The organism is Chryseobacterium sp. HNCC26DJ240 (assembly GCF_057180485.1).
In genome coordinates, this window is the sequence record NZ_JBXUGK010000006.1 from 115,343 (window position 1) to 230,685 (window position 115,343).

104 protein-coding genes (2 of these 104 running past the window's edge) are annotated in these 115,343 nt (G+C 35.6%); 36 read left to right on the forward strand and 68 right to left on the reverse strand.

Annotated features, from left to right (window positions below; genetic code table 11):
- A protein-coding gene (locus tag AC2A1G_RS13025) for a helix-turn-helix domain-containing protein (protein ID WP_484047348.1) crosses the window boundary here: on the forward strand, window positions 1-927 show its 3' portion. The gene continues 852 nt to the left of window position 1, outside the view; only the last 927 of its 1,779 coding nucleotides appear in the window; its start codon lies off the left edge, out of view; it ends in the stop codon at window positions 925-927.
- On the opposite strand, the gene AC2A1G_RS13030 is transcribed toward AC2A1G_RS13025, so the two are convergent.
- From AC2A1G_RS13030 to AC2A1G_RS13060, 7 genes are all read right to left on the reverse strand, one after another.
- A complete protein-coding gene (locus AC2A1G_RS13030) occupies window positions 887-1,864 on the reverse strand; it encodes a polyprenyl synthetase family protein (protein ID WP_484047349.1) in 978 nt (325 codons plus the stop codon). The genes AC2A1G_RS13025 and AC2A1G_RS13030 overlap by 41 nt on opposite strands.
- 100 nt (window positions 1,865-1,964) lie before the next feature.
- Window positions 1,965-2,843 carry a hypothetical protein gene (locus AC2A1G_RS13035; protein ID WP_484047350.1) on the reverse strand — a complete coding sequence of 293 codons (879 nt, stop codon included), beginning with the start codon at window positions 2,841-2,843 and terminating at the stop codon, window positions 1,965-1,967.
- A 274-nt stretch (window positions 2,844-3,117) separates the two neighbouring features.
- On the reverse strand, window positions 3,118-4,152 hold the full coding sequence (gene rlmN, locus AC2A1G_RS13040) for a dual-specificity RNA methyltransferase RlmN (protein ID WP_262147021.1): 1,035 nt from the start codon (window positions 4,150-4,152) through the stop codon (window positions 3,118-3,120).
- A gap of 88 nt (window positions 4,153-4,240) precedes the next feature.
- On the reverse strand, window positions 4,241-5,290 hold the full coding sequence (gene queA / locus AC2A1G_RS13045; RefSeq protein ID WP_056030491.1) for a tRNA preQ1(34) S-adenosylmethionine ribosyltransferase-isomerase QueA: 1,050 nt from the start codon (window positions 5,288-5,290) through the stop codon (window positions 4,241-4,243).
- 147 nt (window positions 5,291-5,437) lie between these two features.
- Window positions 5,438-5,869 carry a hypothetical protein gene (locus AC2A1G_RS13050; protein ID WP_484047351.1) on the reverse strand — a complete coding sequence of 144 codons (432 nt, stop codon included), beginning with the start codon at window positions 5,867-5,869 and terminating at the stop codon, window positions 5,438-5,440.
- Between the two features lie 131 nt (window positions 5,870-6,000).
- Complete coding sequence (locus AC2A1G_RS13055) at window positions 6,001-6,657, reverse strand: hypothetical protein (RefSeq protein WP_484047352.1); 657 nt, start codon at window positions 6,655-6,657, stop codon at window positions 6,001-6,003.
- On the reverse strand, window positions 6,654-7,142 hold the full coding sequence (locus tag AC2A1G_RS13060; RefSeq protein ID WP_484047353.1) for a DNA-deoxyinosine glycosylase: 489 nt from the start codon (window positions 7,140-7,142) through the stop codon (window positions 6,654-6,656). Before AC2A1G_RS13060 ends, AC2A1G_RS13055 begins: the two co-directional genes overlap by 4 nt.
- Before the next feature lie 104 nt (window positions 7,143-7,246).
- Here AC2A1G_RS13060 and AC2A1G_RS13065 point away from each other — a divergent pair, with 104 nt between their 5' ends.
- Window positions 7,247-8,410 (forward strand): thioredoxin family protein, encoded by a 1,164-nt coding sequence (locus tag AC2A1G_RS13065; protein ID WP_484047354.1) that lies wholly within the window; start codon window positions 7,247-7,249, stop codon window positions 8,408-8,410.
- Between the two features lie 67 nt (window positions 8,411-8,477).
- On the opposite strand, the gene AC2A1G_RS13070 is transcribed toward AC2A1G_RS13065, so the two are convergent.
- The 18 genes from AC2A1G_RS13070 to AC2A1G_RS13155 all read right to left on the reverse strand — a co-directional run bounded on the left by AC2A1G_RS13070 (window position 8,478) and on the right by AC2A1G_RS13155 (window position 33,038).
- Entirely contained in the window at window positions 8,478-9,350 is an 873-nt protein-coding gene (locus AC2A1G_RS13070) for an aldo/keto reductase (protein ID WP_484047355.1), read from the reverse strand.
- Between the two features lie 105 nt (window positions 9,351-9,455).
- Complete coding sequence (locus AC2A1G_RS13075) at window positions 9,456-9,971, reverse strand: hypothetical protein (RefSeq protein ID WP_484047356.1); 516 nt, start codon at window positions 9,969-9,971, stop codon at window positions 9,456-9,458.
- A gap of 190 nt (window positions 9,972-10,161) precedes the next feature.
- Entirely contained in the window at window positions 10,162-11,691 is a 1,530-nt protein-coding gene (guaA, locus tag AC2A1G_RS13080; protein ID WP_484047357.1) for a glutamine-hydrolyzing GMP synthase, read from the reverse strand.
- Between the two features lie 261 nt (window positions 11,692-11,952).
- Entirely contained in the window at window positions 11,953-13,191 is a 1,239-nt protein-coding gene (gene purD / locus AC2A1G_RS13085) for a phosphoribosylamine--glycine ligase (protein ID WP_484047358.1), read from the reverse strand.
- Window positions 13,192-13,276: 85 nt separating this feature from the next.
- Window positions 13,277-14,791 (reverse strand): bifunctional phosphoribosylaminoimidazolecarboxamide formyltransferase/IMP cyclohydrolase, encoded by a 1,515-nt coding sequence (gene purH, locus AC2A1G_RS13090; RefSeq protein ID WP_484047359.1) that lies wholly within the window; start codon window positions 14,789-14,791, stop codon window positions 13,277-13,279.
- Between the two features lie 311 nt (window positions 14,792-15,102).
- Window positions 15,103-15,672 (reverse strand): phosphoribosylglycinamide formyltransferase, encoded by a 570-nt coding sequence (gene purN, locus AC2A1G_RS13095; RefSeq protein WP_484047360.1) that lies wholly within the window; start codon window positions 15,670-15,672, stop codon window positions 15,103-15,105.
- A gap of 81 nt (window positions 15,673-15,753) precedes the next feature.
- The gene (gene purM / locus AC2A1G_RS13100) at window positions 15,754-16,746 is read right to left on the reverse strand and encodes a phosphoribosylformylglycinamidine cyclo-ligase (protein WP_484047361.1); all 993 of its coding nucleotides are present in this window, start codon (window positions 16,744-16,746) and stop codon (window positions 15,754-15,756) included.
- Between the two features lie 265 nt (window positions 16,747-17,011).
- The gene (locus AC2A1G_RS13105) at window positions 17,012-17,563 is read right to left on the reverse strand and encodes an NADPH-dependent FMN reductase (RefSeq protein WP_484047362.1); all 552 of its coding nucleotides are present in this window, start codon (window positions 17,561-17,563) and stop codon (window positions 17,012-17,014) included.
- Window positions 17,564-17,835: 272 nt separating this feature from the next.
- On the reverse strand, window positions 17,836-18,564 hold the full coding sequence (locus tag AC2A1G_RS13110) for a pirin family protein (protein WP_484047363.1): 729 nt from the start codon (window positions 18,562-18,564) through the stop codon (window positions 17,836-17,838).
- A 372-nt stretch (window positions 18,565-18,936) separates the two neighbouring features.
- A complete protein-coding gene (locus AC2A1G_RS13115; protein ID WP_484047364.1) occupies window positions 18,937-20,316 on the reverse strand; it encodes an MFS transporter in 1,380 nt (459 codons plus the stop codon).
- A 43-nt stretch (window positions 20,317-20,359) separates the two neighbouring features.
- Window positions 20,360-20,872, reverse strand: a complete 513-nt coding sequence (locus AC2A1G_RS13120) for a nuclear transport factor 2 family protein (RefSeq protein ID WP_484047365.1) — start codon at window positions 20,870-20,872, stop codon at window positions 20,360-20,362.
- Between the two features lie 73 nt (window positions 20,873-20,945).
- On the reverse strand, window positions 20,946-22,862 hold the full coding sequence (locus tag AC2A1G_RS13125) for a glycoside hydrolase family 13 protein (protein WP_484047366.1): 1,917 nt from the start codon (window positions 22,860-22,862) through the stop codon (window positions 20,946-20,948).
- A gap of 10 nt (window positions 22,863-22,872) precedes the next feature.
- Complete coding sequence (locus AC2A1G_RS13130; protein ID WP_484047367.1) at window positions 22,873-23,916, reverse strand: succinylglutamate desuccinylase/aspartoacylase family protein; 1,044 nt, start codon at window positions 23,914-23,916, stop codon at window positions 22,873-22,875.
- Between the two features lie 129 nt (window positions 23,917-24,045).
- Complete coding sequence (locus AC2A1G_RS13135) at window positions 24,046-25,035, reverse strand: bile acid:sodium symporter (RefSeq protein WP_484047368.1); 990 nt, start codon at window positions 25,033-25,035, stop codon at window positions 24,046-24,048.
- A 188-nt stretch (window positions 25,036-25,223) separates the two neighbouring features.
- On the reverse strand, window positions 25,224-27,383 hold the full coding sequence (locus AC2A1G_RS13140) for a glycoside hydrolase family 97 protein (protein ID WP_484047369.1): 2,160 nt from the start codon (window positions 27,381-27,383) through the stop codon (window positions 25,224-25,226).
- Between the two features lie 75 nt (window positions 27,384-27,458).
- The gene (locus tag AC2A1G_RS13145; protein ID WP_484047370.1) at window positions 27,459-28,580 is read right to left on the reverse strand and encodes a SusE domain-containing protein; all 1,122 of its coding nucleotides are present in this window, start codon (window positions 28,578-28,580) and stop codon (window positions 27,459-27,461) included.
- Window positions 28,581-28,596: 16 nt separating this feature from the next.
- Window positions 28,597-30,150 carry a RagB/SusD family nutrient uptake outer membrane protein gene (locus tag AC2A1G_RS13150; protein WP_484047371.1) on the reverse strand — a complete coding sequence of 518 codons (1,554 nt, stop codon included), beginning with the start codon at window positions 30,148-30,150 and terminating at the stop codon, window positions 28,597-28,599.
- Between the two features lie 11 nt (window positions 30,151-30,161).
- On the reverse strand, window positions 30,162-33,038 hold the full coding sequence (locus AC2A1G_RS13155) for a SusC/RagA family TonB-linked outer membrane protein (RefSeq protein WP_484047372.1): 2,877 nt from the start codon (window positions 33,036-33,038) through the stop codon (window positions 30,162-30,164).
- A gap of 326 nt (window positions 33,039-33,364) precedes the next feature.
- Between AC2A1G_RS13155 and metG the strand changes: the two genes are divergently transcribed.
- Entirely contained in the window at window positions 33,365-35,401 is a 2,037-nt protein-coding gene (gene metG / locus AC2A1G_RS13160; RefSeq protein WP_484047373.1) for a methionine--tRNA ligase, read from the forward strand.
- 35 nt (window positions 35,402-35,436) lie between these two features.
- Window positions 35,437-36,120 (forward strand): hypothetical protein, encoded by a 684-nt coding sequence (locus AC2A1G_RS13165; RefSeq protein ID WP_484047374.1) that lies wholly within the window; start codon window positions 35,437-35,439, stop codon window positions 36,118-36,120.
- A 107-nt stretch (window positions 36,121-36,227) separates the two neighbouring features.
- On the opposite strand, the gene AC2A1G_RS13170 is transcribed toward AC2A1G_RS13165, so the two are convergent.
- From AC2A1G_RS13170 to AC2A1G_RS13200, 7 genes are all read right to left on the reverse strand, one after another.
- Entirely contained in the window at window positions 36,228-36,704 is a 477-nt protein-coding gene (locus AC2A1G_RS13170) for a hypothetical protein (RefSeq protein ID WP_484047375.1), read from the reverse strand.
- Between the two features lie 144 nt (window positions 36,705-36,848).
- Complete coding sequence (locus tag AC2A1G_RS13175; RefSeq protein ID WP_484047376.1) at window positions 36,849-37,331, reverse strand: hypothetical protein; 483 nt, start codon at window positions 37,329-37,331, stop codon at window positions 36,849-36,851.
- Between the two features lie 96 nt (window positions 37,332-37,427).
- A complete protein-coding gene (locus AC2A1G_RS13180; protein WP_484047377.1) occupies window positions 37,428-38,132 on the reverse strand; it encodes a class I SAM-dependent methyltransferase in 705 nt (234 codons plus the stop codon).
- Between the two features lie 668 nt (window positions 38,133-38,800).
- Window positions 38,801-40,459 carry an MFS transporter gene (locus AC2A1G_RS13185; protein ID WP_484047378.1) on the reverse strand — a complete coding sequence of 553 codons (1,659 nt, stop codon included), beginning with the start codon at window positions 40,457-40,459 and terminating at the stop codon, window positions 38,801-38,803.
- Window positions 40,460-40,489: 30 nt separating this feature from the next.
- Entirely contained in the window at window positions 40,490-41,617 is a 1,128-nt protein-coding gene (locus AC2A1G_RS13190) for an HlyD family secretion protein (RefSeq protein WP_484047379.1), read from the reverse strand.
- A gap of 124 nt (window positions 41,618-41,741) precedes the next feature.
- A complete protein-coding gene (locus tag AC2A1G_RS13195; protein ID WP_484047380.1) occupies window positions 41,742-43,052 on the reverse strand; it encodes a TolC family protein in 1,311 nt (436 codons plus the stop codon).
- 88 nt (window positions 43,053-43,140) lie between these two features.
- On the reverse strand, window positions 43,141-43,986 hold the full coding sequence (locus AC2A1G_RS13200) for a helix-turn-helix domain-containing protein (RefSeq protein WP_484047381.1): 846 nt from the start codon (window positions 43,984-43,986) through the stop codon (window positions 43,141-43,143).
- 70 nt (window positions 43,987-44,056) lie between these two features.
- Between AC2A1G_RS13200 and AC2A1G_RS13205 the strand changes: the two genes are divergently transcribed.
- Complete coding sequence (locus AC2A1G_RS13205; protein WP_484047382.1) at window positions 44,057-44,530, forward strand: Mpo1 family 2-hydroxy fatty acid dioxygenase; 474 nt, start codon at window positions 44,057-44,059, stop codon at window positions 44,528-44,530.
- A 288-nt stretch (window positions 44,531-44,818) separates the two neighbouring features.
- Here AC2A1G_RS13205 and AC2A1G_RS13210 read toward each other — a convergent pair whose 3' ends face one another.
- The 5 genes from AC2A1G_RS13210 to dnaA all read right to left on the reverse strand — a co-directional run bounded on the left by AC2A1G_RS13210 (window position 44,819) and on the right by dnaA (window position 49,348).
- Window positions 44,819-45,886, reverse strand: a complete 1,068-nt coding sequence (locus AC2A1G_RS13210; RefSeq protein WP_484047383.1) for a DUF2891 domain-containing protein — start codon at window positions 45,884-45,886, stop codon at window positions 44,819-44,821.
- Window positions 45,887-46,023: 137 nt separating this feature from the next.
- A complete protein-coding gene (locus AC2A1G_RS13215; protein WP_056078994.1) occupies window positions 46,024-46,401 on the reverse strand; it encodes a hypothetical protein in 378 nt (125 codons plus the stop codon).
- A 156-nt stretch (window positions 46,402-46,557) separates the two neighbouring features.
- Window positions 46,558-47,256 carry an SAM-dependent methyltransferase gene (locus AC2A1G_RS13220; protein WP_484047384.1) on the reverse strand — a complete coding sequence of 233 codons (699 nt, stop codon included), beginning with the start codon at window positions 47,254-47,256 and terminating at the stop codon, window positions 46,558-46,560.
- 71 nt (window positions 47,257-47,327) lie between these two features.
- Window positions 47,328-47,798, reverse strand: a complete 471-nt coding sequence (locus AC2A1G_RS13225; RefSeq protein ID WP_484047385.1) for a low molecular weight protein-tyrosine-phosphatase — start codon at window positions 47,796-47,798, stop codon at window positions 47,328-47,330.
- Between the two features lie 95 nt (window positions 47,799-47,893).
- Complete coding sequence (dnaA, locus tag AC2A1G_RS13230; RefSeq protein WP_484047386.1) at window positions 47,894-49,348, reverse strand: chromosomal replication initiator protein DnaA; 1,455 nt, start codon at window positions 49,346-49,348, stop codon at window positions 47,894-47,896.
- A gap of 136 nt (window positions 49,349-49,484) precedes the next feature.
- On the opposite strand from dnaA, the gene AC2A1G_RS13235 reads away from it, so the two are divergent.
- Together AC2A1G_RS13235 and AC2A1G_RS13240 are read left to right on the forward strand one after the other, a co-directional pair.
- Entirely contained in the window at window positions 49,485-49,910 is a 426-nt protein-coding gene (locus tag AC2A1G_RS13235; protein ID WP_484047387.1) for an acyl-CoA thioesterase, read from the forward strand.
- A gap of 249 nt (window positions 49,911-50,159) precedes the next feature.
- Window positions 50,160-50,597 (forward strand): hypothetical protein, encoded by a 438-nt coding sequence (locus AC2A1G_RS13240; protein WP_484047388.1) that lies wholly within the window; start codon window positions 50,160-50,162, stop codon window positions 50,595-50,597.
- Window positions 50,598-50,651: 54 nt separating this feature from the next.
- On the opposite strand, the gene AC2A1G_RS13245 is transcribed toward AC2A1G_RS13240, so the two are convergent.
- A complete protein-coding gene (locus tag AC2A1G_RS13245; protein ID WP_484047389.1) occupies window positions 50,652-51,929 on the reverse strand; it encodes a replication-associated recombination protein A in 1,278 nt (425 codons plus the stop codon).
- A 148-nt stretch (window positions 51,930-52,077) separates the two neighbouring features.
- On the opposite strand from AC2A1G_RS13245, the gene yidD reads away from it, so the two are divergent.
- Window positions 52,078-52,326 (forward strand): membrane protein insertion efficiency factor YidD, encoded by a 249-nt coding sequence (gene yidD / locus AC2A1G_RS13250; RefSeq protein WP_484047390.1) that lies wholly within the window; start codon window positions 52,078-52,080, stop codon window positions 52,324-52,326.
- Between the two features lie 406 nt (window positions 52,327-52,732).
- A complete protein-coding gene (gene lgt, locus AC2A1G_RS13255; RefSeq protein WP_484047592.1) occupies window positions 52,733-53,599 on the forward strand; it encodes a prolipoprotein diacylglyceryl transferase in 867 nt (288 codons plus the stop codon).
- 48 nt (window positions 53,600-53,647) lie between these two features.
- Here the strand turns inward: lgt and AC2A1G_RS13260 are convergent, their stop codons facing one another.
- Window positions 53,648-55,162 (reverse strand): NAD(P)H-hydrate dehydratase, encoded by a 1,515-nt coding sequence (locus tag AC2A1G_RS13260; RefSeq protein ID WP_484047391.1) that lies wholly within the window; start codon window positions 55,160-55,162, stop codon window positions 53,648-53,650.
- A 134-nt stretch (window positions 55,163-55,296) separates the two neighbouring features.
- Here AC2A1G_RS13260 and mscL point away from each other — a divergent pair, with 134 nt between their 5' ends.
- Window positions 55,297-55,686: a large conductance mechanosensitive channel protein MscL gene (mscL, locus tag AC2A1G_RS13265; protein WP_484047392.1), complete on the forward strand. Its 390-nt coding sequence runs from the start codon at window positions 55,297-55,299 to the stop codon at window positions 55,684-55,686.
- Window positions 55,687-55,743: 57 nt separating this feature from the next.
- Here the strand turns inward: mscL and AC2A1G_RS13270 are convergent, their stop codons facing one another.
- Together AC2A1G_RS13270 and AC2A1G_RS13275 are read right to left on the reverse strand one after the other, a co-directional pair.
- Window positions 55,744-56,703 (reverse strand): D-2-hydroxyacid dehydrogenase, encoded by a 960-nt coding sequence (locus AC2A1G_RS13270; RefSeq protein WP_484047393.1) that lies wholly within the window; start codon window positions 56,701-56,703, stop codon window positions 55,744-55,746.
- A 99-nt stretch (window positions 56,704-56,802) separates the two neighbouring features.
- On the reverse strand, window positions 56,803-57,207 hold the full coding sequence (locus AC2A1G_RS13275; protein WP_484047394.1) for an LNS2 domain-containing protein: 405 nt from the start codon (window positions 57,205-57,207) through the stop codon (window positions 56,803-56,805).
- A 238-nt stretch (window positions 57,208-57,445) separates the two neighbouring features.
- Here AC2A1G_RS13275 and idi point away from each other — a divergent pair, with 238 nt between their 5' ends.
- The 3 genes from idi (at window position 57,446) to gcvT (ending at window position 59,592) form a co-directional block, all read left to right on the forward strand.
- The gene (gene idi / locus AC2A1G_RS13280; protein WP_484047395.1) at window positions 57,446-57,955 is read left to right on the forward strand and encodes an isopentenyl-diphosphate Delta-isomerase; all 510 of its coding nucleotides are present in this window, start codon (window positions 57,446-57,448) and stop codon (window positions 57,953-57,955) included.
- Window positions 57,956-57,967: 12 nt separating this feature from the next.
- Window positions 57,968-58,444 (forward strand): hypothetical protein, encoded by a 477-nt coding sequence (locus AC2A1G_RS13285; RefSeq protein ID WP_484047396.1) that lies wholly within the window; start codon window positions 57,968-57,970, stop codon window positions 58,442-58,444.
- A 71-nt stretch (window positions 58,445-58,515) separates the two neighbouring features.
- A complete protein-coding gene (gene gcvT, locus AC2A1G_RS13290) occupies window positions 58,516-59,592 on the forward strand; it encodes a glycine cleavage system aminomethyltransferase GcvT (protein ID WP_484047397.1) in 1,077 nt (358 codons plus the stop codon).
- Between the two features lie 641 nt (window positions 59,593-60,233).
- Here the strand turns inward: gcvT and AC2A1G_RS13295 are convergent.
- On the reverse strand, window positions 60,234-60,587 hold the full coding sequence (locus tag AC2A1G_RS13295) for an arsenate reductase family protein (protein ID WP_056030611.1): 354 nt from the start codon (window positions 60,585-60,587) through the stop codon (window positions 60,234-60,236).
- A gap of 120 nt (window positions 60,588-60,707) precedes the next feature.
- Here AC2A1G_RS13295 and AC2A1G_RS13300 point away from each other — a divergent pair, with 120 nt between their 5' ends.
- Entirely contained in the window at window positions 60,708-61,175 is a 468-nt protein-coding gene (locus AC2A1G_RS13300) for an acyl-CoA thioesterase (RefSeq protein ID WP_484047398.1), read from the forward strand.
- Between the two features lie 6 nt (window positions 61,176-61,181).
- Entirely contained in the window at window positions 61,182-62,051 is an 870-nt protein-coding gene (locus AC2A1G_RS13305) for a sugar phosphate isomerase/epimerase family protein (protein ID WP_484047399.1), read from the forward strand.
- A 71-nt stretch (window positions 62,052-62,122) separates the two neighbouring features.
- Here AC2A1G_RS13305 and rny read toward each other — a convergent pair whose 3' ends face one another.
- The 6 genes from rny to AC2A1G_RS13335 form a co-directional block, all read right to left on the reverse strand.
- Window positions 62,123-63,691, reverse strand: a complete 1,569-nt coding sequence (gene rny / locus AC2A1G_RS13310) for a ribonuclease Y (RefSeq protein WP_484047400.1) — start codon at window positions 63,689-63,691, stop codon at window positions 62,123-62,125.
- Between the two features lie 223 nt (window positions 63,692-63,914).
- The gene (locus AC2A1G_RS13315; protein ID WP_262152524.1) at window positions 63,915-64,202 is read right to left on the reverse strand and encodes a cell division protein ZapA; all 288 of its coding nucleotides are present in this window, start codon (window positions 64,200-64,202) and stop codon (window positions 63,915-63,917) included.
- A complete protein-coding gene (locus tag AC2A1G_RS13320; protein WP_484047401.1) occupies window positions 64,202-64,504 on the reverse strand; it encodes a hypothetical protein in 303 nt (100 codons plus the stop codon). Before AC2A1G_RS13320 ends, AC2A1G_RS13315 begins: the two co-directional genes overlap by 1 nt.
- Before the next feature lie 134 nt (window positions 64,505-64,638).
- Window positions 64,639-65,421, reverse strand: coding sequence for a type IX secretion/gliding motility protein PorT/SprT (porT, locus tag AC2A1G_RS13325; protein WP_484047402.1), 783 nt, complete (start codon window positions 65,419-65,421; stop codon window positions 64,639-64,641).
- A 3-nt stretch (window positions 65,422-65,424) separates the two neighbouring features.
- Window positions 65,425-66,156 (reverse strand): bifunctional demethylmenaquinone methyltransferase/2-methoxy-6-polyprenyl-1,4-benzoquinol methylase UbiE, encoded by a 732-nt coding sequence (ubiE, locus tag AC2A1G_RS13330; RefSeq protein WP_484047403.1) that lies wholly within the window; start codon window positions 66,154-66,156, stop codon window positions 65,425-65,427.
- Window positions 66,153-66,722 carry a hypothetical protein gene (locus AC2A1G_RS13335; protein WP_484047404.1) on the reverse strand — a complete coding sequence of 190 codons (570 nt, stop codon included), beginning with the start codon at window positions 66,720-66,722 and terminating at the stop codon, window positions 66,153-66,155. Before AC2A1G_RS13335 ends, ubiE begins: the two co-directional genes overlap by 4 nt.
- A gap of 100 nt (window positions 66,723-66,822) precedes the next feature.
- On the opposite strand from AC2A1G_RS13335, the gene AC2A1G_RS13340 reads away from it, so the two are divergent.
- Together AC2A1G_RS13340 and AC2A1G_RS13345 are read left to right on the forward strand one after the other, a co-directional pair.
- A complete protein-coding gene (locus tag AC2A1G_RS13340) occupies window positions 66,823-67,890 on the forward strand; it encodes a 3-oxoacyl-ACP synthase III family protein (protein ID WP_484047405.1) in 1,068 nt (355 codons plus the stop codon).
- Between the two features lie 63 nt (window positions 67,891-67,953).
- Window positions 67,954-69,159, forward strand: a complete 1,206-nt coding sequence (locus AC2A1G_RS13345) for a metallophosphoesterase (RefSeq protein WP_484047406.1) — start codon at window positions 67,954-67,956, stop codon at window positions 69,157-69,159.
- Between the two features lie 124 nt (window positions 69,160-69,283).
- Here the strand turns inward: AC2A1G_RS13345 and AC2A1G_RS13350 are convergent, their stop codons facing one another.
- Window positions 69,284-70,036: a polysaccharide deacetylase family protein gene (locus AC2A1G_RS13350; protein ID WP_484047407.1), complete on the reverse strand. Its 753-nt coding sequence runs from the start codon at window positions 70,034-70,036 to the stop codon at window positions 69,284-69,286.
- Window positions 70,037-70,122: 86 nt separating this feature from the next.
- On the reverse strand, window positions 70,123-71,085 hold the full coding sequence (locus AC2A1G_RS13355) for an NAD-dependent epimerase/dehydratase family protein (RefSeq protein ID WP_484047408.1): 963 nt from the start codon (window positions 71,083-71,085) through the stop codon (window positions 70,123-70,125).
- 92 nt (window positions 71,086-71,177) lie between these two features.
- On the opposite strand from AC2A1G_RS13355, the gene ggt reads away from it, so the two are divergent.
- The 3 genes from ggt to AC2A1G_RS13370 all read left to right on the forward strand — a co-directional run bounded on the left by ggt (window position 71,178) and on the right by AC2A1G_RS13370 (window position 75,658).
- Window positions 71,178-72,863 carry a gamma-glutamyltransferase gene (gene ggt, locus AC2A1G_RS13360; RefSeq protein ID WP_484047409.1) on the forward strand — a complete coding sequence of 562 codons (1,686 nt, stop codon included), beginning with the start codon at window positions 71,178-71,180 and terminating at the stop codon, window positions 72,861-72,863.
- A 141-nt stretch (window positions 72,864-73,004) separates the two neighbouring features.
- Complete coding sequence (locus tag AC2A1G_RS13365; protein WP_484047410.1) at window positions 73,005-74,219, forward strand: virginiamycin B lyase family protein; 1,215 nt, start codon at window positions 73,005-73,007, stop codon at window positions 74,217-74,219.
- Between the two features lie 158 nt (window positions 74,220-74,377).
- Window positions 74,378-75,658 (forward strand): dicarboxylate/amino acid:cation symporter, encoded by a 1,281-nt coding sequence (locus AC2A1G_RS13370; RefSeq protein WP_484047411.1) that lies wholly within the window; start codon window positions 74,378-74,380, stop codon window positions 75,656-75,658.
- Between the two features lie 140 nt (window positions 75,659-75,798).
- Here AC2A1G_RS13370 and AC2A1G_RS13375 read toward each other — a convergent pair whose 3' ends face one another.
- The 7 genes from AC2A1G_RS13375 to gyrB all read right to left on the reverse strand — a co-directional run bounded on the left by AC2A1G_RS13375 (window position 75,799) and on the right by gyrB (window position 85,804).
- The gene (locus AC2A1G_RS13375) at window positions 75,799-76,650 is read right to left on the reverse strand and encodes a diacylglycerol/lipid kinase family protein (RefSeq protein WP_484047412.1); all 852 of its coding nucleotides are present in this window, start codon (window positions 76,648-76,650) and stop codon (window positions 75,799-75,801) included.
- A gap of 88 nt (window positions 76,651-76,738) precedes the next feature.
- Window positions 76,739-78,001, reverse strand: coding sequence for an NHL domain-containing protein (locus AC2A1G_RS13380; RefSeq protein ID WP_484047413.1), 1,263 nt, complete (start codon window positions 77,999-78,001; stop codon window positions 76,739-76,741).
- Window positions 78,002-78,130: 129 nt separating this feature from the next.
- Window positions 78,131-78,925 carry a DUF3298 and DUF4163 domain-containing protein gene (locus AC2A1G_RS13385; RefSeq protein ID WP_484047414.1) on the reverse strand — a complete coding sequence of 265 codons (795 nt, stop codon included), beginning with the start codon at window positions 78,923-78,925 and terminating at the stop codon, window positions 78,131-78,133.
- A 98-nt stretch (window positions 78,926-79,023) separates the two neighbouring features.
- Entirely contained in the window at window positions 79,024-79,842 is an 819-nt protein-coding gene (locus AC2A1G_RS13390) for an RsiV family protein (RefSeq protein WP_484047415.1), read from the reverse strand.
- A gap of 60 nt (window positions 79,843-79,902) precedes the next feature.
- Window positions 79,903-81,837 (reverse strand): transglutaminase, encoded by a 1,935-nt coding sequence (locus tag AC2A1G_RS13395; RefSeq protein ID WP_484047416.1) that lies wholly within the window; start codon window positions 81,835-81,837, stop codon window positions 79,903-79,905.
- A gap of 3 nt (window positions 81,838-81,840) precedes the next feature.
- Window positions 81,841-83,733, reverse strand: coding sequence for a DUF3857 domain-containing protein (locus AC2A1G_RS13400; protein WP_484047417.1), 1,893 nt, complete (start codon window positions 83,731-83,733; stop codon window positions 81,841-81,843).
- A gap of 136 nt (window positions 83,734-83,869) precedes the next feature.
- Window positions 83,870-85,804 (reverse strand): DNA topoisomerase (ATP-hydrolyzing) subunit B, encoded by a 1,935-nt coding sequence (gene gyrB / locus AC2A1G_RS13405; protein ID WP_484047418.1) that lies wholly within the window; start codon window positions 85,802-85,804, stop codon window positions 83,870-83,872.
- A gap of 231 nt (window positions 85,805-86,035) precedes the next feature.
- Here gyrB and AC2A1G_RS13410 point away from each other — a divergent pair, with 231 nt between their 5' ends.
- Together AC2A1G_RS13410 and AC2A1G_RS13415 are read left to right on the forward strand one after the other, a co-directional pair.
- A complete protein-coding gene (locus AC2A1G_RS13410) occupies window positions 86,036-87,379 on the forward strand; it encodes a cytochrome ubiquinol oxidase subunit I (protein WP_484047419.1) in 1,344 nt (447 codons plus the stop codon).
- The gene (locus tag AC2A1G_RS13415) at window positions 87,376-88,380 is read left to right on the forward strand and encodes a cytochrome d ubiquinol oxidase subunit II (RefSeq protein ID WP_484047420.1); all 1,005 of its coding nucleotides are present in this window, start codon (window positions 87,376-87,378) and stop codon (window positions 88,378-88,380) included. The genes AC2A1G_RS13410 and AC2A1G_RS13415 overlap by 4 nt, the downstream gene beginning before the upstream one ends.
- A gap of 226 nt (window positions 88,381-88,606) precedes the next feature.
- Here AC2A1G_RS13415 and AC2A1G_RS13420 read toward each other — a convergent pair whose 3' ends face one another.
- The 6 genes from AC2A1G_RS13420 to AC2A1G_RS13445 form a co-directional block, all read right to left on the reverse strand.
- Window positions 88,607-89,374 carry an OmpA family protein gene (locus tag AC2A1G_RS13420; RefSeq protein WP_484047421.1) on the reverse strand — a complete coding sequence of 256 codons (768 nt, stop codon included), beginning with the start codon at window positions 89,372-89,374 and terminating at the stop codon, window positions 88,607-88,609.
- A 173-nt stretch (window positions 89,375-89,547) separates the two neighbouring features.
- Window positions 89,548-90,990: a T9SS type A sorting domain-containing protein gene (locus AC2A1G_RS13425; RefSeq protein ID WP_484047422.1), complete on the reverse strand. Its 1,443-nt coding sequence runs from the start codon at window positions 90,988-90,990 to the stop codon at window positions 89,548-89,550.
- A gap of 105 nt (window positions 90,991-91,095) precedes the next feature.
- Window positions 91,096-92,796: a lysine--tRNA ligase gene (gene lysS, locus AC2A1G_RS13430; RefSeq protein ID WP_484047423.1), complete on the reverse strand. Its 1,701-nt coding sequence runs from the start codon at window positions 92,794-92,796 to the stop codon at window positions 91,096-91,098.
- A 226-nt stretch (window positions 92,797-93,022) separates the two neighbouring features.
- Window positions 93,023-93,946 (reverse strand): 23S rRNA (adenine(1618)-N(6))-methyltransferase RlmF, encoded by a 924-nt coding sequence (rlmF, locus tag AC2A1G_RS13435; RefSeq protein WP_484047424.1) that lies wholly within the window; start codon window positions 93,944-93,946, stop codon window positions 93,023-93,025.
- 3 nt (window positions 93,947-93,949) lie between these two features.
- Complete coding sequence (locus AC2A1G_RS13440; protein WP_484047425.1) at window positions 93,950-94,318, reverse strand: c-type cytochrome; 369 nt, start codon at window positions 94,316-94,318, stop codon at window positions 93,950-93,952.
- Window positions 94,318-94,533 carry a hypothetical protein gene (locus tag AC2A1G_RS13445; RefSeq protein WP_056078861.1) on the reverse strand — a complete coding sequence of 72 codons (216 nt, stop codon included), beginning with the start codon at window positions 94,531-94,533 and terminating at the stop codon, window positions 94,318-94,320. Before AC2A1G_RS13445 ends, AC2A1G_RS13440 begins: the two co-directional genes overlap by 1 nt.
- 381 nt (window positions 94,534-94,914) lie before the next feature.
- Between AC2A1G_RS13445 and AC2A1G_RS13450 the strand changes: the two genes are divergently transcribed.
- From AC2A1G_RS13450 to AC2A1G_RS13505, 12 genes are all read left to right on the forward strand, one after another.
- Window positions 94,915-96,333, forward strand: coding sequence for an anthranilate synthase component I family protein (locus AC2A1G_RS13450; protein WP_484047426.1), 1,419 nt, complete (start codon window positions 94,915-94,917; stop codon window positions 96,331-96,333).
- 196 nt (window positions 96,334-96,529) lie between these two features.
- Window positions 96,530-97,126: an anthranilate synthase component II gene (locus AC2A1G_RS13455; RefSeq protein WP_484047427.1), complete on the forward strand. Its 597-nt coding sequence runs from the start codon at window positions 96,530-96,532 to the stop codon at window positions 97,124-97,126.
- 4 nt (window positions 97,127-97,130) lie between these two features.
- A complete protein-coding gene (locus tag AC2A1G_RS13460) occupies window positions 97,131-97,682 on the forward strand; it encodes a hypothetical protein (RefSeq protein ID WP_484047428.1) in 552 nt (183 codons plus the stop codon).
- A 12-nt stretch (window positions 97,683-97,694) separates the two neighbouring features.
- Window positions 97,695-98,684, forward strand: a complete 990-nt coding sequence (gene trpD, locus AC2A1G_RS13465; RefSeq protein ID WP_484047429.1) for an anthranilate phosphoribosyltransferase — start codon at window positions 97,695-97,697, stop codon at window positions 98,682-98,684.
- Window position 98,685: 1 nt separating this feature from the next.
- On the forward strand, window positions 98,686-99,069 hold the full coding sequence (locus AC2A1G_RS13470; protein ID WP_484047430.1) for a hypothetical protein: 384 nt from the start codon (window positions 98,686-98,688) through the stop codon (window positions 99,067-99,069).
- A gap of 9 nt (window positions 99,070-99,078) precedes the next feature.
- Entirely contained in the window at window positions 99,079-99,858 is a 780-nt protein-coding gene (gene trpC, locus AC2A1G_RS13475; RefSeq protein WP_484047431.1) for an indole-3-glycerol phosphate synthase TrpC, read from the forward strand.
- A 13-nt stretch (window positions 99,859-99,871) separates the two neighbouring features.
- Window positions 99,872-100,585, forward strand: a complete 714-nt coding sequence (locus AC2A1G_RS13480) for a phosphoribosylanthranilate isomerase (protein WP_484047432.1) — start codon at window positions 99,872-99,874, stop codon at window positions 100,583-100,585.
- Window positions 100,582-101,055 carry an OsmC family protein gene (locus tag AC2A1G_RS13485; RefSeq protein WP_484047433.1) on the forward strand — a complete coding sequence of 158 codons (474 nt, stop codon included), beginning with the start codon at window positions 100,582-100,584 and terminating at the stop codon, window positions 101,053-101,055. The genes AC2A1G_RS13480 and AC2A1G_RS13485 overlap by 4 nt, the downstream gene beginning before the upstream one ends.
- Window positions 101,048-102,262 (forward strand): tryptophan synthase subunit beta, encoded by a 1,215-nt coding sequence (gene trpB, locus AC2A1G_RS13490; RefSeq protein ID WP_484047434.1) that lies wholly within the window; start codon window positions 101,048-101,050, stop codon window positions 102,260-102,262. The genes AC2A1G_RS13485 and trpB overlap by 8 nt, the downstream gene beginning before the upstream one ends.
- 202 nt (window positions 102,263-102,464) lie before the next feature.
- A complete protein-coding gene (gene trpA, locus AC2A1G_RS13495; RefSeq protein ID WP_484047435.1) occupies window positions 102,465-103,238 on the forward strand; it encodes a tryptophan synthase subunit alpha in 774 nt (257 codons plus the stop codon).
- Between the two features lie 32 nt (window positions 103,239-103,270).
- Complete coding sequence (gene lipB, locus AC2A1G_RS13500; protein WP_484047436.1) at window positions 103,271-104,005, forward strand: lipoyl(octanoyl) transferase LipB; 735 nt, start codon at window positions 103,271-103,273, stop codon at window positions 104,003-104,005.
- A gap of 135 nt (window positions 104,006-104,140) precedes the next feature.
- Window positions 104,141-104,584, forward strand: a complete 444-nt coding sequence (locus tag AC2A1G_RS13505; RefSeq protein WP_484047437.1) for a hypothetical protein — start codon at window positions 104,141-104,143, stop codon at window positions 104,582-104,584.
- Between the two features lie 235 nt (window positions 104,585-104,819).
- On the opposite strand, the gene bglX is transcribed toward AC2A1G_RS13505, so the two are convergent.
- The 5 genes from bglX to AC2A1G_RS13530 all read right to left on the reverse strand — a co-directional run bounded on the left by bglX (window position 104,820) and on the right by AC2A1G_RS13530 (window position 113,976).
- Window positions 104,820-107,147: a beta-glucosidase BglX gene (gene bglX, locus AC2A1G_RS13510; protein WP_484047438.1), complete on the reverse strand. Its 2,328-nt coding sequence runs from the start codon at window positions 107,145-107,147 to the stop codon at window positions 104,820-104,822.
- Between the two features lie 38 nt (window positions 107,148-107,185).
- Complete coding sequence (locus AC2A1G_RS13515; RefSeq protein ID WP_484047439.1) at window positions 107,186-107,893, reverse strand: carboxylesterase family protein; 708 nt, start codon at window positions 107,891-107,893, stop codon at window positions 107,186-107,188.
- A 357-nt stretch (window positions 107,894-108,250) separates the two neighbouring features.
- On the reverse strand, window positions 108,251-109,639 hold the full coding sequence (locus AC2A1G_RS13520; protein ID WP_484047440.1) for a glucoamylase family protein: 1,389 nt from the start codon (window positions 109,637-109,639) through the stop codon (window positions 108,251-108,253).
- A gap of 81 nt (window positions 109,640-109,720) precedes the next feature.
- The gene (locus AC2A1G_RS13525) at window positions 109,721-111,145 is read right to left on the reverse strand and encodes a RagB/SusD family nutrient uptake outer membrane protein (RefSeq protein ID WP_484047441.1); all 1,425 of its coding nucleotides are present in this window, start codon (window positions 111,143-111,145) and stop codon (window positions 109,721-109,723) included.
- A gap of 11 nt (window positions 111,146-111,156) precedes the next feature.
- Window positions 111,157-113,976, reverse strand: coding sequence for a SusC/RagA family TonB-linked outer membrane protein (locus tag AC2A1G_RS13530; RefSeq protein WP_484047442.1), 2,820 nt, complete (start codon window positions 113,974-113,976; stop codon window positions 111,157-111,159).
- Window positions 113,977-114,378: 402 nt separating this feature from the next.
- On the opposite strand from AC2A1G_RS13530, the gene AC2A1G_RS13535 reads away from it, so the two are divergent.
- Entirely contained in the window at window positions 114,379-115,059 is a 681-nt protein-coding gene (locus AC2A1G_RS13535; RefSeq protein WP_484047443.1) for a DUF4197 family protein, read from the forward strand.
- A gap of 24 nt (window positions 115,060-115,083) precedes the next feature.
- A protein-coding gene (locus AC2A1G_RS13540; RefSeq protein WP_484047444.1) for a DUF493 family protein crosses the window boundary here: on the forward strand, window positions 115,084-115,343 show its 5' portion. Its footprint extends 46 nt past the window's final position; 260 of the gene's 306 nt are visible here — the first part of the coding sequence; it begins with the start codon at window positions 115,084-115,086; the stop codon falls past the right edge of the window.

Sequence of the window (115,343 nt, forward strand, 5' to 3'; positions counted from 1 at the left end):
GTAATTGATAATCAATATAATAAATCAAATAAACTAGACCCTCAATTTAGATCAGCATACGAAATCCTTATCAAGTATAATGATTCAATTAAAAATAGAGATAAACAGCTCGAATACATTGATAAGCTGATGATTCTGGATAAATCTTATGAGAAAAATTTCAAATATTTATATCCAAAAATCAACAAAGAATATGATACGAAAAAATTAATTTCAGAGAAGAATAAGGTTGAAAATCTTTTAATTTTAAGAAGTAATATCTTTATTCTAATCCTTGTAATCAGTTTAGGGGTCATACTTTTCTTCAGTATCCGTTACTATAGAATAAAGAAACTCTACAAACAAAGATTTGAAAATATTATCATCAAATCTGAGGTTGAGCATAAAAAGCATCACACTCCGAAGGAGATTCATGAAAACCTTCAAACGGAAACATTAAAACCGGCCTCGATTTCAGACAAAGATGTCAAAGAACTCAATTTGGAAAGTCCTGAAAATCAAGATGAATATTATTCAAAAATTCCTAGCCTTAATCCTTTAGTCGTTAAAAGTATTTTAACTCAGCTGGATTCATTTGAGGATGAAGAAAGATATCTTGACAGCCAACTTACTCAAAAATCACTTGTTGAAGAATTGGGAACAAACTCCACTTATCTTTCAAAAATTATCAATACATACAAAGGGTCAAATTTTAATGTATATATAAATAATTTACGTTTAAATTATATTATTGATCTTTTAAGAACCGATGCAACATATCTGCAGTATGATGTAAAAGAATTGGCCAATATCTGTGGATTTTCCAATGCAGAAAGCTTTTCAGACAATTTCTACAGAAAATTTGAAATCAAACCATCTTACTTTATAAAGATGATGAAAGAGAAATCTAAAAACTCCTCTCAATTACATAATCCAACATTAGATTAAGCGATGTTTTAGGCTGAGAATCAGGAAACTCGCTCAAAATATCTTTGGCTTTTTGTTGAAAATCTTTCATTACCGTTACAGCGTATTCCAAACCTCCGGAGGACTTCACAAAGTTGATCAGTTCCTTTACTCTCTTCTGATCGTTGTTGTATCTTTTGATTGTATTAAAATAGTACTTTCTATCTGTCTCGCTAGCTATTTTCAGAGTGTGAATCAAAGGTAGAGTCATTTTTTGCTCTTTTATATCGATGCCTACAGGTTTTCCGATGACGTTTGAACTTAAGTAATCAAAAAGATCGTCCTTGATCTGGAAGGCCATTCCCGTGTAAGTTCCAAACTCCATCATTTTTTTTGCAAGACTTTCATCAGCGTCATTAGACAGCGCTCCGATTTCGCAACAAGCAGCAATTAAAGTAGCCGTTTTCTGACGAATGATTTCATAATAAACATCTTCGGTAATATCCAATTTTCTGGCTTTTTCCAATTGAAGAAGCTCACCTTCAGACATTTCACGGATTGTTCGTGAAATCACTGCCAATAAATCATAATCTTTATGATCTGTAGAAAGCAAGACAGCTTTAGACAACAAAAAATCACCAACAAGAACGGCAATTTTATTCTTCCATAAAGCATTGATTGAAAAGAAATTCCGACGTTTGAAACTTTCATCTACCACATCATCATGCACCAAAGTTGCCGTATGAATAAGCTCAATCATTGAAGCTCCACGGTATGTTTTTTCATTGACTTCACCAATCAGTTTAGCACAAAGAAATACAAACATCGGGCGCATCTGCTTCCCTTTTGTGGTAACAATAAAACGGGTGACTTTATCTAATAAAGATACTTTTGTCTGCATCGATTCATAAAACTTCTGTTCAAAAAGCTTCATTTCTTCGTTGATGGGTCGCTTGATTTCTTCTACGGTATTCGCCACTATCTTAGAATGATGTGTAGTTGATATTTAATTCTCACAAAGATAAATTTTTTAGACCAATTTTAACTGAAAATTAAATTTTATCTGAACACAAACTGCTTTAGAATATCAGTTTTTTTTGAGGTATAAAATAAAAATAAGGTTTTGTTTTGCTAACCGGAGAATAAAATTTCTCTCCAGAAATATAAATCCCACTTTCGTCAACTGCAATTCCTTCAATTTGCCCGATGGTTAAAGCACTTCCTAAATATAATTTTTTCGGTTGATCTTTAAAAAATATTCCAGGTTCTGTCTCACTGAAAACAGTCAAAAAAACTTCCGTTTTTTTGGTGTAACCAACGACATAAAGTTTTTTTTCAAAATAATAAGCATCAGAAATCATAAAACCTGTTTTGAAAGTTTCAATTTTCTGAGCAGGTTGTTTTTCAAAATTGTTCGGATCTAAAGTATAATGTGTTGTCGATTTTGAAGCCCATTCTTTGGTGAAAATATGAAGTTTTCCATTTAAATAAATCATAGATTCCAGCTCGAAATCTGTTGAGATATTTTTTGGTTTAAAATCTTTTTGATCTGGATAATAAAATGAAATGATTTTCAGAGAATCATCTTGAAGCCGATTATTTTTAAAAGGAATTTTGAAAATTTTTAAATCCTGACGTACTCCTGCATTATTTCCAAAATCACCGATAAAAAAGTTTTCGCCATCATTTGTTAAGGCCTCCCAGTCCTTATTTTCACTATTTATCTTTAAAACTTTGAGAATTTTTCCTGATTTCTTATTAATTTCATACAGTTCTGCAGGATTTCCGCTGTCGTTGAAAGTGTACAGTTTTTCATTAAAGAAATTCAGCCCCGAAGTCTCTTGAATTGAATCATTTAGAACAGAGACTCTGTAATTTTTTAGTTTAAAAATTTCGGATTGCTGTGCGGAATTTAGAATCGAAAAACTGATTGAAATTATTAGAAAAACCTTTCTCATAAAACAAAAATAAGGTTTTTGATGTGAATGGAAAGCTAAATTGAAAATTGTAGTGTTGATTTAATTCAACCACTTCGGGTTGTGTGAACGCATTTGCATTAAACCATGGGTTTCAACCACGGCTATGAATATTAAACCACTTCGTGGTTTATGATGTAAGCTGTAATTTGCTCAAAGGATTTGCAACCTTTGAGAAATTTCAAACACTTTGTGTTTTTTTAAAAATAAGCGGTTAAGTAAATTTAGAATCGTAAAAATTGAAATAAGTAGAAAATTATTCCGCAGTTTTATTTGCTAATTGTCCGCAGGCCGCGTCAATATCGCCACCACGGCTTTTTCTTACCATTACAGTTACGCCGGCTTTTTCGAGTTCACGAACGTATTTTTCTTCTGCAGCAATGCTTCGGTGATCGAATTTACCTTCACCAATCGGATTGTACTGAATCAAATTAACCTTTGAAGGAACCTGACGGCAATATTTAATTAAAGCTTTAATGTCCTCATCTTTATCGTTAATCCCTTTCCAAACGCAATATTCAAAAGTGATGACAGAGCCTGTTTTTTTGTACCAGTACTGCAAGGCTTCCATAATATCCGTCAATGGAAATTTATCCGAAAACGGCATAATTTCGTTACGGGTAGATTCTACTGCTGAATGTAAAGACAAAGCTAGTTTCACTCGCAGTTCGTCATCTGCAAGCATTTTAATCATCTTCGGAATTCCCGATGTAGAGACGGTAATTCTTCTAGGCGACATTCCCAAACCTTCCGGTTGTGTAATTTTTTTAATGGCTTCAACCACATTTTTATAGTTCATCATCGGCTCGCCCATCCCCATAAACACAATGTTCGTCAGTGGTCGGTTGTGGTATTCCCTACTTTGTCTGTCGATAAGCGCCACCTGATCTACAATTTCTGCAACTTCAAGATTTCTCATCCTTTTAAGCTTGGCAGTTGCACAAAATTCACAATTTAGTGAGCAGCCCACTTGAGAGGAAACACAAGCTGTTGTGCGGGTTTCTGTAGGAATCAAAACTGATTCCACCATCAATCCATCGTGCAGTTTAACACCGTTTTTTATGGTTCCGTCTGTAGATTTTTGAAACTGATCTACCGCCGCGGGATTCATAATAAAATCGCGGATCAGATTTTCTCTCAAATCCTTCGAAAGATTCGTCATTTCTTCAAATGAATGAAGATTTTTACTCCATATCCAGTCATAGACCTGCTTGGCACGAAACGGCTTTTCGCCAATGGTGCCGAAATAGTCTTTGAGTTGATCGAGAGATAAAGTACGGATGTCTTTCATTGAGTTGCTGGGTGTAGGATGATGGATGTCTAATGAAAATCTGGGCACTGAATTGTAAACTTCCAGCACCCAGCTTCCAGCTTCTTTCTTAAAGAATCAACATTGCGTCTCCGTAAGAGTAGAATTTATATTTCTCTTTTACAGCTTCTTCGTAAGCGTGCATCACGAAATCTTTTCCTGCAAACGCAGCAATCATCATCATTAGAGTTGATTTTGGCGTGTGGAAGTTGGTAATCATGCAATTCGCAACTCCGAAATCGTGTGGAGGGAAAATAAATTTATTAGTCCAACCGTGGAATGCAGAGATTTTTTTGTTTGAAGAAACTGAAGTTTCCAAAGTTCTCATCGTTGTAGTTCCTACAGCACAAACTCTCCTGTTTTCTTCAACAGCTTTGTTGATGATTGCAGCATTTTTTTCGTCGATGAAAATCTCTTCAGATTCCATTTTATGTTTAGATAAATCTTCAACTTCGATTGGGTTGAAAGTTCCCAAACCTACATGAAGCGTAACTTCAGCAAAGTCGATCCCTTTGATTTCAAGTCTCTTCATCAAATGTCTTGAGAAGTGAAGACCTGCAGTAGGCGCAGCTACAGCTCCTTCTACTTTGGCATAGATGGTCTGGTATCTCTCAGCATCTTCAGGCTCAACGTCTCTTTTGATGTATTTTGGAAGTGGAGTTTCACCTAATTCTTTTAATTTAGCTCTGAATTCTTCGTAAGGACCGTCATACAAAAATCTAAGTGTTCTCCCTCTTGATGTTGTATTGTCGATAACTTCAGCTACCAAAGATTCGTCTTCAGTAAAGAATAATTTGTTTCCGATTCTGATTTTTCTTGCCGGATCTACCAAAACGTCCCAAACTCTCGTTTCCTTATCAAGCTCTCTCAATAGGAAAACTTCGATTTTTGCTCCGGTTTTTTCTTTATTTCCGTAAAGGCGTGCAGGGAAAACTTTAGTATTATTGAAGATGAAAAGATCTTTCTCGTCGAAATAATCTACAACATCTTTGAAAAGTTTATGCTCTATTGTCTGAGTTTTTCTGTCTAAAACCATTAATCTGGCTTCGTCTCTGTGCTCGGAAGGGTGTTCTGCTAAAAGTTCTTCGGGAAGATCAAAATTAAAATCTGATGTTTTCATTTTTTTAAATTACGGTTTAAAAATTATCAATTACAGTAAGTAATTTGCGAGGTGCAAATATACAACATTCGACACCCCTTTGTCAAGTGTTTTGAGGGAAATAAAAAAAGCAACATTATTTTGTGCTTTAAACACTATTAAAAATTATTACTGTTTTTCTTTTTGAATTGGAACTGGAATGGTAACATCGGATGTCTGAACTTCATTTATCAATGTATATTTTTTAGAACCAACATATTCGACAGTTACTTTTTTTATGTAGTACTTTGAATCTTTTGGCAACATTTCCAAAATTTGATTTTTAATATAATCTGATGGAAAAAAATCTGCATGAATTACAAAATACTCAAAATCTGCTTTTTCCAACGTAGCGATTGCTGAGACTTTTTTCTTTTTCTTAGTTTTTTTATTATTGGTGTAAACATATACATCAATCTTAAAATTTGCATCATCTATTTTTGTAATGTCAATAGAATAAGGATTCTCATTGGAAGAATTATTCGCTAAATATTTATTGCTGTGAGAATATTTAAATTTTGTATTATTTTTACCTTCTTCTACATTAAAAACGTGAGTCATATTTATCGGGACATCAAATAAATAATCTTTTACTCTCTATTGAATAATTGAAATGATAAGTTTGGCTGCACGCTAAGGCATAACAACATAAACAAAAAAATGCAGTAAAAAATCTCTTCATTATTTATATATTATATTCCCCAGTAACTATCATTTTTTAAAACCATCTTCTCCGGTATCATTAATTTAAAATCTACTTCCTTATAACTATTATTAATGGTGTAATAAACTCTTGTATTGTAATGCACTCTGATTTTTTTCACGACGTAGTTTGAATTGGAATCTATTAGTTTTTCCAATTTCTGCTTCATCTCCTCGGTTTTCCCATGATCCACACTAACATCTATATAATGAATTTTTGATTTTTCTAAAGTAACATCAGCAGAAAATCTTTTCTTTCTCCTCTTGTTATCGACAAATCCAACAATTTTGTATTCAAGGGAATCAATTTTTGATACTTCAATAATATCTTTTTCAATATGATTAAAATCTGTATCTATTTTGCTCGTATTCAAATATTCGAATGCAACAGCACCTTTTTCTTCAGTAACCTTAAACAAATGCCGGATACTCTTTTCTTTATCAAAAATAACAGCACGCAATTTACCGTCAAAACTCCGTATTCTTAAATGGATTTTATTTTTTGAATCATAAAAACTTGTATTAACATTTTCTCCATCAGAATATCCCCCTTTAGATGTGCTTTCAATTTGATAATTAAACTGATAGGTCTGACTAAAAATGATTAGCGAAATCAGACATAAAAATAATGTATAAACTTTTCTCATAAATGTATTTTAATAATCTTCCAATCCTCCAGTTTTCTTTCATAAGAAATCGTGTGAAGCGGACTGGTCGACGGCAATAAATATACAGGAATTTCTGAATTTTTATCTAAAATTTTCTTTAAGTTCTTAAACGACTTTCCACCGTTGCAAAATATTGTTTTGATATTGGAATAGGTTTTTAAAAGAGTTTCAATATCGTTCGCTTCTTCGTTTCTGATTTCAGCATCAAGGCTGCCTTTTCTTTCGCAGGTATCGATTACGTCCCATAAAGCAATTTTATTTTTCTTTAAAATTTCAATTTTCTCATTATAATTTTCGGTGAAATTTTCATCAAACAATTCAAAGATAATTTTCCAGAACTTGTTTTGTGGATGACCGTAATATTCCTGCTTTTCAAGAGATTTTACGCCCGGAACTGAACCTAAAATAAGAATTTTTGATTCCTCATTAATAACAGGTGGGAATGATGAGATTCTGTTTTGCATATTCAAATATAATACTTGAAAACCTAAAAAATGTTAAATAAAAAAGATTATTCACAATCAAATAGAAATATAATTAAATTTGTATTAAATAATTTTTAGTTTAAATGAAAAAACTTGCTATCCTTTCTTCTATTGTCCTCAGTGCTGTAGCTTTTGCACAGGGAATTAAATTCGAAGAAACACCATTCAAAAATCTTTTGGAAAAAGCGAAAAAAGAAAACAAACTTGTCTTTTTAGATGCTTACACAACTTGGTGCGGACCATGTAAACTGATGGCCAAAAACATTTTCCCTCAGCAGGAAGTTGGCACATATTTCAATGCCAATTTCGTGAATGCTAAAATTGATATGGAAAAAGGCGAAGGTCTTGAAATTGCCAAAAAATACGGCGTAAAATCGTATCCTACCTATCTTTTTATCAACGGTGACGGTGAAGAAGTTCACAGATCTTTAGGATATACACCGGAAGCAAAAGACTTTATTGTGATTGCAAAAGATGCGAATGATCCCAATAAAAGACTGAGCACTTTAAAGCAAAAATTTGAAAAAGGAGATACCAATCCTGAATTATTAAAGAATCTGGCAGGATTAACAATTTATAATGATCCTCAGTTTGCAACGAAAGTTTTGGAAAAATACTTTCCACAGGTGAAAACGCTTACTCAGGAAGATGTACAGATGCTTTTGATGGCTGCACAAAATCCTGACAGTCCGATGTACACGATGTTCAAAGAAAGAAAAGCTGACATTATCAAGGTTTTTCCTGAAGCCAATTACAATGCATTTGATAAAAATGTAAGAGTAAATGCAATCATGAAAAAATCTTATAATGCTGAGAAAAAATCATGGGATGACCAGTATTTTTTAACTGAAGCACAAAAGTTTTTACCTAAGGACGAAGCGGAGAAAATTTTACAAAGATCCAGAATGGGCAGAGCTGCAAGAGCAAAAGATTTTAAAACATACGAAAAAATTGCACTTGAGCTGTATGCTGATTACGAAAAAATGTCGTCAATGGAGCTCAACGAAATCGCATGGAACTTTTTTGAAAATGTAGATTCAAAATCTGGTCTTCAGACGGCTGTAAAATGGGCTCAGGAATCTGTAAAAAAAGAAGAAAGCTATGCCAATACAGATACTTTGGCTAATCTTTATAATAAGGTTGGTGATAAGAAAAATGCCAAAATCTGGGCACAAAAATCTGTTGATTTAGGTAAATCTGAAGGTGAAGATGTAGCTGAAACAGAAAAATTACTGAAAAGTTTATAAAGCCATTCTGGTTTTATTGGTTAATAGAAGTCCGGCTCAATTTGGCCGGACTTTGTTTGTTTTATGATTAAATATCTGCCTTAGAATTAAGCATTTTTTGTTCCCACTCAGGATCTTTCGGGTCAAAGAAAAGTCTTTTTCCTGTATCTAAACTTCTGACAATGTTCATCTCGTCTTCTGTAAGTTCAAAATTAAAGACATTAAAATTCTCATCAATTCTGGAAGGCGTTACCGATTTCGGAATCACGCAGAAACCTTCCTGAAGATGCCATCTCAGAATAACCTGAGCAACAGTTTTATCATATTTCTCAGCAATTATCTTCAAACTTTCATTTTCCAGAAGACCTGCATTTCCGTTTCCAAGCGGGCTCCACGGCTGAGTTACAATGTTGTTTTCTCTGTTGTACACCTGAAGTTCTTTTTGCTGAAATAAAGGATGCAACTCAATTTGATTAATGACTGGCAAAACCGTTGCATTGGATTTTAACTCTTCCAATTTTTCGATGGTGAAATTACAAACACCGATTGCTTTTATTTTACCTTCGCTGTAGAGTTCTTCGAAAGCCTTCCACGCTCCTAAAAAATCTCCGAAAGGCCAATGGATAAGATACATATCCAGATAATCGAGTTGCAATCTGTCTAAAGTTCTTTGGAATGCCAATTTCGTTTCTTCATAACCATGAGATTGAACCCAAAGTTTTGAAGTGATAAAAAGTTCATCTCTGCTCACACCGCATTTTTGGATTGCCGTTCCCACAGCTGTTTCGTTCTGATAAATTGAGGCTGTATCAATCATTCTGTATCCAACTTCGATGGCTTTTATCACAGCATCTTCACACTGCTGAAGATTTTCCATTTGCCAAACGCCGAAGCCTAAAGCCGGAATTGCCACGCCGTTATTTAAAGTAATTACAGGCTGACCTGCGTAATTTTTGTGCATATTTTTTTGTTTTGATCGAAACAAAGGTCGGGGAAATTATTTAGTATTGAAATAAAAATTCATCAACGTATTTTTATTTCTAAATGTTTTTGAAAAGTGAGCAGATTACTTCATGAATTCTGACATTGGAACTTCCGCAATATTGCTAAACTCAACTGAATCACTGATTTTGTTATATTTAAGATACATGGTTCGCCAGTTTTTCTTTATAACTTTATTTTTATCAGAGAATTTCTCTATTACAGTAAAATGCTCTTTTGAATGTTCAAAATCCTCATAATCCAATTTGAAAATACTCTGCATCTTTTCAACTACTAAAAACTCGTAATTTCTATACCGAAAGTAACCAAACTTTTCGTTCCGCAATTTATCAAGAGCAGCTGAATCTTCTTTTATGATCACTGGTTTTTTATTTGTAAAAAGTACTTCTGCTACATTTTTATCAGAACTATCAATTCCGGAAACAATAAAAAATTTCTCTACATTTTTTTTATCAGAGTCCGCAATCAGTTTGTCAATTTCTTTAATAATCTTTTCTTTATTTATTATGTCATTTATCTCAGGATTTCTGTTGCATGCGGTAAGAATTACTAAAATACAAGCTATTAAAATATTTTTCATTGTAAAAATTAAGATCCAAAAATAATAAAAATCCTACGAAAGTGATAGAATTATCAAATAGGAAGTTTCACAAAGTATGTTTGTTCAACTACTGTAAAATTCTAAAAATTAAATGAAATTATTTCAGTAGTTTATCTGTATGAAAAAAACCAGCCTTAAAAAGCTGGTTTTAAAAATATTTTTGTCAAGATTATTCCCACTCGATTGTTGCAGGTGGTTTGCTTGAAATGTCGTAAGCTACTCTGTTGATTCCTCTTACTTCGTTGATAATTCTGCTCGAAACAGTATCTAAAAACTCGTAAGGAAGTCTGCTCCACGTAGCCGTCATAAAATCAATGGTGTTGGCAGAACGTACGACTGCTGTGTATTCATAGGTTCTTTCGTCACCCATTACTCCTACAGATTTCACCGGAAGAAGAACTACGAATGCCTGAGAAACTTTCTCGTACAAATCGTTTTTATATAACTCTTCGATGAAAATATCATCCGCTTCCTGAAGGATTTTCACTTTTTCAGCATCTACAGCACCTAAAATTCTGATACCCAAACCTGGGCCTGGGAAAGGATGTCTGTGTACCAAATGATGAGGAATTCCCAATTCTTCGCCCACTTTTCTTACTTCGTCTTTGAAAAGTTCTCTCAAAGGCTCGAGCAATTCAAATTCCATATCTTCAGGAAGTCCACCTACGTTGTGGTGCGATTTAATTACTGCTGAAGGTCCGTTTACAGACTGACTTTCGATTACGTCAGGATAAATAGTTCCCTGAGCTAAGAATTTTGCACCTTCAATTTTGTGGGATTCTTCATCGAAAACGTGAATAAACTCGTTTCCTATGATTTTTCTTTTGGTTTCAGGGTCGTCAACTCCGGCTAATTTTGAAAGGAATCTTTCCTTGGCATCAACCAGTTTAATATTCATGTGAAAATGCTCTCCGTAATTCTGCATTACTTTTACATCTTCATCTTTTCTTAAAAGTCCGGTATCCACAAAGATACAAGTCAGCTGATCACCGATTGCTTTGTGAATTAAAACTGCCGCTACAGAAGAATCTACACCGCCGGAAAGACCTAAAATCACTTTCTGGTCTCCTACTTTTTCTTTGATTTCAGCAACTGTTTTGTCGATGTAGTTGGTCAGTTTCCAGTTTTTTTCTGAGTTACAGATCGAAAACACAAAGTTTTCAAGCATTTTTCCACCTTCTTCTGTGTGAGAAACTTCCGGGTGAAACTGTACACAGAAAATTTTCTTTTCTTCATTTGAAATTGAAGCTATTACGCCAGATTTTGCATTCAATTCAAAACCTGCAGGCAATTCTCCTACTTCGTCGAAATGGCTCATCCAAACAACAGAATTGTCTGTAACGCCTTTTAGCAAAGAAGATTCTTTTACAATTTCTAAATGTGCTTTTCCGTATTCGCCTTTTACACCTTTGTGAACTTTTCCGCCTAAAAGATGTGCTGTAAGCTGCATTCCGTAGCAAATTCCTAAAACGGGAATTCCCTGTTCGTACAATTCTTTTTCAACCAAATGGGCGTTTTCTGCGTTGACAGAACTTGGTCCACCAGAAAGGATGATACCTTTTGGCTGTTTTTCCAGAATTGTTTCTAATGGTGTGTTGAATGGTAAAATTTCGGAATACACACCCATCTCACGGATTCTTCTTCCGATAAGCTGGTTGTACTGAGATCCGAAATCTAATATGATGATACCGTTGGTCATTGTTTATAATGTTGGATGTTGGGTGAGGGATGTTGGATGTTTAATGCCATTCAACCTTATCACATAACTTTTATCTTGATTCTTTTTACTTTTTACTTGGTTCCTCTTAGCCCTGATGGGAGCGGCATCCTTTTTTGTTATTGCGATGGCGAAAATAGTTCAACAGATTGCTTCACTTTGTTCGCAATGACAAAAAAGATACAGCGGACAGCAGGTTCCCGGCTCCTGATAAAAAAAGCCCCGAAAAATCAGGGCATTATATTAAAATTTACCGATGTCTTCTCTGTAGAAGCTGTAATCGAAATGTACGTGGCTTGCGTCTTCGTACACTTTTTTGCGTGCTTCGTCATAGGTAGCTCCTGTTGCTACAATGTTGAGAACTCTACCACCGTGGGAAACTACTTTATCGCCTTTCTTCACGGCACCAGCATATAATAACTGGCTGTGTTTCACTTTGTCTTCACCTACGATTTCGAATCCTGTTTCGATGTTTCTAGGGTAACCTCCTGAGCACATTACAAGGCAAACTGCTTTTTCATCTTTGAACTTCAGCTGAATGTCTTTTCCGTCGATACAATCATTGATTACATCAAGAAGATTGTTTTCCATTAAAGCCATCAAAACCTGAGTTTCAGGATCTCCGAATCTCATGTTGTATTCTAAAAGGTAAGTTCCGTTTTTGGTAATCATCAATCCAAAGAAGATAATTCCTTTGAAACCAAAACCTTCACCTTTAAGACCTTTTACAGTTGGCTCAAGGATGTTTTTTTCGAAATCTGCAAAATGCTCAGCAGTGAATTCAGGGCTTGGAGCCACAGCACCCATACCTCCTGTGTTTGGACCTGTGTCGCCGTTACCGGCTTTTTTATAATCTTTTGCAGCCACGCAAGGGAACAATTTTTCCCCGTTTGAGAATGCAATAATTGAAGCTTCAAAACCTTCAAGATATTCTTCGATCACCACACGGATTCCCGCATCACCGAAGATTCTTCTGATCATAAAGTCGTGAATGGTAGCTTCTGCTTCTTCCAGATTTTCGCAGATTACAACGCCTTTTCCACCCGCCAATCCGCTGGCTTTGATTACCAATGGAAATTGCTGAGTCTGAAGATATTGTTTTGCATCATTGTAAGCATCAAAAACTTCTGCCTTTGCAGTTTTGATATCATAGGTTTTCATAAATTTCTTGGAGAAAGCTTTACTTCCTTCAAGACTTGCCACCTTTTGAGTCGGGCCGAAAACTTTAAGATCGTGCTTTTTAAATTCATCCTTAAGTCCAGCTACCAATGGTGCTTCCGGGCCTACGATGGTAAGATCTACTTTTTCCTTGATTGCAAAATCCCTAAGTTCTTTGATTTCTGATAAATGGATATTTTTTCCTATTCTGTCGGTAGTTGCGTTTCCGTTGGAAAAAAACATCTGACTCACTCTTGAATCTTTCTGAAGTTTTGTTGCCAGAGCAGATTCTCTTCCTCCTTCACCTATGATTAATATTCTCATACTTTATTTATTATCTAGTCTATTTTACAAATATATAATTTTGAATGCTATAAATACAATCTCAAATTATTATTTTAATTCAATTTTAATGAAAAAAGTGTCTTACACCGGTGAACATCATCGGGATTTTGTGTTCGTTAGCAGCATCTATACTTTCCCCATCTTTTACACTTCCTCCTGGCTGAATAATCGCTGTAATGCCTTCCTGAGCGCAGAAATCTACCACATCACGGAAAGGGAAAAACGCATCAGAAGCTAAAACCAAATCTCCTGTGAATTTTTCTTTTGCTCTTTCAATTGCCTGTTGTGTTGCCCAGATTCTGTTTACCTGTCCGCCTCCGATTCCGAAAGCCTGAATTCCGTTTGAAACTACAATTGCGTTTGATTTCACATACTTTACCACCCTTTGAGAAAAAAGTAATGCCTTCTTCTGCTCTTCTGTCGGTTGAGTTTCCGTAACCACTTTAATATCATCTGAAAAAATATTATCATTATCCTGAACCAAGATTCCACCGTCAACTTTTACCCAGGTTTGTTTGTCTGAAACCGGATTGACAATTTTTATAATTCTTAAATTCTTCTTTTTTCTTAAAATTTCCAAAGCATCCTCATCAAATTCCGGAGCCATCACGATTTCAAGGAATGTTTTGTTTAATTCTTCTGCCGTTGCAGCGTCAATTTTGAAGTTAGCAGCTACAATTCCGCCGAAAATAGAAACCGGATCGCACTCGAAAGTCTTTTGGTAAGTTTCTAAAGCTGATGTTCCGATAGCAACTCCACATGGTGTAGAATGTTTAACAGCACAACAAGCCATTTCGTCTTTAAATTCAGTCACCACTTTCCAGCAAAGATCCATATCACGAAGATTGTTGAATGATAATTCTTTACCTCCCAACTGTTCGAAATCTTTCATCGCACCATTCTCAAACGTTGATGCGTAGTACGCTGCAGTCTGGTGTGGGTTTTCTCCGTATCTTAAGTCTGCAACTTTTTTGTAAGAAGCACTTAAATATGTTGGATATTCTTCATCCAAAAGCATTCTTGAGATGGCCGCATCGTAAGCTGAAGTTAAGTTAAATACTTTTCCGGCTAATCTTTTACGGGTTTCGATGATGGTGTCACCGTTTTGTTCCATTTCAGATTTTACTTTTTCGTAATCTTCAACGTCTGTGATTACCGTTACAGAATCGAAATTTTTTGCAGCAGAACGAAGCATTGAAGGTCCTCCGATGTCGATAAATTCTACTTTTTCGTGTAATGAAATGTCTTTGTTTACATTTTCAAAAAACGGATACAAATTCACAATCACCATATCGATCAAACCAATGTTGTGCTCCTGAACGGTTTTCATGTGCTCGTCGTTTGAACGAACCGCCAATAAACCACCGTGAACTTTCGGGTGTAAAGTTTTCACTCTTCCGTCTAACATTTCAGGAAATTCGGTTACTTCGTCGATTTGAATCGGATTTAAACCAGCGTCTTTCAAATGTTTGAATGTACCTCCTGTGGAGATCAATTCATAATTCTGAGATTCTAAAAACTGTGCGAATTCTGTTAATCCGCTTTTGTCAGAAACACTGATCAAAACTCTCTTGCTCATAGATTTTTCATTTTTTTGAAATGAAAATCGCAGGATTGCGATTTTCATTCATTTTTACTTCTTTTTGCTTCGTAAAAGACAGGATTTCATCCTATCCTTTGCTAGGCTGTCCCGTTGGGACTTTTCAATTTTTACTTTTTACAGTTATTTCAAACTGTAGACCGGTTCTTTCACCTCCGATCTTACTTTTACTTAGATTTTACTGAATTTGAAATAATTTTAATTGATCTAAGTGTGTCTTTTTTATTTAATATAACAATGTATCAGTTTACCAATGTAGCAATGCTTTTGATTGGTAAATTGTTACATTATTAGATTGTTACATTGAGTAACTTATTAATTGCTGTTGGGAAAATTTCATATTCAATTTTATGAACTTTTTCTGCTAACGTTTCTGGAGTGTCGTTTTCTGTGACTTCGAATGATTTCTGGAGGATTGCTTCTCCTTCATCGATCCCTGCGGTTACGAAATGAACGGTTGCTCCACTTTCTTTTTCATTAGCTTCAATGACTGCGTTGTGAACATGATGTCCCCACATTCCTTTTCCTCCAAATTTGGGAAGTAAGGCCGGATGAATGTTGATAATTTTTCCTGCCCAGTTTTCCACGAACTCAGGTTTGAGAATGGATAAAAATCCTGCCAATACGATTAAATCTGTATTTTCAGGGATTATTTTACCTAATTCACTGCTGAAATTTTTTCCTCTCGGAATCAACACGGTTTCTATGTTGTGTTTTTTTGCTCTTTCGAGGCCGTAACATTCTCTGTCGGCAACAACTAACGATACTTTTGCATTTTGGATTTCTCCGTTGGCAATGGTATCGATGATTCTCTGAAGGTTTGTTCCTGAACCTGAAACGAGTATAACTAAGTTTTTCATATATTAATGTAACAATGTATCAGTCTAGCAATGTAACAATATTATAAAATTGGTAAACTGTTACATTGTTAAATTGGTACATTAAAATGAAAGATTGATCTTTTCAGCTCCTTCTGTAATTTCTCCGATTTCATAAGCATCGTCTAATAGGTGAAGTACTTTTTCAGCGTGCTCAGGATCAACTACGACAATCATTCCAACACCCATATTGAATGTTCCGAACATTTCTTCACGGGCGATATTTCCTCTTTTTTCCAGTTCCAACATTACGTTAGGAATCTGAATTTTTGAAGCATCAATGGAAGCACAAAGTCCGTCACCAATGATTCTCGGGATATTTTCATATAAACCGCCGCCTGTAATGTGAGCAATTCCTGAAACTTCAACTTCTTCGATAACTCTGTGAATATCTTTATAATATAATCTTGTAGGAACTAAAAGCGTTTCGTACAAAGGTTTTCCTTCAAATTCTTCTTCAAAATTCGGGAATATCTTTCTTACCAAAGAAAATCCATTTGAATGGAATCCTGAACTTGGCAAAGCGATGATTTTATCTCCTGTTTTGATTTTTGAACCGTCAATGATCTGGTCTTTTTCTACAATTCCTACGCAGAATCCTGCAACGTCGTAATCACCAGGCTGATACATTCCCGGCATTTCGGCAGTTTCACCACCGATTAATGCGCAGTTGTTGTCTTTACAAGCTTTTACCATTCCTAAAACGATTTCTGCAGCGATCTCAGAATCCAGTTTTCCACAAGCTAAATAATCGAGGAAAAACAAAGGCTTTGCACCGTGGCAAAGGATGTCGTTGGCACACATTGCGAAACAGTCTACGCCGATAGAATCGTATCTTTTTGAGTCTAAAGCGACTTTCAGTTTCGTTCCTACACCATCAGTTCCTGAAACCAAAACAGGGTTTTTGTAACCTCCGATTTCGTAAAAAGCACCGAAGCTTCCCAAATGATTCAATACATTGGAATTGTGCGTTTCGCCCACCGCTTTTTTGATTTTATCAACGGTTTTGTAACCTTCTTCTTTGTCTACTCCTGCAGATTTGTATGTGTTGCTCATATTTTTAATGTAACAGTGTATCAGTTTAACAATCTAACAAATGAATCGTTTGTGCTAAAATGGGACGTATTATTTCTATTTTATTAAGTACAATTTTGAAAACAAAAAAGCCGACAATCTTGGTAGATTATCGGCCGTTATATTATCTCAGAATTTCAGAGTCCACAACATTCCCTTTTTTGGAGAAACATTCTTTAAAAGTGGTCTGAATTTTCATTACTATTTCTTTTTGCAAAGATATTAATTTTATGTTAATATTCAAATGCTATTTTTCTAAGATTATTTCAACAGCAGAAATCTTTGCTATTTTTTCTTTTAACTCACTGTCTTTCTCTTCGTTAGATATTTTCTGATTTTCTTTATCAAAGTTATCATTGAAGTGTGGCAATGTGAATGTATCCACAATATTTCCTGCATGTAAAGGAAATCTTTTTGAAGCCGCTTCCAATACGCCTAAACCTCCTCTTGGTCCGGTTGCAGTTGCCATTAACAGCATCGGGATATCGTTCCACACTTTTCTGCCTTTGATTCTTGACGTCCAGTCGAATACGTTTTTAAATGCCGTTGAGTATGTACCGTTGTGCTCCGATAAAGAAACTAAAAGTAAATCTGATGCATCTATTTTTGAAGCGAAATCAACTGCTGCCTGAGGAACTCCGCTTTCTGTTTCGAGCTGATGTTTGTAAATAGGCATTTCGAAGTCGTTCATGTCTACGATTTCAATTTCTGCGTTGTCGAATAAAGTTGTAGCGTAAGTTACGAGTTGTCTGTTGATTGATACATCGGAATTGCTTCCGGCGATGGCTAAGATTTTCATTTATAGTTAATTGCTTTATTTAATTTATTTTGTTGAACCACTTCGTTGTTCGTTTTTATTGGCTGTCTTTTTCCATGGGTTTGGCATCGCCGAATCTCGTTCCTCGATTTCACCCACGGCTATTCATATTTAACCACTTTGTGGTTTGGTTTTTATGAATATTGTTGCAAGATTAATATTTTCTTGTAGCGTGTTAAACCACCCCGTCAAAAAATCAAAGATTTTTCGCCACCCCTCCAATGGAGGGGAATTTTTGTGCGAAATTATTGTATTTATTTTAAATATTCCGGTAAATCCATTGGAACTTCCATTAAAAGGATTTCGGTGTCCTCTGTTGCTTCAATATTGAAGCTTTGGATGTCCCAAATTCCTAAGCCATCTCTTTCATTTAAAACTCTGTCCCCAACTTTAGCACTTCCTTTTAAAACAAACGCGTACACCCCGTTTCCTTTTTTGTTGATGGTGTAGTTTTTACCGTTTCCCTGGGTGAAATTGGCCAAATTGAACCACGCATCCTGATGAATCCAAACGCCGTCGTCATTTTTGTCAGGCGATAAAATCTGTTGGAATCCGTTGATTTTTTCTCCGTCTTTTATGCTTTTCTGATCGTATCTCGGTTCTACATTTTCTTCTCTCGGGAAAACCCAAATTTGTAAAAATTTTACGGCTTCATCTTTATTTTGGTTGTATTCGCTGTGCATTACGCCCGTTCCGGCGCTCATCACCTGAATTTCTCCTTTTTTGATTACCGCAGTCGTTCCCATAGAATCTTTGTGCTCTAAGTTTCCTTCTAAAGGAATTGAAATGATTTCCATGTTCTTGTGAGGATGTGTGCCGAAACCCATTCCCTGAGAAACGGTATCGTCATTTAAAACTCTCAACACACCGAAATTTTGTCTGTCTCTGTTTTGATAACCTGCAAAACTGAATGTGTGGAAAGAATTTAACCAACCGTGATTGGCGTGCCCTCTTGAATCTGCTTTGTGATATGTTGTTTTCATAATTGATAATTTATTTATTGATGATCGATGTTTGATGATTGATGAACGATGAACGATGTTTAAATTTATTAAAGCAAAATTCGTTAATATTTGGTGGCGGAATGTTGATGTAAGGTAAGAAGTGATTGATGTGAATTTTGAGTGGTCAGTTTTTTTGAAGTAAAATCTTTGAGTCTGGAATATTTTTGTGAATAGTAGATTTTGGCTAAAACCGTTTTGAAATAAGAAAGCGGACTAAAGTCCGCCCCTATTGATGTTTTTATCTCTTGTTTATATTTTACGGAAATTCTTAATTGTAATTTTTCCAATCTTAAATCTTAAATCTTAAACCTCGAATTTTAAATTTCAAATCTCAAATCCCAAATTTCAAATCTAAAAACGCGCCTGCTGAATTTCTTCTTCAATTTCCTGAGGATTTGAATCATCTGTTTTAATGAAAATCATTGTAAGAACTGCTGCCAGAATCATACAGATTCCACCAACCATGACGTAGCCCATTGCGTAGTTTCCGAATGCGCCTTTTACAATTGGGCCGCCAAATATACCGTTGATGATTTGTGGAATTACAATGAAGAAATTAAAAATTCCCATAAAAACACCCATTTTTCTTTGTGGAATTGCGTCAATCAGCATCGCATAAGGCATTGCCAAAATACTTGCCCACGCAAAACCGAGTCCGATCATCGAAATCCAAAGCAGTGAAGTGTCTTTGATGAAATACATTGAAATCAAACCCAATCCACCGCAGAGAAGAGCCAAAGCATGCGTTTGTTTTTTACCAATCCATTTGGCAATTGGTGTTAACAGAAATGCGAACGGAATTGCCCAAAGATTATACATTCCGAATAATCTATTTTGTAAATCACCAGCATTATTAAACTCTACTGAGTGGGTGTCTTCGGGAGACAGTCCGAAATGATGAGTGGCTAAAGCACTTGTCGTGAAAACCCACATCGTAAACAAAGCAAACCAAGAGAAAAACTGAACAATCCCTAGTTTTTTCATCAAGGTCGGAATTTTAGCAAAATCACTGATAATATCTGATAATTTTGACGGTTGCTCAACATCTTTTGATCCTTCAAACTCAGCAAATTCTTTTGGTGAATACTCTTTAGTAGTAACAATAGTGTAAAGAATGGTCAGCAAAAGAATCCCCGCACCACAATAAAACGCATAGATCACGTTATCGGCAACAAAACCTTCTTTCGCCACATTTGACACTCCTAATTTTGTTAACCAATCAGGTAAATAAGATCCAATCACTGCACCAATTCCAATGATAATAGTCTGTACAGAAAACCCTAAAGTTCCCTGATGTTTCGGAAGCATATCTCCTACCAAAGCACGAAACGGTTCCATCGCAACGTTGATGGAAGCGTCCATCATCGCCAAAAAAATTACCGCTAAAAGCAAGACATTAGCCGCCATCATCTGTGTTGCCGAAGCCGCATTGGGAAGTAAAACCAAACCAATGGCACACAAAATTGCACCTATTAAAAAATAAGGTTTCCTTCTACCGAGAATTCCCCAAGTGTTATCACCCATGTGACCGATAATGGGCTGCACAATCAGACCTGTAACCGGTGCCACCAGCCAGAACCATGAGAGCTGATGAACGTCTGCTCCAAAGTTCCCGAGAATACGGCTCGCATTACCATTCTGAAGCCCAAAAGCCATCTGAATTCCCAAAAATCCCATACTCATGTTGATGATTTGGTTGAGCGAGAGATTAGGTTTTATTTTTTTTGTCATTTATTTATAAGTGATCAGTGATGAATGATAAAAGATTTACACTCTAATTTTTTAATTTTTGTATCATCTCATCCTCAATTGGAGTTTTGATATCAACAATCTTATCTACAACCTCATTCGGAACTGTGACTGATAAAACATATTGTTTTACTTTCCACTGTCCATTGATTTTTTCTACAACACCGGATCCACGGCAGATTTTCATTTGGGTGTCTAATAATTCGTCAAACCAAGCCATCTTGCCGTCTTTTGTGAAATGGATGTTTCTTTTCAAAGATTTGAAATTCCAAGTTGATTTTTTGTCGAAATAAGGTTTTGCCCAAACCATGAACTGTTTTTTATCCCAGACTTCGGTAGCATCAGTTCCTATAAAAGTAGATTCGTCGGCAAAATAGTTGAAGTATGTTGTAAAGTCGGCTTTAGCTGCAGCAACGTTAAAACCGTCGAGCATTACGCTGATTTCCGTTTTTTCTTTTTCAAATTTTGCCTGAGCTGAGATTGTTGTAAAACTCAGGACAAATAAGAAGATTGAAAATAGTAGGTTTATTTTTTTCATTTTTAATTTTTTTTGACACAAATAATACTGATTTTTGTTTGTATTCAATGGTTATACTGATTTACGTTTGTAATTAATGATTTAATTTATGATCTTTCTTTTTACTTGGCAAAATATTCACTTCTCCAAGTTCACCTTTTAATTCTAAGATTAATGATGATTTTGCAGGAATTTTTAATTCTTTATCCAAAACAATTTCATTTTCAGAAATAACATCAATTCCAGCATAAAAACCTTTCAGCGATTCCTGAAAATGTTTCAGGTCTAAAGTTTCCTCTTTTTCGCTGTTATTCAGCACTATCATTACGGTTTCATTTTCGTTATATCTAAAATACACAAAAACATTATTCTGAGGAACGAAATTTTTAGTTTTTCCGGTGTGGATGACATTTTTACCTTTTCTCCAGGTCAGTAATTTTTGACTAAAATCATAAAACTCCTTTTGTTCGGATGTCTGAGTTAATGAATTAAAAGCATTTTGAGTGTCATTTTTCCAGCCGCCAGGAAAATCTCTTCTGATATCAGCATCACCGCCTTTGTTTTTATCGCCACGCATTCCGATTTCGGTTCCGTAATAAATCTGCGGAATTCCACGAACGGTAGAAATTAAAGTTAAAGCTAATTTGTAAGCTTTTGGATCTGCATCAAAAATTTCATTCCATCTTTCAGTGTCATGATTTTCGAAAAATACAAGAAGATTATTCAGATCTTTATATAAAAAATCGTTGGTAAAGCTGTTGTAAACTTTATTCCAACCGCTGTCCCAGCCTTCTTTTTCTTTGATTGCTTTCGGAAGCTGATCATACAAAGGAAAATCCATCACAGAAGGCAGATTTGAGTTGTAATTTGCTGCTTCACCCGTTTTTGAATCCTTTTGCCACGCAGAAATATGTCCTGCATTGCTTAACCATGTTTCTCCCACAATATTGAATTTTGGGTATTCGTCAGTAATGGCTTTCGCCCATTTTGCCATCGCTTCTTTGTCATTGTAAGGATAGGTATCGACACGGAAACCGCCCAATTCGGCATATTCAATCCACCAGATTGCATTTTGTGTTAAATATTTTAAAACTAAAGGATTGCTTTGATTAATATCCGGCATAGAAGTATCAAACCAACCATCTAAAGCCAGTTTTTTATCAATCTCTGCTGCATTGGGATCAAATTGGGAAGTAATTTTATAATTGGATCTTTTGAAACCTTTTTCACCATCCGAAAACCAGTGAATCCAGTCTTTTGTAGGCAAATCCTGAATAAGCCAGTGAGAAAGTCCCCAATGATTGATCACATAATCCATCACCAACATCATTTTTCGCTGATTGAGTTTTTGTGAAAGCTCACGATATTCTTCATTGGTTCCATATCTGCCGTCGATTTTATATAAATCTGTCTGGGCATAACCGTGATAAGAATATACTTTTTCGTTATTCTGATTGACGGGAGTAAGCCAGATGGCGGTTGCTCCAAGATTTTGAAGATAATCGAGATTATTGATAATTCCGCGTAAATCTCCTCCGTGACGACCGTTTGGTAAAGTTCGGTTGGCCTTTTCCGTAAGATCAGGTTGTGAGTCGTTTTTCTCGTCCCCATTCGCAAAACGGTCGGGCATAATCAGATACATTAGGTCTTTTGACGTAAAAGACTCTCTGTTTGCTGAATCAGGGTTTCTTTCTTTTAATTCGTAAGTGTAAGAACCAACTTTTTTCTTTCCGTTTTTGATGTTGATGTTAAACTTCGAAACATTGATTTCGTTGGTATTTAACGTCACAAAAAGATAATTTGGATTTTCAACTTTCTGTATCTCTTTAATTTGAATTCCGTTTGAAATCTCGATGTCATTTTTGGCAATATCCTTTCCGTAAATCAAAAGCTGAAGTTCAGGATTTTTCATTCCCTTCCACCAAAAAGCGGGCTCTACTTTATCTAAAGGTTTTTGCGAAAAGGCTAATGAGGCTGCAGAAAATGCTGCAATTGCATATATTTTTTTCATAATTGAATAATTATTTAAAATATCCGATACAAAATAAAGTTTCTCCTTTGTTTACAGGAGGCGTTCCGATTTTGTATAAAATAACGCCATCTGCCTCGGAAATAATATCTTTTTTTCTGTTTCCAAATTCGTCTGTAATATAGCCCAAAATTTGGTTTTTTCTGACCTCATCGCCACTTTTTAACATACTGTAAAAAATACCGTTTTCGGGAACACGAATATACTCCTGATTATTGAAGACTTTTTGCTTTTTCACGGTTTTAATCTTAGGAATTTCACCCAAATAATTCCCTGAAAATCTGAGCATTTTATAAACCGAAGCTTTGATTAAATCTACATTCTCTCTCTGAACAGTCCCCAATTTTCCGGCTTCAATACTTAAAGCTGTAATTCCCTGTTGAGTTGCTTCCTTAAAAGCATATTTTGAAGCATCTTTAGATTGTAAAGTGTAAGGATAAGAAACAATATTTTGAATCCCTGAAGCTTTTGATAATTCTAAAGCCATTTTTGTTTTTTCTGCACTGTCTTTTCGGTCATAATAACAGACAAACGGAATTAAATCTTCGCTCGCATCACCACCATGAATATCAAGAAAAATATCTGAATTGGAAATTATTTCATTAGTCATCAAATAGGCAATCTGATCTGTCGGAGTACCGTTTTCTGAGCCTGGAAAAGCAGTGTTGAGATTTTTTCCATCTAAAGGATTTACAAATGGTGAGCGTTTTTGAAATGATTCGATATTCGCAATAGGAATGATGATTAAAGTTCCTTTGATATTTTCGGGTTTTAATTCATTTAATAATTCCTGAACTGCAATTATTGGTGGATATTCGTAGCCGTGAATTCCTGCCACAATCGTAAAAACCGGGCCTTGTTGTTTTCCTTTAATAATCGATACAGGAAGATAGGTTTTCTGAGTATTGGTTTGAATATTTAAAATCGTGTCTTTTCTGAAGGCTTGATTTTCAGATATGATTTTTTTGATTTGAGCATGAGCTGTAATTCCATATAAAAGAAATGAAATTGCTAGTGTTTTGATAATAATTTTCATTTTACAGTATATTTGAACACAAAGTTCACAGAGGTTTTTTCTTTAAAATGTTTGGATTGTTTCACAGAGCCGTTTCACTTGTAAAAGAACGCAGAGGTATTAATTAAATCACAAGAAATAAAATCAGAATTATTGAGCAGCTAAAACTGTCTGTTTTTTAGCAATTCTATTAGCTAACCAACTTACGTAGAAGAGTTGAAAACTATGATAAATCATTACAGGAAGCAGAAACAAAACTTTCTGACTGTCGGGAATTCCTAAAACCAAAACGAAAAGACTTCCGTGAACGAGCGATTTTTTAGAACCACAAAAAGTAGCCGTGATGATGTCTTTTGAATTAAAATTCATTTTTTTAGCCAAAAATCCGGTAAAATAATAGACCGCAAAGAATAAAAATACAACACTGAAAGCCAAAACTAAAAATACCGACGAAGGAACTGCTGAAAATACGTTTTGTATAAATGCGGTTGAAAAACTCTCGTAAACAATCAGTAAAATAATGAGCCGATCGAACTCGTTAATGACAGATGAATATTTAGTCACAAACTTTTTTAACAAAGGATTAAATATAATTCCTAAAATAATCGGGGCTAAAACTTTAAGTAACAATTGCTGCAGAATTTCGCCATGAGCTGCTGATGAAGAATCTGAAGTCATAAAAAAGCTCATCAACAAAGGCGTCATTAGAATCCCAATAATTCCGGACACCGAAGCGTTGAAAATAGCAGAAGTTACATTTCCTTTGGCAATAGAAACCATCACCACCGAAGAAGAAACTGTAGAAGGCAAACTCGCCAAAAAGAAAACTGAAAGCCAAATGCTGAAATACGCAGAATCTTTCACAAATGGGTAAAATATAAAAACCAAAAGTGGAAAAATTAGAAAAGTCGCTGATTGAATGAGCAAGTGAAGTTTCCAGTTAGTGATATCTTTTACGACTTCTTTTAAATTTAATTTTAAACCATACAAAAGAAAAATTCCTGCAATTCCCCAATCGATAAATCCTGAAAGATTAAAATATTCGCTATAAGATTCTTTAAAAGGAATCAGTTTTCCGAGAATTACCATTACAATCAACAAAAGCAGAAAAACATTCTGTTTATTAAAGATTTTTGCCATCAACATTAATTTGAAATTTAAAATATTGAACACAAAGTTCACAAAAGTTATTTTAAAAAATTCTATAACCAAGTCTCACAAAGCCGTTTCACTTATATGAGCTCAGAAAGTCTATTCAAAATTTTATATTTAAAAAATAAGAAGTCCCTAAAGAAAAATTCTTTAAGGACTTTAAAGGTAAGGAATATTTATTTTACCGGCTTGATAGAAATGGCGTAACCACCGCTTCTTACCAAATGTACAGGCAATTTGGTTTTGCTTGTAATTGTCTTTTTATAAATGTGATAAGACTGAGGATTGTCTATGTAATCTGCGTCTTTTCCATCTTCATAAATAGTTGCTTCATACTTTTTTCCTTTGTCCAGGAAAGAGAAATCTACCGTATAATCCATCGCTTTTTCATCGGTGATACCACCTACGAACCAGTTTTCTGTACCTTTTGCTTTTCTTGCTGTGTGTACATATTCTCCCGGTTCTGCAGATAAAATTTTGGTATCATCCCAATCTGCCGCAACATCTTTGATAAACTGGAAAGCATCCATGTGCTTCGCATAGTTTTCAGGTAAATCTGCTGCCATTTGCAAAGGCATATACATCGTTACATAAAGTCCCAGCTGTTTTGCCAAAGTCGTTTTCACAAAACGTTTATCTCCAGGGAAATAATAATCTAATTTTGTCTGGAAGATTCCCGGTGTGTAATCCATCGATCCGCCCATCCATCTTGTGAAAGGAAGAATCGTGTGGTGATCGGGATTGTTACCTCCAAAAGCATCGTACTCCGTTCCTCTTGCTGCTTCAGCAGATATATAGTTTGGATAGGTACGGCTCTCTCCTGTCGGACGTACAGATTCGTGAGAATTAATCATTACTTTATACTCATTCGCTTTTTCTGCAATTCTGTAGTAATGATTAATCATCCACTGAGAATAATGATGCTCTCCTCTCGGAATCACATCACCGACATAACCAGTTTTTACGGCATCATATCCATATTTATTCATCAACTGGAAAGCTTTATCAGCAAATCTTTCATAATTCGCTGCTGAACCGGAAGTTTCGTGGTGCATGATTAATTTTATTCCTTTTGAATGAGCGTATTCATTCAACATTTTAATGTCGAAATCCGGATATGGAGTCTGAAAATCGAAAACATATTCTTTTGAACGGCCGAACCAGTCTTCCCAACCGATGTTCCAGCCTTCGATAAGAAGACCTTCAAAACCGTTTGCTGCAGCAAAATCGATGTATTCTTTTACTTTCGTGTTGTTGGCTCCATGTTTTCCGTTTGGAGTAAGTTTAGTGAAATCAGTTGTATCCAGATGCACATTAGATTCCGGCTGACCGTATGCCCACTGAGATTTGCCGATGATCATCTCCCACCAAACGCCCATATATTTCGTTGGGTGAATGTAAGAAGTATCGGTATATTTTGTTGGCTCATTAAGGTTGAACAACATTTTAGAATCCATTACCACCTCAGCTTTTGGTGAAACGATAACCGTTCTCCATGGAGTTGTAGCAGAAGTCTGCATATATCCTTTTGCTCCCTGTCTGTCGGCTGTAAGGTGAGTTTTCAGCTTAAAATTAGCAGCATCCACTTCTAAATGTGAAGCCGGATAATCTAAAACAGCTGCTTCAGCTACGTTGATGTACAACGGAGTTTTACCCTCAACTTTTAACATTAATGGAGACTGTACCGCATTTTTAATTAAAGTCTGTGAAGCGTTGGCATCGGCAGCTTTTGGCCATCTTGCAGGGATTTCAGAAACTTTTGTTTCCTGATACTGGTATTCCTGAGAATCGTAGTCTGCAACCATCCACCACGCTTTCATGTCTGAAGGAAAATCAAATTCTGAATCTTCCTCACGAATCACGAAATAGTTCAGATTTTTCTGTTGTGGAAATTCATATCTGAAACCCAAACCGTCATTGAACAAACGGAATTTGATGATGATATTTCTGTCTGTTGCAGTCTGATTTAGCGTAACCGCAAACTCGTTGTAATGGTTGATATAATTTTTTTTCTCTCCTAAAACCGGTTGCCAGGTTTCATTTTTGGAGTCTCTTTTTTCTTCAGTTTTTGTAAAACCATTGTTAAGATCGTTTTTAGCATCTTCAGGTTTAGCAATTTCTGAGGCAAATTTGATTGATGTGTCTTTAAATAATCTCAATCCTAATTTTGAATCTTCAAGAACCGTTTTACCCTCAAATTTAAGATTGTAAAAAGGTACTCCATCTTTCAATTGGAAATTCATTTCAAATTTTCCATCGGGAGATTTTAAGGATTGTGCATTCATTCCTGCAAACATCATGGAGAGCAAAGCTACCCCAGTTGTAATTTTCTTCATAATGATTATTTATACGCTTTAAAAATAAAAAAACTGTTGCGGTGAAGCAACAGTTTGCTGTTAAATAAGATATATTTACAATTTTGTAACAGTCAGTTTGTAGTAACCTGAGTTATGTAAATCAAGTTCTATTTTATAATTTCCTGAAGTAGAAACTTTGTAAGCTGGATCTCCTTGAACAGTTCCTTCAGCACTAAAATATGTCTGAACCCCTGTACCGGAAGCTAAGGTTTGATCCGCAGATGCTGGCTGAATTTTCATTGCCCAATCATCATTAGCTCTAAATTTAAATACTCCGCCGGAAGTTAACGCGATTGAGTTTATCACATAAGTTTTTGTGGCTGGATTATAAACTAAGTCTATATCTGAACCCCACCCTGCAGGAGTTGCATCACCAATAATACCAAAGTTTGCCAAAACAGATGAGTATGTGTTGGCAGTCCAGTCAACTTTAATATATCTTGTTCCCACTGCAGTAGCTTTGATATCGGCACCTCCGTCTGATAATTTTCCGGTAAGCGTGCCATCATCGCCTTTGTTTCCTGGCCAATCCTGATTAATTGTAAATTTGTATTTACCATCATCCGTTCCAGCAATTGTAGATACATAAATAAATCCTCTGTATTTGTTGTCTTTTTCCGGAGAATATAAATTGGCAGTATTGGAAGGAGTCCAATTTGCATAGCCTGCTACTCCTGCATACGACCCTGGTACATTGATTTTAGGAAATGCATTATCAGGATTTGGAGTATATCCTGTAATTGAGATCTTAGTCACATTAGAATAAAAAGAAGTGACATTATTGGCATTTGATTTTAATCTCATCTCAATGTTTTTTGCAACATTGGGAGCAATCTGCAAGTCTGCCAAAACAGTATTAAGCTGTAGATGTGTTAATGTAAATGTGTTAGTCTCTTTCGAAACTGCTAATGTTTTGCTTGAAGAAAAATTATTTCCTTCCAATCCAATCTCAATTGAATTTGTAAAACCAATACCTGGATTGAAAACTGGATTTGTGTATGTAAACGTAAGAGCTGGCAAATCAGCTTTTGTTTCATCCAAAACTACAGAATTCTTATCTGCAGTGAGTGTAGCTGGTGTGACATTACTAAGAACAACTTTTTCATCTTCTCTTTCACACGAGATGATGAAGGTAGCAATTAATCCTATCAGCAAAATTTTAAATATATTTTTCATTAGATTAATTTTAATATTAATAACCTGTATTTTGAGTTAAATTTGGGTTCGCCTGTAAAGCAGATGCCGGAATAGGAAAGACATTATAATTTGAAGAAATAGCAGTGCCTGTCGCCACTCCCCCTTTCCAAGGCCACAAATAAGTACCACCGCTGAAAATATTATAACGAATAAGATCCTGACGTCTTACACCTTCCAGACCTAATTCTCTTCCTCTTTCATCCAGAATATTCTGCAATGTAAGAGATACAAAAGGTGTAGCATTAGCTCTTGTTCTGATCTGATTAACATATGTTAGCCCTTGAGCTGCGGTAGCTGTTGAAGCACCTCTTAATGCACATTCAGCATAGATCAGATAAGTGTCTGCCAACCTGAACAAAGGGAAATCTGTTGATGAAAAAGACGTTACATTTCCTGACCCATCAGTATTTCTGTTTGAAAATTTGATTGATGGATAGCCATCTGTCCATTCTTTGTAATCAGTCATCTCGAAATTATGACCTGTAAGCCAGAATAACTTAGCTCTAACATCAGTAGTAGAGTTTAAACCAGCTGCATTCGGTGCGAAAAGACCATACCAAGATTTTGTTGCACGGTGTCCTCCCCATCCTTCAGCAGCACCATACGTAGCAAGGTTCATGGTTGTAGAATTTAAGCTTCCGTTAACAATGTAAGTGGTATTACCATGACTTTGCGAAGAAACGGCATCAGCAATAAGCGGGAAAATTATTTCTTTCGAAGTATTATTATCTGCTCTGAAATTTTTAGAGAAATTAGTCTCCAACTGATAATTATTGCTAGCGATTACCTTGGAAGCATAAGAGGCAGCATCAGAATATTTTGCAGTTCCTGTATAAACTTCTGCATTCAGATACAGTTTTGCAAGAAGCATCTGCACAACAGCCTGATTTGCTCTGCCGTACGTATTGGAAGCAGCAATTTTTGATTCAATATCTTTCAATTCGCTTTCAACAAAATTAAAAAGCTCAACTCTAGAAGCCTGAGGAAGGGGTGACGCTGAACCATAAGTTTCATCATTTACCAAAGGTCCTTTACCAAAGAAATCTATCTGATAATAGTAAGAAAGAGCCCTTAAAAATCGCAATTCACTGATATACTGATCTTCATTTGGAACATCAACTTTATTTTTCAGAATCAGAATAAGATTTGTCGTCTGTGGAATTGTGTAATAAATTCTGTCATAAACATATTTAAAAAATTTATTATTCGAATTCCAGCCAGTCGCGGTTGTTAATTGATCCAATCCATTATCTCCCCAACGGTTTTTCATTCCATCTGCTGTGAAGTCGTTTAGATTAATTAAACCTCTGATAAAAGGTGATTCTCCTGCATTGGCACCAGAAATATCAGAGTCACCGGGTCCCGAAACACTGGATAAAGCAAAAGTTGAATACATTCTTGAAAGCAGACCCTCCATGGCTGCGGGATCTCTTTGTAATAATTCTTCTAAAGTGAGTTCATACTTCGGTTCTGTTTCCAGATCACTTGTACATGAGGCAAAAAACAACCCTGCTATTGCCAGTAAACTATATATTTTTGTTCTTTTCATTGTTTTCTGATTTAGAAATTAAAATTAAAACCTAAAGTATAAATTCTAGGTCTCGGATAAAAATTATTATCTACACCCCCAAAGTTTTCAGGATCCTGACCTTTGTATTTAGTGATAATAAATGCATTATTTACAGATCCATACACTCTTAAATCCAGTTTGTTGCCGAATATTTTTTCAATATTGTATCCTAAGGTAATATTGTCGAGTCTTAAGAATGAAGCATCGTGAAGGAAATAATCTGAGAAAAACATATTATCCGTAGGCTGGATAAGGTTTGATGAATATCTTCCGTTAGAAAAATCCAGAGAGTTATTAAGGTGTTCTGAGTTTGACGGCTTCACCTGATTCACAAATCCCTGAGCTACGTGTCTTCCGTCGTAAACTTTTCCTCCAATCTGTCCTCTGAAGTTTGCAGTAAGATCCCATTTTTTGTAGTTCAGTGAAGTTCCGAAACCGTATGTAAAGTTTGGAACCATCTGAGCATCATAACGGTCATCATTATTAATCACCCCATCACCGTTTCTATCTACGAAAGTATCGGCAATAGGATTTCCGCTTTCGTCATATACCTGCTGGAATAACCAGGCTGAGTAAGGCTGAAGACCTACAACATGGTAAGCAATCTTAACACCTGTACCAACCGGAAGATCACCCCCTGCTGAAATTCTGTCGTAGAATTTCAATTCCAGAATTTCACCCTTATTGTAAGAGAAGTTTCCGAAAACGTTCCAGTTTACATTTTCATTTTTTATTGGGTTAATATTTAAATTCATTTCTACACCACGGTTTCGCAGTGAACCAACATTCGCAAAAACCTCATTGGTAAGATTCTGTCCTGGCGGAACCGGAGCTTTTAGCAATAAGTCGGTTGATTTTCTATCATACAAGTCAATAGAACCAGAAATTAAATTACTCCTGAAAAAACTAAAATCAAAACCTACATTCCAGCTGGTTGTCGTTTCCCATTTGAGGCTGGAATTAAAGCCTAAAGCATTGTAGATATTGAATCCAGGAAGATACTGTGCATTTTCAGAGCCAAGAGAAAACAACGGTCTCGAAGGATAAAAACCTGCTGCGGAAGTTAAATCCTGTTGACCTGTCTGCCCCCAGCCGACTCTTAATTTTAATTCTTTTACAAAAGATGAATTTTTCAGAAATTCTTCTTCCTGCATTTTCCAGGCAAAAGCTGCTGAAGGGAAATAGCCCCACTGATTATCAAAACCATTGAAAAGCGAAGACGCATCCGCTCTGAATGATGCTGTTAACAGATATTTGTTTTTAATATCAATATTTGTTCTCGCAAAGAAAGACTGTAGATTCAAATGATTAAAATACCCAAAAGTAGGGTTAGCCCTGTTAGGTTGTGGAATTCGAATACCACTTCCCGTAGGATCGGCATAAAACTGTTCTTTATTACCATCATATCTGAAATCCTGATAAGTATATCCTCCCTGAATTAGGAAATTGGTAAAAAAATCATTTATTTTCCTGTTGTAAACCAAATAAGCTTCTAAGTTTTTGTTGTTGGTAAACTGATTCTCAGCGTAGCCTAACCCCGGGTTATAAATAACATCATTAAGAGAATTATAAACAAGGTTGATTACAGAGTTCCTTGCGCTCTGGTCATAGGTCTCACGAATTTTTGTTCTTGAAGATTCTATACCCATATTAACGACCGCCCTAAGGTCAGGAAGAAAATGAAATTTGTAGTCAAGCTCAATATTTCCTAGGAATCTCATTGTGTTTTCCGGCCTGTGTCTCTGTTCGAGCAATGCCAAAGGGTTAGAATCATAAGTGAGATTTGTTTTCCCGGTAGCATCTATATAATTATTCTGATAATATCCGCCAAAGTAGTTTGGTCCGTTTTCTCCATACACATCTCGGCTGTAAACAGGTAGAGTTGGATTTCTGGATAGCGCTGAGCCAATTGCACCACCAGCATCAACGGTATTCTTATCAACTTTAAATCCCTTTGCATTGATGTCAACTTTCAGATGTTTATCAAAGAAAGTAGGTGTTAAACGAAGATTCGCAGAGTATCTTTCTAAATCATCATTTTTCACTACACCCTCTGTCCTATTATATCCAAGAGACAATCTTACAGGCAAGGCATTAAACAAGTTTCCTGACGCACTGAAATTATTATCTGTGGAAACAGAATTTCTGTAAACAACATCCTGCCAGTCTGTATCATAAATCTTACCCATAACAGTTGGATTAGCAGGATTACCCCCAACTCCTAACTTCCAGACATCATTTGGAAAATAGTTTTTTACAAAATCAACAAACTGACTGGAATCCATCAGATCGATATGTTTTGTAACTTCTCCAATCGATACGTTAGTATTAAAACTCATTTTCAGTTTACCTCCACCAGATTTCGTTTTAATTAGAATAACACCATTAGAAGCACGAGCCCCATAAATAGCCGTAGCCGAAGCATCTTTCAGAATTGAAAAAGATTCAATGTCATTTGGATTTACAAGAGCAAGCGGGTTTTGAATGCCCGCAGGATTCGTTGAGTCTAAAGGTATCCCGTCAATAACAATTAGAGGATTGTTGGATGCATTTAAAGAAGCTCCTCCTCTAATCCTGATGTTGGGTGCAGAATCCGGCGAGCCTCCACTGTTTGTAATTCTCACACCGGGTGCTTTTCCCTGAATCAACTGATCAGCCGACACAATCGCACCTTTGTTGAAGTCTTTCTCTGTAACAGAAGTCACAGATCCGGTAAGATCTGATTTCTTTTTAGCTCCAAATCCTATCAGTACCACTTCCTCAATCTTCTTTTCCTTCGCAGTAGAATCCTGCTCTTGCCCGAACATTACTGAGCTTGCCAGTAAAAACATCGGCGCAATCTTTAATACCGTTGTAAAGTTTTTCACAATATTATTTTTATATAGTTTCCTTTGTTGATGCTGTTTGCCAGCCTTGCAATTTAAACAAAAAATCAAATAATGTTAAAAAATATTAATATTTCATTAAATTTTCGTTAACTTATACCACGAAATTAATACTAAATACTAATAATCAGTACTTTAACTAAAATTATTCAATACATAACATCTCTACGGTAGTGATTAAAAATTAAACAATTGTTTAACTATTATTGATTCAATTTGAGATAATACTGTCAATTTTACCCATGAAGTAATTATCAAGGGATTCCCAAATTATCTTTATCTTTGCACATCTAAATTTTAGTATAATAATGTCAAATAAAAAATTGATTACGGCGGCTTTGCCTTATGCAAACGGGCCGGTTCATATAGGGCATTTGGCGGGTGTTTATATTCCTGCTGATGTCTATGCAAGATTTCAGAGAAGATCAGGAAAAGATGTTGCTTTTATCTGCGGAAGTGATGAGCACGGAATTCCTATCACCATCAGAGCTAAAAAAGAAGGTGTTACGCCACAGGATATTGTTGATAAATACCACGAAATAATCAAAAAATCATTTTCTGATTTAGGAATTTCTTTTGATGAATACTCAAGAACGACATCGACTAATCACCGGGAAACAAGTCAGGATTTCTTTAAAGTGCTTTACGAAAAAGGAAAGTTCACAGAAGAAATGTCTGAGCAATATTTTGACGAACAGGCTAATGAATTTTTGGCTGACCGATATATTGTTGGAACTTGTCCAAACTGTGGAAACGACAATGCTTATGGCGATCAGTGTGAGAAGTGTGGCACTACCCTTTCTCCATCAGAATTGATTAATCCAAAATCAATGTTGAGCGGTAACGTTCCCATTTTAAAAGAGACAAAAAACTGGTATTTACCTTTAAATGAATATGAAGATTTCTTAAACGAATGGATTATTGAAGGTCATAAAGACGACTGGAAAACCAACGTTTACGGACAGGTAAAATCTTGGTTAAACGACGGCTTAAAACCTCGTGCAATGACCAGAGATCTGAATTGGGGTGTTCCGGTTCCTTTGCCAAATGCAGAAGGTAAAGTACTTTACGTTTGGTTTGATGCTCCGATTGGTTATATTTCTTTCACCAAAGAATGGGCTGAGAAAAACGGAAAAGACTGGAAAGATTATTGGCAGAGCGAAGAATCAGATTTGGTTCATTTTATCGGAAAGGATAATATTGTGTTCCACTGTATTATTTTCCCTGCGATGATGAAGGCTCACGGCGATTTTATCATGCCGAAAAATGTTCCTGCTTTTGAGTTTTTGAATCTTGAAAACGATAAAATTTCAACCTCAAGAAACTGGGCGGTTTGGGCACACGAATATGTGGAAGAATTCCCTGGGCAACAGGATGTTTTGCGTTATGCATTGCTTTCTTCAGCTCCTGAAACGAAAGATAACAACTTTACCTGGAAGGATTTCCAGACGAAAAACAATTCAGAATTGGTTGGAATTTTTGGAAACTTCATCAACAGAGTTGCCGTTTTAATTCATAAATATTATGATGGAATTGTTCCTCAAGGTGATGTAAATGCACCGGAATTACAGGAAATAAATAAATCAGCAAAAGAAATTTCAGGTTTCTTAGAAAACTATGAATTTAGAAATTCTCTGACGGCTTTAATGAATTTGGCTCGTTTTGGAAACCAATATCTTCAGGCTGAAGAACCTTGGAAAACCATTAAAGATAATCCTGAAAAAGCGGCACATTCATTATTTGTCGGAGCTCAGATTGCGGTTGCATTGGCGCAATTATGCGAACCGTTTATGCCTTTCAGTTCTGAAAAATTATTGAATATGTTCAATGTTCAGAAGTCTGATTGGAACGATGTTGAAACAAAATCTGTTTTAATTGAAACCGGGCACAAAATCAACGAAGCTTCTCTTCTTTTCTCAAAAATTGAAGACGATGTGATCGATTTTCAAATACAGAAATTAGAAAATACCAAACAAAGCAATAAAAAAACAAACCCTAACGCAAACCCAATGAAAGACGAAATCACTTTTGATGATTTTTCTAAAATCGACCTTAGAACTGCTACTATTTTAACGGCAGAAAAAGTAGAAAAAGCAGACAAATTATTAAAATTCACAGTCGATACAGGCGTAGATGTAAGAACCGTAGTTTCGGGTGTTGCAGAAAGTTTTTCACCAGAAGAACTGGTTGGAAAGCAGGTGATGATTTTATTAAACCTGGCTCCGAGAAAAATCAGAGGAATTGAATCTCAGGGAATGTTTTTGCTAACGACAAAACCAGACGGAAAATTATCTTTCGTTACTCCTGACGATAGCAATGTCGAGAATGGGATTGAAATTGGATAATCTTATTTAACAAATATAATCATGGGCATTTTCGGATGCCCATTTTTTTTATGGTAAACAAAAATGTTTTAAGAAAACTTTCAGACCGGGAACTGGAAAATTACCTAAAACCCTCAACCCGTTTTGTTCCCGAAGCGATTCAGATGGCATTTGAAATTCTTGAGGAAAGAGGTCGAATTTTCAGCCAGGCAGAAAAAGATTCGGTTCAGGCAATTATTCAAAATAAAAAACAGACGGAAGAAGATCAACTCAACGAAGAAAAGGAATTGTGGAAAGATCACATCACAACTGACCAGAATGCCGTACAGCTTTTCCCGAGAGAAATTATTTTAATCATCAGCGTATTTTTAGGAACGATTCCGGGAAGTATATTATTAGGATTGAATTTTATTAAACTTAAAAAATTCGGCGCTGCAATTCTCACATTCGTTTTTGGGTTTGCGTTTATACCGTTTCAGAATTTTCTTGTTCCTTTAATCTATGAAGCCAGTTCTACTAGCTTTTACAGACTTAAAAAAAATCCTGAATTTTTCCTTTCCTGTTTTGGAGCATTGATTTTATTGGTGCTTTGGGTATCTTGTATACCGAAAAAGTTACCCTATAAAGCAGGATCATATCTAATTCCTGTTGGAATTTCTGTAGTGATGATTGTAGTAATTTTAATCAATCCTAATGAGTGGTTCTCAAATTACTTCCTCAACAGTTTTATGAGAAATTAAAATGCTCTTTTTACAAAAACAATATAAGTAAAACAGAAAACACATCAAATTGATGTGTTTTTTGTTTTGAAATTTATCTTATACAGATTGATCAGAAACCAAAATTATTATTTATAAAATTTACTCAATTTCGTCACCAGATGAATCGAACACCTGGAAGAATTGTCATCGTCTTCCTGAGTGAGATACTGATAAGGAGACGAAGATTTTCTCCATAAAAAGAAACCATAATTCACGTTTTCAAATTTATGTCGCATCAGATTGGTCTGCACATCTACTATCTCTGGGATAATTGATGTTATTATTACTGTTATCTGCTTCAGTTTTTTTGATTTATTGTAAGTAATACGCATCAATTTATTTTCCGGCCCTGTAAAATAATAGTTGACGTCTTCATCATCTGCACTCTCTGAAACCTTGTCATAGTTTGCTTTTTTCATAAACTCAATTACATCTTTTTGTTTTGAGTTCTCGGCGATATCTTCAAGGAAAGCGAGTGTAGTGTTTTCAAATTTTTCCTGGGCATTCAATGCTGTTACAGCAAACAAAAATACCAAGACTGATAATAAAAGATTTTTTTTCATGGTGTGAAGTTTCAGATTATTAATATCACAAATCTAACCTATCATTTCATCAAAAAAAATAGCCCAAAAGGAGTATTTTTTTGAATAAAATAAAGACTTTTAGATTAATTATTAGATTCTGTCTGATCAATTATACAGACAATATTATTTTACAAAACTTGAGCTATCCTTGGTAAAAAGCATAATCATGCTTACCTGGTCATTATCTCCTCTCGTATTCGTGGCCAATTGGTAAGGATAATTTTTCTTTTTATACATTACTTCCTCACCAGATTTTGAAATTACTTCAAAGTTTTTTTCTTCCAATTCCATATCAGAAAAAACCCGAACAGCTGTAGGTATTAAAATGGTAACAGCTTCTAATTTTTTAGAACTGTTAAATCCAATATAAACTCTACGCATATAAGGACCCTTAAATACAAAGGCATCCGTTCCGTCATCATCAAACTCTTCTACAAATTCATAATCATTTTCTTTCATAAAGGTTTTAATTGTAGAATAATTGGCTTTGAACGCTACTTTTTCTAAAATCGCCAAGTCATCTTTTTTAAAATTTTCCTGAGAATAAAAGAGAGTTGCAAGAAAAAGTGAGAAAACGAAAATTAATTTTGTTTTTAAATTTTTCATGGTTATTAGTTTTACTATATGCAAAACTAAGTCATCTTTAAATGAAAAAAAATACCCCAAAAAGAGTATTTTTTTGATAATTAAATAAGTTTAAAATTACCTTTTTGTCAATCTCGCCAGATAAGAATCTTCATCCTGCAAAACCATTTCTATTTTAAAATCATTATTTTCTGCCGCATTCTGTAAAGTATTGAAGTCAAGATACAGCCATTTGATGGGATCTTCAGACTCGCCCTTGTAATGCACTATGTAATCAAGCTCGCCATAATATCCTTCCGCAGGAATAAAATAGCCACCGTCTTCATCTTCGTCATACATATAAAGAATATCAGTACTGTCAATGAGAATCTGACCGCTTTTACCAATCAGATCATACAGTTTTTTAAGGTAAATATCAATTACATTCAGGCTTTGAAAAATCCCTGTTCCATTCATCAGCAGCAGAATGGTATCGTAATTTTCACCCGAAAAAGTGAGCATATTTTCTGCAACTGCATTTTTAATTCCTCTCAGTTGACAAATCTCAATGGCTTTTAGAGAAATATCCAAAGCTGTAACGTCGAGATTTTTCTCATTCTGAAGATAAAGAGAATGCGAACCTGCTCCTGCTCCAATATCCAAAACTTTTCCTTTTGCTAATTTCAAGGCTTTCTGTTCGATTTTATTCATCTCTTCAAAATCTCTGAAAAGGTATTCCACCGGAAGTTCATCGAGCTCAGAAATTGAAGTTTCGGTTTGCAGATCTTCAGGATTTTCATTGTGGTAAAAATCCCAGATTGCACGTCCCATTAAGTCTTTCATAGGGTTTGATTGTGAGTGCAAAGATAATTTTTTTAATTCTTTTCTTTTTAAATCTAATCTTATCAATGATCATTTTTTATGAGAAAGTTTGTCTCTACCCTGCAAGGCAATTTCTCATCACCGGGAAAGGTTCTTACTAGGGTGCAACAGACTTTCAGTGCTTCCCGCAAGGTGTTACTAGGGTGCGACAAGCTTGTAAGGTCTCCCGCAAACCTGTTGCAGGGGTGCAGGGACCTTTCTGGCAGGGCTTTTTTCAATTTTAACCTAAAATATGGTGATTGTTACAAAGAACGAGATTGAACAGTACAAAATTCTGACAATTTAAATTTAAGATTAAAATTACAGCAAGTCAATTTCAGATATAATCAGATGCTTTGAATGTTGAAATGATATTTTAATCTTTTAAAAAATTCAGATTAATTAAGATTGAACTCCTACGGAGTTCTGTTCATAATGGGTTTATTCTTTCTACACAGATACTGCTCCGCTGGAGCAGTTACCCAAACAGTATATTCAAAGATTAGATAATACAAATCCCAGAATCCCAAACCCCGTATCTCGTATCAAACACTCAACACACGAATCCCGCACCCCGCACCCCGCACCCCGCAAAAAACAAAGCCCCATTTTCCTAAGAAAAACAGAGCTTTGTACGAAAACAAGGTAATTTATACCGCAGAACCTACGCCGTCTTTCAGGCTTTCTGCGAGTTTTTTTCTTTCTCTTAAACGTCTTCGGGCAACGACAGATTTGCCTCCAAAAATCCTTACCAGTTTATCTAAAGTGAATCTTGGATATCCGAAATGGTGCGTCATCACAAAAAGCAAAACTCCAAAACCGGCAAGAATAACGTAGCCAAAGAGTTTTTTGTTGGCAATAATTATTGCATTCAGCTGAATCGTTTTTAAACTTAAATTAGGTTGTGCATTCAAAGTCATTCCATCCATATAAACCGCTAAGTCACCCAAGCTTTCGATTTGAAACTGATACTGCGTCCAGGAAAATAAAGCGGAGAAAAAACCGGTCGTTACGAAAGTTCGCCACAACAGAAACAGACCGATAGCGGGAAGCATCTGGCTGATATCGATTTTATCTAAAGCATAATACCAAACGGATATGTAAAGTGCCACCATCCCAAATCCTTTCAAAATCATCGGGAAATACCAGCTTTCATAATTGAATTCGAGCACCATCGAAAAGTACATGATGATACAGTAGGCTACCATCGCCGAGAAACCAAAGAAGATGAAAAGCTTAAGTTTTTTTTCTTTTTTAAACCAATAGACCGCCAATGCTCCGGCGGCTATCATGCCGGGAATCATCATCAAATTGACTTTTGCATTCGTCAATTGATCATAACCCAAAACCCCAACCGAAAATATATTCTGAAGAGATGTTGTTGCCATAAACATTCCTAAACACAACAAAAGAAAAAGCCCGACCTGAACGTTGTTTCGGGAGAATATTTCAAATGACAGATAAGGTCTTTTTAAGGTAAACTGACGAATAACCATCAAAGCGAAACTCACAAAAGCGGCAATACTGGCGTTGAGAATATTTTTAGAATGAAACCAATCCTGCTGTTTTCCAAATGAAAAAACATAAGCTGAAAACATAAAAGTCGAAATAAACAGAACAATACTTAGCCAGTCGATATAATGCAAAGGAACTTTGAGAGCAAAATACTTATCGTGCATCACCACCCAGCAAATCATCGCTACTACGAAACACAGAATCGCCACGAAAATGAGAAACTGCCGCCAGTTGTATTCAATAGAAAAGTCGGTAGCATAATAATTGGTAACCTGTGTAATCACGAGAATAAACGTATAAAAAACACCATAGAAAATACCTCTACCACCCATCATTGCCATCAACGGAAGAAATACTTCAATGGTAATAAATGTCTTGCAGAATCCCAAAACCAGCGACACAAAAACGATGACCATCGGCTCTGAAGTCGTTGCATTGATATAACTGAAAACTCCCAGGAGCAGAAGTAAAATCACCACTTTATCCCTTACTTTAAAACGCATTTTAGCCCGCAAAACAATAGGCATTGCGGCTCCCATTCCTACAGTTGTGGCGTAGTTTGCCCACATAAAATATTCGCTCATCACTCCGGTATCGCCCACCATATAGCTTAAACTTCCCGTGTAAACTCCACTCACCGGCATTGCGATAAGCGTCAGCAGGAAAATCACAAAAAGCTGTAACGGCTTCGGAACCCAATGACTGAAAAGACCTTGATTGTACATAATTTTTATTTTTTGGCTGGAAGTTGGAAGATGGGTGCTGGAAGTTTTTGAATGATGTACTTCCATCATCCCGCTTCCCTCTCTTTAACCTGACTCTTTTTACTTTTTACTTGGTTCTTTAATAACTACATTCATATTCATCCCCGCACTCAGTTTCGCCACATCTTCTTTTTTATTGGAATCTGTAAACTCGATTCTTACCGGAATTCTCTGTTGCACTTTGATGAAATTACCTGTAGAGTTATCTGTCGGAACGCTTGAGTATCTTGAACCGGTTGCTGCAGAAACTGCGGTAACGATTCCTTCAAAAGATTTTCCGCCTAAAGCATCGGCAGTCATGGTCATCTTCTCTCCTATTTTCACATTCGGCATTTGGCTTTCAAGGAAATTTGCTGTTACCCATTTTTGATTGTTGAGAACGATGGTTCCAACTTGCTGTCCGGGTTGAATTAACTGTCCTTCAGCAATCATTCTTCTTCCCATCACACCGTCGTACGGAGCAGTAATTACCGTGTAAGAAAGATTAATTTTTGCCATATCCAAAGCTGCCTTTGTTCTTTTGATTTCCGCATCGTTGATTCCTAATTTAGATTTCACTTCGGTAGTTGAAAGATTGGCAGACTGCTTTTGGTTGACCAATGTTTCGTAAGCTGCTTTTTGAGCATCATACTCGGTTTTCATTTGATCAAACTGCTGTCTGGTAACAGCTTCTGAAGCTAAAAGATTTTTGTATCGGTTTAAATTCTGCTCGGCATTCCAAAGTCGGGCTTTTGCTCCTGCAATGTTGGATTCCATCACGCTGACGTTGTTTGAAACAGTATTTACAGAAGTACTGGTTGCCGATCTTTGAGCCAAAGCATTCTGATACGCTGCTTCCGCCTGTCCGAGCTGGGTTAGGATTTCTCTTTCATCTAAAATCACCAGAGTATCACCTTTTTTCACCTGTTGATGTTCGATGAATTTAATTTCTTTAATGTAAGCCGAAACTCTTGTGTTGATAGGATTAATAAACTCCTCCACCTGAGCTGCTTCAGTGTAAGTCTTATCTCCAATATGGAAATACTGACGTACGAGCCACCACAAACCAAAACCAATCACCGCAAAAACAATGATGTTTGAAATGATTGCTCTGATTTTATTCTTCCTGGCTTCTTTTTTCTTAATGACCGCGCTTGGTTTTTCGGCAGCCGGTTGTGTGTTTTCTGTATTTTGTTCCTTGTTTTCCATTGTTTTGATTTTCAGTTTTGATAAATTGAAAGTTTTTTAACGCAAAGTGCGCAAAGTTTTTTTGAATACTAACTGTTTTTAAGTTTACAAAGGCGTAAAGTCAGCTAAGCCCGCTGAACATATATTATAATGTTCCCGTAGATTTCAAAAGATTGTAATATTGATACAATACGTTGATTTCTGCATTGGCAAAATCCAGTTCCGATTGTAGTTTCTGGTTTTGGGCATCCAGCATTTCTGCCTGTACAGCCAATTGATTGAGGTATTTTGCTTCTGTGATGTTGTAGTTTTCGTCAGCCAGATTTTTAGCATCATTTAAAATCTGCGCCTGCTGAATAGCTTCCTGGTATTTCACATACGCTGCATTTACCGTCATATCAATATTTTGCTGCACCAAAGTGAGGGATTCATTAGCCTGATTTTTTTGCAGTTCGCCAAGCTTCACTCTTTCTTTGGTTTTATACAGATTATCGATGTTATAGCTTAAAGAAATTCCACCTTGCCATCCGTTTCCGTACATATCCAAAACCGGAGTTCTGGTAGTAATTGGTCTTTGCACATTGTAACTTCCATAGCCTGAAATGGTTGGCATTTTATCTGTATTGATAATTTCGATATTCTTTTCAGCCACCGAAATATTTGTTTTTGCAGATTTCATTTGCGGATTAGAATCATGGGCAAGATTTAGATAATATTCCATGCCAATACCTATTTCTTTATTGTCTAAATCTTCGGTAGGAACAATTTCTGTATCTAAAGGAAACCCGAGAGCTGTACTGAGATTGTAATTAAGGATTTTCTTATTGTTGGTTAAGGTTAAAATTCCCTGATCCAGATTTTTGATATTCAATTCACCACGGATGACCTCGTTTCGTGTAATCATGCCCTGCTTGTAAAAATCTTTGATGTTTTGTAGTCTTTTCTGAGCCAGTTTTTTGTTATTCTGAAAAACCTGTTCCTGATTGATAATTTTATAAATATCGAGATAATTAGAAATTACCAAAAACTTCACATCCTGTTGGTTTTTCTCTAAGTCTAATTTTGAAAGTTGCTCACGAAGTCCCGCCATTTCGATAGACTTATTCACCAATCCACCCTTAAAAATAAGCTGAGTAGCCTGCACCGCATATGTACTTCCATAATGCGGCATTTCAATTTTAATGGAATTTGAAAAATTTTTATCGATTGCAATAGAATTCCCCAAATAAAACTGGCTTGTAGAAGCTGTAATGGTAGGGAGTTTCTGCAATTTGGCAATATCAATATTTTGTTTAGCAATATCAATATTCTGGGCAGAAACTTTAAGTTGCTGTTGATTTTGAAGCGCTAATTGGGCGACTTCACTGGCGGTCATTTGTTTTATGTTCTGAGAAAAAAACAGCACAGGGAATACTGCCGCCAAAATTGACAGTGCTGTTTTTATTTGCTTAATCATTGTACCTTGTTTTACAGTTGCAAAGTTAGGACAAGCATAAGCTCAAACAAATGTTTGATTTTTGGAAAAAGATGTTCAAATGTAAGATTCAGCCTTCAAACTGATTTCTGTAATGACTTGGGCTTTCGCCTAAATGCTTCTTAAAAAAATGAGAAAAGGAATACTGATCACTGAATCCCAAGCCTGCAGAAATCTCTGAAACAGGCTTCTTAGACGAGTTTAAAAGTACTTTTGCTTCATTGATTATAATTAAAGCAATAATCTGACTTGCAGAGCGGCCGGTAATACTCTTCACTACAGCAGAAAGATGTCTGGTTGTAATGGACTGGCGTTGCGCGTAAAACTCAACTGTGTGTTCGTGAAGATGAAATTTAGCTACATCATTTAAAAAAAGAAAAACAATTTCTTCCTGTCTCGACATCTGATTCATAGACTTATTGTCTTCATTGGCAATAATCCCCGCCATTTGGTAGCAGAAAACCGAGAAAAGATGCTCCACTATCTCTTTTTTGTAGGTCATTTCGGTCTCAGAATCGAGAATATATTTCAGGAAATTGACGCTTTTCCACACTACATCCATATCATCCTGATGAAAGGGAACGCCCACATTCATCTGCTGACGGAAATAACGATACGTTATTAACCTATTGAATTTCAAAGATAGAGTTGAAATAAAATCTCTTTTATAAGAAACCATTCTCGACTGAAAATCATCACTTACAGAAATCAGTTCGTATACCGTTTGCGGGTCGGTAACCATAAACATATTGGCAGAAAGCTCGAGATCGCTGAAATGTTGCCGCAACTTAATAGAACCGCTTCTAATAAAGATAAAAGCAGGATTATCGGGACGGAAAGGTTTGTCGGCAGAGATTCTTTCAAAGATGTTGTGCTGCGTAAAAATCTCGACCCCGAATTTTTCTAATGCAGACATATAGCAAATGTAAACAATCTGTCTTCCGATTGCAAAAATTTATTATTTTAGTACACCCAAATTCAAAACCATGAGAAAGATTGATTTGCTTTTTGCTGAATACGCCGAAAGCCACAGAAACTCCACCAACAAGCTGATTCACTGGATCTGTGTTCCCTTGATTTTCTGGACGATTTTAGGATTTATTTCATACATTCCTACACCCAATATTTACCTTAAATACTTCGGATTTCTAAGTATCGCAAGCTTTATTGCTCTGTCTCTTGTCACAGTATTTTATTTCAGATTATCATGGAGAATTGCACTCATCATGCTTTTCGTCATGCTTTTAATGGAACATTTCGTATCTCTGGTAAATGTAAGTTTTGGAAGAAAATCGTGGTTAATTTATCTTGCCGTTTTCGTTGCGACATGGATTTCGCAGTTCGTTGGGCACAAAATTGAAGGCAAAAAACCGTCATTTCTTAAAGATTTACAGTTTCTTTTGATCGGACCTATTTGGTTGTTGAGTTTTCTTTTGAAGAAATTAGGAATTCGATATTGATTTTAATTTATACTTAAACGCAAGGTTAGACGAAGATTTCTTTAAATATTGCGAATATTTTTAAGATAAACAATGGCGTTTCACTTAGTAACTAAACACCAAGATTTTGTTAGATAATTACTATCAACTTTTACCACAAGGTGCACAAAGGTTTTTCACGAAGATCACTATATCCTATGTACTTTGTGAAATTTCTTAGTGTTCTTTCTGGTAAAAACACTTGATCAATTTGCCGTGAACAAACACTTGATTTAAAATAAATATATTTATCAAATTTAACTGCAGAAATCAGTCCTCCAAAGCATACACTGCAAAGCTTGCCAGCCAATGATCTCCGCCGTAATTTCCCTGAAATAATAATGGAAGTCCGTTGTTTAAAAAGATGGTTGCTGTTTTTTGGAATTCTTTTTTTAATGGATGATTGTCGGGAAGCGATTTCGCAATTCCTTTCATGCACCATGCTTTCGTGAAAGATAAACCAACGAGATGAACAGTTTGATAATCGCTCAAATCACTTACTACAGGAATTTTTTCGATGTTTTCCAAACTTCTTTTTTCATAAAAGTTATCAAGCCACTTTACAAATTCTTTTTGAGGAAAAATTCTGCGCATTAAATCGGCAATTTCAAGACTTGGCGAGAAAAAATCTGAACCGTCAGGTTCGAGATACGCTGGTGTTTTTGTATTGTTTAAATAAAAATATTTTGCTTTTTCAATCAGTTCATTTTCAAAAGCTTTGTCACCAGTTACTCTCGCCCAATCGAGCGCAAAAACCATTGCGAATGCGGTGTTTGGATGAACTCCGGTTCGGTTTGGATAGGTTTGTTTCGGCAGATAGGTCTTCCACGAATTGAGAATTTTATCCGTTAGAGGTTTCAAATTCTCATGCCATATTTTAGCTTTTGGATGATTCCATGTCATCAGTTCTTCATCGAGTTTCAACAGCCATGCCCAGCCGTAAGTTCGCTCGAAAGTGGTTGTCAGTTGATATTTTGTAAAATAATCTGCTTCCACCTGAAGGTTTTCTTTCTTAAATGAGTTGTCTAAAATCGTTTCAATATCTTTAGCAACAGACAAATTGGGTTTTGTTTTTAACAGTCTAACCAACATCCAATGCCCATGAACAGATGAATGCCAATCGAAGCAACCATAAAAACTGGGATGCAAATCTTTAGGACTTAAAGAAACTTCAGCCTCGTTATTAATGATATGCGCCGTCTTGTTTGGATACTCCTGATTGATGCAATGAAGTGGTTTTTCTGAAAGTTTCACCGCCATTTCATCGGTAAGTTTCGGGACATCCTGAGCGAATATTGAAAATGGTAAAAATAGTATTGCTAAAAAACTCTTTTTCATTGCATAAAAATATTAATTATTAACTTAATGAAAGTCACAAAATCGGTAATAATTTTAAGAAGCGAAACTGAAAATAGCATAAAAAAACATCCGAGTACTAGAAGTATTCGGATGTTTCCTTTGCAATAACAATTTAATTAAGCATTAAAATGTGTCTTTACCGTCTCTAAAACCTGCTCATCAGACATTTGCTGTGAAGTTTCAAGAGTAATCTTTAAATCTTTAAACTGTGCCGTATCGTGAAGATGTTTTTTCAGTTCTTCCTGAATCGTTCCCGGACCTGTGATCAAAACTTCTTCTGAATTGGTAAGCAAATGCTCAACTTCTTTGAAGAATTTAACCTTATTGGTTTGCTCTGCATTATTTCCTGCATTTTCACTTGAGTTTCCATGTTGGATAATCGCTTTTACCGGACTGCAGAGAAAGAATTTAAATGCATTCTGAGCATCATGATTTTTTACCACTACCGCCTTTTGCGTATCAATCCAAAGACCAGCTAATTTTTTGTCAGACATATTTTATTTTTTTGATGTTATATCTGTACAATGACAATAATGGTGCTAAAGGGTTGTTAAGGGCTGTTAAATTATAAATGAGAATGAATAACTGCTATAATGTTCTCAAAACAACATTACAAATCTGCTGAATTGGTCTCATCCGTCAGAATCAGATTACTTTCCCAGAACAAACACTGCCGGAATTTTATGCAGTTCAGGCTTCTGTTTCTGCCAGTCTTTGATGGTTTTGGTTTTGATAAATTCAGTTTCCGGATCGTTAATATTGGCAGCGATGCAAAGTTTTGTATTTGCTGGAAGAAATTTTAAAAGATCTTCAATGAGTTGGTTATTCCTGTAAGGTGTTTCCATAAAAATCTGTGAATAACCCGTTTTCTGAACCAGATTTTCCAAATGAAGAATCTGTTTTTTCTTTTCTGCTTTATCGATTGGAAGATATCCGTTGAAAGTAAATTCCTGTCCATTAAATCCACTTGAAATCAAAGCTAAAATAATCGAAGATGGTCCTGAAATTGGTACCACCTTAATATTTTTCTCATGACACCACTTCACCATCAGATTCCCTGGATCAGCGATACAAGGCAATCCCGCTTCTGATAACAAACCAAAATCCTGACCTTTCAGCATCAGGGTCTGAGCTTCCTTGATATCAGCATTTTCTGTGTATTTATCAAGCAAAAACAGTTTTAAATCTGCCTGCTTTTTTTCGGGTGCAAAAAACTTCACGACTTTTCTGGCTGTCTTTTCGTTTTCAACAAAAAAATAATCAGTCTGCATGATATATTCTTTAATCACAGGTGAAAAGTGTGTAATCGAAGTGTTTTCTGAAAGATATGCCGGAAGTAGGAAAAGCATGTTTTAAGGTTAAGGTTAAGATTGAGGTTGAGGCTAAGTTTAAGGTCTAAAAATTAGAGTAAGATTTTGATTTACCTGGAGTTGGAGGTTTCTTTTTGAAGATTTTCTGCGATGATTTCACAGGCTTCATCAATTTGTCTGTACACCTGATCAAAACCTTCAGAACCACTCCAGTAAGGATCGGGAACTTCGTTGGGATGTTGTTTTAAATTCAAATCATTCATCAATAGTGAGACTTTTTGTCTCTGCTCATCACTTTTAGCTAAAGATAAAACATCTCTCAGATTATTTTTATCCATGCAGAAAATTCTGTCGTATTCATCTAAATCATGAGATTGGAAATGTCTTGAACGCTGTTTTGAAATATCCAAACCGTTTTTTAAAGCCACTTCAACCGATCTTTTATCGGGAGCATTTCCTTCGTGCATATTGATAGTTCCGGCAGAATCCACCTGAAAATCTGCGGGAAGTTTTGATTTTAATATTCCTTCAGCAAGGGGGCTTCGGCAGATATTTCCGAGACAAACCATTAATATTTTCATTTGAGATTTGAGATTTGAGATTTGAGATTACAAAAATAAAAAATGAAGAATAAATCTATCCTTCATTTTTAATATTAATTTAAAAAAATTCTTACTTAATGTTTGATTCTTTCAGTAAGATCTTTCACATATTTTTTTACTTCCTTATCAATTTTCGAAACATCTTTGATTGTTTCGCAGGCGTACATTACCGTTGAGTGATCCTTCCCTCCCATTTCTTCACCGATTTTGGTAAATGTAGAGTTGGTATATTCTTTCGCAAAGTACATTGCCAACTGTCTTGGAAGTGCAATTTCTCTTTTTCTTGTTTTAGATAAAAGCTGCTCTCTTTTAATTCCAAAATAATCACACACAACTTCCTGAATATAAGGAATATTGATGATTTTCTTTTGGTTTGCAGCAATTTTATTGATTGTTTCCTTTAAAAGTTCAAGACTTAAGTCTGATTTATAAATCGTAGAATAAGCTATAACCGAATTGATTACTCCGATAAGTTCTCTTACATTGGTTTTCGCTTCTGCAGCAAGGAAATCAAGCATATCATCTGTTAAAACAATACCGTCACGGCTTAATTTGTCAACGATGATTTTCTTACGGGTATCCAGATCCGGAGATTTGATTTCCGCAGAAAGTCCCCATTTGAAACGGGAAACAATTCTTTCCTGGATATCCATGATATCCACCGGAGCTTTATCTGAAGTCAGGATAATTTGCTTTCCGTTCTGATGTAAATAATCAAAAATATGGAAGAAGCTATCTTGCGTAGCAGATTTCCCGGAAAGGAACTGAATATCATCGATAATCAACACATCTACCATCTGGTAGAAATTGGCAAATTCTGTCTGCTTATGAGCTTTCGCAGCCGAAATAAACTGCTGGATAAATTTTTCTGATGATAAATATAAAACTACTTTATCCGGAAACTGGCTTTTCACTTCAAGACCAACTGCTTGGCCAAGGTGAGTTTTACCTACTCCATAACCTCCATATAAAAACAAAGGGTTGAATGCCGTTGCACCAGGTCTTTTAGCAATAGATTTAGCAACTGTAGATGCAAATTTGTTGCTTTCTCCCTCTACATAATTATCAAAAGAAAAATCAGCTTTCAGATTTGAATCTATATTGACCTTTTTGATGCCCGGAACTACAAATGGATTAACAATATTCCCCGAAAACCCTTGAGGCATAGTCTCCTGCACTTTTGGTGTAGCAACTGTTTTGCCTTTCATATTCATGGTAACAGGTTTTTCCTGACCTGCAGGCTTGTTTTCCATCACAGAATACCAAAGTTTAACGCCTTTGCCAATATTTTTCTTTAGGGCTGCAGAAAGTAGAGACAGGTAGTTATCTTCAATATATTCTTTGTAAAAATCACTCGGTACCATCAAGGTAAGATTGTTGTCAACCAGAGAAACCGGCTGCACTTTATCGAAAAGTAAGTCGAAGGATTTTTCAAGTTTCTTCAGATCAGAATTATCCTCAGCCGCATTGAGATTATCTCTCATAAACTGGAGGCAATTCTGCCATGTCATCATCAAATTTTCTTTCATTTTTATGCCCTGATATTGCGTAGTTAGTCGTTAAAAAAAGGTGGACAGCAAAGGTCACGTATTTTCTTTTTAAAAAAAAATGTTGCAGCTATTGATTATTAAAAAATATATTTGTATGTCTAAAAAAGACCTTATTATGATACATACAACACACTCATTAAGAGTACGTTACGGTGAAACCGACCCTATGAAATATGTCTATTACGGCAACTATGCAGAGTATCTGGAAGTTGCAAGAGTGGAACTCTTCCGAAGCATAGGAATTTCTTATAATGACATCGAAAAAAAAGGAATTTGGCTTCCGGTTTCAGAATATAGTATTAAATATTTAAAACCTGCTTTTTACGATGAAGAATTAACAATTCATACCTATGTTGAAAAACTTCCGGGAGTAAAGATAGAGTTTCGATATGAGATTTTCAATTCTGAAAACGTTAAAATTACAGATGCAAAGACAACTCTTTTCTTTTTGGATGCAGAATCAGGGAAAATCATCAAATGTCCGGATTTTCTAATGTCTTTTATTCAACAGGAATGGAAGCCGATAGATTCAGGGATTTAATAATTTTTAAACTCAGAAAAAGTCTGATTTATTTAAAGTAAAAACTCATTTCTTTAAATAATAAATTACATATAACTATCTGATTAAATACGCATTAATCATCTTTAAGAATATTTTTTGAAACATTAGGCATTAAAGCTGTATTTTTCTCGTCGTCACAAGAATATTAAGAAATATTTATATTTATTATTGATATTAATCAAAATTTATGTACATTTATCACGTAATTAACCGAAATAATTTTTGATTATGAAAAAAATTCTATATTCTTTACTTTTGTTCGCTTCAGTTAGCGTTTTTGCTCAAAAAAATCCTGCTACAAAATTTGCTATTGCGAATGGAAATGTAGGAACTGTTGCCATGTTTGATGCTAACAAACAATATGTACAAAGTATTAATATGTTTAAAAATGCTGCAGCATTGCCTCAGGATTTGAAAAAGTTCAGTTTTCTTGCTGAAAATGGATTGGCTTCTGTGAAATTTAAGAAAGATTACGGAACACTTGATTTTATCAGCATTGCAGAGCTTAATAAGCAAAATGGTTTAGCTCCGGAAACTCCTGCTGTAATTGATGGATACGAATTTACTGATACAAAAATCAATATTTTCGCCAATTTGATGGAGAATGCAGAGGTTAAAGATTATGATGGTAGAAAAACGCTCGTTATTACCAGCCCAAAGAAATAGTAAATTGCCATATTAGATATTTTTAGGAAGGACATTCATTTTGAATGTCCTTTTTCAATATTTATCATTCCATTTTTTCTTAAGTTCATCGTAGATTTTCTTTTCCGTGGCATTGTTTCCGGGCTCGTAGAATTTAACATCCTTAATTTCTTCCGGTAAAAAATCCTGATTTACAAAATTACCGTCAAACGAATGGGCATATTTATATTCTTTGCCGTAATCTAAATCTTTCATCAATTTCGTAGGAGCATTTCTAAGATGCAACGGCACAGGAAGATTTCCCGTTTTCTTCACAAAAGCCAACGCTTCGTTGATGGCCATATACGCAGAATTACTTTTTGGAGAAACCGCAAGATAAATTGCTGTTTCACTCAATAAAATTCTCGCCTCAGGATTTCCAATCACATTGATTGCCTGAAAACAGTTATTTGCAATGACCAAAGCATTAGGGTTTGCCAAACCAATATCTTCAGAAGCTAAAATCAGCATTCTTCTGGCAATGAATTTTATGTCCTCCCCTCCCGCAATCATTCTCGCCAGCCAATAAACAGCACCATTCGGATCACTTCCCCGCATAGATTTGATAAAAGCCGAAATAATATCATAATGTTGCTCACCATTTTTATCGTAAAGCGCCATCGTTTCCTGCAAAACAGACATTACGTCATCGTTGGAAATCTCTCTGTTTGTGGAATTTTTAAATTGATTTAAAACCAATTCCACAGAATTAATCAGCTTTCTTCCATCACCACCGGAATATTGTATGAATGCTTCTTTCTCTTTAATTATAAAGTCAGAATTTTCATCTTTATTGAATCTTGCTGTTGCAATATCAATCAACTCTTCCAGTTTATCATAGCTTAAAGCTTTCAATATATAAACCTGACTTCTGGACAACAATGCTGAAACCACCTCAAAACTTGGATTTTCAGTAGTTGCACCAATCAAAACTATCCAACCTTTCTCAACCGCATGAAGCAATGAGTCTTGTTGAGATTTATTAAATCGGTGTATTTCATCAATAAAAAGGATTGGCGACTTGCCGGAAAAAAGATTTTGCTTTTTGGCATCTTCAATTACATCCCGCACATCTTTCACCCCTGAAGAAACTGCAGAAAGTTTAAAAAATTTTCTGCCAGATTTTTCTGAAATGATTTCCGCCAAAGTCGTTTTCCCTGTCCCCGGTGGTCCCCACAGAATTAGTGAATTCAGCGTGTCGTTTTCCAGCATTTTTCTGATGGTGCCTTTCTCTCCGGTAAGGTGCTCCTGTCCCAAAACTTCATCTAAGGTTTTTGGTCTTAATCTTTCTGCTAAAGGAGTATTATGATTCAAGATTTCTGTATTTGAATTGAAAATATTTTGTGAAAGTAAACAGAATCGACAAACGTATAAATTTATCCGACGAATCACCTGTTTACTGCCCGAAACTTGAAACAAATTTAAACTAAATTTAAATTTTTTACCCTACTTTTGCAATGTTTTGAAACTTTCATTCAATAAAATTATAACATTCCCTTTGGTAATTCTCATCAGATTTTACCAATGGTTTATCTCGCCATTACTTCCCAAAAACTGCCGTTACGAGCCTACCTGTTCTCATTATATGGTAGAATCGCTTCAGGTTCATGGGATTTTTAAAGGATTTTGGCTAGGAGTAAAAAGAATTTCAAAATGTCATCCGTGGGGAGGCAGCGGTTATGATCCTGTTCCACCAAAATGCAATCACTAATGCTAAAAACATTTTTATAATGAATACTATATTCTTTAGAGTTTATCTTCTAATTTTCGCATTTTTCGTTCAGAATATTTTTGCTCAGAATTATCCCGGTGGAGTTTCTGATGCTAATTTAGTCGTGAACAGTCAGCCTGTTCCCGTAAAAGTTTTCACCACCACGGATGCTAAAACTTTTGCTGATTTTGCAGGGAAAAATGTGACAAACAGTTTAATAATTGTCAACAAAGCCAATCTCGAAGGAAAAAACGGCTGGGGAGAATTTTACGACAATTCTTTTATGATTCTTCAGAAAAATGGGTATCAGTTTTTAAATAAAGATTTTAAGCCAGCACAAAATAAAGCTGATTTCAAATACATTTTAAAGTCATCAAAACCTCTCACAGAAGCAGATCAGGTTTCTCTGGAAACAGAATATAAAATTTGGGATCCTTCAGTGGGAATCAAAATTGGCTCTTTTACACTCCATTACTACAGTTTAATGTTTGTTTTTGCTTTTGGTTTCGGATATATTTTAATGAAAAAAATATTCGACATCGATCATGTGAATATAAAATATCTTGATCCGCTTTTTACATGGACTTTACTTGGAACCATCCTGGGAGCGAGATTAGGACACGTTATTTTCTATGAGCCTGAACTTTTTAAAGAAGATTTTCTGAGCGTTTTTCTACCAATCAAAACAAAACCTGAACTTGAATTCACCGGTTTTTCAGGTTTGGCAAGTCATGGAGCGACAATCATGTTGATTTTTACAACACTTTACTATTCATTTAAAATCATTAAGAAAAATCCGTTTTGGGTGTATGACAGATTGGGAATTGTGGTTTCGTTAGGTGGTGCTTTTGTGAGAGTTGGAAATTTTTTCAATTCAGAAATCATCGGAAAGCAGGTTGATCCAAGCTCTCCTTTAGCGATTTTATTCCCACAAATGAGCGACGAATACGGTCTTACAGTGCCTAGATATCCTGGTCAACTGCTTGAAGCAACTGGTTATGTTTTGCTTTTTGTTCTGCTTTGGATTTTGTACAGAAAAACCAACAAAAAATATCAGCAAGGTTGGTTGTTTGGTCTATTTTTCATCATACTTTGGGCTATCAGATTCTTTGTAGAATTCCTGAAAGAACCGCAGGGAGACGAATATTTATCATTCGGTGGATTAAATACGGGTCAAATTTTGTCAATTCCGTTTATTATCGCCGGAGTTGTCATTATGATTTATTCTAAAAAAATGAAAATTACGGAGGCTGAAAATGCAAAACCAGATTAAGTATTAGCTGTTAGCTCTTAGGTTTTGCTTAAAAAATATCACAGAAAGTCACAATTTTATTGTGGCTTTTTTGTTTAATTCGATAAAGACATTTCCGATTTCATCGATCACATCAGTGGGTTGCATTGCTTCTTTTGAATACTTTTCTGCGGCAAAATCTGCAGCTTTCCCATGAAGCCAGACACCTAGAATTGATGCTTCCTTTGAAGAATATTTCTGAGCTAAAAGTGAAGTTAAAATTCCTGTGAGAATATCGCCGCTTCCTCCTTTTGCCAAACCGGAATTCCCTGTAATATTATAATAAACTTTTCCATCAGGAGATACAATCTGCGTGTGATGATCTTTTAAAACAATAAAAATTTCCAATTCTTTTGCTTTTCTTTTGGCTAAATTTAATCTCTCAAACGAATTTTCAGTTTTACCAAAAAGTCTTTCAAATTCTTTCGGATGTGGCGTGATGATTGAATTTTCAGGAATTGATTTTAAGTGCTTTTTATCTTTAGAAATAATATTTAAGGTGTCAGCATCTAAAACCAAAGGCTTTTGATGATTTATAAGAAATTCAATCAAAACTTTTTCGGTCTGAATTTCTGTTCCTAAACCAGGCCCAATTCCGTAAACAGCATTTTCTTGTTTTTCAATTTGATGAACATTTCTTTCTCCTCCATCGATAAACATGGCTTCAGGGCAATTGGTTTGAAGAATTTCATAACCACAATTCGGAGCCACAACAAATGTTAAACCCGAACCTGTTCTCAGCGCAGATCTTGTAGCCAGAACTGCAGCTCCAATCTTACCATAACTTCCGCCGACAATAATCGATTTGCCGTGAGTTCCTTTATGAGCAAAATCTTCTCTTGGTTTAAATATTTTTAAAATTAAATCATCATCAATCACAAAATCATCAGTTTCTGTTTGTTCAATAAATTCATCACTTAAATTTATATCTAAAACAATTACTTTTCCGGCAAATTTTCCAGTTTCGGGATGGAGAAAAGTCTTTTTCCTGAATTGAAAAGTCAAAGTGAAATCTGCTTTAAAAACAATGGCATTTTCATCATTTAATTTATCTGCAAATAATCCTGAAGGGATATCAATTGAGATTTTAGGATTGCTTTTAAAATTTAAATTTTCAACTACATTTTTATAAATTCCTTCCAGACTTCTTGACAAACCTGTTCCAAAAAGCGCATCAATCAAAACATTTTTTTCAAAATTAAATTTTTCTACATCATCAAAATCATGAACCGCAATTCCTGAAATATCTTTCAGTCTCTTAAAATTAACCAAAGCATCATCAGAAAACTTAGAATTAGATTGATCAATAAAAACATCTACATCAAAACCTTTCAGATACAACATTCTTGCGATGGCAAAACCATCGCCACCGTTATTGCCGTTACCACAAAAAATTGCAAAACGGGTGTGATTTTTGCAGTTTAAATAAAGCCAATCCGCACAACTTTGAGCTGCTCTTTCCATTAAATTTACAGACGAAATAGGCTCATTTGCCATCGTAAATAAATCTGCTGATTTTATATTTTGTGCTGTGAAAATTTTCATTAGAGTAAGGTTTTAATAAATTTAACCATAATTATTTAAAATTATTTATTATCTAAAGCAAAAAAACACCCAAAATTTCTAATATTATTATATTTAAATGATACTTTTGTGTAAAACATTTAAAAATATAAATTATGGGATTTATTAAAGATTTTAAAGATTTTGCCTTTAAAGGTAATGTAGTTGACTTGGCAGTCGGTGTAATTATCGGTGCAGCTTTTAGTGCAATTGTAAAATCATTTGTGGATGATATTATCACGCCATTACTTCTAAACCCCGCTTTAGAAAAAGCAAACGTAAAAAACATTGCAGAACTTTCCTGGAACGGTGTCAAGTATGGTAATTTCCTTTCTTCGGTTATCAGTTTCTTAATTGTAGCATTTGTTTTATTTATGCTTATTAAAGGAATTGCAAGTTTAAGTAAAAAAGAAGATGCTCCAATTGAAGCTCCTGCAGGACCTACTGAAGATCAGAAGTTATTAATGGAAATCAGAGATTTACTGAAAACGAAAAACAATATATAACAGAAACGCCGCAAAAATTTGCGGCGTTTCTGTTTATGATTCAAAAATTCAAAGTAATTATTGAATTTGTAAAATACTTGTAATCTGCTCTGCCAAAGAAAGCCCGATTCTGTCCTGAGCTTCCAGTGTTGAAGCGCCGGTATGAGGCGTAACAGAGATTTTAGAATGCGTAATAATTTCCCTTGAAGGTGTTGGCTCGTTTATGAAAACATCCAAACCGGCAAATCTTACTTTCCCTGAATCTAAAGCTTCAATCAAAGCAGTTTCATCAATCACACCACCTCTTGAGCAATTCACAATAGCAACACCGTCTTTCATCATTTCAAACTCAGATTTACCAATCATATAACCGTTTTTCTGAGCCGGAACATGAAGTGTGATAAAATCTGAATGCTTCAAAACTTCCTGCAAAGGTTCAGTTTCAATATCAACATTAATGAATTGATTGTTGTAGAATGTCACTTTAATACTTGCTTTTCCAATCATGTTATCGGCAGCAATTACTCTCATCCCAAGACCTAAAGCAATTTTTGCCACTTCCTGACCGATTCTTCCCATCCCAACAATTCCGATGGTTTTTCCTTTTAATTCGATACCTGCAGCATAAGCTTTTTTCAAAGAAGCAAACTCAGTATCTCCTACCAAAGGCATTTTTCTGTTGGAATCCTGTAAAAATCTTGCTCCTGAGAACAAGTGGGCAAAAACCAATTCTGCAACTGATTCTGAAGAAGCAGAAGGCGTGTTAATCACGTGAATTCCTTTCTCTCTTGCATAATCTACATCGATGTTATCCATTCCTACTCCACCTCTTCCGATGATTTCCAGTGACGGGCAATTATCAATAATATCTTTTCTTACCTGTGTGGCACTTCTTACCAAAACTGTACGAATTTTGTGCTCGTTGATGTAATCTAAAAGAAATTCCTGAGGAACTTTTGTGGTAATTACTTCAAAGCCCTTTTCGGTTAACGCATCAATTCCGGACTGGTCTAAACCGTCGTTTGCTAAAACTTTCATAACTTACTTAATAATCTATTTAAAATGTAAAAAGATTTAAAAATTAAAAGAATTTCCGGCTTTTCGCCTTTCGTTTAATCTTTAAATCTTCTCTTTGATTTAATCTTCTTTAAAAACTTCGATGGTCACTTGCTTCTCCACCAAATCGGTAAATTTACCTTTGTATCTTGTAGCTCTTACCAAATGATTATCGATCCAGTGATAATTTCCACCTCTTGGTTTTCCGCATAAAACACTGTGGTATTTGAATCCGTGTTTGTCTAACCAATCGATGGTAATTTGCTTCAAATTTTCTGTTCTTGACGTGAAGAAACAAATCTGATGTCCTTCATCGTACCACTTATTCACTGTTTCCAGTGCATCAGGAAAAGGCTCGCAGGTAACCATTCTTTCAGGTTCTTCGTTCGGAACATCTTCAGTAATTGTTCCGTCGATATCAATTAAATAATTCTTAACTCCATCTTTCAGAATCGGACTGATATGCTCAATATAATCTAGTTCCATCGTTCAAATTTTTAAAGTGCAAAGTTAAGCATTAATGATGAAACAGATATATTAATCTTAGTTGATGTTAAAATTTTAACAATAATAATATTTTAAATAAGTGATACACCTCAATTCATTGCATTTTCAATAAAATTAGTGCTGAATTTTTATTTAAATAAAAGCCAATATTTCATAAATATTAAAAATTTTAAACAAATATTTTACGAAATCACGATTAAAACTTAAATTTGTAGGAATGGAAGAATTGGTAGTTTTAGTAAATCCCGAAGATCAAGTTTTAGGTTTAATGGAAAAACAGCAGGCTCATATCAATGGTTTGCTGCACCGTGCTTTTTCGGTTTTTTTATTTAACGAAAACGGCGAAATGCTTTTACAGAAAAGGGCTTCAGAGAAATACCATTCTCCCAATCAATGGACGAACGCTGTCTGTTCGCACCCAAGAATTGACGAAACATACCTTGAAGGTGCCAACCGCCGATTGAATGAAGAGCTGGGAATTGAAACTCAACTTTCAGAAAAATTTCATTTTATCTATAAAGCAGACGTCGGAAACGGGCTTTGGGAGCATGAACTCGACCATGTTTTTATCGGAAACTACAACTCAGAATTTAATTTAAATAAAAATGAGGTGGAAGAAGTTCGTTACATTTCATTAAAAGATTTAGACAAAGAAATTTCTGCACATCCCGAACAGTTCACCGAATGGTTTAAAATCATTCTTGAAGAATACAAACATCATTTTTAAAAACACGCAACGATGAAAAAAACTTTTATAATTACTGCATTTTTGTTCAGCATTTTTTCGTTTTCACAAAAACTGGGAACAGAACTTTACGAAAGCGAAAATTATTCAATCAAAATGCCCGATTTGTGGAAGGCAACGAATGATGAAGGGATTGTCAATATTTTCCCGACCAATCAGATTGGTGCAATTACCATTTCAGAATACCACGATTTAAATTTGCCTAAAGAGGAAGTAAAGAAATTTATTTTAGCTTTATACAATTCTGCAGACGACGAGAAAAAAGTAAAAAATACAGGCAGTAAAAAAGGATACTCAGAATATCAGTATGATTATTTTGATGAAAAAGAAAATCTTTTCTGGGTTACGAAAGTATATCAGAAAAACAAAGATTTGTTTTTGGTAAGCATCAACTGCCAGCAAAAACACTGGAACGGAAATTACAAAATGCTTTTCAGCGAAGCCTTTGAAAGTTTTAAAATTAAAAAATAAAGTCAAAATCTTTTCAGACTTTGCTTTAAAACTATTACAATTAGAACAGAAAATAAATATAAAAATTAAACATGAAAAAAACAGCACTGTACGACAAGCACGTTTCTCTGGGAGCGAAAATAGTACCTTTTGCAGGATTTGAAATGCCTGTACAATATTCCGGAGTAACGGAAGAACATTTTGCAGTAAGAGAAAAAGCGGGTCTGTTTGACGTTTCTCACATGGGACAGTTTTTCATTGAAGGTGCGGGTGCAAAAGACCTTTTGCAGTTTGTGACAACAAACAATGTAGACGTTTTAGAAAACGGAAAAGCTCAATATTCGTGTCTTCCGAACGAAGACGGTGGAATTGTAGACGACTTAATCGTCTATAAAATGGCTGACGAAAAATATTTTGTGGTTGTAAATGCTTCAAACATCGATAAAGACTGGGATCACATCTCAAAATACAATACTTTCGGAGCGAAAATGACCAATGCTTCAGACGAAATGTCTCTGTTGGCAGTTCAGGGTCCGAAAGCGACCGAAATTCTTCAGAAAATCACAGAAACCAACCTTTCAGAAATTCCTTACTATCATTTTACAGTAGGTTCTGTTGCCGGAGTGAGCGATGTCATCATTTCAAACACAGGCTACACAGGAAGCGGTGGTTTTGAGATTTATTTCAACAATCATAATGCTGAGCAACTTTGGGATGCTATCATCGAAGCCGGTGCCGAAGAAGGAATTATTCCTTGCGGATTGGCTGCCAGAGACACTTTAAGACTTGAAAAAGGTTTCTGCTTGTACGGAATGGATATCGACGATACCACTTCTCCAATAGAAGCCGGTTTAGGATGGATCACAAAATTCGACAAAGATTTTGTTTCTAAAGATACTTTCGCAAAGCAGAAAGAAGAAGGCGTAACAAGAAAATTAGTTGGCTTCGAATTGACAGACAAAGGAGTTCCAAGACACGACTATCCTGTTGTAGATGCAGAAGGAAACGTGATCGGAAAAGTAACGTCAGGAACGCAGTCGCCAATGAAGAAAATCGGTTTGGGGATCGCTTACGTAAACAAGCCTCACTTCAAACTGGGAACTGAAATTTTCATTCAGGTAAGAAACAAAAACATTCCTGCAAAAGTGGTAAAAATGCCATTTGTATAATCAGGAAAAACATATTTTACAGAAAACCGCCTTGTCAGAAATGATGAGGCGGTTGTTTTTTAGGAGCTTAATCCGGCTATACGCTGTATCTTTTTTGCGGTGGTCTCCTCTTCGTTCCGTCCACCACAAAAAAGGATGCCGCTTCTATCCGGGCTAGGAGATAATTCCGCTTTTTAACAATGATTTGTAGATTTTCAAAAGATACCTTTTTCTAATTTCCGCAAAAACCTAACGGGTTTTGAAAACCCGTTAGGTTTGAACGTATTGCAGTTTATTTCCCGCAAACTGTTTGAGACTTCCTGCAATTGCATTTTGTTTCCCACAACCTGTTTGAGACTTCCTGCAATCGCATTTTGTTTCCCGCAAACTGTTTGAGACATCCGGAGACCTCTGTTTGTTTCCCACAACTTGTTTGAGACTTCCGGAGATCGTCTTTTGTTTCAGGCAAACTGTTTGGAACAAAAGACAAGATACAGATAAGAAATACCTGTCGAAAAACCTAACGGGTTTTGAAAACCCGTTAGGTTTGGAAATCTATACAAATGATATTTTTAAAAATTCGGGAATTCTTCACACAAAAAAACCTCATAGGTTTTGAAAACCTGTGAGGTTTGGTTATATCAAAAAATCTTTTATATAGATTAATCTGCTCTGAAATAATCTTTCACACTTTGTACAGTCGCTTTTTCGCTGCCTACAAAAATTTCTTTATCTGTAAGGAAAACCGGACGTTTCAAAAAGGTATAATGATCCAGAAGTAATTCTTTATAATCATCTTCAGTCAAAGTCTTTAAATCTATTTCTCTGAGTTTGATCTGAGTAGATTTTTTGCTGAACAAAGCTTCGTAAGATTTTGTATGCTCATACATCGCCTCGATTTCTTCCTTTGTGATGGGCTCTTTTTTGATTTCTCTAAGTTCCCATTCTTTAAGATTAAACTGTCCTATAATTTTTCTGCAAGTGTCACATGTATTAAGATAAAATACTTTTTTCATTGAGAGTTTTACATTTTCTAATGGTTAAATGAAAACCCCTTCAGTTTTCAATCTGCAAAAATAGGATTTAATATGCCGTTTTAAGAATTATTAAATACCTTTAGTAAAAATTTATGATAAATGGAGAATAAACCAGTGACTTTTCAGTTTATTTCTGAACCATCAGACGTCAATTATGGCGGAAATGTACACGGAGGAAGTGTAATGAAGTGGATCGATCAGGCCGGATACGCCTGCGCAACAACATGGAGCGGAAATTATTCTGTAACCGTCTACGTCGGCGGAATCCGTTTTTATGAACCTATTAAGATTGGTGAAATTGTAAAGGTCGAGGCTCAGGTCATTTATACCGGTTCGTCAAGCATGCATATTTCAATCAATGTTTTTTCAAGAAATTTAAAGCAACCCACCTTCGACAAGAAAACCCACTGCATCATTGTGTTTGTGGCCGTTGACGAAAACGGAAAAAAACTTCCCGTTCCACGATGGATTCCCGAAACAGAAGAGGAAAAGCAACAGGAAAAATACGCAAAACGCCTGATGGAGCTGAGAACGCAGATTGAAGATGAGATGAAACCTTTCCTTTAAAACAGTATGAACCGCAAAGATTTTTTAGCATTATCATCATTGGGGTTTCTTGGAATTTCATGTGGAATTTCCAAACCAAATCCTGTGGCAAAGGCTTTGGTTATTCAGCTGTACACTGTTCGTCATTCGATTTCAAAAAATTTAGAAGAAACATTTGAGCGGCTTGCAAAACTGGGATTTACCGAGTTTGAAATTTATGGTTACAATGGAACTTTCTTCGGAAAAACTGCGAAAGAATTCAGTCACATCTTAAAAAGTAGTGGTTTAAAAGTAATCAGTTCGCACCACCGCACCGGAATGACCGATAATGAAAACGGAACCTTGCTTAAAAAATGGGAACAGACTTTAGATGATTTGAATTTTATAGGAGCGAAATATGCCGTGTGCTCCTATCTTCCCGAAGCCGAAAGAAATCTGGAATCATACCGCAAACTCCCTGAAGTATTAGAAAATGCAGGGAAAATTTCAAAACAAAACGGAATTCAACTCGCCTATCACAATCACGATTTTGAATTTCTGAAAATGGATGAGAAGCGAAATTTCTATGATTTCATTCTGGAAAACACATCTTCAGATCTTGTCAAAATGGAATTAGATTTATATTGGATTTCAAAAGCCGGTCTCGATCCTTTGGTTTATTTTGAAAAGTATCCTAAACGTTTTCCATTATGGCATGTGAAAGACATGAAAGCCGGAACAAAAGATTTTGCAGAAGTCGGCAGTGGAACAATTGACTTTGAAAGAATTTTTAAATATAAAGAAAAAGCAGGACTGGAACATTGGTTTGTAGAGCAGGATTCGAGTGATAAAGATATTTTTGAGAGTATTGAGATGAGCAAAAAGTATATTGAAGAAAATAAGTTTTTCTGTAAATAAATGACACTATTAAACAAAACAAAACCCTTTCAGTTGCCTGAAAGGGTTTTCTAATATTATAAACTGAAAAATTATCTTGCGATATTTACAGCTCTTGTCTCTCTAATTACGGTCACTCTTACCTGCCCAGGATACGTCAATTCATTCTGAATCTTCTCTGAAATATCATAAGAAAGCTGTGCAGACTGCTCGTCATTTACTCTTCCGCTTTCAACCATTACTCTCAGTTCTCTACCTGCCTGAATTGCGTAAGCTGAAGAAACTCCTTCAAAACTTAAAGCTGCCGCTTCAAGATCTTTCAGTCTTTGGATATAAGATTCCAAAACCTGACGTCTTGCTCCCGGTCTTGCTCCTGAAATCGCATCGGCAACCTGAATGATTGGTGATAATAATGAAGTCATTTCCACCTCGTCGTGGTGAGCTCCGATGGCATTTACCACTTCTGGATTTTCACCGTATTTCTCAGCCCACTGCATTCCTAAAAGTGCGTGAGGAAGTTCAGATTCCTGCTCAGGAACTTTTCCGATATCGTGAAGAAGACCGGCTCTTTTCGCCATTTTTACATTTAAGCCTAATTCTGCAGCCATTGTTGCAGCGATGTTTGCTACTTCTCTTGAGTGCTGAAGAAGGTTTTGTCCGTAAGACGAACGGTATTTCATTCTACCGACGATCTTAACCAATTCAGGGTGTAAACCGTGAATTCCTAAATCAATAATGGTTCTTTTACCCACTTCGATGATTTCTTCTTCGATCATCTTTTTGGTTTTTTCTACAACCTCTTCGATTCTTGCTGGGTGAATTCTTCCGTCTGTTACCAGTCTGTGAAGCGATAATCTTGCAATTTCTCTTCTCACAGGATCAAAACATGAAAGAAGAATTGCTTCCGGAGTATCATCAACGATGATTTCAACACCAGTCATCGCTTCCAAAGCACGGATATTTCTACCTTCTCTACCGATAATTCTGCCTTTTACTTCATCAGATTCGATATTGAAAACAGATACTGAATTTTCAATAGCCTGCTCCGTTCCAATTCTCTGAATGGTCTGGATAACGATTTTTCTTGCTTCACTTTTTGCATTCAGCTGAGCTTCTTCCATAATGCTCTGAACGTGTGCCTGAGCTCTGGTTTTTGCTTCTGCTTTTAATGTTTCTACCAATTCAGCTTTGGCTTCATCTGCTGTATAGTTTGAAATTTTCTCAAGCATCTCGATTTTTTTAGCTGTTGCAGTATCGAGATCCTGTTGTTTTCTTTCAATGATTTCATTCTTTTTGGCATAATCAGCAATCTGTCTGTCCAGATCTTTCTCTAATTTTCCTGCTTTGCTGAGCTCGTCATTGAGTTTGTTTTCTTTGTCTTTGGTGCGTTTTTCAGCTTCCTGCATTTTCTTTTCACGTGTCTGAATGTCTGCGTCATGCTGAGATTTTAATTCTAAAAACTTTTCTTTTGCCTGCAGGTGTTTATCTTTTTTTATGGATTCTGCCTGTAAATTGGCTTTTTCAAGAAGATTATCTGCATTTTTTTTGGCATCATCAACGATGAATTTTGCTTTGGTATTGAGTGAGCTTTTGGAAAATAGCATTCCTACTACCGCACCAATTACTAAACAAATCACGCCGACTATAATGGCTGTTATCATATATATATTGAGTTTAATTGTCTTTTAAAAATAAAAAAAGCCCACAACAATTCAGAGATTTAGAGTAAACTCCTGATCTACACGATTTGATCTGATTTCTTCTCTCTGTAATCTGCGTAAAGCAGCACGCCATTGAAAAGACATTCGAACGTTAATTGTTTAGCGTTGAGTTTACCTTAATGTGTTAGAATTATTGTAGGCAGTTTGTTTTGGGAAAAAAAATCTATTTCCCGGTTTCTCCCAGCATCTGATTAATGTTTGCTAATCTTTCGCTGGCAGATTTTATATTTTTTTCGTTGGCAAGAGACACCATTTCTGCGTTCGTACCCAATTTTAAGGCACACATAGCTAATGCATCCTGTTTATCTCTCACGTCAAAATTCTGTTCAAAATCCTTAATCATATTTTCGATCTGCTTCCCCACTTTTCTCAGTGTTTCTTCTTCAGCTGCGGGTACATTCAGCGGATATACTCTTCCGGCAATGTTGATGGTTATTCTTCTTACATCCATTACAATCCACTGTTTTGAAGCTGCGCAATACAAAAGTCTACTTCTTTCACCAATCTGTTGATGTGGTTTTTCATAAGTCTGTTGTGTTCAGGATTTCCTGATATTGCTGAATACAATTTTATATTTTTCTGTTCTTCTGCTAAGACCTGACCTCTTTTTCTTTCTTCATCATACTTCTTCTTCAGCTCGGTATGCTCTGCATTTAATTCTGAAAATCTATCGGAAAGATTCTGATAATTTTTATGGAGATTATGAATCTTTTTTTCCAGTTCCGAAAATTGATTTTCTAATTCTTGAAGCATTTCAGGTTGATATTCTAACTTCTCACAAAAATAGGAAAATAATGGTACGAACAAAAATAAAAACCATGATATTTAGGTGTAAAACGAAAAAAGGAGACACATTTCTGTATCTCCTTTATTATCATTTAATTAAATTATTCAAATTTAAGAACAAACATTACCGCTCTCGTCTGAAGTGTAGATACTGCAGATGCCCAATATGGAGGTGTGGTAGCATTATCAGCAACCATTTCATTGTTCATAAAGAACGTTCCTCTAACAGCAGGTGTTAATTTAAATTTATTGAAATAAAACTGAACACCAAATTCAGCTGACCATGCAAAATTGTGCGTGGTAGATCTGAAAACCTGCTGAAGGTTATCTTCTGTAGAATCTGAATTTGACTGCAAGTTTACAATATAGTTTACACCCGCAGCAATATATGGTCTTGAATTGTACCATCTGTCACCATGAAGTTCCAGCAAAACAGGAACATCTACTAAAGTAGACTTAACCTGTCTGTGTGTATCTTTCTCTGAAAGTCCAATTGGTGAAAAAGGAGGATTCGTTAAAGTACCGTCCTGATACTTGTCATTTGGCTGAGTGTAAAAAACAATTTCTCTTTGACCAAACTGTAACCCCGGTTCCATTCTAAGATCAAGATAGTCATTGATTCTAAGTTTACCGATAAGCCCTGCACCAAAGCTGTAACTTGGTTTTGATGTAACGAGATTTGCATTCCCATCCATACCGTATCTCGGGTTCAGGTTGATATGATAATCCATCATATTACCATTAAGATAGAATCCCCAGCTGACCTTCTGCTGATCAAAACTTTCCAACTTATCCATCCTGTTACGGGTTCTGAATTGTGCATCTGCAAAAACTGCGATATTTACTGAGGCAAAAACCAGTGCTTTTAATAAAAATTTATTCATAGGTTACTTTGTTGCTTTATAAATTGTGGCTATACCTAAACTTAGTTTTTTATATTCAACTTTTTTAAATCCTGTATTTAAAAGAATCTGTTTCATTTTTTCACCAAAAGGGAAAGCATTCACAGAATCCGGAAGATAGGTGTAGGCCCTGTTGTCTTTAGAAACCAATCTACCTATAGCAGGTAAAATGTTTTTAAAATAAAACATATAAAATGGTCCTAAAAATCCTTCTACCTTAGAGAACTCAAGTATATAAATACTTTTGTTTTCTTTCACTACTCTTCTCAGTTCAGACAAACCTTTGGTAAGGTTTTCAAAATTTCTTACTCCAAATGCTACAGAGACTGCATCAAACCTATTATCCTCAAAAGGAAGATTTTCAGCATCGCCTTTCTGCATAGAAATTTTGCCGTCTAATTTAAGTTTTTTTATTTTAATAACGCCAACATTTAACATTTGTTGCGATAAATCTAAACCAACTACCTTCGCCTGTGTACCTTTTTCAACCGCAATTGCAAGATCTCCCGTTCCTGTAGCTACATCCAGCACTTCCTGCGGGCTGTCATTTTTCATCCAGTTGACCAAAGTATTCCTCCACAAAACATCAATTTTCATTGATAAAACGTGATTTAATAAATCGTATTTTGGAGCAATATTGTCAAACATATCCTCCACCTGGCTTTTTTTGGTTGCCTCAGAGTTGTAAGGCGTCACATTATTGATATCTTTTGTCAAAACTTGTAATATTCGTTATAATAATTAAGATAATCCTGCTTTCTGAATATTTTGGTGCGGGATTCTACCTTTTGAATGTTTTTAATCAGCTTGTCATAATCTTCATCTACATTATAATAAAAATCTTCTGTGTAAAGCTTATTAAAATGTTTCGGTCCTCCATAATAGGTCTTCCCGTCAATCACAGTCTTATCAAGTGCCAAAAGTAAGGAATCTTTCTTTAGGTTGTACCCATAATATTGCTCATTAACGTAATAATCTTGATGAGCAAGATTAATCAGCCCTCTCAATTTATTCACTTCAAATGCAGAATCATAAAGTAATTTTTTATTCTGATCAAAAACTTTGATATTGTTTTTGCCTTTGTTTAGATCAATATTGACAGTTTGACCGGCGGAGATTACGCCTTCATTATCATTATTTATTCTGTAGTAGAATGTTTTCGTTGTAGGATTATCTACCACGTAATAGTTTTTCTTCGCAAGAAAAAAGAAATAAATCCCAAAGGCTCCCACAAACGCCACCAATGCTATCAAAAGACCTTTTAACGAAGGATTGTTTTTCATAAGTATGTAAAGTAGAATTTTTGCAAATTTAATAATAATTTTAATTCTTTCTTATTAATATTAATTATTAACTTTGCAACCTTAAAAAAATTGTATAAAAATGCCTAATACGATCATCATTGGCTCAGGATCTTATCTACCAAACAGAATTATAGGACGAGATTTTTTCTTAAATTCTGAATTTTATGCTGAAGACGGACAGAAAATTGACAAGCCAGCAGAAGAAACCATTTCAAAATTTGTAGAAATCACAGAAATTGAAAACCGAAGGTTTATAGAAGATGATCTTTCCAACTCAAAGATTGGTTACGAAGCTGCAAAAATTGCCATTGAGGATGCCAATATTGATCCGGAGACATTAGATTACATTGTTTACGCAAGTAATTTTGGTGAAGTTACAGTAAACGGCTACGCAGATTTCATGCCCAACATGGCAGCGAGAGTGAAAAACCTTTTAGGCATCAAAAACAGAAAGTGTATTACTTATGACATGATGTTTGGTTGCCCGGGCTGGGTAGAAGCTATGATTTTAGCAGACCAATTCATTAAAGCAGGAACAGCAAAAAACATTTTGGTCATTGGTGGGGAAACTTTAAGCAGAGTGACCGATCCTTACGACAGAAATAAAATGATTTTCGCCGACGGTGCTGGTGCTGTAGTTGTTACCGCAACTGAGGAAGAAAATGTGGGAATTATCGCCCACAATACAATCTGCGACAACGGACTGGAACTGAATTATCTTGCCAACGGACCTTCAATCAACAAAGAAGCTGACCAAAGCAGACTTTATGTGAGAATGCAGGGTAGAAAAATCTACGAGTACGCTCTTAAAAATGTCCCTGTAGCCATCAAAGAAACCATCGACGATGCCGATTTATCTATTGAAAATATCAGCAAAATTTTAATTCATCAGGCGAATGCAAAGATGGATTACGCAATGATAGACAGGCTTCACAAGCTGTACGACATCAAAGATTACGATCATTCTATTTCTCCAATGACGATTCAGGAGTTTGGAAATTCATCTGTAGCAACAATTCCTACCATGTTTGATTTAATTATTAAAGGAAAAATGGAGGGTCATTCGTTTAAAGCAAAAGACAATGTAGTGATGACTTCGGTAGGTGCCGGAATGAACATCAATGCAATTGTTTACAGATTCCCTTAAAATTTTATTTAAATTAAAATACAAAGCACAAAGGAAGTCTCTTTTGTGCTTTTTTTAAACATTATGCAGAAGAATTTTTTAATCATTACCGCTATTTTCCTTTTTCTGGAAATCTACATTTATCAGGCAGTAAGAACGCTTACAGATAATTTCTGGATCAGAATTGCGTATTGGGCAATTACGTTATCAGTTTACGGACTTTTCGCTTACGAGCTTACCAATATATCCCGTGCGGACAAAGACCCTACCCGACTTCATCTTACCGTTTCATTGTTTTTGATATTTATCTTACCTAAAATTTTTGTCGTCTTATTTCTATTGGTTGATGATATTTTCCGAACCGGAACTTATTTTTTCAACTTCACCAGACCTGGGGATCATTTCTTTCCGGAAAGAAGAAAATTCTTAAGCCTTGTTGGGTTAGGTTTGGGAGGTGCATTTTCTGCATTATTTATTGATGGAATTACTTTTGGGAAATTCAGGCACAAAGTAAGAAAAGTGAAAATTAAAATTCCTGGACTTGGAAAAAGTTTTAAAGGATATAAAATTATTCAGATCTCCGATGTTCACAGCGGAAGCTTTCCAAATCCTGAGAAACTGCAACATGCGATTGACTTAATTAATGAACAAAAGCCTGATTTGGTATTATTTACTGGTGACATGGTGAATAATGTTGCAGAAGAATTTAAACCTTTCATTCCACTTTTTTCAAAGATAAAAGCGAAAGACGGCAAGTTGGCGACATTAGGAAACCATGATTACGGCGATTACGTGACCTGGAAATCTCCGCAAGCGAAGATTGACAATCTTGAAACCCTTATTAATTATGAAAAGCAGGCAGGTTTTGAAAATTTAAGAAACGAACACCGCATCATTGAAAGAAACGGAGAAAAACTCTACATTTTAGGGATTGAAAACTGGGGTCTGAAGCCGTTTCCACAGTATGGAGATTTGGATAAGGCTTTAAAAAACGTTCCGGAATTGGCTCCAAAAATATTGATGAGCCATGACCCTTCTCACTTTGATGCCATCGTGAAAAAACACCCGGGAAATGTGCATTTGACACTCTCTGGACATACGCATGGAATGCAGTTTGGTTTGGATTTGAAAAATGTAAAATGGTCGCCTGTACAATACAAATATCCGAAATGGGCAGATTTGTATGAAAGCGAAGGAAAATTGCTATATGTGAACCGTGGATTCGGCGTTTTAGCTTATCCTGGAAGAGTTGGAGTTTTGCCTGAGATTACGCTTTTTGAGCTCTCGTAGTTTTTTGATTTTAGATTTGAGGTTTTAAATTTGAAATTTGAAATTTGAGATTGGCGTTGTGATGTCTGTAGAAAAAGATTGTTGCGCATCCTGTAACGCGAAACTCTTAGCACGCAACCCGTAACTAAAAAATAAAATCTTTCATACGGGAAGTTGCCAATTCTTTCTCGTTAACAAAAGTAAGGAGGGCATTGAGTTTGTCCTCCATTTTTTTGCCCGAATTGTAGCGTCGGTAAAAAGGCATTTTTAAGCCGTACTTTTTAAAATCCGTAAACTGCCATGAATTGATGTAAATAAGCACAAATTCTTCGCTTTTTAACGTCTCAAAAACCATGTTTTGATAATATTGCATCGGCAAAGCCTGAAAAACAAAATCATTATACGGAAGCTGACTGTAAGGCGAGATACTTTCCGGAACAATACTCACCCCGTTTTCTTCGGTTATTTCAGTATCTCTTTTCAGTCTTTTGAAGGGAAAAAGAATGTCAGAATTGTCAATATTGGAAACATAATTAAATTCCAGCATCTTCAAATCTTCCAAAGGATATTTTACTTCCTTTTGCCGAATCCCGCGAATCTGTTTTTCAAGTAATTCCTGAGTCTGCTTTTTTACATTTTCAATTTTTGCAAGCGTGGAATTTTCATTATAAAAAGCAATTTCATGCCCTTGAGCAGAAATTGCTTTTATGAGTTGCTGCAGTTTTTCTATGATAGAAATTTCAATAAAAAAACTCGCTTTAATGTCATGTTCATCTAAAATTTTTAAAATCGATCTTGTATTTTCTTCTGTGATTTTCAGTCTTTCAATCAGCGAAATGCCGGCTGTATTTTTACATTCAGCATCAGAATTCACAATATTGAAAGTTAATAAAATCATTCAAGTTAATTTTAGATAAAAACCATAAAACACTTTAAAATAAATATTTGAACAAAAAATATTAAACATTTACTTAAAGCTGAAAATTATTTATTCAGTTTTACTTTTAGATTTTTAATCATATCTTTTGTCATCTCAGAAATCCCGAAATTATAGGATAATCCCCAGTCTTTTTTAGCTACAGAATCATCAATAGATGCAGGCCAAGAATCAGCAATTGCCTGTCTGAAATCCGGTTTATAATCAATCTCAAATTCTGGAATCTCTTTTTTAATTTCTGCTGAAAGTTCAGCTGGAGTAAATGACATTCCGCCCAAATTATAAGAAGAACGAACGGTCAAACTTTCCTTTGGAGCATCCATTAATTTCAGGGTTGCGTTGATGGCGTCATCCATATACAGCATCGGCATTCCTGTATTTTCAGAAATAAAACTTGTGTATTTCCCTTCTTCCAGAGCTTCATAAAAAATTTCAACAGCATAATCAGTAGTACCGCCACCAGCAGGAGTTTTCCAGGAAATCAAACCGGGATAACGGATACTTCTTACGTCAACACCATATTTATCAAAATAATATTCGCACCATTTTTCACCTGCCATCTTAGAAATTCCGTAAACTGTTGTGGGATTTAAAACAACGTCCTGCCCAACATTTTCTTTTGGGATTCCTTTCCCGAAAACTGCAATTGAACTTGGCCAGAAAATCTTTTTAAGCAAACCTTCTTTCGCCATTTCACAAAAATGCAACAGAGGCTCAAGATTCAGTTTCCATGCGAAAACAGGCTGTTTCTCTGACGTTCCTGACAATAAAGAAGCCAAATGATAAACAGTAGTGATCTCATAATCTTTAATTACCTGTCTTACCAGCTGCGTATTGGTCACATCCATTCTTTCATAATGTCCGGCAGATGTAAGGTCTTTTTGGTATCTATCAAGTCCCGAAGCAACCACATTATCAGCACCATGTATCTCAACAAGACGGTTGGTAAGTTCGGTTCCTATTTGCCCTAAAGCTCCTGTTATCAGTATTTTTTCTGTGAAAGACTCCATTTTTATTTTTTATTGGTTGACTGAAAGCAAAAATAAAAATTTTAGGTACTACCGTGAAACAAAAAGTGTAATTTAGAGTGTAAAATTTTAAGATGAGAAAGATTATCTATATTCTTTTGCTTGCTGGAAGTTCATTTTCAGCACAATACAAAGATATTCAGATTGTAAAAGAAGTGAAAGTTTTTAAAAAAGGTGTTGTTGTCAGCGCGCATCCTTTAGCCAGTGAAGCAGGAGCAAAAATCCTCAGAATAGGCGGCAATGCCTATGACGCCGTTGTTGCAACTCAATACGCTTTGGCTGTCGTTTATCCACAAGCCGGAAACATTGGCGGAGGCGGTTTTTTGATTGGTGTAAAAAATAACGGAGAAAATTTCAGTTTAGATTACCGTGAAACCGCTCCCAATAAAGCTTCTAAAGATATGTATCTCGACAAAAAAGGAAATGCAGATACTGATCTCTCACAAAATGGGCGTTTAGCTGTAGGAATTCCCGGAAGCGTTGCAGGATTTTTTGCCACTTTGAAGTATTGCAATCTTCCAATGGAAAAACTTATCCAGCCAGCAATTGATATTGCTGAAAAGGGTTTTGCAATCACTAATCAGGAAGCAGAATTATTAAATTACAGCAAAAAGTTTTTTGAAAAGCATAATAAAAATCAAATTGCTTTTGTGAAAAATTCAGATTGGAAGCAAGGCGATATTTTAATACAAAAAGAACTGGCTGAAACCTTAAAACTCATTCAGAAAAACGGAATGAAGGGCTTTTATGAAGGAAAAACCGCTGAACTCATTACAAAAGAAATGAAAAACGGCAACGGAATTATCAGTCTTGAAGATATCAAGAACTACAAAGTTGTCGAAAGAAAGGCTTTGAATTTTAAATATAAAGAAAGCGATATCGTTTCCATGCCTTTGCCGTCCAGCGGAGGAATTCTTCTGGCACAAATGCTGAAAATGTCATGTTTTGAAAATCTTCAGAAGTATCAGCATAATTCCACGGAAGCAGTTCAAATTATGGTCGAAGCCGAACGACGTGCTTTTGCCGACAGAGCAGAATACATGGGCGATCCAGCTTTTATAGATGATAAAACTTCATACTTAATTTCAGAAGATTATTTAAAAAACAGATGGAAATCTTTTAGTTTCAAAAAAGCTACAGCAAGTTCAGAAGTTGGAAAAATAGTTCAACAGCCTAAAGAATCCACAGAAACCACGCACATTTCTGTAATTGACAAAGATGGAAACGCAGCGGCTGTGACAACTACCTTAAACGGTCTCTACGGCAGCAAAGTCGTTGTTTCCGGTGCCGGATTTTTCTTAAACAACGAGATGGATGATTTCTCTGTAAAACCAGGCGTTCCTAATATGTTTGGGGCAGTTGGCGGAAAAGCCAATGAAATTCAGCCCGGCAAAAGGATGCTTTCGTCAATGACTCCAACGATTGTGATGAAAAACGGCAAACCTTTTATGGTTGTGGGAACCCCTGGTGGAACCACGATTCCAACTTCGGTTTTTCAGTCTGTTGTGAATGTGATTGATTTTAAATTGAATGCCAATCTTGCTGTAAATACTCCAAAATTTCATCATCAGTGGTTACCGGAAATTGTAGCTTTTGAAAAGAATTTTCCAGAATCCACCATCAAAAACCTTGAAAATTTAGGCTATAAAGCTGAAAGATGGAATCAACTCGGCAGGACAGAAATGATTTTAGTAGACGAAAACGGAAATATTCACGCTGTTGCAGATGGTCGTGGAGATGATTCTGTAGCGGTGGAATAAAAATACTCCACATCATTCATTATTTTATTCTGCATAATATTTTTCACACTATATTGTTTTAAATTTATTATTTTTGAATATTACACTGTTAATCAGCAGAAATTCTCAATAAAGCACCAAAACATCTAAAATAATTAGTATATGAAAATCAAAACTTTCCTCTTTTTAATTTTTTTAACATTAAAAACAACTCTCTCTGCACAGGTTTCCGTTAATCAGTATTGGGCACAGTTAACGATTGGAAGTGATCCTCTAGATATTATAATAGACGATGCTGGCAATTTATATACCGCTAACTCTAATGGAAATTCTGTAAGTAAAATAAGTCCCGGCGGAACAGTTACTCAAAACTGGGCAACCTTAGTTCCCAATTCATTACCACAGGAGCTCGTTATGGATGATTCTGGAAATATCTATACTGCAAATTTTGGAAACAGCACAGTAAGCAAAATAAGTTCCACTGGCGTTGTTATTCCTGCTTGGGCAACTTTAGCAGGCAATTCATCTCCCAGGGGAATCGCAATAGACAGTAACGGAAATCTTTATACTGCAAACTATAACAGCAGCACCGTAAGCAAAATAACACCTTCCGGAATAGTGACTCAGAATTGGGCAGCTTTGGCGTTCAACTCTTTCCCAAATAGTATAACCATAGATTCTTCAGATAATATCTATCTTCCAAATGGAAATTCTAACAGCAATGTCAGTAAAATTACACCTTCTGGAACCGTAACCCAAAATTGGATTCAGCTGCCCGGTGGTACAGGTCCTGCCAAAATGGTTGAAGACGTAGCTACCGGAAATTTTTATCTGGCCAATCTTACTAATAGTACTGTAAGTAAAATCAGCCCATCGGGTTCTATAATTAACAGTTGGGCAATACTCCCTAGTGGAACAAATCCATGGGAGATCATAATGGATGATACGGGAAATATCTTTACCATTGGTTTTGGTGATAAAATCAGTAAAATTACATCATCAGGAATGGTAACTGCAAATTGGGTTAGCTTATCAAGCACCACGATATCTTACAGTATGGTTTTTGACAGTCTGGGAAATCTATATACAGCAAATTCCGGTAATGACCGTATCTGCAAAATAACCATGCCACTCTCAACAGGCGAAAACAAAAAAATATCCGAAGTTCATATATATCCCAATCCAGTAAACTCGACCCTTAATTTCTCGGAAGAACTTTCGGAAGTATCTTTCAGGGACTTTACAGGTATTAAAGTTTTTGAACAGAATAAAAATACCAAAAGTATTTCTGTGGAACATTTACCAAAAGGAATATATCTTTTACAGGCAAAAAATACTGACGGAAAAGAGATTTCGAAAAAAATTATAAAGGAATAAATTCAGGAAAAATGGACAATATTAGATTGAAATATAGTAGGCTGTTAGAGCATAGTTTTAATCATCAGAGATGACGGATTCGTTATTTCTGTCTTTTATTTGACAAATTACAAAAGTCGTATTGCTAATTTTCTTAAATTTCGTCACAAATTTATACTTTGAAATCAAAAAAGTTTTATCAGCAACTCTACTTTCAGGTTATTGTAGCTATTGTTTTTGGAATCCTTCTCGGGACATTCTATCCTGAACTTGGTGAAAAAATGAAACCGTTGGGCGATGGCTTCATCAAATTGGTTAAAATGATTATTGCACCGGTAATTTTCATTACGCTTACTTTAGGAATTGCTCACATGACCGATTTGAAAAAGGTAGGAAGAATTGCCGTAAAAGCAATGATTTATTTTTTCACATTCTCTACCTTAGCTTTAATTATTGGACTCGTTGTCGGGAATTTATTGCAACCCGGAGCTGGTTTAAACATTGATCCTGCAAGTCTTTCTGGCGATGTTTCTCAGTATCAGCAAAAGGCTCACGATACTACTTTAACAGGTTTCATCATGAATATCATTCCGGAAACCCTTTTCAGTCCATTGATTGGAGAGAATATTCTTCAGGTACTTTTAGTCGCAATTCTCATGGGGGTAGCTTTGGTTTTGACGAAAGAAAAAAGCGGAAAAGTCACTGAATTTTTACAGGTTTTATCAGCTCCGATTTTTAAGATTGTTCACATGCTGATGAAATTAGCTCCTATCGGTGCGTTCGGTGCGATGGCTTTTACTATTGGTAAGTATGGATTGGCATCTGTTTTAAATCTTATTTTTCTGGTAGGAACTTTTTACATCACATCAGCACTTTTTGTTGTTTTGGTTTTGGGAGCAGTTGCCTGGTACAATGGTTTTAATATTTTTAAACTGATGTATTATCTGAAAGAAGAACTTCTTTTGGTTTTGGGAACAAGCTCATCAGAATCTGCCCTTCCGGGAATTATGGAAAAGATGGAAAAAGCAGGCTGCTCAAGAGCAATTGTCGGTTTGGTAGTTCCAACGGGCTATTCTTTTAACCTTGACGGAACGAATATTTACATGACTTTAGCCTCACTTTTTATCGCCCAGGCTTTAAATATTGATCTTTCAATAGAAAAACAACTGATGCTTTTACTGGTAGCCATGTTGAGTTCTAAGGGTGCGGCAGGCGTTACAGGAGCCGGATTTGTTACTTTAGCAGCCACGTTAGCAGTCGTTCCTGAAATTCCGATCGCGGGAATGACTTTGATTTTGGGAATTGATAAATTTATGAGTGAATGCCGTGCTTTAACCAACGTCATTGGAAATTCTGTAGCGACTGTTGTTGTTGCCAATTGGGAAAAACAATTAGACAAAGAACAACTGAAATATTGCTTGGCAAATCCTCATGAGATTGAGAAGAAATTAGAAATTTAGAGACAAAAGATATGACTGAAGCCACAAAAAATTAATTATCAGACTATTAATTTTGTATCTGATTATAGGAATAATCAATTTTCATCATTTGTGTTTTATAGCCTTCCTCTCGGAGGGCTTTTTTATTCACACTAAATGATTTAAATCAAAATATTCAAACTTGCAGGATGTACCTTGATGCGGATGGGAGATTCTATTTTATTGAATTCACCATCGAGATGCCAGTTTTTGGTATTGACACTGAATTCAATTTCAGAAACAGGAAGATAGGTGACGTAATCGTCGTCTTTCAGTTTTTTGGTAAACATTCTGAATGCAAAAAGTGGTGAATATGTTAAAGGAAATTTTTTAACCAAAACCATATCTACCAAACCGTCACTTTTGCTCGCCATTGGTGCGATGTAGGCATTATTACCGAATTGACGCGTATTCGCAATGTTTACCATCAGATATTTTCCGTTGTGCTGAGCCAGTTTTTCATCAGAAAACTGAAGTTTAATAGGTTTGTAGCTAAAAAATGTCTGAAGAGTAACTTTGATATAATTCTTAAATCCCCGGTCGGTTTTTTCAAATTCTTTTACCACTTTTCCATCGAAACCAGTTCCCGAGACATTGATGGAAAGTCTTTCGTTTACTGTGAAAGTATCTATTTTTCGAGATTTTTTAACCTTGATTTTTTCTAAAAGCTCATCCAGATTTTTACTGAATTGTGTTTCATTTGAAAACCCGTTTCCAGAACCAGCAGGAAATATGGCGAGAATTTTTTCTGAATTGATAATATTGCTCGCTACTGTGGAAATAGTGCCGTCCCCTCCTATTGCTACGAAAACATCAACATTTTCAAAGTTTTGGCGGATAAAATCATCAGTTCCCGGAATTGATTCTGAGATGTAATACAGCGGATTTTTCACTTTGTTTTTCAGCTCGTTAAGAAAAGGCTGGTAATTTTTTTTGGCTGAAAAAGGATTGATAATGAAGGCTACTTTTTCCATATCACAAAAATAAAAAATGCTTCCTTATTTGGAAGCATTAATATTAGTTAATGTTGATAGTTCGTTTATGTTTATGTTTTCGGACAATTTACTCCTTGATAAGCTTAAAGATCTGACTTCCTACTTTTACTAAATAGACTCCCCTGCTTAGGTTTTCTACGTTGATGGAGTCTCCTTTGTCGGCTTCTTGTGAAAGAACCAGTTTGCCGCTCATCTCAAATACCTTTACAGTGCATCTTTTACCAAGCCCCCCTAGCATAAAGAAAGAAGATGCAGGGTTAGGATACGGTTTTATGGTTATCAAGGTACTCTCTAAAGTAGAAAGAACCGCATTTATCTTTCTGATTTTCTGATTATTATGATCCGAAACATACACATTGCCAGAAGTATCCACTGCGACTCCGGTAGGAAGATTAAAACTTGCAAGCGTGCCTATAGCATCGGTGCTGCCCACTGTACCGCTGCCTGCCAAAGTAGTAACTACTCCTGCTGAAGTAATCTTACGGATTTTATTATTACCACTATCTGCCACATACACATTTCCAGAAGTGTCAACTGTTACTCTATAAGGATCATTAAAACTCGCAGCCGTGCCGGTAGCATCCGTACTGCCTAATGTACCGCTCCCCGCCAAAGTAGTAACCACTCCTGCCGAAGTAATCTTACGGATTTTATTATTATTTTTATCTGCCACATACACATTTCCCGAAGTGTCAACTGCTACCCCCCAAGGATTAAAAAAACTCGCAGCGGTGCCGGTAGCATCCGTACTGCCCGATGCACCGCTCCCCGCCAAAGTAGTAACCACTCCTGCCGGAGTAATCTTACGGATTTTATAATTATAAGTATCCGCTACATACACATTGCCCGAAGTATCCACCGCTATTCCATAAGGATAAGTAAAACTCGCAGCTGTGCCAATAGCATCAGTACTGCCATATGCACCGCTTCCCGCCAAAGTAGTAACCACTCCAGCCGGAGTAATCTTACGGATTTTAAGATTACTTGTATCTGCTACATACACATTGCCAGAAGTGTCCACCGCTACTCCGGTGGGAAACCTAAAACTCGCAGACGTGCCGGTAGCATCAGTAGCGCCTTGTGCACCGCTTCCTGCCAAAGTGGTAACCACTCCTGCCGGAGTAATCTTACGGATTTTATTATTACTAAAATCTGCCACGTACATATTGCCAGAATTGTCAACCGCTACTCCATAAGGATTATAAAAACTCGCAGCCGCGCCGGTAGCATCGGTATTGCCTTGTGTACCGCTTCCTGCCAAAGTACTTACAGTTTGTGCACTAAAAACACTTTGTAGTGCAACAGCAAAAAGTATAATTGTTTTTTTCATAGGATAATTTTTTGTTTTTGGTGTAATTTCTATCTAAAATAAGCATATACAAACATATAATCAAAAAATTATATCATTTTTTTGTGAAAATATAAATAAAAAATGCTTCCTTATTGGGAAGCATTAATATTAGTTAATGTTAAGTCTCTTTTTAAATTCGGGTTTTAACGCCTGTTTTATTTCTGAAAAAGGAACTTTAATTTCTATAATCCCTGAAACATAAGGTCCAATTTCGTATTGATTATAAATAAATGTGATTGAGTGATTATCAAAATAAAAATTTTTATTTGCAGTAATATTTTCGTCAAAAAGCATTTCTTTGTCAACGTGCTTTAATAAAATTGGTTTCCAGTTGATTTTTGAAGTTTCAATCAAATCAGACAACTGTACAATTGACTGATTTTTAATATCAACCACTTTATACAAATCATATCCATTGCCATGAGCACCACCGCTGAAGCCATAACCATTATAATTTACTGTAAGAAACTCTTTTGTTTGCGATAAAACTTTCATATCTGAATACTGGTCCCAAGTCTGTTTAAAATCTCTTACATAGTCTTCTTCACCAGCCTTTATATCTGCGAAATAACTTTTCATGTTCTCAATCATACGCTGTTGAATATTCTTTTTAGAAAAATCCTCCATAGGTTTATCTTTCAAAAGAAGTTCGCCAAAATAAAGACTGTCCAAAACTTTTTTGTCAAGCCCTTCTAAAGTGAGCAATTTTTGACGGTAATCTGCAGATAAATTCTTTGAAATGTTCGCTGAATCCTGCACGATGAGAGAATCAACCTTAATTTGTGGAAGTTCTTTTATCGCTTTTATTGTGTCCTTATTTTTTACAACCGTATTTTCTTCTAAATCCTTTTTAAAAGAGACAAGAAGTGAAATGATCACAAATGCAGAAACTATATTTTTCATGTATTTTTTTTCGGATTAAAAGCAAAAAACTTTCCAAAATTTATTTCTGAAAAGTTTTAAGAATTTATATTTTAAGATTTAAATTATATCTCAAAGATTTATTTGATATTAAATCTTTTTTGAAAATCTGCATTCAGCGTTCCGGTCAATTCCTGCCAACCTACAGGAATCACAATGTCTCCAGCGGCAAAAGCTGCAATTTCGTAAGGACTGTAATGAAAATAAAGATTTTTTTCATCGAAATAAAAATTTTCATTAGGCTCAATCACATCTACCAAAAGCATATCCGAATTTTTCACATCGCCTTTAGCATCGGTAGTTCCGCTGTGCATCCTGTCCATATTTTTTCTCAAAATCTGAGACAATTTATCATTAGGAATTGTTGTAATATCTGAAAGTATCAATTTCTTTTTATTTTTTAAATCAAAAACCCGGTTTAAAAACCAATAATTATCATGAGCACCCCCTTCATAAGCAGAAGATAAATATTCGATTTGAAGAAAATCATTTTTATATGAAATCTGGCTCATTTTAAAATAAGTATTCCAGGTTTGATTGTATTTGATGTCATCAAGCCAATCGGTCGATTTTGTTTTTGTTTCGTTAAAATATTCAGTTTTATCTTTATTTAAAAATTGCTGAAGACCATTTTTAGAATAATCTGAAATTCCTTTATAACTGAAATAAATACTGTCCAGCAGAGTTTTATCTTTAATTGAAGGATAAACCAACATATTTGCACTGTAATCCAATTTCAGTTTATCGCTGATTTTCAGAGAATCTTCAACAGAAATTGAGTCAGTAATAAATTTTTCAGGACTTTCAATATTTATTTGGTTCTCGACTTTCTTATCTTTTTTACATGATGCTAAAGAAGCAAAAAGCACAACACTGAAAATCAAAACTATATTTTTCATAAAACTATTTTTACGTTTGAAATGCAAAAACCATTCATTTCTGAATGGTTTTTCCGATTTTTATTTTTTAATGAGACTCATCACCTGACTTTCACTATCTGAAATTACTTTCCAGATTTGCTTGAATGCAGGGTAATATTCTTTGGGATAATCAGCACTTTCAATTTTATATTGTGAAGTAACCTTTATTTTTTTATCGGTTTTTTCCACAATATAGGAGTAACTGATTTCTTTGTCTTCTGTAACAATCTTCTTGCTTTTTGGCAAATCTCCAATTTCGTAACCTTCCGGAATCTCAATTTCTACGGTTTTAATTTTAGACACCGGCGATATAAAATCAATTATGTATTTTCTCTCATCTGTCTGATCAAAATCATTTTTTGAAGAGTGCAGAAATAATAATGGGTTGAAAATCTTTTTCTTTCCTACGTTATCAATCATATTTTCGGAACTAAATGCCATTTTAGATTCAAAATCTCCGTTTTCAAGCACGTTAGATTTAATATCTGTGAAGTCTACAGAAAAGTTTTCTTTATATTGCTTTTTGTATTTTTCCTGGTTTTCGTCATAATTTTCTTTGGCATTCATTGCAAATAATCCTACGTCCCGATCTTCATAAACTCCCGAAACACTTCCGTTTTCATTTATTTTCGCTTTGGTAGTCAAATAGTTATAAGACATTTTGATATTGTTGAGAGAAATGACTTCAGCTTTATCATCTTTTAGGAGAAGACCACTATTATTCCATACTCTTGATGGTAAAATTCCTTCTGTTGATTGCTTTGATGTAGCATCAAACAAATACATTTTCCCGTTAATCTCTGCACAGACAACCAGATAATTAAAATTTCCCACATTCGGAAAAGTTATATTTACACTCCCGTTTTTAACTGTTGAAATCAGTATAGGATAAGCTTTTAAACCCGAGCTTCGAAGCATATTCAAAAGCATAAGATTGATATCTCCGCTGTTTCCTGTTTTAGTTTTTATAAGTTCTTTCAAACCATTTTCTGCGTAATAACCGTTATTTTCATTCCAGATATAAGTAGATTTAACGAAATTATGAATCAGATTTGCTCTTTTCATTTCATCCTTTTCATTCAGTATTTCGGCAGATAATAATTCTTTTACAACACGGTCTTTTCTATACTGATTTCCAAAATCTTCATGATCCCAAAGCTTTTTTCTGATGTCTTCCCAGGTTGAGGTGTACATTTTGAGGTTATTATTGAAATAAGTTGAATGCAATTCTGCACGCAATTTAGTTCGGTAATTATCTCCGTTTTTTACAAATTTTTCAGTTTTGAAGGCTTTCAAATCTTCATAAGCAAAACGGTAGGTTTTGGTGGTCCTTCCGTAGAGTTGTGCTTCTTCCACTTTACGGTGTTTAGGCGAAAGGCTTCCAGTAAAATCTATTTGATAAGACATTTCTACAGGAGAATCAAAAACATACTCTGTATATTCAGACGGAATATCCAACTCAATATACGCCATCGGAACCTCATAAACAAACGGTGAAGAAACTTCATACTTATACTCTATTACAGAACCATTTTTGATGTTTGGGAAAGCAAATTTATTTACCGTGATGTATTTATTTTCTTTTGATTTAAATTTTGAACTCTTATCAACTTTTGTTTCCGCAATTTTATCATTTTCAAGATTATACACTACAGCCTTCATAGATCTCAAAGCCTCTTTACTGCCAGAATTATTGTCATAAAGTGAGATTTCAAGATTCATCCAGTCATCTACTTTGTCTTTATCATAGACTTTTATTCTGTACGCAATATTTTTTAAAAGATCTCCTGAAGTATCGTCAATTCTGTAATGAACAGAACGATATAGTATTTCTGCCGGAGCTTTTTCGTCAATTGCAGATTTTGTTTTTTTTAAATCTTCAATTGTAAACTTTGGCATCTTGAGAAACTCATGCTTTTGGGAATACAGAAAAGCCGCCGAAACGCAGCAGAATGTTATTAATATCTTTTTCATGCTTTATGATTTTTTTGAGATCATTACTTTTGAATTGTCAGCGTTCAGAATTTTTTTTCTGAAGCTTACATAATCATTGTATTTTTCTTTGGTATAAATACCTTTTTTTATCTGGATGAGTCTTCTTACAATTAATTTAGAGTCTTTTTTCTCAAAATTAAGGCTGTAAGTTCCAAATTCAGAGATTAAAGTTCCATTTTGTGGTAATTCTTCAATGAAATAACCTTCGGGAAGTTCAAAAGAAATTTCATAATCGTCTTCAAAAGCAAAAGGAGTTTCAAAAGGCAGATTTCTGTTTTCATTTTCGTGATAAAAACCTTCCGAATAAATCGGTACAGCTCTGAAAATAAAACTGCTTCCCACCATTTTAGAATAATTTGAAGCTTTAAAATTTAAATCATAATTGATAGAAGCAATGTCACGGTCATTCTTAAAATTATTCATTTCAAGGTTCTCGAAATTCAACATCGAAATTTGTGATTTCAAAGCATCATTTCTTTCTTTTTGAGACAAGCCTGTAAATCTGAGATTAAAATCGTATTGATTACCAGTGTACTGCAGTTTTGCTTTTCCTGAGATAGTTTTATCTGCATTCAAAACGATATCTATCAACTGCTTTTCACGGTTTTGCTGTGCTGTATAATTGGGAGTTTCAATAATTTCTATTCCTGAAGGTTTTACCGCCAAAACATTTCGGTCTGTGGTACTGAAACTCAAATGATTAAAAGCAATTTCCTGTGAGGTATTTTCAAGCCAGATGTTTCCTTTTTCGGTAGGAATTACCAATATCACGTGATTTCCGCCCATTTTCGGAAAATCTTTATCAAAACTTATAGCCGAAGAATTAGAGTTAATGATTGCATAATATGATTCAATTCCCGCCTCGTCCAAAAGTATTTTCATGTAATTGGTAAGACCTTTACAGTCTCCGTAACCCTTTTTCTGAACTTCATCCGGCAACATCGGCTGCCATCCGCCAATTCCGAGAGAAACAAAAATATATCTTGTTTTACTCTGCATGTACTGGTAGATTTTTTTTATTTTTTCTTCTTTCGTTCCTGTAAGATTTAAAGCTGCAATTTCTGCTTTAATCTGTGGAGTTGATGCCGAAACTGGCGTTAATAGACTATTATGATACCACAATCCGAAATCTTTCCACGTGGTAATTTTCCCTTTTTTCCCTACAAGATTGAATTCATCAAGAGAAAAACTCACTTTAGGTAAAATTTTCTGAGGATTCGGAACCAAAACTTCCTCCTCTAATGCCGAAATATTCTGATAAGTATAAGTCTTTGTATTCCCTTTATCATCAGCATTTACAGATGCATAACCGAAAGGCGACGGATATACTTTTGACCTTAAATTAATCCCTGAGTTGTTTACAATCGAAAACGTACTTTTCTCCAGAGAAATATTAAAATTACTAAACGGCGTAAAATCCGGAATAAAAACCGTGCTTTCGTCTTTCTGTTCGTAAGAAAACTCAACGGTATAAGGAAATACAGACGGAGTATAAGACAAAATCAAAGCTCTGCTGTCCGAATAAAACGATCCCTGACTGTTGGCAGCCATATCCAGAAAATCACTTTTTGAAAATGATTTTATTTTCTTTCCATTTTCATCGTACACAATTACTTTTACATTGCTGATGACATCACCTTTTTGGTAAAAAATCTTTGGAACGGCAAAGCCCATCGCCTCTTTGTTGAGAACGCTTATCGCAGAATAATTTTTATAAACAATCTCGTCAATCTTATTAATTTGAACTTGAGTGCTTTCACTACGTATGACGGCACTGGCGTTTTTTTTAATTTCTGGAGAGATTGAAGAAACGGGATAACTTTGGGAAAAATAAAATGAAGCCGTAAAGAGAGCTCCGACAATAAAGATTTTCATCGTAGTATAGTTTTCGCCAAAAATATAAAAATCTTAATTAAATGTTAAATAAAAATTTAATAAAAATCAATATTTTGAGAAATAAAAAAGGAAGACTTAAAAAAGTCTTCCTTGCTGTATCATTTTCTGCGTTTACTTATGCATCAATCTTCGCATACTTCGCATTTTTCTCGATAAATTCTCTTCTTGGCGGAACCTCATCACCCATCAACATTGAGAATACTGAATCAGCTTCTACAGCATTATCAATCGTTACCTGCTTCAGAATTCTGTGTTCAGGGTTTAGAGTGGTTTCCCAAAGTTGTTCAGGGTTCATTTCCCCAAGACCTTTATAACGCTGAACTTCAACGCCTTTTCCGTCCGGAGCCATTTCTAAAGTAAATTCTTCGCGCTCTTTTTCGTTGTAAGCGTAAACCTTTTTATTTCCTTTCTTAAGTAAATACAAAGGTGGCTGAGCGATATAAATGTATCCGTTTTCGATCATTTCTTTCATAAATCTGAAGAAAAACGTCAGAATCAAAGTTGAAATGTGAGAACCATCGATATCAGCATCGGTCATGATTACTACTTTGTGATACCTCAACTTAGCCATATTCAAAGCTTTGCTGTCTTCTTCAGTACCAACAGAAACACCAAGTGCAGTGTAGATATTCTTAATTTCTTCGTTATCGTAAACTTTGTGAAGCATTGATTTCTCAACATTCAAAATTTTACCTCTCAAAGGAAGAATAGCCTGGAAAAATCTGTCACGTCCCTGTTTTGCAGTTCCACCCGCAGAGTCTCCCTCGACTAAGAACAATTCAGATTCTGCCGGATTTTTTGATGAACAGTCAGACAATTTCCCCGGAAGACCAGAACCTCCCATCGGAGATTTTCTCTGAACCATTTCACGGGCTTTTTTTGCAGCCTGTCTTGCTTTTGCAGCCAAAACAACTTTCTGTACGATCAGTTTAGCCTCGTTAGGATTTTCTTCTAAGAAGTTGGTCAGCATTTCGCCTACAATCTTATCTACAGCTCCTGAAACTTCAGAGTTACCTAATTTGGTTTTGGTTTGTCCTTCAAACTGTGGCTCCATCACTTTCACAGAAACTACCGCCGTTAAACCTTCACGGAAGTCATCTCCTGTAATTTCTACTTTTTCTTTGGCAGGAATACCTAAATCATCAGCATATTTCTTCAAAGTTCTCGTCAAAGCACGTCTGAAACCTGCAAGGTGAGTTCCTCCTTCATGCGTATTGATATTGTTAACATAAGAGTGAAGATTCTCGCTGAATGACGTATTGTAACGCATCGCCACTTCAATAGGAATATTTTCTCTTTCGCCCTCCATGAAGATTACATTCTCCATGATAGACTCACGGTTTCCGTCGATGAATTCTACAAATTCTTTCAAACCGCCTTCAGAATGGAAAACTTCAAAAGCGTAAGACCCATCTTCGTTTTTTTCTCTTTCGTCAACAAGTGTGATCGTAATTCCTTTATTTAAGAAAGATAATTCTCTTAATCTTGCAGCAAGTGTATCATAGTTGTACACCAGTTCCTGGAAGATTTTCCCATCTGGCTGAAAGAAAACTTCAGTTCCTCTTTCGTCTGTAGTACCAATTTCGGCAACATCTGCCAATGCTTTTCCTTCAGAATATTTTTGCTGATATACTTTACCGTCACGGCTTACTGTCGCTACCAGCAAAGTAGAAAGTGCATTCACACAAGAAACCCCAACCCCGTGAAGACCACCAGAAACTTTGTAAGAATCTTTATCAAACTTTCCACCCGCTCCAATTTTGGTCATTACAACCTCAAGAGCTGATTTTTGTTCCTTTTCGTGAAAATCTACAGGAATTCCTCTACCGTTATCTTTTACAGAGATGCTCTCTCCTTCGTGTATTGTTACTAATATTGTGTCGCAGTGACCTGCCAAAGCCTCGTCAATAGAGTTGTCTACTACCTCATAAACCAAATGATGAAGACCTCTCACTCCTACGTCACCAATGTACATAGAGGGTCTTAATCTCACGTGTTCCATTCCTTCTAAGGCCTGGATACTTCCTGCGTTATATTGTTTTTGACTCATATAAATTGAAATAATTTGCTTATTGCAAAGACCCACAAATATCGTGATTTTTTTTGAGGTATGAAAGTATTTCCCCTCTTAAAATATCAGAATAAATCCTAAAATTCAGAAGATTTTCTAAACTAAAAAACATTAAAGTTACAAACCAGATTTGAATTGATTGCAATGTTTTAAATCATATTCAAAAGCAAAATTATAATCCCTAACTTTATCCTGAAAAATTCAAAGAATATGGACGACTTTCTCGCTGCGCGCGCTCAAATGGCGATGTCGCTTGGTTTTCATATCATCTTTTCCTGCGTTGGTATGGTCATGCCTTTTCTGATGGCATTTGCACACTGGAAATATCTTAAAACGAAAAACGAAATCTACAAAGGTCTCACAAAAGCGTGGAGCAAAGGTGTTGCGATACTTTTTGCAACCGGTGCAGTTTCCGGAACCATGCTTTCTTTCGAGCTCGGACTTCTCTGGCCGGCATTCATGAAACACGCCGGACCTATTTTCGGAATGCCTTTTTCTTTGGAAGGAACAGCATTTTTTATTGAAGCTATTGCCATTGGATTTTTTCTATACGGATGGGACAGATTCAATAAATGGTTTCACTGGTTTTGCGGATTTTTGGTTGGTTTAAGTGGTTTAGCTTCGGGAATTTTAGTTGTTGCAGCAAATGCATGGATGAATTCACCTGCCGGATTTGATTATGTTGACGGACAATATTTAAATATAGATCCAATAAAAGCCATGTTTAACGAAGCTTGGTTTCCACAGGCTTTGCACATGACCGTCGCAGCATTTTGTGCGACTGGATTTGCCGTTGCAGGAGTTCACGCTCTTTTAATTTTGAGAAAGAAAAATGTAGAATTCCACACAAAAGCGTTTAGAATTGCTGCTGGCTTTGCTTTAATTGGTGCTTTTGGAGCTCCTTTAAGTGGTGATGTTGCCGCAAAGTCTGTTGCAAAACGACAACCTATAAAATTAGCTGCAATGGAAGCTCATTTTGAAACAGAAAAAGGCGCTTCATTCGTTGTTGGTGGAATTCCTGATGAAGAAAAAGAAGAAATTCAATACGCTTTAAAAATACCCAAAGTTTTAAGTTTTCTCGTAAGCAATGATTTTAATTCTGAAGTAAAAGGTCTGAAAGACTTTCCAAAAGATGAATGGCCTCCCGTCGCCGTGGTGCACTACTCTTTTCAGATTATGATTTTCTTTGGTGTTGTCATGATTGGCATCGGAAGTTTATATCTTTTTGCTTTCTTTTTCAAAAAAGAATGGCTGAATAAAAACTGGCTTTTAAAAACATTTTTAATTGCAACACCTTTCGGATATATTGCTTTGGAAGCAGGCTGGACGGTCACCGAAGTCGGCAGACAACCCTGGATTATCTATGGAATTATGAAAACCGCTGATGCGGTCACTCCAATGCCGGGAATTCAGTATTCATTTTATTTTTTTACGGCAATTTTTGTATCGTTATCATTAATTATCATCTTTCTTTTAAAACGACAGATACAAATGGTCCCGAGATTATACGATCCTACAGATGCGGAGTTTAACCCTAAAAACAAAAAATCATGATTTACGTTGTTATCGGTTTTTTATGGCTTTCCATCTGTGCTTATGTGATTTTGGGTGGAGCAGATTTCGGTGCTGGAATTGTCGAACTTTTCACCAAAAAAAAGGCAAGAGGCAGAACCAAAGAAATTATGTATGAATCGATTGCGCCCGTTTGGGAAGCCAATCACATGTGGCTGATTATCGCAATTGTAATTCTATTTGTAGGATTTCCTGAGATTTACACCACGATGTCAGTATATCTTCACATCCCATTGGTTTTAATGTTGGTGGGAATTATCGCCAGAGGTACAGCATTCACTTTCAGACATTACGATGCTGTAAACGACGACTGGCAAAAGGTTTATACTCAAATTTTCTATTTTGCAAGCTTACTGACGCCTTTTTTCTTAGGTTTAATTGCCGCTTCTACCGTGTCACGCTCTATTAATCCGGATGCGAAAAATTTTCTGGATCTGTATATTTTCAGTTGGCTCAATTGGTTTGGCGTTGCTGTAGGATTGTTTACCGTTTCCCTTTGTGGATATTTAGCCTCAATTTTTGCTTTGAGAGAAACCACCGACCGTCTGGAATTGGGCTTAATGATCAAAAAATCGCATCAGACGATGGTTTTTGTAGTTATCAGCGGAATTTTGGTTTTTGTAACGGCATATTTCTCTGGTATTCCTTTATTGATGTGGGTTTTTTCTAAACCTTTGGGGATTATGGCAGTTTCATTTGCGACAATCGCTTTATTACTCATTTTAAGAGCGATGAATAAAAGAAAGCTACTTCCTGTAAGAGCTTTGGCAGGTTTTCAGATTATCATGATTTTGGTTGCTGCGACCTATCAACACAATCCAAATATAATTCTATTTGGAAATGGCCAACATTTATCACTTTTAGAATATTCAGCTGCAGCAAAAACAATTTCTGCTTTAGGTTGGGCCTTAATTTTAGGCTCGATATTTATTCTGCCATTTTTATTTTATCTGATGGTTTCGTTTAGTAAGCAGAGAAAATAAAATTCGCAATAAAGAATCTAACTAAATCTACTTTTAACGCAAAGATTTTCATTCAAATTGTTTGTAAGTTTCTGTTCGCAAAGGAACTGCGTTCAGCAAATGGCTGCAGAAGTCTTAGCTGAATTAAATCGAAGATTCAACGTAGTCAAAAGCCTTTGCAAACAGAAAATATCCACATAAATAAGATGGAAAAATCTTTGCGGACATTGCGTTAAAATTCCTACAACTACTTTTTAATTAAAACCAATTCCACACGTCGGTTTTTACTGCGGTCTTCTTCGGTTACTTCGGGATAGACTACCGGATTGAGATGTCCCAAACCTTCTGCTTTGATTCTGTGAGGTTCAATTCCCATTTTAATTAAAAAATTTCTGATGGCATCTGCTCTTGTGAAAGAAAGATTGAATGTTTTTAAATCTACATCTTCGCCGTCAAAATTCTCATAATCACAGCAAATGTGACCTTGAAGTTCAACTTCCAACGTCGGATTTTTCTTTAAAATTTCATAAAGAAGATATAATTTCGGAGTACCTTTTGAGAGCCATATATGACGGCCTCCAACAAAATTCACATCAGGCAGTGAAAAAATATCATCGATTTTCATGGAGGAAATTTTTGCGTCAAAAAAACTAGGATAAGTGCTTCGGGAAATCTTTTCACCAACAGCTAAAGTCCTTTCAATAAAAATATCAACCCTGCGGTTTTTAGCTTGTAAAAACTCTGTACTGTTATTATTGATTTGTTTTGAAATCCCCAATCCCAACGAACTTTCCAAATGAATATTTTCCCCGATTCTTTTTTGTAAATATCCTGTAACTGTTTTCGCCCGCTGTTCAGATAATTTTTTGTTTAAATCTTCCGTCCCCAAAGGATTGGCATTCCCGAAAATTCTGAAATTGAGATTTGATTTCAGCTTAGAAAGGCTGTCTAATTTCTTTTTTGATTCTGAATTTAATTCAAAAGAATTATTTTTAAAATAAATTGATGTAAGCATTTGTGCCTTCATTTTGAAACAAAAGAAAAGCGTAAAAAGCAGTACAAAGTATTTCATCTCAAAATGATTTCATTAAAAACGGAAAAATAGTGTTTTATTGTTTAAAAATGTAAAAATATAGCTCTTGATTAAAAGCTGAAGAACTACTATTCAAACATCGGTACTTGATTTTTCTATAATTTAATTCCTTTTTTAGAAATTATTTGATTCGTTTCCGTGGTTATTTTAATAAAATAAATTCCTTTTGGTAAACCTGATGTATTTACATTTTTCTCACTACTACTTTTCAAAAGCATTCTTCCGCTTTCATCGAAGATTTCGACAGACTTTAGTTTTTCATTTATATTTAAATTTAATTCATCTTTAAATGGATTGTTAAAATGTAGAGAAATACTGCCAGAAAAAACTTCATTTGCTGACAATGTAGATTTTACAAAAATATATCTTGTGATTTTGTTGTCATGGAAAATGTATAAATAATCATCTTTAATCAATATCTGCGAAGTATCTGTTATAAGCATTTCTTGCAGTACATGATGAACATTTCCATTAATCGTGATTTGATTACCTAAGTAATCATAACCTCTTAACGCTATTTTTGTGGGAGCAGGAATTCCATTTGTATTGTACGAATTTGAAACTAAAAAAATATAATTCTCATACAAAAGTGGTCGATTTTCTGCGCTTCCGTAATTATCTCCATTAAAAATATACGAATCTGCATAATCGATTTTTCCACCAATCCCGAAACTGTTATCAACATTACCAGCGGAATTTGTTTTTGTCAGTTGTCCTACATTCCCATCTTTATAATTATGTATAAACGACGCAGCATTTTGCGGAGAGGATGAGCTTCCCCAATGAGCCAAAGAAGAATTAAAAGTGTTTAAATATTGAGAATATCCGTTTTGACCATAAGATGCATCCAAATTTCCGGTAGTATAATTTATTTTTCTAATGTACCGTTGCCCACCCATAGAATTTACCACCTCATACAGAAAATCATTGTCGTCGTAAATGAGATCTCCAAAACTTGTATTTGTATTTTCTAATAACGGGCTTAATGTTTGAACTCCATTATTTCCGAAAGTCGAGTCTGGAAAACCTGTCGATAGATATTTGGTAAGATTCTGATGATCTCGTGACAGTATTTTTCCGTTGGGCAAAATAATTTTGTAGTGATGAAAAGACGTTGATGGGTTGGTATTGATATTTCCAAATCCAGTATCTAATTGTCCATTAGAAAAATACTTTTCACCGGATTCTAAATAAAATTTACTTAAATCTGAATAAAAACCATCCGACTCAACATTTGTTGTCATTACACTTACTTCTCCGTTATTTCCGAAAGTAGAATCTAAAGTTCCGTTTTGGTTCAGTCTGAAAAATTTTCTTCCGACAAAACTGTTCGAACCGTTGTAAATTGGTTGGTTTAAAAACAATTTGTCTCCTTGAAAAGTCGGCGTATTATAAAGCGAAATTTGCGACATAGAATGGGTAGTGGAACCAATTTCTACTACACCATTATTTCCAAAACTCAGATCTTTAGCCAACGTAATTTGCGCATAAGAATATGCCATATTGCAGGCAAGAATTGCTGTAACTATTTTTTTCATTGTACAAGTGTTTTATTATTTCCAAAAATAACATTTTTTTTCACATGAACATGAAAAGAGCAGATTAAAAAAAATCTGCTCTTAATTATTATATTTTGAATGGTTTTAAACCAACTTCATCCAAACATTTTCATCAATTTTCTCTACCTTCACCAAACCTCCTTTAGTCAATGTTTTAGAAGCTTTATCCCATTTTTTTCCTGATAACTGACTTCTTTCTTTTACTTCAGCCAAAGAAAATGCCTCTTCCTGAGAATTTAAAATTTGGAGAATTACTTTCTCATCATCTCCTAATTCGATTTGAGGAACCGTTTTTTCAGGTCTCATTTGCGGGAAAAACAACACTTCCTGAATGGATGGGTTATTCGTAAGGAACATAATCAATCTGTCCATACCGATGCCTAAACCTGACGTTGGCGGCATACCGTATTCCAAAGCTCTAAGGAAGTCTTCATCGATAAATCCTGTAGCCTCATCGTCCCCTTTTTCAGCTAATTTCAATTGCTCTTCGAAACGTTCTCTCTGATCAATCGGGTCGTTTAACTCCGAATAAGCGTTGGCGATTTCTTTTCCGCAAACCATCAGTTCAAAACGTTCCGTCAAACCTTCTTTGCTTCTGTGTTTTTTAGTTAAAGGCGACATTTCAATCGGGTAATCAGTGATGAACGTTGGCTGGATGAAGTTTCCTTCACATTTTTCGCCAAAAATCTCGTCGATTAATTTTCCTTTACCCATTGTTTCGTTCACTTCAATTCCGATAGATTTAGCAAAATCGAACAATTCCTGTTCAGATTTCCCCGTGATATCAAAACCTGTGTATTTTATAATTGCTTCCGTCATAGAAACTCTTGGATAAGGCGCTTTCCAGCTGATTGTGTGTTCTCCAAAAGTTGATTCCGAAGCTCCGTTTACAGAGGTTGCACAGAATTCCAGTAATTTTTCAGTGAAATCCATCATCCAGTTGTAGTCCTTGTAGGCTACATAGATTTCCATTGCTGTAAATTCAGGGTTGTGGGTTCTGTCCATCCCTTCATTTCTGAAGTTTTTTGAGAATTCATATACCCCGTCAAATCCACCAACGATAAGCCTTTTCAGATACAATTCATTGGCAATTCTTAAATATAATGGGATATCCAAAGCATTGTGGTGCGTCATAAAAGGTCTTGCTGCAGCTCCACCCGGAATCGACTGTAAAATTGGAGTTTCCACTTCAAAATATCCAGCATCATTGAAAAAAGTTCTCATCGCATTGAACAGTTTTGTTCTTTTCACGAAAATTTCTTTCACATGAGGATTTACCGTTAAATCTACATAACGCTGTCTGTATCTTAATTCTGCATCATTGAATGCATCGTGCACCACTCCATTTTCGTCGGTTTTCGCTTGAGGAAGCGGTCTTAAAGCTTTAGTTAAAAGCGTAAAGTTTTTTACCAAAACCGTTTTTTCGCCCACCTGAGTCGTGAATAAATCTCCTTCGATCCCGATGATATCACCGATGTCTAAAAGGTGTTTGTAAACGTCGTTGTATAAAGTTTTGTCTTCTCCTGTACAGATTTCGTCACGGTTGAAATACACCTGAATTTTCCCTGTAGAATCCTGCAATTCAGCAAAAGAAGCCTTCCCCTGAATACGGCGCGACATAAGTCTGCCCGCAATCTTCACCTGTTTACTCTCAGAAAAATTCTGTTTTATAGATTCTGTAGTATCTGTAACCGTGTATTCTTCTGCAGGGAATGCGTTGATTCCCATTTCAACAAGCTTAGTCAGCTTTTCTCTTCTAATGATTTCCTGTTCTGATAATTGCATTATAATTCAATTTTTTCGAATTGCAAAAATAAGGAATTTTAAGGTTGTATGGAAGTTAATTTTTAATGAAACCATTTAGCGTGTTTTGGATAAACTTTTATGGATTACGAAAACGCAGCCCGACTTGAGTGGAGCTCTTTTTGTGAAGAGGAACGACGAGCAAAAAAGCGGGAATCCTTCGACAAGCTCAGGATAAACTACAGGTGGAAAAGCTACCCAAATAAATTTAAAAACTATTCCTTCTGTTTTTAGGAATAAAAGTCCACGCCAAAATTCTGCTCACCTTCTGACCTTGCGACATGTCAATCGTTTTCACTTCGAGAGCATCTACTTTCTTTAAAAGTGACTTTAATTTAACTAAATTTTCCTTTTTTGAAACCAGACACGTAAACCACAGAATTTGTGAAGAAAACAAAACACTCTCCTCAATCATTTTTGAGATAAAAGCGATTTCGCCACCTTCACACCACAATTCAGCCTGCTGTCCGCCGAAATTGAGATTGGGTTTTTGAACCCTGGATTTATGAAGATTTTTTGTTTTTCTTAAATTTCCCCTGATCGCAGATTCCTTAGAATCATGGAAGGGCGGATTGCACATGGAAAACGTGAATTTATCCTGAGAATTAAGAATATTTTTAAAGATAAACTGATAATCAGGCTGTAATTTCAACTGAATGTTTTCGGAAAAATCAGGATTTTCATCCAAAATTTTTTGGGCATTGTCTAAAGATTTCTGATCGATATCTGTTCCTAACATTTCCCAACCATAGGTTTGATGGGCAATCAACGGATAAACCAGATTGGCTCCGGTTCCAATGTCGAGACCCTTGACTGACGAACGTTTCGGAATTTCTTTTGAATTTCCTGCCAGTAAATCGGCGATGTAATGAATGTAATCGGCACGTCCCGGAATGGGCGGACAAAGATTTTCGTCGGGAATATCCCAGTTTTTCACCTGATAAAAATGCTGCAGCAAAGCTTTATTGAGCAATTTTACAGCTTTGGGAATGCTGAAATTGATCGTTAAATTTCCGTACGCATTGGTAAAAACATAATGTTTCAGTTCCGGCACACAGGAAATCAGTTCGTCGAAATTGTAAGAATTTCTGTGAAGATTTCTTGTGTGCAGTCCTGATTTTTCGGTGGTCATGAATTATTTTTTCTGTTTCAGAATATATTCCACCATTTTTTTTGCATCTTCTTTCGAAAACTGCGGATGAGGCTGCATCGGAACACTTCCCCACACACCGCTTCCGCCTTCAATAATTTTTGAGGCCAGCAGTTCGATGTCTTTTTCAGAATATTTTTCGGCAATTTCTTTGTACGAAGGGCCAATCATTCTTTCGTCGATGCTGTGACAGGACAGACAGTCAGACGTTTCAATCATGGTTTGCCCCGAAGAATTGCTTACAACCGAAGTTGCTACATCTTTTGATTCTGTAGACTGCGGTTCGGAAGTCTCTTTTTTAGAACATGAAATGACAAGCAAGCCCGCCATTCCAGCCAAAAACAGTTTTTTCATTATTTGTTAGTTCCTGTAGAATCTGTAGATGGTGACGGTGCAGGAATTGCTGCGGCAGGAGCAGTTTCGGTCTTAGCTGTAGAATCAGCAGGTGCTGTTTTTACTTCAGGTTCTTCCAACATTGTGTTGCTGTCCTGTAAAGAATGGTCTGTCTTTTTTGAGCAGCTTGCCATTACTAAACCTCCGATAAATGCGATTGCCAATACTTTTTTCATATGAATATATTTAATTTTTCTATATTTAAAATGAAATCACTTGTTGAATTCATCTCTTTTAATTTTCGCTCACAAAAATATAAAAATAATAATTGAAATTCGAGATTTAAAGGTTTTTTAAGTCATATTTAAACTGATTCAAAGGAAAAATAAATTTTCATTTTTAAAATTTTTTATTTCTCATATTAAAAAAAGTTCTACATTTGTCCCATGATTAATTCAGTTAACAAAAATTGGTGGTGGCAATCAAACTCTTCGTCGGGTCTGATGCTATTGTCGTGTTGTTAATTTTTACAGCAGGAATATTATAGAAAAACATACAGAGACTTTGACGATTGCGTTGAAGTCTTTTTTTATGTCAATTATTTAAAAAAAATTAAAATGTTTACCAACAAAATCAATATAAAAACCACCTCGTCAAAATCCCTCGGAGACCTGCAGACTCCGATGAATATTTATCTTCAGATACGGGATAAATTCCGCGATACCATTCTTTTGGAAAGCTCAGATGCGAAAAATATCGACAACAATTTTTCCTTCATCGCCGTCAATGCCATTGCGGGAATTGAAATTAAGAACCTTCACGAGTTTGAAGTCAAGTTCCCCAATGAAAGTCCCGAGAAAAAGCCTCTGGAAAACATAAAAGTAACAGATTTACTCAACAGTTTTTCCAAAGCTTTCGTATGCGAAAAAACCAATAATCCGATTGAAGAAACTGCACAGAGTCTCTTTGGATACACCAGTTTTGAAGCTGTTCCGCTTTTTGAAAATATTCAGTTTAAACCTCAAAGCGAAGAAGTTGAAATTCCGGTTTTGCGTTACAGGCTTTATCAGTACGTAATTGCCATCAATCATTTTAATGATGAAATGCACTTTATTGAAAACCAAATTGACGGTCTAAAATCTGAAATGAGATTGCTGAAGGATTTAATTAAAAATAAAAATGCACTCGTTTATCCTTTTGAAAAAGATGGTTTTGAGACCTCAAATCTTACCGATGAAGAATATCTGGAATTGGTGGAAAAAGCGCAGAAACACTGCAAAAGAGGCGACGTGTTTCAGCTGGTTTTGAGCCGACGGTTTGAACAGAAGTTTGAAGGTGATGAATTTAATGTTTATCGTGCTTTGAGAAATATCAATCCTTCTCCCTACCTATTTTTCTTTGATTATGGAAATTATAAATTATTCGGCTCAAGCCCTGAAAGTCAATTGATTATTAAAAACAACAAGGCTATCATTCATCCAATTGCCGGAACTTTCAAAAGAAGTGGAGATTTTGAAACTGATTTGCAGTCTGCGGAAGCCTTAAAAAAAGATCCGAAAGAAAACGCCGAACACACGATGTTGGTTGATTTGGCAAGAAATGATTTAGGCAAAATGGGCAAAAACGTAACGGTTACCAAACTGAAGGAAATTCAGCTTTTCTCACACGTGATTCATATGGTCAGCGAAGTGACGGCACAACTGGAAGAAAACACCAATCCATTCGACATCGTTTCTGCCACATTTCCGCAGGGAACTTTGAGCGGAGCACCGAAATATAAAGCCCTTCAACTGATCAACGAATACGAAAAAGATTCCCGTGGATATTACGGCGGCTGCATCGGGATGGTCGGCTTAAACGGCGATTGCAATCAGGCGATTATAATCAGAACTTTTTTAAGTAAAAACAATACACTTTTTTATCAGGCAGGAGCAGGTTTGGTGGCGAAATCAGTTCCTCAAAATGAATTGGAAGAAGTCAATAATAAACTGAATGCTTTGAAAAGAGCGGTGGAAAAAGCAGAAAAGTTAGTTTAATATTTTTAGGGCGACAATTTCCGCCTTCCGCTCCCAATCTTTTTTGCCGAGCTTTTGCCAACGCAAAAAAAAGGATTTCCGCTCAAACCCAACGAAGTGGTTCGATGATTCAATTAAAGAATAAAAAATGATCATCAAGTCGGGTCGCAAAGTTCTTATAATTTCAATATTTTATTAAAAACAAAACATCAGATAAATGGAAACTGAAATAAATAAATCATCAACCAAAATCCTCGTTTTCGATAACTACGACAGCTTTACCTACAACCTTGTTCAAATGATTGAAAGAATTTCAAATCAAAAAGTAGACGTTTACCGAAACGATGAAATTTCATTGGAAGAAATCGAAAAATACGATAAGATCATCCTTTCTCCAGGTCCCGGAATTCCCGAAGAAGCAGGAATTTTATTAGATCTGATTAAAATATATGCGCCAACAAAAAGTATTCTCGGGGTTTGCCTTGGTCAGCAGGCAATTGCCGAAGCATTTGGCGGAAATCTGATTAACCTCACCGAAATTTTTCACGGTGTGGCGACGTCTTCAAAAACCATCAGGGAAAATGTAAAACTATTCAAAGATTTACCCACGGAAATTGAGGTTGGAAGATACCACAGCTGGGCAGTCAATCCTGAAAATTTTCCTGCCGAACTGGAAATCACCGCAACAGACAACGACGGAATGATCATGGCTTTGCAACACAGAAATTATGATGTTCACGGCGTACAGTTTCACCCTGAAAGTATTCTGACGCCTGATGGAGAGCAGATTATCAGCAATTTTCTTAAAAATTAATTATATGACATCAGAAGAATTTAATAAATTTCTTTTAATGAAAGATATTTATCTCAAAAATTCCTCAACGAAAAGTAATGATGAAGGAGTATTGGATATCTATTCTTATATATTAAAATATGAAAATACAGATAGCGATTGGTGGAATGAAGGACATGGTTCTTCAGATATAATTTCTATAATAAAATTCTATGGAAATGGTATTTGGGACAAATTAAAAAAAGACATATTAAACTGGAGTGGATTTCAAATCGAATTATTTGCTCAAAGTTTACTTATATCTTATCCTCAATATCCAGAAAAAGTACTAGTACAAAAACGAATCGATTTTTATAATTATTTATTAATTAATAGACCTATCCAAAACTGCGATTTAATTGAAATTTTTGATGCTTGGTTGGAATTGGATTTAAGTTTGGTAAATTTAGAAACATTGCAAAAGTTAGCTTTATTAGTAGAACTTGAGGCATATACAAATAATATTGAAGATTATGAAAAGTACGAAGATTTCAACCCGTTTAAAAGATTGTATTTAGCTATAGAATCAAAAAAATAATTGTTATCAAAAATGAAAGAAATATTAGAATACCTTTTCAATCATCACACCTTATCAAAATCGGAAGCAAAAGCGATTATGATTGAAATTGCTCAAAATAAATTCAACGCAACCGAAGTCACCGCCTTCATCAGTATTTTTCTGATGCGAAATATCACTTTGGAAGAACTCGAAGGCTTCAGACAGGCCTTGCTCGGCATGGCTGTTGAAGTGAACATCGAAGCAGAAAACACAGTCGACATCGTGGGAACCGGTGGCGACGGAAAAAATACCATCAACATTTCTACTTTGGCAAGTTTCGTCGTTGCCGGAGCCGGACAAAAAGTGACCAAGCACGGCAATTACGGCGCTTCAGCCATCACCGGTTCATCGAATGTTTTGGAGGCGTTGGGTTATCAGTTCAAAAAAACTTCTGAAGAACTCAACCAAGATCTGGAAAAAGCAAACATCTGCTTTCTCCACGCTCCCTATTTTCATCCGGCACTGCAGTCGGTGGGTGCTCTGAGAAAATCTCTGGGTCTGCGCACGTTTTTCAACCTGCTCGGTCCGTTGGTTAATCCCGCAAAACCACAGTTTTCAGTGATCGGCGTTTACAATCTTGAGATTGCCAGAATTTATCAGTATCTGCTCCAAAAAGACAGCCGCGACTTTATTTTGGTGCATGGACTGGACGGTTACGACGAAATCAGTCTTACTGGCGACAGCAAAATCATCACGAAAGATGGTGAAGAGATTTATTCGGCAGCAGATTTAGGTTTTGAAACCATTAATCCTGAAAATATTCAAGCAGGGAAAAATCCTGAAGAGACATCAGAAATTTTCAGAAATATTTTAGACGGAAAAGGCACAGAATCTCAAAATGCAGTGGTTTTGGCAAATGCTGCTGTTGCTTTATATCACACTAATAAATTTGGTAATTATGAGGATTGCCAGAATTTGGCGAAAGAAAGTTTGCTTGGCGGTAAAGCCTTGAATAGTTTAAATCAATTAATTGTACGCTAAAATGAAAACGCTTTATCAATCAAAGAACGGCAAGATAGAATTAAAAATTGTTGGTTACGATGAGCCCAACAATGGACGTTCATTACATATTGCAGAATTATATATTGATAGTAAAGATTATTCAAGTAAATATTTTGAAAATGGTTGGAATAGATTAAACTTTAATTTGGGTGATTTCCAATTTGAATCAGCAGATTCAAAATTCATTTTTATTCCTGCGGAAGGAAATAGTTTTTTAATCAATACTAGCACTTTTGCAATTAAAAAACTTCCGTACAAAGCATTTTCAACGGTTCATTTTAAAAAGAATGAATTTCTCGAAAACAAAATAAAGATTTATTACAGTGACGAAACTGTTGAACTAAACTTACCAATAAACGATTAAAATCCGAATATGAACATTTTAGATAAAATCATAGCAAGAAAAAAACAAGAGATATCGGAGTCGAAATCTGAGGTTTCACTTCAGCAATTGAAAGATTCAGAATTTTTCAACAGAAAACTTTTATCGTTAAAAGAAACGTTACAGTCAAAATCCGGAATTATCGCTGAATTTAAAAGACAGTCTCCCTCAAAAGGAATCATCAATGACAAAGTTTCTCCGCTGCAGGTAGTTTCAGCGTACGAAAAATTCGGAGCGAGTGCTGTTTCAGTTTTAACGGATAAAGACTTTTTTGGAGGAAGCTTTAACGATATTTTAGATGTCAGAAATCACATTAACATTCCGATTCTGCGAAAAGATTTTATGATTGATGAATATCAGTTTTATGAAGCGAAATCAATCGGTGCTGATGTTATTTTGCTCATTGCGGCATGTCTTTCGCCCTATCAGGTTTCAGAATTTACTGAATTGGCGCACAATGTAGATTTAGAAGTTTTATTGGAAATTCACACTGAAGACGAACTTCAGCATATTAATAAAAATGTGGATTTTGTGGGCATCAACAACAGAAATTTAAAAGATTTTAAGGTCGATCTACAGCATTCCGTTCATCTGAAAAATATGCTTCCTGAAAACACTTTATCCATCGCCGAAAGTGGAATTTACAGTGAAGAAGACTTTAAATTCCTCAGAGAGAAAGGCTTTGACGGATTTCTAATGGGCGAATACTTTATGAAAAATGAAAATCCGGAAAATAAATTCGGAGAATTTATTTCTAATGTAAAAATCTAACAATTTACCAGTAATGGAAAGCCAAAAGCAAGAAGCCAATCGCCAACCGCAAGTTAAAGTCTGCGGATTGACTCAACTCAACCAAATTCGTGAATTGTTGGGATTAAAAATTGATTTTCTTGGCTTTATTTTCTACGAAAAATCACCAAGATTTGTATTAAACCATTTGATTTTAGATGAAATTTCAACAATAGAACATCAGGGAAAAGTCGGTGTTTTTGTAAATGAAAAAATTGAAAAAATTGTTCAAATCTCGGACGAAGCAAATTTAAATTTCATCCAGCTCCACGGCGATGAAAATGAAGAATATATTATTAAGTTGAGGCAGAGTTTAAATGAAAATGTAAAAATTATAAAAGTAATCCGGGTTGGTAGTTTTAAATCGGAAGTAGAAAACGAGCTAAAAAAAATCTCAAACCTCACACGAGGCAAAGCCGAACTGAGCGAAGCTAAACCTCAAATTTCAAATCTCTTATTCGACACCGATTCAAAAGCCTTCGGAGGAACGGGAAAAACCTTCGACTGGAATATTTTAAACGAAATCAAAATTCCACTTCCCTATTTCGTGAGCGGCGGAATTTCTTTGGAAAATGTTGATCAGACTAAAAATTTAAGTCAACAACCATTTGCTCTCGACATCAATTCAAAATTTGAAACCGAACCAGGAATTAAAGATTTAGAAAAAATTAAAGAATTTATGAGCCTTATCACAAAAATCAATCAATGAAAAATCACAATTACAAATCAAAAATAGAATGGACGGGAAATACCGGCGAATCAACAAAAAACTATCGTTTTTATGAAAGAAGTTATACCATATCGGTTGATGGAAAAGCCGAAATCAACGGTTCTTCAGATCCTGCATTTTTAGGAAATCCTGAACTTCACAATCCTGAAGATTTATTATTGGCTTCTGTTTCATCCTATCATTTGTTATGGTATCTGCATTTTTGTTCGGTCGACAAAATTTTGGTCTTAAAATATACAGATTTCGCAGAAGGAACGATGATAGAAAGTGAAAATGGAAGCGGGAAATTTATTGAAATAATCCTTAAACCTAAAATCTTAGTTGCAGAAGAAAGCATGATTGAAAAAGCAATCGAACTTCATCAAAAAGCCAACGAATATTGTTTTATTGCCAATTCATTAAACTTTGAAGTAAAACATCAACCCAAAATCACCTTTAAAAATGATTAAACTAAATTATAAAAACCCAGACGAAAACGGTTATTACGGAGAATTCGGGGGAGCTTTCATTCCCGAAATGCTGTATCCGAATGTAGAAGAACTTCAGAAAAACTATCTTGAAATTATAGAATCTGAAGAATTTCAAACTGAATATCAGGATTTACTGAAAAATTATGTCGGACGGGCTACTCCACTCTATTTTGCGAAAAATTTAAGTGAAAAATACAACACCAAAGTTTATTTAAAGAGAGAAGACCTCAATCACACCGGAGCGCATAAAATCAACAATGCCTTGGGACAGGTTTTACTGGCAAAACGTTTAGGCAAAAAAAGAATCATCGCAGAAACAGGAGCCGGACAACACGGTGTTGCCACGGCCACCGCCTGCGCTTTGCTAAATCTGGAATGCATCGTTTACATGGGCGAAATCGACATCGCGAGACAGGCTCCGAATGTTGGAAGAATGAAAATGTCGGGAGCCACCGTAATTCCCGCAACGTCAGGTTCAAAAACTTTGAAAGACGCTGTGAATGAAGCTTTAAGAGATTGGATTAATAACGCAACGACAACCCATTACGTGATTGGAAGTGTGGTTGGCCCACATCCGTTTCCTGATTTGGTCGCGCGATTTCAGTCAGTAATTTCTAAAGAAATTAAAGAACAACTTCACGAACAAATCGGGCAGGAAAATCCGGATTACGTAATTGCGTGTGTTGGTGGCGGAAGCAATGCTGCCGGGACTTTCTATCATTTTGTAGATGAAGAAAATGTAAAAATCATTGCCGCAGAAGCTGGTGGTTTTGGAGTTGAATCAGGAAAATCTGCTGCGACTACTTTTCTGGGAACATTAGGCGTTTTGCATGGAAGTAAAAGTCTGGTCATGCAAACCAACGACGGTCAGGTCATCGAGCCCCACTCTATTTCCGCAGGTTTGGATTATCCTGGAATCGGGCCGTTTCACGCAAACTTGTTTCAAGAAAAACGTGCAGAATTTTTCAGCATTAATGATGATGAAGCTTCGCAATCTGCATTCGAACTGACTAAACTGGAGGGAATTATTCCAGCTTTGGAAAGTGCACATGCTTTGGCAGTTTTAAATAAAAAGAAATTTAATGAAGACGACATTGTTGTGATTTGCTTGAGCGGGCGTGGCGACAAGGATATGGAAACGTATCTGAGGGTGCTGGAAGATGGAAGTAGGAAGATGGATGTTTGATTTCTCTGTAAAACAAATTTCCATCAAAAGTCCCAAAGGGACGTTTTAATAAAGGATAGGCTAAAATCCTATCTAAATGGTTGTTTTAAATCAAATTATTTTTCGTCATGCAAGTCCCAAAGGGACGATTTAACAAAAGATAGGATAAAATCCTATCCAACACGTAAGAATAAAATATTCTCAAAAAACAAAAAAGTCAAAAATGAACCAACATATCACCCAACACCCATCATCCAACACCCAACCCAAACTAAACATTTACTTCACAGCCGGAATTCCCAAGCTCGAAGACACCACAGAAATCATCAGACTTATCCAGGATTCCGGAGCAGATATGATGGAAATCGGGATGCCATATTCTGATCCCGTTGCAGATGGACCGGTTATTTCTCAGGCTCACGAACTGGCTTTGAAAAACGGAATGACCATCGAAAAACTTTTCTCTCAATTAAAATCTATTAAAGAAGAAATCAGAATTCCAATTATTTTAATGGGTTACATCAATCCAGTCTTAAGTTTTGGATTTGAAAACTTTTGCAGAGAATGTGCTGAAAGCGGAGTTTCAGGATTGATTATTCCGGATTTGCCACCGATAGAATTTGAAAGAAATTATCAGAAGATTTTAGAAAAATATAATTTGAATTTTACATTTCTAATTACGCCCGAAACTTCAGAAGAAAGAATTTTGTATCTGGATTCCTTAAGTTCAGGATTTTTGTACGCTGTAAGTTCGTCCTCCACAACGGGCAATGAAAATACTGTTCTTAAAAATGAAGATTATCTTTCTCGGATTGAATCACTCCCGTTAAAAAATCCGGTGATGATCGGTTTTGGAATTAAATCCAAAAAAGATTTTGAAAATGTCACCGAAAAAGCAGATGGTGGAATCATCGGGACAGCCTTCGTCAACATCCTTTTACAAAATAGAGATTGGAAGACAAAAGCCATAGATTTCATCCATTCTATTAAAGCTTAAAAATTAGTAAATTTGTATCATCAAAGTAAAGCATGAATACACATCAAAATAAAGTCGTAGAATTTGAAGATTTAGGCATCAGAGAATATCAGCCCGCATGGGATTATCAGGAAAAGCTGATGAAAGATATTATTGACATCAAAATAAAAAACCGCGATTTAGCTCCTGAAGATCATATCACAACGCCCAATCATTTTCTTTTGGTGGAACATCCTCACGTTTACACACTCGGAAAAAGCGGACATGAAGACAATATGCTCGCCGGAATTGATAAACTAAAAGAAATCGACGCCACTTTTGTAAAAGTAAACCGCGGCGGAGACATTACCTATCACGGGTACGGACAAATAGTGGGTTATCCCGTTTTGGATCTTGAAAATTTCTTCACAGACATCCACAAATACATGAGAAATCTGGAAGAAGTAATTATCCGAACCATTGCCGATTACGGATTAAAAGGCGAAAGATCTCCCGGCGAAACCGGAGTCTGGCTGGATGTAGGAAAACCTTACGCCAGAAAAATCTGTGCGATGGGCGTCAAAGCCTCACGGTGGGTTACCCTACACGGTTTTGCCCTCAACATCAATACTGATATGCGTTATTTTGAATACATCATCCCTTGCGGTATCAAAGACAAACAGGTAACTTCCCTGAAAAGAGAGCTTGAAAGAGACCTGACTCCCGAAGAGATGGAAGACATCAAAGCCAAGATCAGAAAGCATTTTGAGGATGTTTTTGAAGCGGAATTGATGGTGAAAGCTTATTAAATTAATAATGATATGAAATCTGTTTCTTTTGGAGCAGATTTTTTTTAAATTTAAATATTACATTAGATCTGAAACAAACCAGTTTAACAGTTTTAAAATTCTCTATATTTTTGTTATTATCATAAAATATCATTAATGAAAAAAATTGTTTTTGACGTCCACTCCAAAGAAGAAATCTGGTCATTGATTGATAAAAATTTTGAGCATATTCTCATTCATCAATTCACTCCTAACGAAGCGATTGAATGGTGGAAGACAGATTTTAAATTAAAGAATAACAGAAAATATGAAAATATGACTGTCAGAAATATGAGATTTGATATCTTAACTGATTTGAAAGGTTTAAAAGAAATTTCAGAACTCAATATAAATCATTTAGCTGTCTATCAGTTTGGAAAACCTGTTTCAAATACACTTTCCATTGAGCATTTACCTGAAGATAAACGGGAAGATATATTACTACGAAACAATCTGAAAAATATATATTTTTTTGATTATGAATTTGTAACAATACTAAGCTCAGATGAAAAATTCATTGAAAAAATAGAAGATTACATCTATTTAAGAGATAAAATCTGAAATTAAAATATGCACAAAAAAAACCACTCTCTCGAATGGTTTTTATGATTTATCTGATGATTTTATTTTGTTCCCGCTTCGCAAAGTCCCCGATTTTGAGGTTACAAAAATTAACAAAAAAAGCTTATTATCAAGCTCTTAGAAATAGCATTCATACATTCCCTGTAATACTATTTGCTCATAATCCAGAACCTATTACGCATGAAAAAACCATTCTTTCGAATGGCTTTTTGACTTATTTCGTCCAGTTAATTTTTGAATGTTTCACCTCTTCAGAATTGGTACCGATCATGATATCAAATTCTCCGGCCTCCCAGTCGTATTTCAAATCTCCGTTGTAGAATTTCAGATTTTCCGGAGTAATGTCAAAAGTAATTTTTTTAGATTCTCCCTTTTTCAACATCACTTTTTGGAAACCTTTCAACTCTTTTACAGGTCTTGTAATGGTTCCAACCAAATCTCTGATGTACAATTGCACCACTTCTGCCCCGTCATAATTTCCGGAGTTCGTCACCGTTACCGATGCCTGAATGGTTTGATTGCCTTTTGGATTGGCATTGGAAACCGTCACATCAGAATAATTGAATTTCGTATAACTCAAACCAAATCCAAACGGATACAGAGGAGTATTACACTCATCCATATAATTCGAACGGAATCTTTGATATTCACATTTATCAACCAGTTTCTGGTCTAATGGACGACCTGTATTTTTAGCATTATAATAAATTGGAACCTGACCTAAACTTCTTGGAAAAGTCATCGGAAGTTTACCTGAAGGATTTACTTTTCCAAAAAGAACATCAGAAATCGCATTTCCGGCTTCTGAACCGGCAAACCATGTATTTAAAATAGCATCAGGAGCATCTTTTACATTCGTTAAAGCTAACGGACGGCCTGTGAAAAGCACCATGGCGATTGGCTTTCCTGTCTTTTTCAATTCATTTAATAGATCAACCTGAGATTGAGGAATGGTGATCTCAGTTCTTGAAGACGATTCCCCACTCATTTCCGCAGATTCTCCGATGGCTAAAACGATGACATCAGCTTTGTTCGCAATATCTACAGCTTCTTTTAATAAAGCTTCTTTTGAACGGTTGTCTCTGTCGGTTTTTTTACCGTGAGCTGCGTAGATTTCTTCAAGTTTTGCATCATAGTCAATGTTTGCACCTTTTGCGGAAAGGAATTTCACTTCCTTCCCATAATTAGCCTGAAGTCCCTGCATCAAATTGATTGCGTTGGCATGTTTCGAAGCCACGCTCCACGTTCCAGGCATATTCATTGAGTTGTTGACCAACGGACCGATTACCGCAACCGTTCCGGATTTTTTCAATGGTAAAACCTGATTTTCGTTTTTCATTAAAACCATCGACTGAGCCGCAGCACTTCTGGCAATATTACGGTTTTCCATGCTGTACACTTCTTTTGCCGCAAGTTTTACGTCACCATGTTTGTAAGGATTGTCGAATAAACCTAAATCGTATTTCGCTTCCAGAATTCTTTTTGCAGCCATATCGATTTCGGCCTGAGTCACCTTTCCTTCAGCCAGAGATTTTTTTAATGTAGTTAAAAAGCCTTCTCCAACCATGTCCATATCAACGCCAGCTTTTAAAGCTAAAGCAGAAACCTGCTGAAGATCTCCCATTCCGTGATTCACCATTTCGTTGATTCCGGTGTAATCTGTTACTACAAAACCTTTGAATTTCCATTGATTTCTCAACACTTCTGTCTGTAGCCATCGGTTTCCTGTCGCAGGAACTCCGTCGACTTCATTGAAAGAAGCCATCACTGAAGCTACACCCGCATCAACTGCCGCTTTATAAGGTGGAAAATACTCATTGAACATTCTTACGTGGCTCATGTCAACGGTGTTGTAGTCTCTTCCTGCTTCACCCGCTCCATAAAGTGCAAAGTGTTTTACGCAAGCTAAAATATTGGTTCCATTGGCTAAATCTTTGCCTTGGTAACCGTACACCATGTTTTTAGAAATTTCACTTCCTAAGTACGGATCTTCTCCTGAACCTTCGGAAACCCTTCCCCATCTCGGTTCGCGGGAAATATCCACCATTGGCGAGAATGTCCAGTTGATTCCGTCTGCTGCGGCTTCTCTTGCAGCAACTCTCGCGGATTGCTGAACTAAGTTCATATCCCATGAAGCTGCCAATCCCAACGGAATCGGGAATGTGGTTTCGTAACCATGGATAACATCCATTCCGAAAATCAAAGGAATTTTCAGGCGGCTGTTTTCTACAGCGACTTTTTGTACGGCTTTAATTTTCTCAGCTCCTTTTATATTGAAAAGTCCTCCGACTAATCCCTGCTCTACTTTTTTTCCGATATCTGAACTTTTCGCAAGACCCGTCGTAAAATCTCCTGAGCTTGGTAAGTTCAGCTGTCCGATTTTTTCATCTAAGGTCATTTTAGCCAGAAGTGCATCAACAAATGCTTTTTTCTTTGCCTGATATTGGGCTGTCTGATAAGAGTGAACGGGCTTTGTGACCATTTCCTGTGCCGAAAACATTGGTGCCAATGCTAACGTGGCGATTACAATTAACTTTTTCATGTATCTATCTTCTTAAATTATATTGTTCTTTTATTAAATTATTTCTCTTTTCTTTTACTCAGCATCCATTCGTACAATGCAGGATTTGAGTAGGTTGAATCCCAAGAGTTATGATTGTCGTTTGGGAAAATCGTGAGTTCTGCTGATGGATTAATGGGATGAAGTTTTTGGTAAAAATTAAAAGCATTTTCCGGTAGAACTACATCATCCATTCCGCCATGGAAGATCTTCATATTGAGATTTTTGTACTGATGAATGTTGGCATACATCACTCTGTCTGTCGGTGCACAGACAGAAACGACTGCTGCAAACATTTCGGGATGCTCCATCGCTAATTTTAAGGTTCCCCAACCTCCCATCGATAAACCTGTAAGGTAAATTCTGGAGTCATCGATTTTATATTTTGACTGAATTTCCTTGATTAAATGATAGACTGTTACCGTATCCCACCAAGTATTTTCCGGACATTGCGGTGCCAAAATAGCGACTGGTTCTTTGATTAAATTTTTGTATGTAAACGGACTGTGGGCTTTTACTTTTTCCAAATCATTTCCTCTTTCGCCGGAACCATGGAGGAAAACCACCATAGGAACTTTTCCTTTTGAATTTTTAGGGTAGTCGAGGATGTAGGATATTTTTTCTGTTCGTTTTACATCTTTACTGAATGTGGTTTTTAATTCCTGAGCATTTAAGCTGAGGGAAAACGGGAGAAATAAAAGAGGTAAATGTTTCAGTTTTAAATTCATATTTCTTTTGGCTAAAGCCGTTTGATTTTTTTTGCGATCGGCTGCACGGTCGGTTATTCAAATTGAACCCTTACAGGGTTCTGATTTGTCTGTTCTTTTTTCCATCGGTTTCACCGACGGCTATTTAAGTTAAACCCTTCGGGTTTTACTTTTCGGCTTTATAAACCTTGTCAAAGTTTCTAAATCTTGGCGAGGCTTGGCGGTTAGTAGTCATTAGCCCTGATGGAAACGGCATCCTTTTTTTGTGGCAGACGGAACAAAGTGGAGACTGACACAAAAAAAGATACAGTGGACAGCAGGATTAAGCTCCTAAAAAGCAGTTGGCTTTTGGCTAATAACATCTCGCATAACTAACGTTTATTTGATATTGTATTTTTCTGATTTGAAACTTAATTTTTTTAATCCCTGTTGGATTTCGGGGGCATTCATAAATAATTTCCACAAAAATCCGGTACGGTGGTTTTCTATCATTGGGGCAATTGTTCCCTGATCGATGGCTAAATACCGCGGGGTCGTCCAATTGTTGTAGTGAATAGATGTTGCGTCATAAGGTCCTGCAGATCCGATGAATTCTGGTTTTTGAGTGTAAATAAACTTCAAAAAACCCATAGATTCTTTAGGTGTGTAGGGGAAACTACTCAATGCCGCCGTCGGAGTAATCACACCATGATCGTTTTGTGGAAAATGGGCATCATAACCAACACTTCCATCTTTATTTCTTGAATAACTTGCCGTTAATCCCCAATAATTCGCTCCATAACCTTTCCAACCTTTGGGATTTTCAATACAATATTTATAATCAATCAAGACCTGATTTTTATTTAAATCGAAATAGTTTTTGATTAATTTATCTGATAAATTGGTCGGGTCTAAACCGATGTAAGAATATTGAGTCCAGAATAATGGTCCGCCGTATTCTTCGGCTCCGTTGTGCTTTACGTACATTGGAAGTCCGTATTTTTCTTTGTCTGAAAGGTAAGTTCCGTTTCTCGTCCAGCCTTTGTAATACGTTTCGGCATCAATGGAATAGGTTGGTGATGAAGCCGCTAAAATATAGGTAATTAAACATTCGTTGTAACCTTGCAAAGGAAAATTCATTTCCCACTGATATTCTGGTGACCAATGCCAGTATAAAACTTTTTCGCCGCTTTTGGTGTACCAGTTCCACTGAATTCCTTTCCAGAGTTCGTCGCACTTTTTGGCTAAGGCTTTTTCTTCGGTGTTTCCGTTTTTAAAATATTCGCGAACCTGAATTATTCCTGTCGTCAAGAACGCTGTTTCCACCAAATCTCCACCATTGTCTTTCTTTCCGAAGGGAACGGTTTTTCCGGTTTCTCCGTTAATCCAGTGTGACCATGCGCCTTTGTGGCGGTCTGCTTTTGCGAGAAAATCCATCATCGTGGTGAGCCTTTTCACAGCCTCTTTTCTGGAAATAAAACCTCTTTCCACACCAACTAAGATTGTTGCAAGCCCGAATCCAGAACCTCCGGTTGTGATAACGTGTTTGTCATTATCAGGATAAATGTTGTCTTCGTGATAACGCTCTCTTCCAAGTTTTGAGTTTGGTTCGGCATAATCCCAGAAGTATTTCAAAGCATCTCTCTGAACTTTATCCATCAGCTGTTCGTCTGAAATATTTCCTGAAACGGTTTTGTTTTGGGAAGTATTTTTAGAGGAATTTGAAGCTGTTGTACAACTGAAAATCAAAGCTGAAACTGACAAAATTGATATTATACTTAATTTCATATAAATTTCAATTTAAAAAATAAAAATTGGTTAAAAAAATAACCAAAGTTAAACTTTGGTTATTTTTATGTTTAATGATTTTTAGTAACCAGGATTCTGAGATAAAATACCATTACTTTGATTAATAGAATTCAAAGGAATTGGAAATACTTCGTTTTTATTTGCTTTATATCCATAAGATGCCAAAACAGTTGTTGCTTGACCAGTTCTTACGAGATCAACAAATCTGTCTCCTTCCATAGCAAGTTCAACTCTTCGCTCAGCCCAAATTGCAGTTTTTAAGGCTCCTTGAGTTGTAGCTGTAGTATTTCCCAGTTGAGCTCTATTTCTTACTTTATTTAAATTTGTTATTGCTGTGGCTGTATTTCCTAATTCGTTTGCTGCTTCTGCATTAATCAAAAGAATTTCAGCGAATCTTAAAATTCTAATATTCTGAATAGAACCATAACCGCAGCTAGCATCATTAACTGAAGTAGGAACGTATGCTTTTTGATTCCACATATCACCTGCTTGAGGATCTCCTTTTTTGATAAGGTCACCTTCTAACGTAGTTTCGCCTTCTCTCAAAATAGTCAGTTCTTTACGAATATCTCCTGTCTCAAAAGCTGACTCCAAAGCTGCAGAAGGTGTAAAAAAGCCCCATCCGTATTGATTCCTAACACCTTGAACTTCCGCATATTGGCTTCCTCCAAATTGGGAAGAACATTGGCAGTTAACTTCAATTACAGACTCAGAACCAAATTCACCCGCTGGCCTGAATAAATGATTGAAACTAGGATCTAACGAGTAACCTAAGGCAATCACCTGATTAGAAGTATCGTAAGCTTTCTGCCAATCTTTTTTATATAAATATACTTTTGAGAGTAAACCTAAGGCGCCTCCTTTAGTAACTCTACCCACATTGGCAGCGTCATAACTTTGGGGCAAAACCGCAGCTGCCGCACTAAGATCCGAAATTATAAAATCGTATACTTCATTAACTGAATTTCTCGGAATGTTGTAGTTACCATCTGACGGAAGCCCATTAAAAATAGGTACACCTCCATAAATTCTAACTAAATTAAAATAGAAGTATGCTCTCAGCATTTTCGCTTCAGCGATTAATCTATTTTTCAGCGACTCATCCATACTGATGCCAGGAACGTTTGTAATGACCTGATTACAGCGATTTACAAATTGCCATTGACCGATCCAGTATCCTTCAACTCCAGAATCGCTTGAAGTGTAACTAAAGTTATTATATGCATTAATGAATGATGCATCTCCTGGATTAGAACCTTTTTCTACGTCATCAGCAGGTACACCAAAAACAAATTGAGCAGGAAATGCTGAATTTTCCCAACTTCTAAGAGATGAATAAATGGCATTTGTTGCCTGCATAGCATCATCCTGTGTTGTAAAAAAAGTAGCTGCGTCTACTCTACCTGGTTGTACGGTATCTAAATAGTCATCTTTACAACTAACTATAGCTACTATCAAAGCTAATGATAAAATTATTTTTTTCATGATTTTCTAAATTAAAAAGTGATACTTGTACCTACTGTATAAATCGCAGACATGGGATAAATATTATTATCGACACCCATACTTACTCTGTCGGAACTTGTAATTTCAGGAGAGAAACCATTATATTTGAATGATGTCCATGGGTTTTGTGCACTTAGATAAATTCTTACCTTATTGAAATTAGGTAATTTTGAGAAACCTTTTGGCAGTGTATAACCAACCTGAATATTTCTGATACGGAAATAGCTTCCATCTTCAACATAAAAACTGCTTGGCAGAATTATGGATTGATTATTTGTAGCCATAGAGTACGAATTGGATGTACCTGCACCCTGCCATCTATTATTGTAGAAGTCTAAATCCCAACTTTCATTTCCATAACGTTGCTCTCTATTATAATTATAAATTTTGTTACCGAATACACCCTGGAAATCAATTCCGAAATCAAGATTAGAAACATTCATATTAAATCCGAAACCATAAGTACCTTTTGGTACAGGACTTCCTAAAAATGTTTTATCTCTTGCATCTATAATACCATTCCCATCTTGGTCTACAAATTTAAACCAACCTGCTTTTGCACCTGATGCACCTTGTGCGGATGCTGCAGCTTCAGCATCTGTTTGGAATACACCACCAACTTGATATCCGTAATAAGAACCTACAGATTGTCCAGCTTCAAGTCTTACAATTTGATTACCGAATAGACTTGCTCCTGCATTCTGATAAGAACCTCCAAAAACAGAAGTAATTTTGTTTTTAAGAGATGTAAAATTACCGTAGAAACCTATTCTTACTTTTTCAGAAATCTTTTTATCATAATTTACAGAAAATTCAAGACCTCTGTTGTTGAAAGAAAAAGCATTTGTAATATAATTGTTATTATTACTTGCTCCTGAAACAGGGCTCTGTACAATTCCATAAACAACATCTTTCGTATCTTTATCAAAATAAGCTGCTTCAAACTTTAACGCATTATTTAAAAAAGCCATTTCAATACCAAAATCTTTCCCTGTAGTAATTTCCCAACCAATAGTCGTATCAATAAACTGACTGATAGTTTGAGCTGGTGAGCCAATCGTACCGTAATAAGCACCTGCATTGACAGCAGTAGCTGACAATTGGTAAGCTCCATACTGCACATTTGGGTTTCCTGTTCTACCCCAGCTTCCTCTTAACTTCAAAAGATTGAAAACATTTTGATTGCTCATAAAGTTCTCTTTAGAAATAACCCATCCCGCACTTACTGATGGAAAAATCTCGTTTCTGTCAATATTAAAATTAGAAGATCCATCTCTACGAATTGAGGCATTTACAAGATATTTACCTTTGTAGTCGTAATTAACTCTACCAAAAAAAGATTGAATTCTTGAGATATAAGGTACAACGTTATATTCTGCATTGTATACATCGACACCAAAAATATTTGTTCCACTAGAAATTTGTAACGAACCGTTGCCACCATCATAATTTACATTACGGGCATTCCAGTAAGACTGAGAATAATAATTTTGAGTTCTAGAAAAACCTGCTAAAACATCAAGATTATGACTTCCAAATTTTTTCTTCCAGTTTAACGTATTATCCCACACATAATCTCTGTTTCGAGAATCTCTTGTTATTAATGTGGAATTTGCAGGTGTTGGCAAATATGTTTGTACAGGAGTATATTCAAACAAACTTGAATTTAAATTATCAGTAGTTAAACTTGTTCTAAAAGTAAAATCTTTTAAAAATTTAACTTCCCCCCAAACATTGTTTAACATTCTTTGCTGCCTGTTCTGCGATCTGAAAAGATCTAACTGAGCACGTGGATTGCTTACAGTAACTAACGTAAAATATTGGTAATTTCCGGTAGCAGGATTTATAGCATCATAAACCGGTGGTGCATTATAAGCGTTCAGTAAAGGATTGTTTGCACTGTTTGTAAGAATTTTTGAGAATGTAAAGTTATCTCCTATGGTGATATTATCTGTTATTTTATAACTTAAATTCACTTTTGTAGTAAATCGCTTGAAGTTACTTCCAGAATTTATACCTTTATTAGCATCCAAATTCCCCTCATCCTGAAGATAACCTACACTACCATAATATGAAAGTTTTCCTGCAGATCCTGAGGCAGAAAAATCGTTTGAATTAATGCTACTTGGTCTCAAGATTTCCTTAAACCAATTTGTATCTGCCGGATAATTATTTCTTGAGATAGATCCTGCACCAGATCCAGTATCATTATATAACTTTTCATTATGAAGCTCAATATACTGATCCGCATTTACCATTTTAGGTACATTTGTAACAGTCTTAATTCCTAAATAAGAATTTACGTTAAAGGTCGGTTTCTTACCTTTACCTGTTTTAGTTTTAATGATAACAGCTCCATTACCAGCCTGTGCCCCATAAATGGCTAAACTTGATGGGTCTTTCAAAATACTCATCGACTCAATATCCTGAGGATTCAGGTACGAAATATCTGTAGTAATAGAACCGTCTACAATGTAAACCGTACTTCCTGTCATTGATCCAATTCCTCTAATATCTACTCTGGGAGAGCCACCTGGTGTTGCAGAATTAAAAATCTGAACACCGGCAGCTTTACCTTGTACAGAACTCAATGCATTAGAATTGGGTCTGTCTGCAAGATCTTTTGCCGAAATCACACCGATACTTCCTGTAACATTTTCTTTTTTTTGTGTTCCATATCCCACAATTACTACCTCCTCTATCTTTTGTTCTTTTTGAACTGAATCCTGAGGGGTAGTCTGCCCGCTTACGTTCATCCCAAAATAGAGAACCGCAATGAGGGTAGAATACTTTAAATTACTTTGTTTCATATAGTTTCAATTTTCTTGTTTGTTTCTTTTGCTTTTATCTCAAAAAAAGACATTAATCAAAAATAACAAAAAAAATCATTTCTGTTAATTTTACTTAAAAAAATTATCTTTTTAACATATCATTCTAAAAGTAATCAATATAATTGCATTATTCATTAACATTTAGTTAATATTAATAGAAAAAATTATCATTTTTATACTTATACGTGTGTTTAATTTTTCGTTTTGAAGCATTTACATCCCCAAAAACCTATATGAAATAGTAAAAAACACTCAAACTTTAATAAACATATAGCAATTTTAACATTGAAAATATTTCTAAATCATTAAACACAAAAGCGAAATTTTTATCTGTTAATTTTTGGTGCTATATTTGAAACTTTATATCAAATGAATTCGATTATGAAAAAATATATTATTGCAGCAGTTCTTATTTTGGGAACGGGTATCACGATTACCACGTCTGTACAATCATGCACCACGCTTGCAACATCAGATATTGGTTTAGCAGTTATCAAACGCGTTTTGCTTGGCGGAATTAATAAAGGTGCAAATATCTACGGAAATAAAGATGCTTTCTTGCAAAACAACCTTATAGATAAGGCACTTCCAAAGGAATTGAGAGACATTAATGCAACTTTAGAGAAAATTGCTCCTTCCCTGGTTCAGAAAGAAAAACAATATATTGCTGAAGCTGCCGTTTTTACAGTAAATATTTCTAAGCCCATTCTGGAAACTGCTGTTAACAGTCTGAATGCACAGGATGTCACCAGAATTATTCAGGGAGAGAAAGGTACAGCCACTTTAGTTTTGAAAGAGAAAACACAGGCTCAGCTCATACAGGCCATCGCACCTCGAGTTGAACAGGAATTAAACAAATACGGTATCGTAAAAACGATTAATACTGCTCTTTCAGGAAGCAATCTTTTAGGAAGTCTTTTGGGAGGAAATAAAACCTCCGTAAATTCAGGTGGATTAAGTACTCTGGCTACTGAGCAACTCGTTAACGGAATGTTTAACATTATTGAAGACTACGAAATTGAGAATTCTAAAAGCCTTTTAGGACCTTTAGGAAAACAGTAAATTAAATTTAAGACAAATTAAAAAATGGATATAATAGAGGGAAACCAACACGCCAACCCTGAAGATTTTTATGAATCTTTAAAGCAGAAACTAGAAGACAATCACGATTTTCCGGAAGATTATTTATTTAAATTTATCATTCCAACCGATCAGGCGAAATTAACAGAAATCTACAAGGTTTTCGACGGAATAAAATTCACCCTTGGAAACCGAGAAAGCAAAAACGGTAAATATACAGCCTGCAATATCAACGCTTTTGTTTTGGATGCAGATCAGGTAGTGAG

Coding starts and splice junctions, on each gene's coding strand:
- AC2A1G_RS13260 (WP_484047391.1), bottom strand. CDS start 55,162: ATGAAAATTTTCACAGCACAAAATATAAAATCAGCAGATTTATTTACG.
- AC2A1G_RS13295 (WP_056030611.1), bottom strand. CDS start 60,587: ATGAAAAAAGTATTTTATCTTAATACATGTGACACTTGCAGAAAAATT.
- lipB (WP_484047436.1), top strand. CDS start 103,271: ATGAATACACATCAAAATAAAGTCGTAGAATTTGAAGATTTAGGCATC.
- AC2A1G_RS13315 (WP_262152524.1), bottom strand. CDS start 64,202: ATGGATGTAAGAAGAATAACCATCAACATTGCCGGAAGAGTATATCCG.
- AC2A1G_RS13530 (WP_484047442.1), bottom strand. CDS start 113,976: ATGAAACAAAGTAATTTAAAGTATTCTACCCTCATTGCGGTTCTCTAT.
- guaA (WP_484047357.1), bottom strand. CDS start 11,691: ATGACCAACGGTATCATCATATTAGATTTCGGATCTCAGTACAACCAG.
- queA (WP_056030491.1), bottom strand. CDS start 5,290: ATGAAAACATCAGATTTTAATTTTGATCTTCCCGAAGAACTTTTAGCA.
- AC2A1G_RS13140 (WP_484047369.1), bottom strand. CDS start 27,383: ATGAAGAAAATTACAACTGGGGTAGCTTTGCTCTCCATGATGTTTGCA.
- trpC (WP_484047431.1), top strand. CDS start 99,079: ATGAACATTTTAGATAAAATCATAGCAAGAAAAAAACAAGAGATATCG.
- bglX (WP_484047438.1), bottom strand. CDS start 107,147: ATGAAAAAGTTAATTGTAATCGCCACGTTAGCATTGGCACCAATGTTT.
- AC2A1G_RS13515 (WP_484047439.1), bottom strand. CDS start 107,893: ATGAATTTAAAACTGAAACATTTACCTCTTTTATTTCTCCCGTTTTCC.
- rny (WP_484047400.1), bottom strand. CDS start 63,691: ATGATAACAGCCATTATAGTCGGCGTGATTTGTTTAGTAATTGGTGCG.
- AC2A1G_RS13215 (WP_056078994.1), bottom strand. CDS start 46,401: ATGTCTGACAAAAAATTAGCTGGTCTTTGGATTGATACGCAAAAGGCG.
- AC2A1G_RS13480 (WP_484047432.1), top strand. CDS start 99,872: ATGGAAAGCCAAAAGCAAGAAGCCAATCGCCAACCGCAAGTTAAAGTC.
- AC2A1G_RS13445 (WP_056078861.1), bottom strand. CDS start 94,533: ATGAAAAAAGTATTGGCAATCGCATTTATCGGAGGTTTAGTAATGGCA.
- AC2A1G_RS13285 (WP_484047396.1), top strand. CDS start 57,968: ATGAAAAAAACTTTTATAATTACTGCATTTTTGTTCAGCATTTTTTCG.
- AC2A1G_RS13225 (WP_484047385.1), bottom strand. CDS start 47,798: ATGAAAATATTAATGGTTTGTCTCGGAAATATCTGCCGAAGCCCCCTT.
- AC2A1G_RS13375 (WP_484047412.1), bottom strand. CDS start 76,650: ATGGAAAAAGTAGCCTTCATTATCAATCCTTTTTCAGCCAAAAAAAAT.
- AC2A1G_RS13450 (WP_484047426.1), top strand. CDS start 94,915: ATGTTTACCAACAAAATCAATATAAAAACCACCTCGTCAAAATCCCTC.
- AC2A1G_RS13035 (WP_484047350.1), bottom strand. CDS start 2,843: ATGAGAAAGGTTTTTCTAATAATTTCAATCAGTTTTTCGATTCTAAAT.
- AC2A1G_RS13275 (WP_484047394.1), bottom strand. CDS start 57,207: ATGGAACTAGATTATATTGAGCATATCAGTCCGATTCTGAAAGATGGA.
- trpA (WP_484047435.1), top strand. CDS start 102,465: ATGAACCAACATATCACCCAACACCCATCATCCAACACCCAACCCAAA.
- AC2A1G_RS13170 (WP_484047375.1), bottom strand. CDS start 36,704: ATGAAAAAAAATCTTTTATTATCAGTCTTGGTATTTTTGTTTGCTGTA.
- AC2A1G_RS13460 (WP_484047428.1), top strand. CDS start 97,131: ATGACATCAGAAGAATTTAATAAATTTCTTTTAATGAAAGATATTTAT.
- AC2A1G_RS13190 (WP_484047379.1), bottom strand. CDS start 41,617: ATGGAAAACAAGGAACAAAATACAGAAAACACACAACCGGCTGCCGAA.
- AC2A1G_RS13150 (WP_484047371.1), bottom strand. CDS start 30,150: ATGAAAAGAACAAAAATATATAGTTTACTGGCAATAGCAGGGTTGTTT.
- purM (WP_484047361.1), bottom strand. CDS start 16,746: ATGAGCAACACATACAAATCTGCAGGAGTAGACAAAGAAGAAGGTTAC.
- gcvT (WP_484047397.1), top strand. CDS start 58,516: ATGAAAAAAACAGCACTGTACGACAAGCACGTTTCTCTGGGAGCGAAA.
- AC2A1G_RS13365 (WP_484047410.1), top strand. CDS start 73,005: ATGAAAATCAAAACTTTCCTCTTTTTAATTTTTTTAACATTAAAAACA.
- dnaA (WP_484047386.1), bottom strand. CDS start 49,348: ATGAAAGAAAATTTGATGATGACATGGCAGAATTGCCTCCAGTTTATG.
- AC2A1G_RS13355 (WP_484047408.1), bottom strand. CDS start 71,085: ATGGAGTCTTTCACAGAAAAAATACTGATAACAGGAGCTTTAGGGCAA.
- gyrB (WP_484047418.1), bottom strand. CDS start 85,804: ATGAGTCAAAAACAATATAACGCAGGAAGTATCCAGGCCTTAGAAGGA.
- AC2A1G_RS13320 (WP_484047401.1), bottom strand. CDS start 64,504: ATGCTTCAAGAATTAGAAAATCAATTTTCGGAACTGGAAAAAAAGATT.
- AC2A1G_RS13485 (WP_484047433.1), top strand. CDS start 100,582: ATGAAAAATCACAATTACAAATCAAAAATAGAATGGACGGGAAATACC.
- AC2A1G_RS13390 (WP_484047415.1), bottom strand. CDS start 79,842: ATGAAAAATATAGTTTTGATTTTCAGTGTTGTGCTTTTTGCTTCTTTA.
- AC2A1G_RS13415 (WP_484047420.1), top strand. CDS start 87,376: ATGATTTACGTTGTTATCGGTTTTTTATGGCTTTCCATCTGTGCTTAT.
- AC2A1G_RS13340 (WP_484047405.1), top strand. CDS start 66,823: ATGCCTAATACGATCATCATTGGCTCAGGATCTTATCTACCAAACAGA.
- trpD (WP_484047429.1), top strand. CDS start 97,695: ATGAAAGAAATATTAGAATACCTTTTCAATCATCACACCTTATCAAAA.
- AC2A1G_RS13335 (WP_484047404.1), bottom strand. CDS start 66,722: ATGAAAAACAATCCTTCGTTAAAAGGTCTTTTGATAGCATTGGTGGCG.
- porT (WP_484047402.1), bottom strand. CDS start 65,421: ATGAATAAATTTTTATTAAAAGCACTGGTTTTTGCCTCAGTAAATATC.
- AC2A1G_RS13135 (WP_484047368.1), bottom strand. CDS start 25,035: ATGGCAAAAATCTTTAATAAACAGAATGTTTTTCTGCTTTTGTTGATT.
- AC2A1G_RS13075 (WP_484047356.1), bottom strand. CDS start 9,971: ATGAAAAATATTTTAATAGCTTGTATTTTAGTAATTCTTACCGCATGC.
- AC2A1G_RS13210 (WP_484047383.1), bottom strand. CDS start 45,886: ATGAAAAAGAGTTTTTTAGCAATACTATTTTTACCATTTTCAATATTC.
- AC2A1G_RS13055 (WP_484047352.1), bottom strand. CDS start 6,657: ATGAGAAAAGTTTATACATTATTTTTATGTCTGATTTCGCTAATCATT.
- rlmF (WP_484047424.1), bottom strand. CDS start 93,946: ATGACCACCGAAAAATCAGGACTGCACACAAGAAATCTTCACAGAAAT.
- AC2A1G_RS13395 (WP_484047416.1), bottom strand. CDS start 81,837: ATGAAAAAGATATTAATAACATTCTGCTGCGTTTCGGCGGCTTTTCTG.
- AC2A1G_RS13240 (WP_484047388.1), top strand. CDS start 50,160: ATGAAAAAAATTCTATATTCTTTACTTTTGTTCGCTTCAGTTAGCGTT.
- AC2A1G_RS13455 (WP_484047427.1), top strand. CDS start 96,530: ATGGAAACTGAAATAAATAAATCATCAACCAAAATCCTCGTTTTCGAT.
- AC2A1G_RS13105 (WP_484047362.1), bottom strand. CDS start 17,563: ATGAAAATCTTAGCCATCGCCGGAAGCAATTCCGATGTATCAATCAAC.
- AC2A1G_RS13525 (WP_484047441.1), bottom strand. CDS start 111,145: ATGAAAAAAATAATTTTATCATTAGCTTTGATAGTAGCTATAGTTAGT.
- AC2A1G_RS13535 (WP_484047443.1), top strand. CDS start 114,379: ATGAAAAAATATATTATTGCAGCAGTTCTTATTTTGGGAACGGGTATC.
- AC2A1G_RS13050 (WP_484047351.1), bottom strand. CDS start 5,869: ATGACTCACGTTTTTAATGTAGAAGAAGGTAAAAATAATACAAAATTT.
- AC2A1G_RS13145 (WP_484047370.1), bottom strand. CDS start 28,580: ATGAAAAATATATTTAAAATTTTGCTGATAGGATTAATTGCTACCTTC.
- AC2A1G_RS13120 (WP_484047365.1), bottom strand. CDS start 20,872: ATGAAAAAAATAAACCTACTATTTTCAATCTTCTTATTTGTCCTGAGT.
- AC2A1G_RS13270 (WP_484047393.1), bottom strand. CDS start 56,703: ATGAAAGTTTTAGCAAACGACGGTTTAGACCAGTCCGGAATTGATGCG.
- AC2A1G_RS13175 (WP_484047376.1), bottom strand. CDS start 37,331: ATGAAAAATTTAAAAACAAAATTAATTTTCGTTTTCTCACTTTTTCTT.
- AC2A1G_RS13115 (WP_484047364.1), bottom strand. CDS start 20,316: ATGACAAAAAAAATAAAACCTAATCTCTCGCTCAACCAAATCATCAAC.
- AC2A1G_RS13110 (WP_484047363.1), bottom strand. CDS start 18,564: ATGAAAACAACATATCACAAAGCAGATTCAAGAGGGCACGCCAATCAC.
- AC2A1G_RS13300 (WP_484047398.1), top strand. CDS start 60,708: ATGGAGAATAAACCAGTGACTTTTCAGTTTATTTCTGAACCATCAGAC.
- AC2A1G_RS13195 (WP_484047380.1), bottom strand. CDS start 43,052: ATGATTAAGCAAATAAAAACAGCACTGTCAATTTTGGCGGCAGTATTC.
- AC2A1G_RS13470 (WP_484047430.1), top strand. CDS start 98,686: ATGAAAACGCTTTATCAATCAAAGAACGGCAAGATAGAATTAAAAATT.
- AC2A1G_RS13440 (WP_484047425.1), bottom strand. CDS start 94,318: ATGAAAAAACTGTTTTTGGCTGGAATGGCGGGCTTGCTTGTCATTTCA.
- metG (WP_484047373.1), top strand. CDS start 33,365: ATGTCAAATAAAAAATTGATTACGGCGGCTTTGCCTTATGCAAACGGG.
- AC2A1G_RS13200 (WP_484047381.1), bottom strand. CDS start 43,986: ATGTCTGCATTAGAAAAATTCGGGGTCGAGATTTTTACGCAGCACAAC.
- purD (WP_484047358.1), bottom strand. CDS start 13,191: ATGAGAATATTAATCATAGGTGAAGGAGGAAGAGAATCTGCTCTGGCA.
- AC2A1G_RS13060 (WP_484047353.1), bottom strand. CDS start 7,142: ATGCAAAACAGAATCTCATCATTCCCACCTGTTATTAATGAGGAATCA.
- AC2A1G_RS13165 (WP_484047374.1), top strand. CDS start 35,437: ATGCCCATTTTTTTTATGGTAAACAAAAATGTTTTAAGAAAACTTTCA.
- idi (WP_484047395.1), top strand. CDS start 57,446: ATGGAAGAATTGGTAGTTTTAGTAAATCCCGAAGATCAAGTTTTAGGT.
- AC2A1G_RS13130 (WP_484047367.1), bottom strand. CDS start 23,916: ATGAAAATTATTATCAAAACACTAGCAATTTCATTTCTTTTATATGGA.
- AC2A1G_RS13125 (WP_484047366.1), bottom strand. CDS start 22,862: ATGAAAAAAATATATGCAATTGCAGCATTTTCTGCAGCCTCATTAGCC.
- AC2A1G_RS13305 (WP_484047399.1), top strand. CDS start 61,182: ATGAACCGCAAAGATTTTTTAGCATTATCATCATTGGGGTTTCTTGGA.
- purH (WP_484047359.1), bottom strand. CDS start 14,791: ATGAGCAAGAGAGTTTTGATCAGTGTTTCTGACAAAAGCGGATTAACA.
- AC2A1G_RS13180 (WP_484047377.1), bottom strand. CDS start 38,132: ATGAAAGACTTAATGGGACGTGCAATCTGGGATTTTTACCACAATGAA.
- lysS (WP_484047423.1), bottom strand. CDS start 92,796: ATGCAATTATCAGAACAGGAAATCATTAGAAGAGAAAAGCTGACTAAG.
- AC2A1G_RS13380 (WP_484047413.1), bottom strand. CDS start 78,001: ATGAAAAAAACAATTATACTTTTTGCTGTTGCACTACAAAGTGTTTTT.
- AC2A1G_RS13505 (WP_484047437.1), top strand. CDS start 104,141: ATGAAAAAAATTGTTTTTGACGTCCACTCCAAAGAAGAAATCTGGTCA.
- AC2A1G_RS13385 (WP_484047414.1), bottom strand. CDS start 78,925: ATGAAAAATATAGTTTCTGCATTTGTGATCATTTCACTTCTTGTCTCT.
- AC2A1G_RS13520 (WP_484047440.1), bottom strand. CDS start 109,639: ATGAAATTAAGTATAATATCAATTTTGTCAGTTTCAGCTTTGATTTTC.
- trpB (WP_484047434.1), top strand. CDS start 101,048: ATGATTAAACTAAATTATAAAAACCCAGACGAAAACGGTTATTACGGA.
- rlmN (WP_262147021.1), bottom strand. CDS start 4,152: ATGAAAGACATCCGTACTTTATCTCTCGATCAACTCAAAGACTATTTC.
- AC2A1G_RS13410 (WP_484047419.1), top strand. CDS start 86,036: ATGGACGACTTTCTCGCTGCGCGCGCTCAAATGGCGATGTCGCTTGGT.
- ggt (WP_484047409.1), top strand. CDS start 71,178: ATGAGAAAGATTATCTATATTCTTTTGCTTGCTGGAAGTTCATTTTCA.
- AC2A1G_RS13205 (WP_484047382.1), top strand. CDS start 44,057: ATGAGAAAGATTGATTTGCTTTTTGCTGAATACGCCGAAAGCCACAGA.
- AC2A1G_RS13425 (WP_484047422.1), bottom strand. CDS start 90,990: ATGAAAAAAATAGTTACAGCAATTCTTGCCTGCAATATGGCATATTCT.
- mscL (WP_484047392.1), top strand. CDS start 55,297: ATGGGATTTATTAAAGATTTTAAAGATTTTGCCTTTAAAGGTAATGTA.
- AC2A1G_RS13400 (WP_484047417.1), bottom strand. CDS start 83,733: ATGAAAATCTTTATTGTCGGAGCTCTCTTTACGGCTTCATTTTATTTT.
- purN (WP_484047360.1), bottom strand. CDS start 15,672: ATGAAAAACTTAGTTATACTCGTTTCAGGTTCAGGAACAAACCTTCAG.
- AC2A1G_RS13420 (WP_484047421.1), bottom strand. CDS start 89,374: ATGCTTACATCAATTTATTTTAAAAATAATTCTTTTGAATTAAATTCA.
- AC2A1G_RS13345 (WP_484047406.1), top strand. CDS start 67,954: ATGCAGAAGAATTTTTTAATCATTACCGCTATTTTCCTTTTTCTGGAA.
- AC2A1G_RS13065 (WP_484047354.1), top strand. CDS start 7,247: ATGAAAAAACTTGCTATCCTTTCTTCTATTGTCCTCAGTGCTGTAGCT.
- AC2A1G_RS13350 (WP_484047407.1), bottom strand. CDS start 70,036: ATGATTTTATTAACTTTCAATATTGTGAATTCTGATGCTGAATGTAAA.
- AC2A1G_RS13070 (WP_484047355.1), bottom strand. CDS start 9,350: ATGCACAAAAATTACGCAGGTCAGCCTGTAATTACTTTAAATAACGGC.
- AC2A1G_RS13220 (WP_484047384.1), bottom strand. CDS start 47,256: ATGCTTTTCCTACTTCCGGCATATCTTTCAGAAAACACTTCGATTACA.
- AC2A1G_RS13185 (WP_484047378.1), bottom strand. CDS start 40,459: ATGATGGAAGTACATCATTCAAAAACTTCCAGCACCCATCTTCCAACT.
- AC2A1G_RS13235 (WP_484047387.1), top strand. CDS start 49,485: ATGATACATACAACACACTCATTAAGAGTACGTTACGGTGAAACCGAC.